Genomic DNA, 115,343 nt, shown 5'->3' with positions numbered 1-115,343 from the left:
GGTCACCATTGGCGAGATCATTGAAGAACTGGTCGAGAGGTACGTCTAACTAATCCCTCCGGAGCAAAATAACCGAACCGGCAAGCCGGTTCGGGATCCACAGCTGGAAGATTCCTCAAGATTCTACTTGTCGTGGCAGCTCTTGCAGAGCGCGCTGCCGTAGTCGCTCATCACCAGATGCCCCTTATCGGGATTCAGCGGGTCGTGGCAGGTGAGGCAACCGACCCGGCCATTGACGAAGATCATCTTGGTGTTGCTGCCGACGTCCTTGTAGCCCCGGGCCGCCGCAACATAGGCCTCGTAGGTCATGCCGAGAGGATGGTCACGGTTGGTGAGGGTCCCCATCGACCTGCGGAACGACGGGCGATCCCTTACATCAACGTTAATCTGAGAAGCCAGAACACCGTCATGGCAGCTTAGGCAATTGACCGAGAAGGCATCCAGGTGCTGCAACGATGACGGGGCGGACTTGGAGTCAGAAAGGATAGAAAGGATGCCGGTCGATCCGGTGGAGTTGTCATCGGAGTAACCAGCAGCAACGATGTTCCCGTACATATCTTCGACAGAACTGCCGGACGTGTAGGACAAGCCGCGCACCGCATCGATCTTTACCAGGTAGTCCCTACGGGCCTGAACCGAGGTCTGCAGTTGCTGCGTGTAAGCACACCGCTCACCATTTCTGGAAACGTTGCTCCCGAAAGCGCCTGCCTCCTGAACCAGGCCGAGTACCATCGCGGCCGCATATGCCAGCCCCGCCATTCTCTGCAACGTTCTGTTTATGTTTTGTTCGGTTCTCATGGCTCACCTCCCGTTGCCACTACCCCTTTCAAGCGGGGTACCAAGAGTGGGCAGAACCGTTCAAATCACACAAGTAATTATCTTCGCTAGATTTTATGCTCTGTCAGTTTTCGCCACTGAAATTCTTTTTCAAAATTTGCCTGTGCGCATGTTGAACATCTGAACAGGGATAATTCCGGAATGATCAGCAGCCAATCGGGCGGGGTAAGGGGAAATGGACGGGGGGGTAAAGCGGGGAGGGGACAGGCTGGGGAGCCGGCTCAAAGCACTATACGGGCTATTTATCGTAAAGTATTAATAGTTGAATCAATGAACGGGTTAGTATAAGATGCGGCAACCACAGTGTTTGCATAATGGAGCCGAAGTTGCCCCTATTCGTTTCCCGCCTGATAGCCGTCCTCGGCCTTTTCCTTCTGCTTTCATCTGAAGGACACGCTGCCGCAGCAAAGTACGTAAAGCCGATTGATTCTGTCAGCGTTACGCCTTTGGTGGGTGGCTATCTGTTCTCTTCGGTGCAGTCCTTGGATCCGGCCATCACCTACGGCGTGAAAGCCAGTTACGACCACGTCGGAACCGGAATTACGGACAGTATCGGCGTCGACGCTACTTTCAATTACCTTCCCACCACAACCAAGGAGCAGCACCTCAAGGCCCAGGCCTACCTGTTCCGCCTCGATGCGACGTACCCGATCGTGACCAGAAAGGCCGTGACCCCCTTCCTCGCGCTTGGTGCAGGTGGGATCTTCACCGACCGGGAAGGTGCACGCGACAAAAGTCCCTTGTTCAACTTTGGGTTCGGCCTGAAATACCAGTTGGAAGAGTACCTGGCTATCCGCGCGGATGTGCGCCAGCTCATGGTCTACCAACACGCAACCACTACCAGCAATTTCGAAATAACCACCGGCCTGACCTACTATTTCGGCAAGCAGCGCAGAAAGCCTGTGCCTCCCCCGCCGCGCAAGAACATCCCGCAGGCCCAGGAAGAGAAGCAGGCCAAGCCGACAGCGGAAACAGCCACCCCGGCCCCCCCCCCTCCATCCATTCTGGAGCTTCTTCGCGGGTCGGGTGCAGCGGCTATGGGCCTCAACCTCCTGCCACCCAACCCCGGCGACGCGTTCGCGCCGGCCGCCTACCCCGCACCGGTCACGGCTCACAGCGCTGCCAGGCGGAGATTGCCAGACGCCGAGCCTCCCCTAGCACCAAATGCACCGCCGGCAGGGGCCGCGGCCGCACAACCGCGAACGGTCTCCCAGGCCGCGACGCCCGCCACACAGGCGCCTGCTCCCGCCCCGGCGTCGACGCAGCCGGTACCATCTCCCCAGGCACACGCTCCTAAAAGGAGCATACGGACCCTGACCATCGAGTTCTTGTTCAGCAGCCAAGCGATACGGCCGGTCTACCAGGCCAAGCTAGCGGCCTTCGCGTCGCTCATGAAATACAACGAGGAGTCCACCGCCGTCATCGAGGGACACACCGACAACGTGGGGAATGACCGGGCCAACCTCGCCCTGTCGCAGCAGCGAGCCCAGAACGTGAAGAATGAACTGGTCAAGTACGGCGTTGCTCCCGCAAAAATCACGATCAAGGGACACGGCTCACAAAAACCGGTGTCAAACAACCAAAGCGCCACAGGCCGCCACAAAAACCGCAGAGCCGTGGTAACTCTCACCCTGATCATCAACCAGTAGCGTCGCCATGACCAAACCGGCAGGTACGGCGCAGCACCCTCTCCGGCTGGGCCGGAGCAACAATACGGAGGAACCGTACATGAAGAACACTAGAAATCTGACCATCGCTGTGGGGCTGGCGATCCTGGCGACCAGCCTGGCGGCGTGTACCCTCCCCGGCCAGACGTCGAGGCCCGCAACAAAACCGGTCTCTGCAAAGGCGCCCAGCCTGCTCCGTGGGAAGGTACTCGATACTATGAATGCCGCGGGTTATACCTACGTCAACCTTGAGACGGAAGGGAAGACGCTCTGGGTGGCCGCCCCCCTGATGAGCGTGAGCATCGGGCAGCAGATCGAGCTGCTGCCAGGAGCCGAGCTGAAGAACTTCAACAGCAAGGCCCTCAACCGCACCTTCGACTCCATCATCTTCTCAGGAGGAATGGTAGCCACGGCCACGGGAGCCCCCCATGCGGCCGATCTTGAGGCAAGCAAGGAGGTCGGTAACCCCGTCATGGAGGGAAAGGTGCTGCAGACGATGAATGCTGGCGCCTACACCTACATCCTGCTGGAAAAGGAGGGGAGAAGGACCTGGTCTGCCATACCGGGCACGGAAGTCAAGGTGGGGGAGAATATCGAGCTGATACCAGGTATCGACATGGTCAACTTCAAGAGCACCACACTGAACCGGAACTTTCCCTATATCCATTTTTCCGGGGGACTGAAGAAGGGACCCGACCAGCAGAAGTCCGCTGCCCCCCCCCCTGCCGTCCCTGCGGCGGCCGCGCCTGAAGCCCCGCGGGCGGAGCAACGGTAACATCGAGCGTACCTTCGGTTTGGGGCGGGCACATCTGAACCCGACTGAAAAGCAGTTGCGTGCGTTACGGCACACCGATGGGCGAATTCAGCAGCAAGCCCCTAAACCGCACCTTCAAGTCCATCTATTTTGCCAGCGGAATTGAGGTGACCAAGAAAGCTGCGGTACCCTCGAGGCAGCACCTGCCACTACGGCACCTGCCGCCGCGGGCGGTGAGACCAACTTGTCAGTGTACACATTCTGCACACCTGCCCAGTTTTTAAAAAGAAGAGTGAATCCAATTATTAAGCCAATCCACAGGCTACAAGCTGTTCAAGGGGCAACAGACCACCATCTCCACTAAATTACATAAACGACTGAAAGGACGGTAGTTTGCTCTCATCGCACATTGGCACCGAACTTGCGATACCCCAACCAAAATCAAGCCGTGAGGAGGGTGCCATGAGACGGAAACTGTTAACCGCGTTAATCGGATCTGTGTTGTTCGTCAGTGCAGCTTTACCGGCCTTCGCTGATTACGCAGCGGGAGTCGTGGCCTACGCAGCGGGTAATTATGAAAAAGCTGCACGGGAGTTCAAATCAGACGAGACTGCAGGGTCATACTTCATTTTGAGCCAAATGTATGGCAGCGGGATCGGATTGAACCAGGACAAGAAAACAGCGCTGACCTACCTGCACCGAGCTGCAGAACTGGGACTTGATGTTGCACAGGCGGATCTTGGTCTTCTTTACCTGGAGGGAGCCGGGGTGCATGCAAATGAAGCCGAAGGGCTCAGGTGGTTGAGAAAGGCTGCTGCCCAGGGGCTTCCCGAAGCAGAAACGATCGTGCGGGCTTTTACCCAAGTAGAGGTTGCATCAAGGTGAAAAACAGATGACCAGGCAACTCTGCCTAGCGCATTGCATGACAGGTAATGCAGAAGTTGCTGATGGGTGAAATGCCATCGTAATTTTGAAGGAAAGCCGGCGTAAGTCCGGCATGGGGATTATGGCAGGAAACGCAAGTGAATTCCTTGCCCGGATGGTACGGGTCCGGCCATTTACGCACGGGGTGCGCGTTGTTCGAGAACCCGACTATGACGTGGGGTTTGGCAAGAATCTCCTCATGACACCCCGCACAAAGGTCGGCAGCTGATTTCAGTAGAAAGTAAGGTTGGTTCGACGCGTGGGGATCGTGGCAGATGGCACAGCTTCCGGCCGCAGTGGGCCCATGACCAAAGGGCATACTTGGCCAGGAATTCTCGTGACAGCTGTTGCAGAGCTTACCTTCCGGCTTAGGCACGGAGAGTTTCGGTTTTGCACCCCGGTCATGGCACCCAAGGCACCCGCCAACTGCGGCTGGGCCATGAACGTTGGCATACGTGGTGAGCATCTTCTTGTGGCACTGATAGCAAGGAGAATTTTCGGCACGTGTTTCCGATTCGGCAGTCTTGGAAAAATCGAGTTGATGGCAAGGTAGGCAAACCCGCTCATGCGTCTGCTCGTGAAAGGTGTACCCGCTGAACCCTTCTGGCACCCTTGCTCCATCAGACGAGAGTTCTGAATGCAGGAACACCGTCGAAGTGCTTTCATCCACGGGCTTCCCCCCCTTAAGGGCGACCACCCTGATCTCGTTCTTACCGCTCGCAAGTTCTACGCCATCGAAGCAGGTCATGTACTGGCGGTACTGCCTCTTTGGCAGTCTGACACGCCTTCGGTTCAGGAAGATCTGTATTTCGTCCGGCCGATCCGTCGGCAACCGCACCGTGACCGCAGCAAGGGGGCCTTCCAGCACGGACTTGTCCGGTGGCGTGACGATTTTTATGCGGCTGTCACCCGGCTCGGCCACCGCAGCTCCACCCAAAAGGCAGACGCCAAGCGCAGCTGCCCCGATCAGACCAGCCAACCTCCCAAGCTTGACTGCACCAGACGCCTTAAAATCACTTGCCATGAACAATCCTGTCTAAAGCACGCGCGTAGGAGTCTGCGGCCTTTTTCGTGTCTTTCAAGTACTCAAACAGCTTACCTTGGTAAACATAGGTTCTGTAGTCGGAAGGGTTTAGTGCCTCGGCCTCCCTGAACATCGCCTCCGCCTCAGGTAGTCTCCTCTCCCGCCCCAAAGCATACCCCATGTAGTAGTAACATGGCGAATAGGCCTCGTGCGACTTGCGCGCGTCCTCAAGCATGGCAAGGGCATCTGTATTCCTGCCTCGTTCCACCAGGACAAGAGCGACTTCGCAGGTGGCAACCGGGTGCTTCGGCTCTTTTGCGAGAACTGCACGATACTCGGCCTCGGCACGCGCCATGTCTCCCCGGTCCTTGTACAACTTGCCAAGCCCCAGGCGCGGCAGCATGAAATTGGGATCGGCGTCGACGGCTTTGCGGAACCAATTTTCAGCCTGGCTCGCAAGGACCTTCGATTTAAGGCTGCGTATCCCCATCCCATAGAATCGGACCGCTGTCTTGTCAGGCAGGTAAGCAGGATGCGCGACGTGCTTTTGCGACGAGGGCCCGGCTATTGAAGAAACCACGAACTCTTCCAAAGCGTCGGCCCCGACCAGAGGGTATCCGGAGAGCTCGTACTTCACGACTCGTTGCTTGTCCACGATGACGGTTGTTGGCAGCGCTATTACGCCGTAATCGCTGAAGGCGGCTAGACCGGGATCCAGCAACATTGGGAAATCGAGCTTCAACCGGTCTCGGGTCTTGCCAACCGCCTGTAGCGTCCGTGGCCCTGCCTTTTGTTCATCAACATTGACTGCAATCACGCTGAAGCCGGAGGATCGGAAGCGGGAATACAGTTGCTGCATCTTGGTCAGCAGGGCCTCCGACTTTTTCACAGAGGTAGACCAGAAAACGAGTGCAGTAAGGCCCTCTCCTTGCAATTCTGAGGATTTTTTATTTTTGCCTTCCAGCGTATTAAGAACAAAATCGGGCCCTTCGACCCCGACCTGCAATACAAGGAGAGAGGCATCGGCCGGTGCCGGGGAACCGCTCCAGAAACATAGCGCCATGATCAATAGGGTGAGATAACGCCTCACCACCCCGAAAATATCCGCTTGAAGATCACTGCCTACCCTGTTCATACTTCCTGATTCCTTCCTTGAACTGCTCGAGGGCCTTGCCTTCATCGCCCAGTTGCCGATACACCAGCCCAAGTTCGTAGTGGGTACGCACAGGGTTGGGGTTCATAAGCAGGGCACTGCGCAGTTCACGCTCGGCCTCCTGCAATCTCCCCAGCCGGGCAAGTGCCATGCCGCGACCGGTTTTCGCCTCAAACGATTTGGGGACCAGAACAAGAACCTGATCAAACCGTGTCAAGGCCTCCTCGGGCTTGCCGGAAGCAACCAACAGATAGCCGAGATGAATGAGGGGCTGGGGCACTCCAGGCTGTCTTTCCACATCGGTACGGGCTGCCCTTATTTCGTCGTCTTCTCCTGCAGTTTGGGACACGGCAGGTTGTGCCCCATCCGCATTGAGTCCCCCCCCATGGCATACTGTCAACGCCAGCAGCAGGAAAAGAAGGCAAAAGATAACCACCTTCTGCCCCCCAAAGGCATTTGCGGCGCGGCCAGCGCTTCTACACCTCATTTGCCTTGCACCTGCTTGTTGAGGACAGGTTTTACCCTGTCGTAACTGAACAATTGGTGGCACCCCGGCAGACAAGCCCCACCATTTGCACTCTTTTTGAAGCCGATGGGGAGTTGCCACTTTGCAAATGGCACCCCGTCGCGCACGTGTTTGGGGTTGTTTGTCGCATGCGCATCATGGCACGCCCTGCAAGTACGGCCTTTTACTGCCTTGTTGACATGCACGAAATGAAGATTCTGGTCTCCGTTTCGAAAACCGGTAAGAGTGGTCGTCGTTTCTACACTCGCGATGGTCTTTTGGTGACACATGAAGCACAGTTTGTAATTGTCAGCGTTATATGGAGCATAGAAAAGCTGCGGGAAACTCTCCAGCAGTATCCTGAAGTTGTTTGAACCGTGCGCGTCATGGCATCCTGAGCAGTCCTTTTCCTGGATGGGCCCGTGTTTTTCGCTGCCGTTTCCAAGCAAAACACTCATATTCGCTATCTTACCATTCGCACCGTTGTACTCACGGTCATGACAGCTCATACACAGATCCATCGGCTGCCTTACTAGCTGTTTTGGAAAATCAGAGACGTGGGGATCGTGGCAGGCCAGGCATTTGCGGTCGGTCTGTACCCCTTTGTGGGGTACCGTAGCGCTGGCTATGGCCTTTTCCTTGTCCCTATGGCACTTGTAACAGAGATCCATGTTGCCGTTTGCACTAAGGGTAAAGCGGTAGTCTGAACTGTGTGGACTATGGCAGTTTATGCAGGCCTCTTTGACCGGCGCATGCATGTATTTCTTGTCCTTGAATGCTTCAGCCTTATCGGTGTGGCAAGTAAAGCACAGGGAATTCCCCTCTGCTATCAAGAGCTTTCGATTTGGGCTTTGATGGGCATAGTGACATGCATTGCAACCACCGACACCGAGGGGCCCGTGCAGATATTTTCCTGACACAATCGCCTTGGAGTGGCATAAAAAGCACAGGTTGCTCCCCTCTGCACGCAACTGGTACTTGTACGGCGACTGGTGAGGATCATGGCATTTCACGCACTCCAACATGCGCACAGGCGCATGTACCACGGTCATGGTATTTAGTTTTTCGTGGCACTCAAGGCATTGTTGGCCTGGATTTATAATCGGCTCGAACTTGTGCTTGCCTATCTTCGTATGGCAGCCGGTGCATTCACCGACTGCAGCGGGCCCATGAACGAAGGCTGCTTTGCCCATGTTCGCGTGACACGACGAAGTGACACAGGCTTCCTTCTGCGCCGCCTCCCCTGCCCCAGCGGTAGTGACCGAAAGTGGGACAAGCAAATAGGTGACGATCCCCAGTAGAAGGACGGAAGTGGCAATTTTTTGTGGCATGGCTTCGGATCTCCTGAAACGGCCCCAACCGAAGTCGACAAGGGGTAGTCAAATTAGATGAGTAAACGCTACGATTAACATCAAAAAGGCCGACTGGGTTACCAGTCGGCCTTACTAGGAAGAGACTTCAGCAGACTTGACTGAGTTTCTGCTGCAGCATACGCCGCAACGACAGCTTATACGGCTGATTTTGCGCCGGATTTTATGCGGTGGCAGTTTTTTTGTCAAGCCAATAGTTCGACATGACAGGTCTTGCCGCTTGACGTTACAACCTCAGAGCCGATTCAGCGTTGCTATTTCTGCAGCGACGCCGATTCCAGGATGACTGCATACTTGTAGCCCGACCCAAAGTCTCTGTTTCTAGCGAAAGTTCCAGAAACCGTCACCACGTCGCCTACCTTCGGAAGCTCCTTTGTTGTCACGACGAGATCATTGTTTTTCTGTAGAGGCGTTCCCGTGCCGTCCTGCAAATGGAGCCAGTTCCACCCCATGATCCTCTGGGACACTTTCATGACCTTTCCAGTAACAACGACCGTCTTTTTGTCCAACTCCTCACTTTTCTGGTAGAGGTCGGCAATGCTGTACGCATTTGGCGCCTTAACCATTTCTACAACAATCTTCTCCTTTGCCTCAGGTACCAAACCGCTGCTCCCTGTGGATTTTTTACTAAGCAACTCGGTTTCAGCCTGCGAGAGAGGCATGCCGCAAAACATGATGATCCCGAAAGTTTTATTCAAAGCCTTGCTCTCAAAGTTCATCATCGGCGTGCACCCCGTAAAGGCTAGTTGCTGCCCGACATTGACCTTGGTTACCGGACAGGCAACCCAGGCAGTTTTACCGTCCTTCTCCAAGTTGACATAGGTGTACTCGCCTGCTGTCGCCGTTTCAACGACCTTACCAGCTGCCCCGTCGGTAGTGGACATTACACCCCCTCCCCCTCCGGCCAAGCCGTCTGCGAAAACTAGAGTGGCCGGGATAACGGCCACAAGAAAAGCGGAGATGACAGTTGCGCGCTTGATCATGAAAGCTCCTTGCATTTAGGTGTTAATTGATGCACCAGGTTCCTTCCGAAAAATACCATTATCACCGCCAACTAACAAGCAGATTATGGGACAGGAGAGAGTCCCCTGATTCTCCAAGGAGCACTGGCAGCTTTCGTTGCAATAGAGAACGCAGTTTCTTTGACTCTTGCAGCCAAATAAAGTAGAATCACCCGGCTCATTTATCGTCTCCCATGTGCCCATACCCAGCAGCGCTTCGCCGCCTCAGCGAGCCTGCCAACTCCAGGGCAACACCTGAGAAAGGGCTACTCTGCATGAAGAAACCCACGCTCCGAGGATACTTGTTAGCCTGCTCCGTACTTGTATTGGCTGCAGCGGCAATACCGTGCCATGCACGGGAACAGATCGGCGACCTCGGCGTCACTCCCGTTATTGGCGCCTTTGTCCCTGGCCATTTCGAATCGTTAAAGACCGGCCCTCTGGTCGGTCTCAAGGTTGACAAGCAGGTGACAGACAGCTTTGTTTTCGAGGGCGATATCAGTGCTGCCATGGCCGATTCCGGCGTCAACGGTGTGACCAACCTGTATCTGCTTAGTCTGCAGACGGTCTATCCGATCTTGAGACGAGAACAATTCACTCCTTTCGTCACCTTCGGCGTGGGGGGGCTCATAGCCGACAAAGGCCAATCGAGCCCATTCATAGATTTCGGCGTGGGGGCGAAATATTTTATCCGGAACAACCTGGCCCTCCGGTGCGAGATCAGGGACATCGCAGCTACCAGTTTAGGGAACAGCTTTGAATTGACCGCCGGTTTAAGCTTCATCTTTAACGAGCGCAAGAGCGCGCCGCCCACGAAGTACAGAAGGAATAACGTCCCTGCATCACTCCCCCCTGCCCTGCAGCCCCCTCCTGCCAATGTGAACGCAGCGCAGGCGCCTGTCGCCAAAGCTCCGCCCGCAGGTTTGGTTGCTGCCGTGCCCACGGCTCCAGTAGCGCCCGAGCCGCCCATACCTGTTCCGGCACCTGTCATAGCGGCTCCCGGCCCCGCTGCGGTTGCTCTGGCCCCACTCGCAACAAACACAAGTGACGGAACCAAAACCGAGCCGGTTGCTCAAGGCGCGCCCAGCCCGAGCGCGGAGGTTACCGTGCAACTGCCCGGTCCTTCAACAGAGTTGGGGAAAGCACCGATGCTGACCTTGACGATTGAGTTCGATTCTAAAAGCTATGCTATCCGTCCGAAATTTTCACCTGTGCTCGACCGCATCGCCAAATTCATGAAAAGTAATCGCCAAACAGTGGCAATCATAATTGGCCATGCCGACAGTACCGGGTCGGAAAGTTTAAACCAGACTCTTTCGACAAAACGTGCAGAGCAAATAAAACGCTACCTCACACGGGCCTATGGCATCTCCATCGCCCGGATACAGACCCAGGGGGTTGGCAATTCCAGCCCCATCGCTGATAATGCGACCGTCGACGGACGCCAACGCAACCGGCGCGCGGTTACGACCGTCGTCGGCTCTTCTGAAGCAGCAAAGTAAACCGCTATCTCCGAGGGGGAGCATTTGCTCCCCCTCTTACCGGGCCCACCACATACCTTCTCTGTAAATCACCCTCCCTCAACGATTGCTCAAATTCTGCACCGGCACCCCAAAAGCTGAACACCCGACCTAACCAGCTGAAAACAAGTAATAACTTATTCCCACAAAAGCGTTCGTGTACCCTGGCCGAACACCCTTAACTGAAAAACACTTTCAATCAATGCCGTATAACGAAGATTTTTATCATTTAATTTCGACTAGTTGGCAATAAATGGCCCAACGCATGGCATATGGCTTCAGATTTGTACTAGGTACTACAACCTATGCAAGGAGGAGCAGAGCCATGACGACCCAAAGCCAGAACAGCACATTCGGTAAGCGCTCGAGATTCCCTCTTCTCATGATAACTGCTCTCGTCATCAGCCTTAGCAGCGCGCACGCTGCCTCGTTTGCGAAAGGGGAGTCTTTCCATAAGGGTGGTACCGGTGAATGCAACGGCTGCCACGCCACAGGCGCTTCCGAAATCGCACTAAGGAAGAATCGGTCTGCCATCGATCTTCTCGGCTCCGATGCAAGCTCCACCTGCCTGAGGTGCCATGAAGCCTCCGATGGAAGTGTCACCCCCCAGGGGCACTACATTGCAACCAGCGGCCTGCAACTCGGCGAAGGGATGGCGCCTGTGGAACTTACCCCGGCGGGTGACTTCGGCTGGCTTAAGAAAAACTACCGGTGGAGGGGCGAAAACGGCAGGATGGAAGAAAGCCAGGGGCAGCGCCATGGGCATAACATCGTGGCCGCAGATTACGGCTACACGGCAGACTCCAAAATAACCATGGCTCCCGGCGGAAACTACCCATCTCAGAAGCTTTCCTGCACCAGCTGCCACGATCCTCACGGCAACTACCGTCGTGCGGCAGACGGAACCATCAGCAATGCTGGGCTTCCGATCATCGCCTCCGGTTCCTACACAACGAGCCCCGAACCCGGCCCCAACGGCACCGTCAGTACCTACAGGATGCTGGCCGGCAAAGGATATCAAGACAAGGGGGGAGCAGGCTTGGAATTCAGGGCGGATCCTCCCGCAGCGATCGCGCCTGTCTCCTACAACCGCGATGAGTCCGTCAACGACACCCGGGTCGCTTACGGCTCCGGCATGTCGGAATGGTGCAGCAACTGCCACGACAGGATGCACGCAGACAATTCCGGTCGCGCCTCGCAACACCCTTCCGGCAAAAACGCAAGATTGGGTGCAGAATCTGCGAGCAACTACAACTCCTACGTGGCATCCGGCAACCTCAACGGTTCGATGACCACAGCCTACAACTCCCTGGTGCCTTTTGAAATGGGGACCGATGACTACCAGACTCTCAAAGCGACAGCAAACAGCAACGGTTCCAACAGAAGTGGTGCCAACATGGATTCCAACGTCATGTGCCTCTCCTGCCACAGGGCCCACGCCTCCGGGTTCGACAGCATGACCCGCTGGAACGTCTCCGCCACATTCATCGTGTACAACGGTGCCTACCCCGGTACCGATAACGGCGCCCCCGAGAGCATCGCTCAGGGCAGGACTTCAGGCGAGGTGAAAAAGGCTATGTACGGCAAAAAGGCCCTTTCCTTTGCCTCCTATCAGCGTAGTCTCTGCAACAAATGCCACGCTAAAGATTAACTCCTCTACAAAAGTCATGACACCGCCCCGGGCCAATGAAGCGGCACCGGGGCGGTGTTGTTTGGACGAGGGTGGCGTAAACAGGAAATTTAAGGCTGTGCAAATTCCACCATCGGTGCTATAAAATCGACGGTTGTGAAATTCTGTATGAGGAGAAGATTGAATATGATGAAAAAACTCTTCGGCCTGCTAATGCTGGCTCAACTGGTTTTTGCCGCAAGTTCCTTCGCAGGAAACATTTTCAACGGTTACGAAGAAATCAAGTGGGGGACTTTGTTCCACAAGGTTATGGATGCGTATCCGAAGGGCAAACTTGGTGAATATAACAAGGAAATGATCTACACTCAGGACAAACCAGACGACACCATCGCCTCCAGACTTTTCGCGTTCAAGGAAGGGCTTTTAACCAGCGTATCGGTTACCTTTGAAGCGAAGTACGTGAAGGAAACCGGGATCGAGAACCTCAAGCAAAAGTACATCAAGCTGTACGGTAAAGGTAAAGCGTCCAAGCCCAGCTCACACATGTCTTCAATCGCGTGGGAGAACAAGCAGACCAAGATATCCTTCCTCTACGTTCCCAACCGGCCGGAAATGACCGTCTTGCAGTTCGAGAAGAAATGACCTGTTTCCAGACGCTGGAGTCTCTCACCATGTATGAATGGTGGAGAGACTCCAGCGTGACTTCGCTGCTTGCGCCGAAATGTTACCGTCTGCACAATGCCGCCAATCCTTCTAGCATCCAGGCTCCCGATGCCGTGTAAGCTCCGGCTCTCTTTTTCCCTTCCCCACCGCCTCCTCACCCCAAGGGCATCTTCATTTTCCCGGGATGACCGTTCAACCTTCTGACATTGTTGTGAGTCGCAGCAGGCATTTATCCAACGCCAAGGCGTACCCGCAAACGAAGGCAACATCCGTCTTGGGCCAATAACACAAAAACCCCTCCCGCAGTTTGAACTGCAAGAGGGGTTAATGTCAGCACGTGGGCATAATGTGCGGCGTCGTCTAATTCGAACTCTTCTCAAGCCTTTTCACGGCATCCTTTGCCGGGACAAACCCTTTGAAGGCAGCTTTCTTAAACCATTTAATCGCTGTGGCATCGTCCTTTTCGACTCCGACACCGTTGGAGTACATGACCCCCAGGCGGTACATCGCCTTGACGGATCCTTTTTCGGCAGCCTTGGTGTACCACTCAACGGCCTTCGCGCTGTCGTTGGGCACTCCCTCGCCATGGTCGTAGAGGTAGCCAACCATGTACAAAGAGGCAGCGTCCTCTTCATACATGAAATTTTTCATCGCTCGCGCGTAGTCCTTCATCAAGTAGGCTTCCATGCCCTCGTTGTAGGTGGCGTAAACAGGACCAGCATAGAGTGATACTGCACAAAACAGAGCTATGATACCGTGAACCAGATTACGTCTCTTCATCTACGTCTCCTTCAGCACTGTCCTGTTGGTAAATAACAGACAGATATAGCTGAACATACTTATTGTTTAATGAACTTGTCATCTTCGAGAAGAATGACCTTTTTGCTTTCGAATTTGCCCGTTACCACCTTCGAGACAGGATGTGGAAACTTGAAAGAAATAGCAGTCTTGTCCTTAACTTCCCAGGTAAAAGGGATGCTTATCGCTTGCGGGGCTCCTTCAGGCAGACTCATGACACCAGTTTTATCCGCCTTGAAGGTAAGGCTGCCCGTGGCACCTACCCATTTTCCGGGAAGATTGTCCTCCGGTTTTGAACAAGACACCAGGAAGACCAAGGTGCAAAGAGTCAGTGTCAAGAGCGCTAATCGTTTCACGAAACCTCCGTTTGGCAAAGAAGCCTATTTTGCATTCTCAAAAATTTGAACACGCGAATTGCCCCGGTCCGCAATGAACACTTCGCCGTTTTTGGTGAAACATACCTGGGCAGGGTAGTAAAGCTGACCGGTGCGCCATCCAAGGGCGAGCTGGCGACCAAGAAAACTGCCGTCCGGGCCGATGGTAATGATGGCCCCCCCGTCCTGGTCGACGAGGTATATATCTCCGCTTCTGCTGCTGGCAGTGATGTAGTTCGCGAAGTTCATGAAGTCGTGCAGGTCCTTGGTCAAAGGCGCAAAGGCAGCGTCCTTGCGTGATACGTACAGAACCGATTTGACGGCATCAAGAAGAATAACATCTCCGGCGATGGTGATCGCAAGGTCAGAGATCAGCCCGTATTCTTTAGGAAACGCGATTTGGCTGAGCACTTTACCGGTGCTGTCTACCTTCAGCACCCGCTCGCCCAAAATGTCGAGCAGGAACAGGTTGTTTGCACTGTCGACCTTGAAGCTCCTGATCACATACTTGGCAGGACCGGTAACTCCGACCGGCTCGACAAAACCAGCGAAGCTGCCGTCCGAGTTTAATCTGCCCACCTTGTGGAGTTTGCCGTCAAGAACGAAAACATCACCCTTCGGGCCGTATTGCACCCGAACCGGCGCGCCGATCTGGTCAACCTTGAGGACCGCCCCCCCCTTCAGGTTTTTTTCCTGGAAGGTGTAGCGGAGCAGACGGGAGTTCCCCGTGTCAGCGACAATCACGTCACCCTGGTCGTTGCATGCGACCCCCTCTGGCGTTTTTACCGCCCCGTCCTTCTCATCGGTGCTGATGGAACCCAGGTACCGCAGCTTTAAACTATCGGCGGCGCCGGCGGCTGCCGGAACGACGAGAACAAGGGCTAGCGCAAGATGTACAAGATATCGCATGGTCCTACCTCCGGAATTTTTCATGGCACTGGACGCAAAGGTCTGTCACCGTTTTAAACGGAAGCATTCCTTTGAACTCGGTACCGTGCGAGCGGTGGCAACTCAGACAGTCAAGGTTGCGATTCTTGTTCCTGGGATCCTTGAACTTATCGCCAATAGGGTGGGTCGAATGCTTCATCCAGTCATGGCAGGTACCACATCCGTCCACGACCGACTCCTGCTTCATCAACAGCGGTGCATTGGAGGCATGCGGGTCGTGACAGGCGGCACACTCACCCACCTTCACTGGCTCGTGCTTGGTCACCGACATTTCCTGCCTCTTGATCGTATCGGCATGGCACTTGCCGCACAGCTGAATCGGGGACTCCCTCAGCAGCCCCTTCTCCTTGCCGGCGTGGGGATTGTGACAGCTCAGGCACGCCTGCTTGGTAAGCAGGGGCGAGTGGATCCTGTTTTTCCCGAACGCGGTGTTGTACATCTCGTTGTGACACCCCTTGCACAGTTCAGCCCCTTCGCGCTTGGTCTTCAAGGCGTTAGGAGACGTGGCTTCCTCGTGGCACTGGTTACACATCATGGCGGAAACCGGCTTATGAACGTTGTTGTAGAGAATCCCCTTCCTGTCTGAACCGTGGGGGTCATGGCAGTAGACGCAGTTGGAGTTGGCCACAGGGTAGTTCATGTGCTTCTTGACGAAAATGGGCTGATCGGTTTTGTGGCAACCGGCACAAAGCGCCGTGATTCTCTCCTTCAGGAGCGAAGCCTCTTTTGCTGAGCCGTGCGGGGCATGGCAGATGAGGCAATCCTTTTTGACAGGCGCGTGCTGGACCTTTGCCTTGGCGATACGCCCGCTAAGTGACTTGTGGCAATCCAGGCAGAGCTCGTTGCCTGGCTTCAGCAGGTTATTTTTGACCATTGAAGAATGCGGGTCGTGGCACTTCAGGCACTCTCCGTCAGCGACCACCTTGTGGACGCTTTTGGCGTCTTTTGGAGTGACGCTTGGGTGACACGTCGAACAGATCTTTTTCGGTTCCGCGCTCAACAGCTTTTTGAAGTCGGAGGTGTGGGGGTTGTGGCACCCCGTGCAGTCACCTTTTTTCACGGGCGTGTGCACGTTTGGCTTTTTCAATTTCTCTTCGAAACCAGGATGGCAATCCTGGCACAGTTTGCCGAAGGCGCCGGGCTTCAACCTGTATTTAGCAGTATTGTCCTGGGCCTGAGCCGCTGTACTCACCAACAGCAAGCCCAGAGCGCAAAACAGACCAAGCATTTTATAACGCTTTAACATTAGATAGCTCCTCTACTGTTTTATATGACAGTCATCACAGGTTCTACCCGCGAACGGCGGATGCACCACACTCTTGAAGAACTTGGGGTCCTTTGACCCGTGGGGGTCGTGACAGGTCATACAATCCATGTCCGACGCCTTGATGCCAAGGTGCGCCTTGATGAAGCCGGGCTTCCCGGGCTCATGGCACTCGGCGCACATCGTCTGCAACGGCTCGACGATCAGCTTTTTCTCCTTGGAAAGATGCGGCAGATGGCACGTGGAGCAGTCCTTCTGCGCCGGAGAATGCGGCTTTTCCGTGTTGACTTTCGTTTTGACCGCCTTGTGGCAGTTGAAACAAAGGTCGGGGCTTTGCGCGAGCAACAGCTTGTTCAGTTTCGCCTTGTGCGGGCTGTGGCACTTGGTGCAGTCGCCATCGGCATAAGGTGCGTGGGTAGACTTTGCGTCCTTGGCATTTTTGTTAAGGTCGCTGTGGCAGGTTGCGCAGAGCACCGCTTCGTTCTTGGTCACCATGCCACGTATATTGCTGGCGTGCGCGTCATGGCAGGAAAGGCATTCACCTTCAGCGAAGGGAACGTGGTTGGTTCCGGGATTCACCGGCTTCATCAGTTCGCTGTGGCACTTGACGCAAAGTTTCGACCCCTGGGCGGAGAGCAGTTTTTTGTTGTCCGAGCTGTGAGCCTTGTGGCAAGCACCACAGGTGGCGTCGAGAACCGGTTTGTGCGTGTAGTTCTTCTTGAAATTCGACTCCGCATCACTGTGGCAACCGAAGCAGACGTTGTCCATCCTGTCCTTCAACATGTCCGGGAAGTTGGAGCCGTGCGGATCGTGGCAGGAGACACACTCGCCTCCGGCGAAGGGAGGATGGACTTCCTTGCTCTTCATCGCGTCCTTTACTTTGGCGTGGCACGAGTAGCAGAGGTCGGCCCCTTCAGTGATAAGAAGCTTTTTCTTGGTAGAGGCATGGGCCTTGTGGCAGGAAAGACAGCCCTTCCCTTGGCTTACGGCGGCATGCTTGCTGGTCATGGGGCCCGACAACTGCTTGTGGCAGGTTAGGCAGAGCTTGTTTCCTTCCTGTACCAGCAGCTTGGAGGCCTGTGCCGCATGCGGATCATGGCACATGAGACAGTTCCCGTCTTTGAACGGGAGGTGCTCCACCATGCCTCCGCCAGTGAGGGCGGCCATATCGTGGCACTGCTTGCACAACTCAGCTTTTTTCGCTGTCACCTCAAAAGGCTTGGGCGAGGAAGCAGGCGAATGGCAGCCGTCGCAGCCGCCGCCGGAGATGGGCGGGTGCGCACTCACCTTCAGCAGTTTGGCCTGCTCGGCGGAGTGAGGATCATGGCACATGGTGCACTTCTTCTGCTCTACCGCGTAGTTCCCGTGCGCCTTTTTGAACGCGCTCCCCCCCTTGTCATGGCAGCCAAGGCAGAGCGCTGGTTCCTCGCTGGTCAAGAGGTTGGCATACACGGAACTGTGCGCGACATGGCAGGCACGACACCCCTTCTCCAGGAGAGGCTTGTGAACCACCTTCTTCTCGAAAGCCGCTTTCTTGTGGCACTGGTAACACGCCTCGTTGCCGGCACCCTTCAGGAAGAACTTGGCGTCGCTCCCGTGGGGGTTGTGGCAGGTCGTGCACTTGCCGGTCTTGATCGGTGTGTGGACCTTTGGCTTGTCCAGCCCGATCTTGTCAGGTGCATGGCAGCCGGTGCACAGGGCGTTCCCGTCCTTTTTCAGGATAAGCTGGGGAACGATGCCATGACGGAGGTGACAGTCCTCACACTTTTTGTCCTTGACCATCGAGTGGCTGTACTTGACGGAAGCGTACTTGTCCTCGAATTTTTTGTGACAGTCTGAGCACTCCTTTTTCGCGAATTTCATCGCGGCCTCAGCACTACCAACGCAACTCAAACAGATAACCGCTAACAGCGCTACCAAAAGATAAATCGGTCGCCTGTTGTTCCTCGTCATTGCCATGACCATACTGTCCCCTTCGCTACGTTTTTTAGCTGATAAAAAAACCCTGAATGCTATTTCTGGTCGAGATAAATTTTAACGGGATATGCTTCGCGCAGCTTCGCGAACCATTTCTCGATCTGCTGGTTGAGGTGCTCGTACGAGATCTTTTCACCGATGGCATTCTTCACCAGTTCAAAATCCTGGGCTGCCGGGGGCGTAAATTCTTTAACGTAGATCACATAGACATACCCTTCGGGGCTCTCGTAGAGCTTGTAATCATCCTTGCGCGCACCGGTCAAGACCTTTTGCATCGGCTCCGGCAAACCAGGAACCGCCAGCATCTGGTCTTCGAATACCAACAGCCCCCGCGTCTCCTTGGGCACCTGACCTTCGGCATTGGATTTCATCCAGCCGAAGTCGACCCCGCTGCGCAGTTTGTCTGCAGCGCTCTGGGCGAGTTGCTTGTTGGTGAAAGCGATCCCGTCCAGGAGAATCATCGCGGGCGTCTGGTAGTCAGCCAGGTGGGCCTGGTAGTAATCCTTGGCATCTTTGAGGGTAATGGAAACCTCAGGTTTCACCGCCTTTTCCACGAAGGTGGTAAAAAGGACCTTATCCTGGTAAGCCTGGATCCGCTTCAGGTATTCCTCCGACTTGTCGAGCCCCTTGTCCAGCGAAACCCGGCGGAAAAGGCGCACCGACTCGAGCTCGTCCAAGGCCAGAAGCTTTTCGCGGTTGAGCTTTTTTTCCTTGATGGCGTTCTCAATGCCGTGGAAAAACTTCATCTGCAGGGTCTCGGCGAGGTCCGCGACGGTGATCGGCTTTTCCCCCTTTATGGTCATCACCACCCGCTTGTCCTTGAGGTAGTGGTCAAAGCCGGGTTTCGCTGCGTCGAAATCAAGGCTCTTTATGAGCTTCGTGTTTTCCTTCGCGTACTGCTTCAGCAACTCGGCTTTATACCCCTTCAGGCTTTCGAGCCTCTGTTGGGCGAGCACCTTGTTCTTTGCGATCTCTTTCTTTTCAGGGCTGTCCACGTAGCGGACGTCTTCGACCTTGATGACCAGGTAGCCGTTGGTGATTTCGATGACCGGGGTCAGGGTGCCGGGCTTGGCATCGACGAGCGCTTCGCTGATAACCGGCCCGACCGCTTCGTTGGTGGCGAACAATTCCTCGTTGCGGCCAACCGGTTCGGCCTTTGCTTCATTGAATGCCTTTTCTCTGAGGTCCTCGAACTTCTTGCCGGCCTTCACGTCCTGCAGGAATTTTTTAGCATCCGCTTCCTTCTTGAAGAGAGCGGTCTTCATCTTCATTTCCTTGATGGCCTGACGGTATTCCTTCTCCACCCGCTTCTCGTCGGGCTTTATGTCCTTGACCCGGTCCTGGAACAGCACCTGGCGCAGTTGCTGCTCCGCGTACTTGTCCAGGTCTTCCTTCACCTCGGGCAGCTTATCCAATTCCATGCTTTTGGCTTCCTGGACCACGAGTCGTATGTTAATCAGGCGCTGCAGGGGTTCCATGAAGATCTTCTTGGAGGAGACCACATGCTCGTCCTTGACCTTCTCGTGCACTGCCATAAGTGCCTGCTGCAGGTCTCCGACGGTGATTTTGTCCTCGCCGACCACCGCGAGCGGCGTGTCGAAGAAATGGGGGGAATAGAGCGGGACGTTCAAACGCAAGGTCGTATCATCGACCTTGACGAACTCGCTGGCGACGGCTTTATCCTGTGAGGCTACGCCTTCCTTCGCTCCGACCGGGTTCGCCGGCTGCTGTCCGCCTGCAGCCTGGACGGGGGGGACGGTATTTTGCTGCCCTTCGTTGGCGGAACCGGGAACTCCCGTTAAAAGCACCACACCGGCGACGGCCGTTATGGCTCCTCTCATCAGCACCTTAGTTTTCATTGTTCCCTCTCTTCGTTAGTTCCTGAAAATTACTTTCTTGCGACGGGCGTTTCGAACAGCCGATTCTAGTGTAATAGACATTAAAGGTCAAGTATGTTACGGGGGGCCTCCGCCCCTTACTCAAGGCTTTTGAAGCACCTTGCGGACCACGGCCTCAGCCATCTTCCCGGCCATCACCGAAGCGCTCGGTTCCCAGCCGACATCATAAAAAAAGACGCCATCGGACCCACTGTTGTAGCTCTTGGATTTGAAAACGGTCCTGCGATCGTTCTTGTCTATGAGTGTGACACCGAAATCCACCTTAGGCACACCGTTCCTGCCGCGGACGTCCTGGTATTCAAAAACGGTTCCTGAAAGGAGGAAATCGGCACCAAGCACGTAGGTGAGAACATCGGCATCGCGAACTGAAACACCCTCGTGCATGATCATGCGCATCCCCAGCATGGCCTGACGAACGACTCCCGGCTCAACCGGATGCATGCCTTGGGTACGGAACAACTGGCGCACGAAGTTGATCTGGCTGATGTCACCGGCCCGCTTTAGCTGGGTTTCGTTGTAAAACGGTACGGCGGCGATGGACACCGTGGTCCCTTTAGGCGCCGGCCAGGCGTTGTACGACAGCTTCGGATCGTATTTCTTTACGCTCTGCACGGGCTGCGCCTCCCCCCCCCCGGCAAGCCAACTGGCAAGGGATGACTGCAGACGCGACAGCGCCATGTCTTCAACCACGGCGAAATCCGATATGAGGCCGAGCCCCAGGATGCCGGGCTTCTCGTCGCCGCTGATGGCAACGGAGTCCATCCAGAGGATCTCGGGGTTATCCCCGGCTGACACGAGCCGGGCATGCAGTGCAACCTTGGGCGGGTCAGCCTGGTTGTAGTACTCAAGCGCGGTAACCAGGATCGCGGAGACGTTGGCCTCCTCCTTGAAGGCCTTCCCGGTAATGGCATCGACGCCACCCAGGTAGCGTATCCGATGCTTGGTGAGGACGTCCTCCATCCGTGCATCAGTCAGGACAGGCAGATCGAGGTCCTGCAGTTTGCCGAGCCAGTGCTTGCGGATGGCGGCGGCAGGCGCAGGTCCGCCGGTCATGTTGTCCACAGGGAAAACAGCGATGGCATCAAACTGTGGGAGAGGGTGCTCACCCCCCCCTGCCGTTTCGTGCACCGTGGCGCAGGCGCACAGAGACAGCACCAACATGGCTAAACAGAGCCATCTACTGGAAAAGTTTATGGATGACATCGTTGACAGCCTTTTCCGTGATGACGTTCATCGGTTGCCCCCCCCCACCAAACAGCCTGTCAGCAATGCTGATTCCGCCTTGGGTGGTATCGGCGGACCACACGACCTTCCCCGTCTGTCCCTCGGAGAACTGCATGCTCATGGAGATGACGTTTGCGACCGCCGTGCCGGATCGCAATTCTCCATACTCCCTGACCGATCCGGTCAGCACGGCATCCGCCTTGGTCGACTTGCAGAACTTGACGATCTCGTCGGAGGTCGGGTTGGAAGGGTTCGCTATGCCGGTGCTTATGATGCCGCGCATGACCTCGCCGGGCGGCAGGATGTAAATACCGCTGCTGGCCATGAGCGCGGTCGACAGGACATCCCGCACACGATCAGGCGCCTGCGCCTCCTTGGTCAGGTTGGCAAGCGGCAGCACCGCAATGGTTTTCACCGAGCCGAAGTCCATGCTCTGGTCCTGGTAGACGCCGGCCTTCCCTGCACACCCAGACAGCGCGCCGGTCAGCCCTGCCAACAGTAAAACGAAGAAAAATCTGCGCGAGAAAATACCTGGCATGTCCGTATCCCCTGTGTCCGTATTAAAAAGATATCCGCAACTGGTTGCTCCAGGAGGTGTTCTGCGTTGTGCCCGAACTCGCTCCGGAACTGCGTTCCCTGCTGACAGCGGAGGTCAAAGTGGAACCCGGCCTGATATTCCAGGTGAGGCTGGGCGATGCGCTACGGGTGACTTCGTTGCCCGAAGAGCTTAGAGCTTCATTATAGGAAAAACTGAATTGCAGATCGCCACCCCGGAAGGGAGACCAACTCAGCGCATAGTTCGTGAAGGTGGCATTGTCACGATCGTTTTCCATCGAAAGGGAGTAGCTCCCGGATACATACAGTGTTTCAAAGGGCCTGTAGGACGCGTTTACCGTAGCGGTCCTGGTGAAGCTGTTCTTGTCCGGCAGTCCCCCACCCGTCACCCGGCCGCTTTGGTCGAGGTAAGACAGGCCCAGGGTCAGATTTTTGTTGGGCACGAGGTCAAGGCCGAAGGTAATGTTGACACCTTCGGAAACTTGGCCGTTGGCTCGCGTAGCCGTGCTGTACCCCCCCGACATGTTGACGGCGACCCCGGTGTAGAGTTGAGCCGAGTTGTTCAGGTAGACGGAATTCGCGGTCGTAGTGCTGCCGCCAATGAACTCTGCCCTGCCGCTGTAGACCAGCGAGTGGTTAAGGGTGGGCAAGGGTGTCGCCACGACGCTTACGCTATACGAGAGCGCATTGCGAATCGGGCCAGAAGCGGGTTGATCAAATTCCTCCGACACCCGGCCGGTGCCGGCCCAGACATCGTTGAAGCGCTGAAAGGCGGAAATGCCATTCATGACCAGCAAGGAGACAGAAACCCCTTGCTGGTCGACCTGCGAGTGGGACACGATCGCACCGAAATCATAGGTAACCGCAGGGAGGTCCCAGAGACGGGCACGCATGTTGAGATCGAGAACGCCGCCGGTACTGCGTGACGACGCCGAACGCCCCTGTGAGGCCTGCAGTGTTCTGAACGACACGATACTGGAGGCGACGATACTGCTTGAATTGATATCCGTGGGGAAGGCCGTCGCGGAGAGTTGCACCGGCGTTTCTACTACCTTTATATGTCTCAGATTCAACTGTTGAAACCTGATCACAAAGCCGACCTGCTCGGAGCCCGGGTCCGCCGGGTTGTGGCCAGCGTGGACTGATACAACCAGACCCGCAGGCACACTCCAGGATATGCCGTCCTCACTGGTATAGACCTGCCAGGAGAACTGGTTTTCGAGCGCTTGCAGGTTCTCAAGCTTCGGTATGGTACCGGATTGGGTCGCGCTCGTGACCGGAATGAAGAGCGTGCTGACATCGGTAGGATTGGTAAACGACATTCCGATGTTGTTCTGGGTGGTGATCGCCGGTGGCAACTGGTTTTGAGGCAGGACGAGGTTCAGGGGCTGAAAGCTCCCCAACTGTCCAAGATCTGCCGTAGGATTGACCGGGTTGGTCACCAGGGTCTGCATCTGGCCTACCTGGGAAATGTAAAGCGTCGCGCTGCTGTTCCCTTTCGCCGTAATCGTCGAAGTCTGGTTCCCTAGGTTATAGCTCACCTGGTAGGTAAGACGGCGGTCCGCAGTCTCGCCGGAGGTAGCGATTCGGGCGTTGTTGGAAAGCCCTTCACTTTGGGACTGGAGCAGCAGGTCCTGTTGCTTCGAGTAGCTGCCTCCATAATTGAGTTCGATCTTTCCCTTCGTGGTGAAATTGGTCCCCCAGGTGAAGCTATCCGTTTCGATGTTCTGCATCATGCGCTTCTCATCGTAGATGTACCGCTTGGTGAAGGTCGCATCCAACGTGGGCAGTTGGGAGGGACGCAGACCAACATTGAGGGAATACTGGTCGTAAATCTGTTTTGGTGAGGAAACACCGTTGTTTTTGGATGATTCCTCGCGCCTGCGGTACCCTACCCCTGAACTGACGAAGGGGTTTTTCAACGCTAGTTCCACGTAGGGGCTGAGGGACCAATCCTCGGATTTCGTTCTGACGCCGTCACTTTTGCCGTTTTGGGCCGAATCCTGGAAGAGACCGCCGCCGGACAGCACGAGGGAGGGGAAAATCGACCGGTCAAAGCCCAGGCTGTACCTCTGAACAAAGGCCTCGCTGCGGGCACGGGACTCATCCCCAGTCGCCACCGCATTGCGGTACAGGGAGCCGCCGTAATTGTATTCAAGAAAACCGTGTATGGAGTCCGCCTGCGCCGCTTCCGCCCCCAAAAGCATGAGCAGAACTGTTAACGTCGACGTGCAGACCTTTAGCCTCGACAACTGCACCCGTTGTTACCTCTCACCCATGATGGCCGACCAGGAAGGATCCACGCCGGTGTCGCTGATGTAGCGACTCATTTTGCTGACCAGGTTAACACTCTGGACCGCGTTACGGTCGGAAAGTACGAGCAGCAGATCGTTCTGGTCCACGTCGATAGACATGTAGGAGACCGTGCCGGCAACGGTGATGAAGTCCATGGGCAGGTAGGAAAACGGGTCGTAGATATCGACCCGGTTGTTTCCTTTCATCGACACGAACAGGCGATCGGTGGCACGGTCAACCTTCAGGCTGCTCACGCCGATACCGAGGTAGAGGCGCTTCACGACCGAAAGCGATGCAACGTCGAAGACCAGGACGTTGGGCGACCACTGGTGAAAGACGAAGAGCCGGTCCCCCTTCCTGTTGAAGTCGCCGCGAACCGGCACCGATTCCGTCGCCACGGTGGCGAGGAGCGTGCGCGCGGTGACGTCTATGACGCTGATGGTGCTGGACAGGCCGTTGAAGACGTAGGCGCGCGTCCCAGCGGGATCCAGGATGATACTGCGGGGACCGTTGCCGACTGCGAGCCGGTACGACTCGAAATTGGACAGCGGATCGACGAAACTAACCGAGTTGGTACCGGAATTGGCCACGATCAGCGTTTTGCCATCGGGGGTCAGGGCGGCTTCACAAGGGCGGTCCCCGGCGTTCAGCTTGAGGTGGTTCACCACCTCATGCGAGCGCAGATCGATCACGTCGACCCTGTCCTCACCAGAAAGTACCACGAACGCCCGGAGTCTCGCCTTGTCGAAAACCACGTTGCACGGGCCGGAGCCCGTCGCAACCACCTTGTGCACCTCGCCTGACATTTTGTCGAAGATCGTGATATTGTTCGAGCCGTAATTGGTCGTGTAGCCGACAAGATCAGTCAAGGGGGCACTGGGAAGAGATGCCGCGAACACAGGGGTGAAAGGCGCCGCAGCGGGGAGGGACTCCCTGGTCCTAAAGGTGAGGGTAAAAACCTCGGCTTTGCCGCGCTTAATCTCAAACGGGAAAGGACGGACCTCGCTCTTCGCTGCGGTCTCCACTTCATGTTCGCCTGTTTCGGAAGTGACGTAGGCGCGCTCTGCTGTGAAATAAAAACCGCTGTAGGTTCCCGGCGGGAGTTCAGCCGTTGCCAATAGCCGTTGCCGGTTCGCGGTCTCCGACTGGAAACCGGGATTCACGACCGTCAAGGGGTACTCAGCCCCGCTGTCTTTCACCGCGACCACCCGGTTGAGCGAGAACCGCAGCTTGGCTGCGTCCTGGGGATAGGGGTCTGCATACAGGTACACTTCCCCGTTGTCAGACAGCGGAGGTTTCACCTGCGAAAGGGGCACCGTACATGCCGACGCGCCAAGCGACAGTAAAACCAACAGAACTTTGAGGATCATCGCGTCACCATGGAAATACTACTGCGGCAATGTTACGTGGCATTTGTAGCAAAGTGGCTGCTGGTTAGGGGCGAAAAAGGTAGCCGGGATCTGGTAGTACGCCTGCCGAGCCTCCGCCTCGCTGCGCCCCTGGCCGTAGGGCTGGTACAACTGCCCCTCCTGGGAATATTTGCCGGCGTACTCGATTTGCGTGCTCTTGGAGTTCCACCTGACGGCCCCATCCCAACCGCTTGCATGTGCCCGGTGGCAAGAGAGGCACATGACGGCAGGTGTTCCGTCGGCGGTGTCGGGTCCCTTGGTCGGCGTAACACTGAGTATGGTGCGCAGGGTGGCGTAGTTGTTGGTCCCGATTTCAAACGGAACGAGCGACAGGTAGGCCGTGCCCGCGGTGCCGGTGAGATCGCCGGTTTTTACATAGCTGTCGTAATAGTTCACCATGTCCGGCCCCAGAACCCCACTGGAGGTCCCCGTGGCGACACCGGACGTGGGGTGCTGGAAGGAGACGGTGCCGTTGTGAATCTTGTCGGTGTGACAGTTGCGGCACCAGTCGGATATGCCGGCACCATAGGCAATCCGTGTCTGGGTGGTATCCTCGGAGCGGTTAGCAACAAGAGGCGCCAGGACAGCTGGCGGACCGTAAATGAAGGCTTGTCCGGCACCGAGGGCCTTGGTGTAGTAACCGGATCCCGCGAGCAGACGATAGGTGCCAACCGAGGCCGCCGCGTCCGGCTCCGGGCTGGTGAGGAAGGAGCCCGAGGCCTTGATGGGAGCACCGGACGTGCTGACGGACCCGTCCAGGTTCCTGCGGTACCTGCCGTGCGGATCGTGACAGCTGATGCAGGACAGGGCCTGCGAGGGGTATGATCCTCCAGGTGCGGTGATGTTGGTCATCTCCGGCTGGTAATTGAAATCCTGCGCCACAATGTTGTGCCCGTGCCGCTCCCCGAGACTCTGGTTCATGGGGGAGGTCATGTCCGCGTACCAGCTGAAGCTCTTTTTCAGCCAGGCGAAGTCACCTCCGGGCGAGAGTTGTTTAGGTGGGGTGCCGGGCGGGATCTCTCCGTCGGGAGTGCTCACATGGTAGGTGGTGGGGCCGCTGTCGCCGTTTGCCTGGTGACAGAGCAGGCAGGTCGAACCGGCGTCGCTCCCCTTGAGCAGGGACGCCCCGCCGCCTATCTGCACAACTCCATCCTTGGAGCCATGCATGGAGTGGCATCCTTCGCATTCGCCCGCGCCCCCGGAGTGGAACGCCAGAGCCCGGGGCTGCACCAGGGTCATGGTCGCCAAAGCACACATGACGGGAAAAATGGCCGAAACCCACGATGTCTTCACGAATTGTCCTCTATCGCAGGCGTGCCTTGCCATGCGCGTGTGATCAGAACGTGACTATTCCAGACCTACATCCGAGCCACCTAGTAGGGAATTACTTTTTGCCGGCACAGAATACTGCTATTACCAGGAGAAGTAAACAATATTTTACACTTAGCGATTGCTCCAATCGCAATATTCAAATGTATCAGATAGGATGAATGGATAAAAACAAAGAGAAGAAACAACCTTCATGAGACAAAGAAAGGGCCGGCAAGAAGCCGGCCCTCGATTAACATAACAGGTAGCAGGGAATTAGTCTTTAGCGTGGCACTTGTTGCAGTAGTTACGTGCCCACGGTCCGAAGAGGGTGGCCGGACGACCGTTGTAAGCGTTGGTCTGCTGGGTGGTGCTGTAGCCGGTGTTGATCTTGTTCTCGGTGGTGCTGGTGTCGTACATACCGGCGTTGCTTGCGTCAGCAACGGTCATGAACTCGTTGCCCAGGTAGTAGCGAGCCATGCTCTCGAAGCCGGAAGCGTGAGCGCGGTGGCAGGAGAGGCAGAGCACGTTGTTGGTGACGGTCGGTGCAACCGGGGTAGCCTGGAAAGCCTTAAGAGCGGTGTAATCAGCAATGGTAGCACCGCCGCCTACTTCGAACGGAGCCAGAGCGCTGTAGCCTGCCCCGGTGCCGGTCATGATGCCGGAGGAAACGTATGCAGCGTAGTTGGCAGCGATCGGTGCGGTCAGCTTGGCGCCGTTGCCTGCCGGGTGAACCAGACCTTTCTGGCCGCTGGTGTAGCTATCGATGTGCATTGCGGTGTGGCAGTTTGCGCACCATTCAGACATACCGTTGCCGTAAGCGACGCGGTCAAAGGTACCAGCGATGGTGGTGTTGATGCCGTTGTAGCTGGACGGTGCGACTGCGGACGGCGGGTTAGCGCTAAAGGCGAAGGAGCCAGCCAGAGACTTGGGCTGGTAGCCGATGCCGCCGAGGATGCGGTATGCGCCTGCCGCGGAAACGTTGGCAATCGGGTCTGCGCTGGTGACGTAGGAACCGGATGCGAAGATCGGCAGACCGGTGCTGGCGTAGGTACCGTCAGCAAAACGACGGTAGCGGCCGTGGGGATCGTGGCAGCTGGAGCAGGCCAGGTTGGTTGCCGGGTAGGTACCACCCGGGGCAGCGGTCAGAGTCTTGTCTGCAGTGTAGCCGAAGTCAACCGCGACGATGTTGTGGCCGTGACGGTCGCCGTCCCAAGTGGTTGCAGTCTTGCGGATGGAGCCGTTCATGGTCTTCTTCAGCCAGGCGAAGTCGCCGCCCGGGGTCATCTCTACCGGGGTGGTGGAGTCGAGCGGGGTGACGCCAGCGGTGGAGATGTGGTAGCCGGACGGAGCGGTGTCAGCAGACTGGTGGCAGTTAAGGCAGGCGCCGGACTGGTCCTGAGCCTTGAGGAGGAACGGGCCGGACTGGTACTGTGCCATACCGGTCACGTTTGCGGAACCTTCAAACGAGTTGTGCATGGAGTGGCAACCTTCGCACTCGGCGACGCCGCCGGAGTGGAAAGCGAGTGCGCTACCAGCGGTAGCGAACGTGAAGAGTGCTGCTGCGGTGACTACTTTCGTCAGTTTCATGTCTCTCTCCTTTTTTGTTTACTGCATTGAAATGTACTGCCGTGAAACAACCGATTTGTCTTCTACATCTTGTTCTGCCTTTTCACTTCACATCGTCTTGTACTCACATATAGCAGCGACCATGCCAAATCGATTTTTTTTCTTCAAATTACGGCAAAACAGATACTTGCAGCCTTTGCAGCACCTTCCACCCTGCGGTCATTCGGCCTTTACGCCTGCCTTTTAGCGGTATGCCCGGTTATTTCACTGCCAGACCAGTCTCGTAGTCCGCCCTCTCCCCGTGCGCAGAAAATAAAAAGGCATCCAGCCCATGGGTGGATGCCTCCGATATTAAAGATAGCGACGGCTTTGGCCGGAACGCCTACGGGTAGGTAAGCTGATAGATATTGACTCCCCTGCGCCGCATCTGGCTCACGTAGACGCGGCCGGCTGCCGTATCCACTGTTATTTCATTGGGAACGATGACGTTGCTCGGCCTGGTGCCGCGGAAACCAAACTCCCGCAGGAACTGGAAGTCTTTGCTGAAGATCATGATGACGCCGCGGAGCTTGTCCGTCACCAGGATGTTGCCGAAGCGGTCCTCGGCGATACCACCGGGCACGCCGAACTTGCCCGCGCCGCTGCCCCGCTTGCCGTACTCCTTGATGGTGCCGTCCGGGGACTGGATAACCGCCCGCCCCAGTGCGCCGACTACGAAGAGCATGTTGCGGTTGTTGTCCACCATGAACCCTTCAATACCATTTTCCATGCGCTGCCTGTCGTTGAACTGGTACAGTGTCGCGATGTCGTAACCGCGCAGGAAACGCCCCTCGGGGTCCAGGACTGCCACGTACATCCCCCCCTGGTCCGCCAGGTAGACTTCGCCCGCACGATATACCATGCGCCCGGGGCGAAACGCCTCGAACTCCGGGGGAAGGTTTCGCAGCGGGAAGCTCCTCTGCGGCTCTCCGCGGTAGTTGCACTGCACGATGCGGTACTCGTTTTCCTTGTGGGACAGAAGCAGAATCCGCCCCTGCTCGTCTACGGCCGCATCGTAGACCCCGCCCAGCTCACGATCATAATCGAGATGATAAATCAGCATGCCGCTGGAATTGAAGATATCGACACCGCCACCGGCAACCACGTAGACCTCGCCGCGGGCCTCGTCAGCAAATGTTCTGGCACCGCTGTATGGCATGACGCCGTTGAAATCCGACAGGCTGTAGAGATAGGTCGCGGTTACCGATTCGGCGTTGGCCACGGCAGCAGGAAACAACGAGGACATGGTGAATTGAAGGAAAAACGCCAGCCCGATCTTAAGTCTCATGGTGTTCTCCGTGTTGGCAAAGTGGCAGGGTGCCGGGATTTTCCCGTAGCAACCCGATAAAGTCAATACCCGGATTTGATTGTCTGCCCGACCGCGGCTACTTGCGGCCCAGTCGCGCCAGCCAGTCACGCGCCGCAGATGTGCCCGGTGAAACCTGCAGCACCTTCTGGAAATCGGCGGCGGCTTCATCCGGCCTGTTCAACTTCGCAAGAACCACCCCTCTGTTGAAATGGGCCTCGACCGAGTCCGGATCCAGTTCGATGGCGCCATTAAACTGCTCCAGAGCCTCGGCAAGACGCCCTTCTTTGGCAAACCCCACCCCCATGTTTATCGCGGCCCCGGTCGAAACCGGGCCCAATTCTTTAGCCATCTGCTTGTGCTGCATGGCCTCGGCCGTCCGGCCCGCCTGCAAGAAGGCGGCGGCAAGGTCGATATGGGGTTCCGGGCGGTTCGGGTCGATTTGCAGCGACTGTTCCAGGGCGGCAATGGCCTCGGCCTGACGCCCGAGTCCGGCCAGTGCTTTCCCAAGACCGGCCCAGGCTATGGCATGGTCGGGGACCACCGCCAGCGCTTTTTGATAGTAGTCGAGCGCCTCGGGATACCTCCCCCAGCGGACACAGATGGCGCCAAGGTTGGTATAGGCCGTTGCCGAACCGGGATAGATCTCGAGGGTCTCTTTGAACAGCCGGTAGGCACCCGCATGGTCGCCACGCTCGTCAAGCGCTATGCCGTAGTTGTTGGTGATGAGGTAGTTGTCCCTGGTGACGGCGAGCGTGTGACGGCAGATAGTGAGGCTGTTTTTCCAGTAGTCGAGTTGAAGCCAGGTGAGTGCAGCCAGTGTAATGAGCACGGCCGCTCCGCCACCGGCAAGGATAGCCTCACGCTGACGCCATCCGCGGCTGACATCGGTCACCAGCCAGCAGAGTGCGATGAAAAGGCCGATGAGGGGGATGTAGGTGTACCTGTCGGCCATGGACTGGCCTCCCACCTGAATCAGGCCGATGACCGGGAGCAGCGTGATCATGTACCACAGCCACCCCGTCACGAGATACGGGAACCGGCGCCCGAAACGCACCACCAGTAGCGAAATAGTGCAAAGCAACAGAAAGGAACCAAGTACCAGCCAAAGGGGTACAGACTTAGGGAAAGGATACAGGATGCCAAGGTCGCTCGGCCAAAACATCAGGCCGATATATTTTATATAGGCGACAATAGCGTTCTCGACACGAAGCACGATAGGAGCCTTATCGAGCGTCGCCATGGCCCCCCCCTTGTGCTGGCCGTAGATGGTTACGGCGGCGGAAACGAGGGTGAGCAGTAAGAACGGGACCTTCTCCTTTATAAGGTTCATCAAGCGACGCGCCGGGGAGACGGCGTCGACATCCGGGGACGCGGGGGCCAGCCGGTTCAGGGGCCAGTAATCCAGCAGCAGGAGGATGACCGGGAACGTGACCAGCATGGGTTTCGCCATGAGCCCGAAAAGAAAAAGAAGGAGGGACCCGAGGTAGCCAGCGATGCGCCCGCTTTTCGCGTAGCTGACGTAGCAGTGCGTGGCCAGGAGCATCAGAACGCAACTCAGGACGTCCTTACGTTCGGCAACCCACGCGACAGACTCGACGTGCAGCGGGTGCAAGGCAAACAGCGCCGCGACGTAAAAACTAGGCCAGGTGGCGTCGGTGAGCCTGACGAGCAGCAGGAACAATAAAAGGGCAGCCACAGCGTGCAGTACGACGCTGACCATATGATGCCCAGCGGGCTTGAGGCCGAACAACTGCACATCTGTCATGTGCGAGAGCCAGGTCACGGGGTGCCAGTTGGACATGGTGGTCGAGGTGAATGCCCAGACGAAACCGGCGGAAGTCAGCCCGTGCTTCACGACGGGGTTGTTGGTGACGTAGCCCGGGTCGTCGAGGTTGATAAATTCGTGTGTGGCTGTCTTGGCGAAGACGGCCAGGGTGACAATAACCAACACCAATGAAAAAATGTATCTGATACGCATAGAGGTCCCCATCCTAGGTGACTATCATTTCGAATTTCTGGTCTCAGCCAACAACAAGCGTGTGAGCAGATCCCCGTCCTTTTTTTGGAGTGGCTCTGCACCATACTTTGCCCATACGGCAGCGGCCCCGGCCGCGTTTCCTTGGGCGACCTCGCCGAGCATGGCGCACTGAACCAGAAACTGCAGGGCCCCAGGGGCGAGGTTCCCGGAATCCGCAAGCAGCAGGCGAGCGGTTTGCGACATGGCTGCAGGGTCGCGGCGCCCCACAGCCTTCAAGACCGCGAGGGTCTGTCGCACCGCGACAGGCAGATCTGCGGCGTGGGGCGAAGCTTCCAACCTGCTCCAGATGTCATCCAGTTCCCGTGCTGTCAGATACGGGGCCACGCTCGCCCCCACCGTCAGCAGTGCTCCTACCGTCCGAGCATGGTCCGGCATCTTTTCGCCCACCTTGAAGAGCTGATAGACCTCCTGGGCCGCCTGTTTCACCTCGGGGGACACGATATCGTAAGGATCCTTCAACTGCCCACTGGCGAAAAAGTCGCGCAGGATCATCGCACCGTATGCAGCCTGGCTGTTGCGCGAATGTTCCGACGGGATGACCGACGTTTGGGTCCGGGGCAGGCTGCCGCCCCCCAGCATTTCAAAAGTCGGCAACGGCGCGGTTCCCGCAGTCACCAGTTCCTGGGCCGAACGCCTCAAAAACCGCGTCTTGGCGGCATTCTGGTCGATCACCGGGCGGTAATCTGAATTTGCCGGAATTTCATAGGTAGCCAACACCTTCTCGAAGAAACGTTTGTTTCCGACCTTGCGAACACTGAGGTCCTGCGGGTCGAGAACGTGAATCCTGGCGAGCGCCTGTTTCAGCGGGGGGGGGGCGAATATCCGGGGCGAAGGGGAATCCAGCTTCCGGTCTGACGCAAGGATAACCAGGTCAAAATCATTGGCGGCGTAAACGACGTAGTCGTTGAAGTTTCCGGATACCGCCTTGAGGACAGACATCACCAGATTCGTATCAATCTCATACATTTGAACCCACTGAACAAAGATGCCGTTCTTCTCAAGATGCCTCTTGGCCAATGCGTAGAATTCCGTTGAGAACAGGCCGGAAACGCCGCTGACCCAAGGATTTGACGGCTCCGACACGATGATGTCGTACTTCTTGCCCCAAGTTGAAAAGTACGTCTTGGCATCGTCCACGATGATCCGGCTGCGGGGATCGCTATAGACGCGACCCACCAGGGGCTTGAAGAGGCTGGCCCCGCGGATCATTTTTTCTTCTATCTCAATGGTGTCAACGGATCGCAGGTCCGGATTGCACAGCAGGGTCTCTGAGGTAAGGCCCGAACCCAAGCCGATAGCGGCTACGTTCCTGGCCTCCGTGTTGAACGCCATCGGCAAGGCCCCTAAAAGCACCGCGGTAGCCTCATCACTGGTAGAGAAATTGCCGCTCCCCATGAAGATCGAGGCGTCCGTTTTCCCGTTCGTGTTTATGGCGAGTGAGCCGTCCTGATCCTTGACCAGACTGATACTCGCGGTCTTTCCGTCCTCGTAGAACACAAGCTGAGTGTTGTTCCGATTAAGCATGGTGCCGTAGCGATAGACCCCCGATGACATCTTGTAGGGGTCAAGATGAAGTAGAAAGGAAACCGCTACAAGTGCTCCAGCGCTGGCCATCGTGACAGCCATCGCAACTCCCTTTTCCCCGGAAGCGGCGAACTTCCAAAACAGCATGACTCCCATCGCGATATCAAGCCCGGCTCCAAAAGTGATCAGGCCTTTGAGCCCCAGCATGGGCAGACCGATGTGGATGGCGAAAAAGACACCGATGATCGCGCCAATGGTATTGGCGGCGTACACGGCACCTATACTCCGCTCCCCCCCTCCGCTGCCGAGCAGGATAAAGGTTATCAGGGGCAGGGTCATGCCGGCACAGAACGTGGCCGGCAGCATGACGCAAAGGGCGATCCCGCTGCTGAAAAGGTTGAACAGGAGATACCCGGCATCGGTCTTGGGCAAGGCCTTGACCCCCCAGGCCATCACCTCGAAGCTGTTGCCATAAAGACAGAGGGTCATCAGGGCGAGCCCCCCCATGATGACCTGGACCCAGCCAAGGAAGCGACAAGGGGCTGCCAAGGCGTCGATCCGGCGCTGCAACCAGCAACCGCCAAGGGCGAGCCCGAGAATGAACGCGCACAGCATCAGTTCGAAGGCATGAGTGGAGGTCCCCATAACGAGACTAAGCATCCGGATCCATCCGATCTCATAGATGAACGAGGCGGTCCCGGTTACAAGCGATACCAGCAAGAAGAGTGCAGACAAACGGGATGCGGCCTCTGCAGGCGCCGCTGTTGAGGCGGGAAGGTCCGGCGCCGCGCCAGCGCTCCCCCGCAGCATGAACCAGACGGTGGCCGCGAGAATAATGTTGATTACGCCACCCGCCGCCACTGTCCAGGGAAGACCGAAGGCCTTTATGAGATAGAACCCGGTTGCCAACACCCCGGCAGCGGCGCCTATGCTGTTTGAGAAATAAAGCATGCCAAGCGATCGCCCCGGTTTTTCGGGAAACATTCTCAGGATCGCCGCGCTCATCAGGGGGAATGTCATGCCGAGCAGAATTGATTGGGGAAGAATAAGGAGCGCCGAGAGCACCCATTTGAACAGGCTGATCGCGGTCGGGCTGCCGAGTAAGGGAATGATGCTTGTGTAGGCGAGACTGATTACGGCTGTGAAGATCAGATGAAAAAAGAGCGCGCACACGCCGATGACAGCCTCGGTGGTCGCGTACCACAGCATGAGATTGTGCCAGCGTGTTGAATACCGGCTGCAGATCCAGGAACCGATCGCCATCCCGCCCATGAAAATGGCCAGCACCAAGCTTTGGGCATACGCCGCATGCCCGAGAAAAAGCTTGAGATAATGAGTCCAAATGGACTCGTAGATCAAACCGGAAAAACCCGACAAGGCAAATATCAAGAAATAAGCGGTGCTCTTGTTACGCATCATCTAGTCAGTACCTCACAAATATTGCATCACCGCTGCGGTGCATCCCGAAACAAGATGTTCTCCTCGATCCAACCCCGATAAGGAGCCAGGCTCGTGTACAGCCCTATGTCTTCGCATATCTTGTGATTGAACTTTCCACCTTCCGCACGCTGTACCGCCTGGGACTGGATTCCGATCACGGCATAACGAGCCTTGCCATCAGAGAGGGCCACTCTGAACAGCGGACTGCCCGAATCACCGCTACACGGCCCCGCACGCAAGTCGTGCAGCTCGATGAGCTTTCCTTTGGCGAGGAGCTTGGAGGGGGCGACCTCAAGCTTGCGCAGAACACCGGGGTCGTTGCCCTGGTACGTGGAAACACCGTACCCCGCAGCGATGTAGTTTGCCTTACCATCGATGAAATGATCAGGTTCGCTCGCGATAGCTGCGGGGACATACCCCAGTGGGGCGGGACCTGACAACCGAACAAGCGCGAGGTCGAAGCTGCTGTTGCTGCGGTTTTGCTCAGGATCGTAGGCAGGAGGAATCCTGATCGCCGCCACGTCCAGTGCAACCCCCCCGCGCCCCGGGATCAGGTCCCGACCGAAAACGACAACGAAATCAGAGGGGGTGCGCGAGGCATCGAAACAGTGAGCTGCCGTCAGCGCAACATCGGGCGCAATAAGGACACCGGTGCACACGCCGTCAGTCGCGGGGTTGATGATGCCAACCAGGTGTCTGCTGAAGACATCTTCGAGTGAGACCTGGGTCCCCCCTACGATGGCAGAGGCGCGTCCCGGCAAAAAAAGAAGCAGCAGAACGCAGCATACTACAGTGAGGTTCAACTTCACCATCATATGGCACCCCAAAAAAGATCGCACTACCCCTTAACAGTTGACATAAGGCTTTTCACCTTCTTTTCGACCTCACCCTTGTACTCAAGGTAGGTGAGAGGCACGGTTCGCAGGAAGTGTTGATAGTGCTGTAGCGCCTCGCGGAGCTGCCCCCTTTTTTCACAGATCTTGCCGAGATTGAGATGCGCCATCGCCTTATCCGGATCGGTCTCTCCAGGAGGCGCGGCTAGCGCGGCAACGTAATATCTCTCTGCCGTTCCCAGATCGCCCCGCATGGCGGCGAGCGTTCCCATTTGCACCATTGCCTCGGCGTGCTGCGGGTTGAGCCTGAGAGTCGTCTCCCACTCGCGGCGCGCTGACGTGGTATCGCCGTTCTCAAGATAAGCAGTACCCAGATTGTAGTGCGCACCGTAAGAGGCGGGGTCATTACGCACCCCGCTGGAAAACAGGCTGAGGTTGTTCTTCCAGTCCAGATTGCGCTGAAAGGTGAGCACCGAGAACGCTACAATAACGGAAGCCGTTGCTGGGATGAGCCAGCGCCGGGCCCTCTCACTCGTGTTCATGGCGCCCCAAAGAAGCCCCACCCAAACAAAAAAGCCGACAGCTGGCATGTAAAGGAAACGCTCGGTGATTGGATCGCTAGGGATGGGCACGATGTTGGAGATAGGTATGTAGTTAATGACCATCCATCCGAAGGCAAATATCGCTATACGGTTGCCCCTTCGGAAAATCCGTACTATGACCGCCAGCAGTAGCAGCAGCACAGGGAGGTACCACCAAGGCGAGAAAAGCCCCCCCTGCGGCACCTTATGGAAGAAGGTGAGATCAGCAGGGAAAAGCAGCAGGGTTATATACTGCGGGATGATGTGGTAGTTGATGGCGACGCGCGAGAACAGCCCTTCTGCATGAAATGGTGTCCCCACGATTCCCTGCAGGGAATAAGTGCGCATCGCGAAGTAGACTAGCGTGAGAGCGCCATACGGCGCCAGCAGCGTGATCCTCTCCCGCCACCCCAATGTGCACTCCGACTCCTGTAGTCGTATGAACGTGGCAATAAAGAATACCGCGGACATCATGAGGCCGGTCTCCTTGCTGAGCAGGGAACAGAAATAGAGCAGCGACGAGAACCATAGCAGTTTTTTCCCTTGGGCACGCCCCTGGATGTAGGACAAAAAGGATGCAAGGGCGAAAAATAACGCCATAAGGGTGTTGCGGGCAGAGACGAAGTTCACCGCCTCGGCGTTGGCGGGATGTACGGCAAAAAGAAGCGCCGCAGCCAGTGCCGCGAGGTGATCCCGCAGCAGCAGGCGCAGCAGCAGAAACAGCAGCACTGCATTGCCGAGGTGAATGAAGATGTTTACCCCGTGGTACCAGACTGGTTCCATACCAGCAACCTGAAAATCCAGCAGGTAGCTGGCCCGGTTGAGCGGGCGGTAGTATGGCTTGACCATATCCGGAGCAAAGAAGACGTCCGGGATTTTTGAAAGACTAAGCGTCTGCGGGTTGTTGACAATAATCTCCTCATCGTCCATCAAGAAGCCATTATTGAAACTGTTCCCGTACACCAGCAATGTGACCACCGCCAGGATGGCAATCGAGATCAGAATCTTACGTAGAGGGGTATCACCTTTGATACATGCGGGGTCCGTCATGACGCTACCTCCTTATGCAGATCAAGAGGGGTTCTCTGCGCCACGACGATCAGCGAACCGCCGCGGTGCGACAAGGTGCTTGCCACCAACACTGGCAGGGCCAGAGCGGTAAAGATGGTCCCGAGCATCAACGAGACGATGCGCGCCCCCGCCCCGCTGCGCACCTTTTTCCCGGCAATCTGGTTAAAAAACAGGTCGGGCTCAGACTGGATGCAGTTAAGCGCACTTTGCGACCATCCGAGCAGGTCGTATTCGAACTCCTGGTGCCATCGTTGCCGAACCAGAAACCCGGCGGCGCGGAGGCAGCCCGTAAGGGCACGATCTGTGAAATGGAACAGGTGGCGCGGCACATCGGCGTGCAGCCATTTCGGCCCGAACAGCCTGGCCTGTACCCCCCCGAAGTCCGGGACTGCGATGATAAGCCGGCCATCCGGCTTCAGCAGCCGGTCCACCTGGGCCAGCGTCCAACGCACGTCCCGCATGTGTTCCAGCGTGTGCCACATGGTGATGCAGTCAAAAAGACCGGCCCCGGAAATCCTGTCGAGCGAATCCGCCACTTCAAACCCGGCGCGCCTTGCCGGCTCTGGATTGAGCTCGGTACCGGCAACCTGCCAGCCGGCAGCACTCGCCCCGAGCAGAAAGGCTCCGTCACCGCAACCGATATCGAGCAGACGCCCCGGCGCTCCGGATACGGCACTCCGGAGAAAGCGAAGTCGCCTGCGGGTACAGTAACGGGCGGTGAACCCGTGGCGATTACCATAGTAGGGATACGAATAGTACCGACCGAGGTCCTCGGGCTGGGGGGAGGTGTGCCCAAGCCCGCAGATCTCGCATGCTTCGATGGAAAAAGTCTCCCTGGTAATCGGGTCCTGGACCGCCGGGTACTGGCTTTTCAGGGGTGTACCGCATGTGCTGCATTTCATTTGCATTGTCATCGTCAAGTTCCCCGATTTGAGCGGCTACTGCGCCGCTTGCCCTTGCGCAAAAAGTTCCTGCGCAAGCCTCATCTGCGACTGATAAACGGGATTATCCGGTTTTAGACGAGCCGCCGTGACGAAGCTGTTCACAGCGTCACTCAACCGCCCCTGCCGGGCAAACGCTATGCCCTGGTTGAAGTGTGGCTTGTCGAACTCAGGGCTAAGTTCGACTGCTGCGGAAAACTCCTGTATGGCATCTTCGGTCAAACCTGGACCGTTTGGTGCGAGACAAAAGCGAGACAGGCCAAAGCTGCCACAACGCCACACAGAGCCACTACCTTGAAACGGGATGGCGACGCCGTCCACCCCGCCCCACCCACCGCTGCCTGGGCGACGCACGGAGCGCCCCCCAGTAATGGAAAGTAGAGATACCGGTCGTTCATGAGAGTAACGAGAGGGACGATCTGGGCGACGGGGAGCAGGCCAGGGTTTAGCCCCGGCGATGCGGCACAACAGCAAGTAGAAAATGAGGCCATTAACGGTATGGAGCAGCACGTTGGTGCCGATGAATCCTGCGGGGTTGAGCCCCCACAGCTCGTAGTCGATCATGTACGAGATGATATGGAGCGGAGCGTAGTTGCCAGCGTGTACCCGAGTGAAGGCCTCGCGTAGGTGCGCCGGCGTTATCCCCCGTATTGCCTGGTTTTCAAGGACATATTGCAGGTCATCCCAGTTGGTCAGAAAATGATGCTGGAGGGCCTGGAAGTACACCAGCAAAGAGGCAGTCACCAAGAGTACGATCTGCAGCCAAAAACACGCCGTTGTCTTCGCGGTTACCGTGGGTGAATCAAGAGCCTCAGATGGCATGATTTCGCAGTGTTCAGTGGTCATAGATGCGGTGTAGATTATCGTAAAAATGACGCGACAGGCAAGACGTTTATGCCGACCATCCAAAAATGCTTTTCTAATCCCTGTGCGTGGATTAGAATGTGGGCCGCTCAGTTCGCCATCGAACACAGATGCAATGCCTAGGGCCGGGGAGATGCAATTTTATGAGACTGTCTGTTGTCATACCTGTTTACAACGAGAAGGAAACCATTCGGGAAATCTATCAGGCGGTACGCGCCGTCCCCTTTGACTTGGAAGTGATCCTGGTTGATGACTACTCCACAGACGGGACCCGCTCTATTCTTCGTGAGTTGGAAGGCCCTGACACCAAGGTGCTGTACCACGAACAGAACATGGGCAAGGGGGCCGCACTGAGAACGGGGTTCCAGAACGTGAGTGGGGACATCGTCATAATTCAGGACGCTGACCTCGAATACGACCCTCAGGAATATCCGAGGCTTCTGCAGCCGATCCTCGACGGGAAAGCCGACGTGGTTTACGGGTCGCGCTTTGTAACCGGCGAGTACCGCAGGGTGCTGTTTTTCTGGCATATGCTCGGCAACAAGTTCCTCACCTTGCTTTCAAACATGATGACGAACCTCAACCTGACGGACATGGAGACCTGCTACAAGGTATTTCGCAGGGAAGTGCTGCAAGGCATCACCATCGAGGAAAACCGGTTCGGCTTCGAACCGGAGATTACCGCCAAGGTCGCCAAGCAAAAAGTGCGTATCTACGAGGTCGGCATCTCCTACTCTGGTAGGACCTACCAGGAGGGTAAGAAGATCGGCTGGAAAGACGGCATTTCCGCCTTGAAGTGCATCCTGAAATACAACCTTTTCAGGTAGCGGTTTCACTGGCAGGTTTGCGTCCCCGCAGTCGGCGGAACTCCAGGACACCCAAAAAGGCGCACAACGCGAGCCCAAGCAAACTTACCACGCCGCCGGCCTTTACCTCTGCAGGATCGTAGGTCATCTCCAGAACATGCTTCCCGACTGGCCACTTCACCGCCCTCACGAGATAATCGGCACGGAAATGTCTACCGCGACAGGAGAGACTGAACGTTGAGGCAAGTACAAATGCCCCCGCCGCCGCAACTGCCTCAGGGCCTCTACGAGAGGGGCCGAATGGGCTGAAATAGCATCGAAGTGTCACGCCAGACCAGCGTGTGACCGTCCAGCAGGGTAGCGGGCCAGCGGCGCCAGAGCACCCAGGCAGACCAGCGCGAACGGCAGCAGTTGCCGTCTTTTTAGGGAAGTGGTATGCGGAATCGTTGAGGCACACCCAAGCTATGGTCAGGGCTCGGCGTCTACGAGCTCAACGTCGAAGACCAGGTCCGCATTGGGCGGGATTTTCCCCCCGGCCCCCTTCTCACCGTACCCCAGCTTGGCGGGGATTATGAGGCGGCGCTTGCCGCCGACCTTCATGGAAGCGAGCCCCTCATCCCAACCTTTAATAACCTCACCCGTACCAAGTGTGAACATGATGGGTTTTCCACGGTCCAGAGAGCTATCGAATTTCGTGCCGTCCTGGAGCCACCCCGTATAGTGCACGCGAACCTTCTTACCCTGGTGCGGGGTTCTACCGGTGCCAGGCTCGAGGTCAAGATACTTCAGACCGGATCGGGCCTTTACCAGCTTCGGGGCTTTCAGTGTCTTTTGTAGCCCTGAAAGGAATTCCTTTTTCTCCTTTTCCTGGCTGTTGTCGTTGAAGGCTTTTAAACCTATCGTGGTCTTATCAAGGATGGGGTAAAAAACGCGAGAAGGGAGTATCGCGCGCTTAAGCAGCTGCATCTTTTCGCTGTAGGGGCGCCCGTCTATTATTTTGCCGGCTTCTTCCTCCCCTACGCCAGGCAAAGACATGAGCTGCTCCTTTGTCGCCAGATTGAGATCGATGAGACCTGCCTGGGAAGCGGGTTTTGCCGGAGCTGCGATCACAGGGGCCGGCAAAAAACCGAGAATTTGACACGCGAGCACGCCGCCGCAAAAAACTAACATCACGGGATTTTTCATTATCTCTCCTGGCCATCTCACTTCTGTTTTACAAATTTCCCGCCTTCCAGGGAAAAGGTGCGGTCGTCGATGAGTCGCCCCACATAGGTCTGGCCGACCGGCGCCCCTATATCGAGCTGAACCAAGTCGTCGCCCTGCATTTTCCAGACAAGGGGAACATCGCTGGGCAGCTTCGAGCCAGCGGGTGGGCTGATAGTTCCTTTGTGGTCCTTCTTCAATACGATTGTGCCGGTTGGACCAGCCCAGCTGCCAGGCACTTTGGATTCGGCACTGCAGCCAGCGGCGATTGCCGTGGCGAGGACCAGCCACAGGTGGAATACGAGCATACGCATCATGTCAGAGTCTTCCCGTTACCTTTGGTTAAGCTGCCTTATCGCTTCGCGGGCCTCAGCACTGCCGCCTGCCGCCGCCTTCTCGAACAGTGCCAGGGCGGCATCCCGGTCGGTCCTACCGACCTCTCCCCTGATCAGCATCACGCCCAAGTTGTACTGCCCTTGCACGCTTCCCCCCTTGGCCGCCCGCTCATACCAAGCCGCAGCTGCATGGCGGCTTTGGCTGACACACCACCCGTTGTCATAGAAGAAACCGAGCATTGCCTGCGCCTCGGGGTCTCCCCTGCGGGCGCCGAAATCAAAAAGGCGTAGAGCCTTGCAGTGATCAACAGGAACGCCATCGCCTGAGAAATACATCGTGCCGAGGTTGTACGCAGCGGCAACGGAACCAAGGACCACGGCTTCCATATACAGGCGTGCAGCCTCTGGCTTGTCCGCACTAACTGCATCACCGCTGTAGTGGCGTTCAGCGAGCGCGGTGAGAGCCTCCACGTACCCGGAAGATGCGGCCTGACGCAGCCATTTCAGTCCGGCCTCCAGATCACTGCCACCACCGCTGCGGGGGAGGTACAACAGGTAGAGCTGGTACTGAGCCGGAGCGTATCCGTTGCCAGCCGCCTCAAGCAACCAGCGCTCCCCCTCCTTGAGATCCAGGGCCGCTCCATCTCCCGAGAGATACATCGTTGCCAGCTTCGTCTGACTGTAGGGGTCGCCCTTCTCGGCAGCCGCCCGGTAAAATCTACCTCTTATCCCCAGTGAAGATCTGGACTTGGCAAACCCGCCGCTGGTCGCTTCCTCATAGTAACGACGCGCAGCCAAAGGGTCTTTCGCCTCGCCCTGCCCCAGTTCGGCCATCCGCCCGAGATAGAAGAGCGACTCGGGGCTGCCATCAGCCACGAATTCGCTACGCGCCGAGCGGTAATCTCCGCGGCTGTAGGCCGCGACACCCTCCTCAAAAGAGGCACTGCAGGGGGTGAGCATTGCCAACAGGACCAAGGCGGAAACGGATACGGTCCGGCCGATCATTCCGGTGAAGGCCGCGGGCACGGTCAAAGCCCCAATGCTTTCAACGCGGTGACGGCATCCGGATTCCCATGGGCCGCCGCTTTCCTCAACCATTCGACGCCTGTGGCCTGGTTGCGCTGGACACCAGTCCCCTTGAGGAAGCACTCTCCGATCTGGAATTGAGCCTCTCCGTGCCCCGCCACAGCCGCCTTGCTCAGCCAGAGGGCCCCCTCGACGTCGTCTCGTGCGACACCATCCCCGGAAACCAGCATGGCCCCAAGGCGGAATTGCGCCTGGGCATTTCCCTGCTCCGCAGCCCTACGGAACCATTTAGCGGCCTCGCGATGGTCTTGTTTCACCTCTTCGCCGTAGAAGTATGCTGTAGCGAGGTTGTACTGGGCCATTACATGGCCACGTTCGGCGTCACTGCGGTACCACCGGATTTTCATGCTCTCAACCTGCCGCCTCAAGCGGTCGAGGTCATGCTGTGCCTCCTCGCTCCCTTGTTCGGCAGCCTTCGCATACCAGGTCACCGCTTCGTCCAGATCCTGGGCGACCCCTTCCCCCATCTCATATAACTGGGCGAGGTTGATCTGTGCTTCCATAAGCCCCTGCTCCGCAGCCTTGCGAAACCACAAGCTCGCCTGCCTCAAATCCTTGTCAACGCCCTCACCCCGGTAGTACATGACTCCAATGCTGTTCAAAGAGCGTGGACTGCCGTCTGCCATGTAGAGGGAAAGGGCCGCAGCATAGTCTTCCCTCTCCAACGCCCTCTCCGCCGCCTCGAAATCGGCGAAGACCGGCTTTGTCGACAGGGCGAAAAGCAAACCCGCAACGATGACGCCACATCTGATGTGTCTCATACGTCACTCCTTCGATCACGATATTTTCCAAGGCAAGGCGGTACAGGCACGAAGTAGTCTAAGCAGGCGCCGTGCGGGAGTTTACGCCAACCACGGCCCTTTTACAATTCAATTTTTTTGTGCTATACAGACTCGCCACCCCTCCAGAAACAGCCTTACAAGGATTACCCATGTCGACTGAATTCCGCAAGAATGTCTTCATTTTTGTCAGTTTCACCATCATCGCTCTGGCAGCCTATGCCAACACCTTTCATGTCCCGTTCCAGTTCGACGACGATGCCTATGTAGTCAACAACCCGATAATCAGGGACTTCCGTTCCTTCCTCTCGCCACACCAGATAACGGCTGGGACATCTCTGTCGCCGGAAGGAATTCCTCCAGCCCTGCGTTTCGCCTTCATGACCCGGATGCTTGGCTACCTGTCTCTTGCGGTCAACTATCACCTGCACGGTCTGGAGGTGTTCGGGTATCACGCCGTCAACCTGACGCTGCACATACTCAACGCGTTCCTGGTATATCTGGTGCTAAGCCGCGCCCTTGGCGGCCGGAGGGAGCAGGACGCCCCACGCGGCGCGGCATTTTCACAGGTCGCCCTTTTCGCGTCATTAATCTTTCTATGCCATCCGATCCAGACCCACGCGGTCACCTACGTAACCTCCCGCTTTGTCTTGCTGGCTGCCTTCTTCTCTTTGTGCTCACTGTACAGCTATACGACCTCGCGCCACGCTGTAACGGGGAAAAAGTCGACCGTACTGCTCGTGGTGTCGGTCGTCTCCGCAGCCCTCGCCATGCTTTGCAAGGAATTCACCTTCACGCTGCCCTTTCTGATTCTGCTCTTTGAATACACCTTTTACCCCGGCTCGATCTCGACGCATATAAAAAAAGCAGCCCCATTGGCCCTTACCCTACCGATCATCCCGGCGCTCGTTTTCCTGCAACGGGGCCAACTGGGGGCCGTTGACAGCACGATGCGCACTATCACGGCGGCTGACTCATCGGGCATATCACGCATGGACTACCTGCTGACACAGTCCCGGGTCATCGTCCGCTATCTCGAGCTGCTCCTCTTTCCAGTCGGGCAAAACGTCGACCACGATTTCGCTATCCAGCACTCGATCAGTTCCCCTGCCGTCGCGGTTTCGCTGCTGCTGATCGCCGCGTTGCTCGCACTGGCCGCAACGGGGCTGCTCAGGCGCAAAGCTGCCCCCCCCGTCATCGCCTTTGGCCTTGCCTGGTTCTTTATCGGTCTCTCCATCGAGTCGAGCATCATCCCTCTTGGAGAAATCTCAGCCGAATACCGGGTATACCTTCCCAGCATAGGAATCATACTCATCTTCGCCCATGGCGCCAAGACCATAGCGGAAAGACTCTCCCTTGGCAAGGTCAGCAGCGGGCTCCTCGCCGCAGCGATTATCCTCGGGTTGGCGGTCGCGACCGGCGCGCGCAATACGGTATGGCAAAGCGAAATGAGTCTTTGGAGTGATGCCGCCAAGAAGAGCCCGGGCAAGGTGAGACCCCACCAGAATCTCGCACTGTATTACGCTAGAGCAGGAAACCTTGAGGGAGCCCGGCAGGAGTTGCAAAAGGCAATCAGCATAAACCCGAATGACTTCGAGTTGCATAACAACCTTGGGGTGGTCTTGAAGCAGCAGGGAAAGAATGACGAGGCAATACGCGAATACCAAACCGTGCTCACACTTCAGCCGGGGGACGTCATGGCGCGGTTCAACCTCGGAAACGTCTACCTCGTGCAGAAGCGGTACGACAAGGCCCTGGAGCTTTACCGGAGCTGCCTGCAGTCGATCCCGGAGTACGACGAACTCCACAACAACCTCGGCATTGTCTATGGGAAACTCGGACAGCGGGAACAGTCGATAAAAGCGTTCGAAGAGGCTCTTCGACTAAACCCCTCTAACATTAATGCCAAGCGCAACCTTGACCTTGCCAGGAAGGTAACGACACCGCCACCGGCCGGTCGGTGAGGATGGCCGGCCGCCCCCAAGGGGCGGCCCGAACCGCTTATTGGCATTAGGGGAAAAGAGGCGACTTTAAAAGCCCGAGCTTCTGGAGCCTGAATTGTAAAGAGGTTTTCAGTACACCAAGGCCGTAGATGACGCTACGCTTGAAGTTGATGGAGGAGGCATCCTCGAAGTACTTGGTTGGGCAGGTTACTTCGCCGATCCGGTACCCGCTCCAGATAATCTGCGCCAGCATCTGGTTGTCGAAAACGAAGTCATCCGAGTTGGCGCTGAGCGGCAACTTCTCAAGGATATCGCGTGAGAAGGCACGGTACCCAGTATGGTACTCGGAGAGCTTGTGCCCGAGCATGAGGTTCTCGAACAGGGTGAGGAAACGGTTGGCCACGTACTTGTAAAATGGCATGCCGCCTTCCAGGGCCCCGGTCCCGAGGATGCGAGACGCCAGAACTGCGTCGAACTCGTCATAGGCAATCATGGATGCCATGGCGGGAATGAGCTTGGGGGTGTACTGGTAATCCGGATGCACCATGATGACAATATCCGCCCCCAGTTCCAGCGCCGCCTTGTAGCAACTCTTCTGATTCCCCCCGTATCCTTTATTGGTGGCGTGAACGATGGTGTGCAGGCCGATCAGCCTTGCGATCTCGGACGTGCGATCGCGGCTGGCATCATCGACGAGAACGACCTCATCAACGATTTCCTGGGGTATCTCGCGGTAGGTCATTTCAAGGGTTTTCTCTGCGTTATAAGCGGGCATAACCACCACAATTTTCTTACCATTCAACATATCAAATCCCCTTCTGTATCACGCGGTCTGACTGCTGCGGGCATAATAGCAGGCGGCTAAAGGCCTGCCTAGCGAAAATTGCTCACCGTTACGGGGAGCCGAATTAGATTGAACCGGTGCGGCAATTTAGTTATAGTATCGACCAAAACACGAATAGGGGCCCAAGGGGGTAACCATGCGGACCACAGCTTTCCATACCTTGATATTGCTGGCAATATTTTTTGCTGTGCCTGCAGTCGGCCTGTGCGAACCTCCAAAGGACCGTATCGCCATAATCGAACAACTGCAATCGGGGAAAGCGAAGGTTTCATTCGACAAGAAATCAATCGTTGACGAAAGCGGGGAAGCCCTGGCAAAGGAAACCACAAACACGGTTCAGAAACCGCTCCCCCTGCCGGAACCCGTACTTCCCGACCTAGCTGCGACAGGCGCATCGTCAGAGACCCCTGCACCGAAACCACCAAAAGTTGTATTCTGCAACAGGAAGTGCGGCTTCATCGAGAAGCGCTGCTACTTGGACAATGAGGGGAATACCATCTGCATCAATACCTGTGAAAAGGAATCCCTCATCTGCGAATAAAGCACGTGCCGCCTAAGGAGTAATTTTTTGTTTTTGAAGATCGGGGCATCGCACCCAGAGGCAGGAGATGCCCGCACCCCACAAAATAAGGAGAGAAAAAAATGAAGGTTTTTACTAAGGCAGTCGCTCTGGGAGTCGTTCTTGCGTTGCCGCTCGCAGTTTATGCCGCAGATACCAAAGCTACCCCCTCCGCGAAGATGTACAAGGTGAGCGAGGTCTTCAAGAACAAAGCGACCCTTAATAAGCAGCAGGTGTCGGTGAAAGGGAAGGTCGTAAAGACCTCCGCAGGTATAATGGGCAAGAACTGGATCCACATCCAGGACGGATCCGGCAGCGCTGCGGCGAAGGACAACGACCTGACCGTGACCACTAACCAGGACCTCCCTTCCACCGGAACGGTGGTTACCGTAACCGGTACAATGGTCAAAGACAAAGACTTCGGCAGTGGCTACTTCTACCCCGCAATCATCGAGAGCGCAACGTTCAAGTAAGAAAGAGCGACCAAAGCCCGATATTAAAGTCGGGCTTTGGTCCACCCGTATCCAGCCTAAGCGTGTAAATTCCCTCCCATTTCATTCCCGTTGCTACAATCCAATTCTTGACAAACCAAGTCGCCGTAAGCTATAGATAATTCGCTGATATGCTGTCCGATGACAGAGCGCCCGGGATGATATTCTATGCGATGGATTTTATTTTTTTTCATGGTCTTTGCCGCGGTGGTTACCTCCCATGCTTTTGGGTCGGACGTCTTCGATGTGGTGTTCAAGGCAGAGCACGGCGGCGATGTCGTTTTCAGCCATGAAATCCACACTAAAACGGCGTTGGTCAACGACAACTGCAAGGTTTGTCACGAAAAGCTCTACAGGACCAAGAGCACACGCCCGGTAACCATGGCCGAAATGGAGAAGGGGAAATCGTGCGGAGCTTGCCACGGAAAAGTCGCCTTCCCCCTTGCCGCCTGTGGGCGCTGCCATTCGATCCGCCCCATCACCTTCACTGTTCCGGTGGTGGGAGACGTAAACTTCCTGCATGCGCCGCATACCAAAACCCTTTCATGCTATGCATGTCATACCCGCCTCTTTAAAACCGGACGCAACCCGAAGGTAACCATGGCCCAGATGGAGCAAGGCAAATCCTGCGGGGCTTGTCACAGAGGAGGGAAAATCTTTCCCCTTGTCCAATGCTATCGGTGTCATCTTGCCGGGGATCTCCTGATGAAAGTGCAGGGAGCCGGGCCTGTAACGTTCAGCCACGGGTATCACATCAAGACCTACAAATGCACTGACTGCCATCAAAAAATCTTCCCGCTCAACTACGTTACGCCGCGCGTCTCCATGTACGAGATGAACGCCGGCAAATCCTGTGGTGCCTGCCACAATGACTACACCGCGTTTACCACCGAAGAAAACTGCGTTCGCTGCCATGATATGTAACTCACTTTTCCGTGCCCGATCAATGGGCAAAGGTGCAACTATTTTGAAAGCCACAATAGTACTGTCATTAATAGTGGTGACTTCAGTCTTTTTTGCACCTGGAGCAAGAGCCGACGCAGAAAATTCCTGCCAGCCGGTTAACGACTCAGTTCAACTTCAATTTCGCAAAACAATAATTCCCTCTTCACACAACGACCAGGCCGCAGACGGTACCCAGCAAGGGGCATACTACTCCGAGCTTTCTGAAGCAGGCGATGCTGCGGTTGCGAACAACCTGGGAGTCGACCGGATGAAGGGGCAGCACATCACCCTCAATTTCACCGAAGGTTTCAACAATTTCTGCATTGCGGCGCGGCAGTCCAATATGGAGGCACAGTATAACCTCGGGGTAGCGTACCTGACAGGAAAAGGGGTCCGAAAAGACATGGTGAATGCCGCCCTTTGGTTTCAAAAGGCCGCATTGCAGGGGGACACGGAGGCGCAATACATAGCCGGGATCATGTACGAGTACGGGTGCGGCTTCAAGCAGAACTATGCCGAAGCAACCAAATGGTACAGGAAAGCCTCTGAAAAATGGCATATCCAGGCACAGGAATGCCTGACCAGGCTGTACCTGGCCGGAAAGGCTTTGCCAGTCGATTCTAGGGTTGCAAACCGGTGGCAGGCACTGGCTCGTTCTAAAGGCTCCGCAGCTGCTGCCTTCGAGACGGCCACGGAAATTTCAGGTAAAGCTAACGACTGCAATAAGTCTGAGATTGCTGTGTTGTTACGGGCAGCCGCCGAACTAGGTCATGTGCAAGCTGCATATTTGCTTGGAAGCCTTTTTGACAAGCATCACAATGGCCATGACAACACCCAGGAGGCGCTTAAGTGGTACCAAATCGGGGCCAGACAAGGACACGTCCAATCTCAGTACGACCTGGGGCTGCTTTACAGCCATGCAGACAGCGGAGCTTTGGACCTGGTCAAGGCATATGTATGGCTGGACTTCGCGGCATTGAACGGAATGGCTGATGCGGCCGCGAAACGAGACTCCATCACCAAGACAATGAGCCGGACAGAGTTCTATGCAGCACAACGTCTTAAACGCGAAATGATCCAGTTCAGGGAACTCCAGCCCAAGCGGGAAACCAGACAAGTCCCTCTGCAGTAAAACCTATTCTTTGTAGTCAAGACGGCGGCTTTTACGTCATTAAAACTAGTCTTAACAATCTCTTCATCACTGCCGCAACCTGTAGAATCGAGACTTTGTTTTCTGCAGGAACTCCACCGACATCTCTTAGCTCATGGGGTATCCCCGGCCCATCCCGTACGCCACGCCCACACCACACTAACCTGAGGTACAGATGAAGAACACTCACCAGTCCCCACTGTTCCGGTTAGCACCGATGCTCATTATAGTTTTTGCCACGTTGGCCGTCTATCTACCGATTCTGCACCATAATTTCCAGATCTTCTGGGATGACGCCATGTACGTTACCCAAAATGAAGCTGCCAAAGGCCTTTCGCTGGCGCATGTTCTAACGGCTTTCACCACCAATTACGCGGGCAACTTTGCTCCGGTTCACATCATTTCCTACATGCTTGATTACTCAATATGGGGGAGCAATCCAAAGGGATATTTTCTAAGCAACATCATCATCCACATCATGAACGGAATTTTGCTGTACCGTTTACTTGCCAACATGAACTGGCATAAACCGGCAGCATTGCTTTCAGTTTTTATCTTTCTGCTGCATCCAGTACAAGTTGAATCTGTAGCCTGGATTTCCGAAAGAAAAAATCTGCTTGCGATGTTCTTCTCGCTTCTTTCTTTTACAAGCTACATCGAGGCCAGAAAACATGAGAAGGTTTACGTAAGCAAAGCCTACTGGATCAGTCTCGCCTGTTTCATCCTGGCTCTTCTTTCCAAGTCGGTGGCAGTGATCATGCCTTGCATCTTCATGCTTTATGACATTTGCACCATACAGCAATCATCATGGCGCAAAACCTTACAGGATAAGGCGCCTTTTCTTGTTGCTGCCACGGCAATGGCATGGATCACGATTCAATACCAGGCACATGGGGACATCCCTGGGGTAGGAGGGGGCAGAGTTGGGTACCATGGGGGATCTGCTTTAGTCACCGGCCTCACCATGCTGACAGTGCTCCCGCAATATCTCAAGCTGTTGTTTTGGCCAACCGGATTGAGCGCAGTATACGACCCTGTATTAAGAGTGCACCTGGACTCGGCGGTACTACTCGGGGGAACAATTTGTGCCCTTTTGGCATGTATCGGCATTTTTCTCTTTTTGCGTTCTCGAGATCTCTTTTTCTGGTACGCAGTTTTTTTCATCGGGCTCCTGCCTGTCTCACAGATCATTCCACTTACAACCCTGATGAACGACAGGTATCTGTACTTCCCAATGCTGGGTGCAGCCCCGCTGCTAGGCAGACTGATCATCAGTAGCAAGTTGCCTCGCCAGGCTGCTATTCCGATGGCGGCGACCATCACCGCGATTCTGGTCCTCCTGACATCTGCAAGAATTAAAGTGTGGCAGAATGATCTGACCCTATGGACAGATACTGCCGACAAAGCTCCAAAACACCCTGTGGCCCTGTATGGAAAGGCGCAAGCGCTGCAAAACGCTGGTAACCTGGATGCAGCTCTGCCCCTGTACCTGGACGTGCTAAAAGTTGCCCCCCGGCATGCGGACACCCTACTGCACCTGGCTGCGCTGTACAAGGCAAAGAACTTGCCACTTCAAAGCCGGCAGTACCTTCTCAAGTTAGCCAGTTACTATCCCAACTTTGCGCAGGCTTTTTTAGATTTAGGTATGAATTACTATGAAACAGGAGAACTCGAGGAATCAAAGAGGAACCTGGAGAGAGCACTTGTGTTGCAGCCAAATTCGATACAAGCCCTGAAATATCTCGGAATTATTTGTTTGAGAACGAGGCAATTTCATGACGCAGAGAGGCATCTTTCACTTGCATTGTCACAAAACCCGGCCGATGCGGTGACAGCCTATAACCTTGCCTGCGTTAAGGCGCAACAAGGAAAACCTGAAGAAGCCATCCTATACCTTAGCAAGGCAGTCAATCACGGCTTTTCGAGTCCGGACGCTATAGAGACTGACCAGGACCTTGACCCCATACGCTCATCTCCGGGTTTCCAAGAGCTGTTGCATTCATTAAGAAAATGATACGTCGTCAATCGGCTTCTCGACAACCGTGATTGGGACGGGCAGCGTCCTGAGATCAACTAGTAGTTCTGGAGAACCCTGGTGAGCAGAGTGATGCGGAATGCCCCCCCCCTGACAACCCGCCTACAGGCTTAGTTTAAACGCAGAGAAGGGCAGCCGGGGAAAAGGCTGCCCTTCTTTTTTTCAGATGGGGACGGCAGTGTTACTAGTGGCAACCAAAGCACCACGATTTGAAGGTCGCCTGGACCTGCACCACCCCGTCGGCATGGAGGCTCGGATTGGTGATGGTATCGCCGATGCCGTTGCCTGGGCTCGAGGCATCCGGATGGCAGAACTGGCACTGGTTGGCCTCCCCTGTGGGGCCCTGATTGGCATGCTTGCCACTGTGCCAGGCGTTGCTCCCGTTGGAACCGTTTCGCGGCGGATCGTCGTGACAGGCTGAGCAACCGGCGGGACCGGTCGAGTACCAGGAGGGGGTGGCATGTGGGACTCCGCCGCCGTAGGTGAGGGTCGTGAGTACATAGGCGTCGGCCCCCCAATCATATGTATAGTAGCTAAAGGTACCAGACACGTTGTGACATGCCACGTTGAGACAGGTCTTGGCGCTCGCGTCGTAGCTGGGCGCAGGTTTGCCCGCCACATAGGCCGGGCCGCTCTTGTCGAAAACCAGTCGGCCACCCACCTTGTGACACACCGAGCAGGCGAACGTGTAATGACCGGCTACCGCCAGTCCCGGCGCGCCATGGGCACCGGTCGGAGTGCATGAAGGATCTCCATCCACGCAGACCTCTTCCTGGACCATCAGGGCAGCCGTTTTGGGAACCGCGTTGGCTTTCTTTTCGTAATAGCTGTCCACGGTGCTGTCATGTGGTACCCACATCTTGCCATCGTATATGAACTCTTTTCCGATCGTGGTATCGAAATAGATCATACCGAACACGGCCTGAGGAGGAGGGGCGGGTAGCCTCTGCTGCGCCCTCACGGGGAGCTTGCTGACGTCCACGACGGTGGTAGCCGGTATCGCCTTTTCGGTAGAGGCCGTATCGGTAGTCACCTGAGTGACGTTGGATACATCGCCACAGCCGGAGACCAGCAACAGGGCCAACGCGAAAACGTAACGGGTGCGCTTAAGGCTAGTCGGATTCACACATTTGCTGGACATGAGTCCTCCTTTTTGCAGCGTGTTCCGCAGAGGTGCGGTTGCCGCCGTTGAGGGTTTGCCCCCTCTAACGACACTCCGATGCAAGTTCTCCTAAAAATCCATACGGCGATGCTTCGCCCATTGAAAAAAGATCCACGGAAAACCGGTTTAAAAAATCGGGCCACGCTGCTTCAATGGCAGTCGAAACAGGCGGAGGTGAACGTTGCCGAAACGTCAGCGACGCCGTTTGCGTGCAAGGACTTGTTGGTTATCGTGTCGCCGATACCGTTACCCGGACTGGAGGCGTCAGGGTGGCAGAACTGGCACTGGTTGCGTTCCCCAGTCGGACCTTGGTTACCATGGTAACCGCTGTGCCAGGTGTTGCTGCCAGTGGAACCGCTGCGGGGCGGATCATCATGGCAGGCGGTGCACCCGGCAGCTCCGGTGGAGAACCACGATGACGTCGGACGGGGGGTCAAACCGCCGTAGGTAACTGTTACCAGATCATACTGATCACTCCCCCAATTGTAACTATAGTAGCTGAACGAACCGCTCACGACGTGACACGCCACGTTGGAGCAGGTCCTGGTCGAGGTGTTGTAGGTGGGAGCGGGAAGCCCGGACGCGAAGGCCGGGCCGTTCTTTGCAAACGAGACAACCCCGCCAACCTTGTGGCAGACCGCGCACCCGTAGGCGTAATGCCCGGCAGGGGTTGTGCCGGGGCCACCGTGGGCGCCGGAAGGGGTGCACGCGGGGTCGCCGTCGGTGCAAACGTCTTCCTGGACCATGGACGCCGCAGTTTTCGCGGTCGTTTTGGTATCGCTGGCCGCAGCGTTTTGTGCGGCGTAGAAGCTGTCCACGGTTTTGTCGTGCGGGACCCAGAGTTTGCCGTCGAAGATGCGTTCTTTCCCGGTGCTCGCATCGATGTAGATCATCCCGAAAACGGCTACCGCGGGCGGGGCCGAAAGCCGTTGTTTTGCGTGGGAGGGCAGGGTTCCAACTTCGTCCTTGGTGGCCACCCTGGTGGTCACCTTGCTTACCGTGACGGATTGACCGCCAGTCGATCCGGTAAGGGAGGCAGTCCCCTGGTCGCAACCGGCGACCATAAGAACAGTCAAAGCTAAAGCTCCAAGAACAAGCTCCATGGGGAGACGCCTGACGGACATGATGCCCCTCCTTTGCATAAAATTATATTTGGTCAGTTCAGCAGGTTGTAGGGAAGGTGAGCGTTATTCCCTGTGGATAAAACTTTGGCGCTCAGGCTTCACAACATCTTTTTAACTAAAAAATCTAATGGTCCCGTATATCACAACAGCCGTAAACTGTCAAAAAACATTTATAATTTCATAAATTATTTTTCTGACATTAGCGAGAGGGGACTTTCGTGATACAGCCATTGACGAGAGTGGCGAGAGAAATATTGGGCGCTGTCGTTACAACTTTGTTTGTGCTGGGGCGGGGTTCGAATTTTTATACATGGCCAATTACTGGAAGGGTTAGGTGGGGCTGCCGCCCCACCCGAAAATGGAGGATAGATTGTTCCTTAGGTAGATCCCATACATTTATCGCGGGAGCGATGCTATCTGATTGGTCTCCATCAGTTCCAGCTTTTTTGCACGGTGCAGGAAAGCTGCCGACTCCTCTCTACTTTGCGTAACCCCCCACCCCATCCCATACATGAGACTTAAGTAAAAGTTCGCCTTGGCGGAATCGCACTTTTTGAATTCTACGACAGCTTCAGCATACCGTTGCTGACGAAAAGCGCTCAAAGCAGAGTCGAAATCTGCTAAGGCTGGTTGAACTGTAACCAGAGAAAAAAACACCAACAAAAAGAGTCTGTTCCGAATTTTCATGGTCGACCTCCAACGTGAATTTCGTCAGTCCGGCGTTGCAATGACATGAGCAATGGATGTGCCAAGCAGCAACCTGGCGTAAGACCCCGATTTAAAGTTCTTTTCCCTGTCGTATCTCCCATGGTGACCCATCAGCAATTGAACACCTACTGACCAGTCAGAAGGTAACCCGCTACTTTAACTGAGAAAAAATCCGAACAGGGGGATGCGCAGAGTTAGAACAGCATAGGGCACACCGTTGGCGAGGTGACAGGCAAAACCTTTCGGTGCAGTGGGAGAGGGCGAGCAAAGTCCCCTTAACTTACGTGGAGAAAAACGGAGAATGCCCTTTCTGCCAAACAGGGCTGCGGGGAGAAGACGAAGCTGTCCTCTGTGGGCCGGTGAGGATCATCTATTTAGCAAGAAACAACGCCTGGAGTCACAGATTTCCTCAAGAGTACTAATGACCACTCGTCCCGGGGAAAGCCGAACTCTGCAATTCGGTAAGACTAGCGCAGGACACCGTGTCGCACGAACTCTTCATTGACAGCCCCGACTGGACCTGAAAGCGGTTTAGGGGCAAGGACATAGGGGTACGGAAAGGAAACGCGTCTTCTGTGGGGACGCGCTTACCTGAGGAAATATTTCACATCCCCGTCGTGGGGATCGTGGCAATCGGTGCAGGCCATTCCGTTGTCGACCACCTTCTGGTGCATGGCTTCGGCTATCCGCTTCTCCTTGTGGCAGACGAAACAGAGCTTCTTCTTCTCCACCTTGAGCAGCGCCTGCTCGCGCGAGGAGTGCGGGTCGTGACACTGTAGGCACGCGCCGGTAGCGACCGGGCCGTGCACGAAGTACTTTTTCTTGATGTCTGGGTGGCAGACGAAACAGAGCCGGTCCGGGGGCTCTATCAGCCCCTTGTCCGTGCTCCCGTCGTGACAGTCGTAACAGCGCGCCTCCTTATAGGGAGGGTGACTGCTGACCATATCCTTCTTGATCCCGCCTGCGGTGCTCTTCACGGCAGAGTGTTCCCCGGGCGCATCCTTCTTGTTGAATTCCTGACAGTACTGGTCCGCCGGCGGCATACTGGGGGCGCCATCCAAAATCGTGGTGCTGATCTTGTGCACCGTGATGGGATCGCACCCGTGCAACACCCCGATGACGAAGGTGATCATTACGAATTTGGTACCTAGACCTAGAGCCCTTGCCATTGACACTCCGATTTTCAACCTGCGATAACGACGCCTGCAACTTCCCAGTGCCATCTTGGCCTCTAAAGGGATTCGAATGTCCCGTTTGAGACAGGCTGTGCCCGGCGCCCCTTGGGAAACGGCGCTGCCTGCCATTGCCCCGGGCGGGCCGGGAGGCTAGGGCTACCTGTAGACTTCAGCCTTGACCCTGTCGTACTTGAATTCCCTGTGGCAGCCGGGAGCGCAGCTCCCGCCCGTTGGGGTGATCGCGAAATGCAGAGGGATCTTCCACCCGCCGAACTGCGCCCCTTCCTTGTTGATCAGTTTCACCCCGTCGCTTGCGTGCGGCTCGTGGCAGATGCGGCAGGTGCGCCCCTTGCGCGCCACCACGTGGAGATAGTGCAGGTTGCGGTTGCCATTTCTGAACTTGGTGTAGATGGTGGTCTCCGGGAACCTGAGCAGGTTCCTTTCGTGGCACCTCAGGCAGGCGTCGTAGGCCCCGTCTTTATAGGAGAAGTAAAGGTCTTCCGGATAGTTCCCCTTGAGAAGTCGGAAATAGTTGGACCCGTGCGGGTCGTGACAAGCCCTGCAGTCTCCCTTTTGCAACGGGCCGTGCAGGAAGGCTTTGCCGTCGAGCTCCCTGCTGATGTTGCGGAGCGGAGGGCTTCCCAGGGTATCGGTGCCGTGGCAGCCAAGGCAAAGCGCCTTCTGGTCCGCCAGGAGCATCCCTTTTGCCTTGCCGTAGTGCGAGGAGTGGCAATTGGGGCACCCCCCCTCCTGGAGCATCGGCTTGTGCGGCACCTTGGCCGAGGCGACGACCTTGCCGACGTTCTTGTGGCACCCGGTGCAGAGATCGGGAAGCTTGTTCTTGACGAACATCTGGTAGGGCGACCCGTGCGGATCGTGGCAGGCAGTACAGGTATCCTTGGCCACCGGCGGATGCACCACCGTGGCCTGCCGCATCCGCGTGCCGAAGTCGGCATGGCAGTTGAGGCAAACGTCACGCACCTTCCCTTTCAGGAGGGCCTTCTCCCCGGAGTCGTGAGGATCATGACAGGTGTTGCAGAAACCGAGCGCCACCGGCCCGTGCAGGTACTTCTCTTTGAAGGGCTTTGCGTCGTGGCAGTTTAGGCAAAGCGCCGTGCGGTCCTCCCCCACCTCGAGCAGAAAGCGCTGCGCCGCGCCGTGTGGCTCGTGGCAACCGAGGCACTCCCCCTCCTTGACCGGGGCGTGGACCATCGCCTTCTTACCAATGCCGTCATGGCAATCCCGGCACAGCCCTTCACTTTTGGCAGCCAGTTCGAAGCTCTTCCCCCCCTTCACGGGATGCTCATTCCCCTTCGACGTGTGACAGGCGGAACAGTCTCCATCCCTGACGGGGACGTGGGCATATTGGAGCGCGGCAAGGGAAGCATGACATTGGGTCGCCGTACAGGTTGCGCCAAGAGCCGGGCTGCAGCAGAAAAGGGCGAGGACAGCTAACGCCGTTGAGGCAAAAGACAACATCGTCATTTTGAAAGCATCCTGATCCTGATCGTAGTTGGGGATAAAGAGGCACTTTAACGGCGCCTGTGCCTACGGAAAGCCTACGCGCTTCCATGCGGTTACCCTCAATTTCCGCACAGACTGCCAGCGTACACATATCAGGAAATACAAATATCAGGATCTGCAAAAGTTTTCAACAGTTAAAGACCTCCCCGCCTCGCCCCGGGGGCGTCACCGTGACGTAGCGGGCAGGAGTTTGACGGGAAGAGCGGGGAAATGGAGGCGAGGTTACCCCTCTGGGTAGTCGGAGAGGGCGAGGAAGGTTTCCTTGAGCTCGAAGGAAAAGATGGAGAACATCCGCTCGGCGAGGCGGGTGGTGAGCACCGGCGGGAACAGCGGCACGGCCAGGCGGTAGATCAGGTCCAGCATCCCGTCGTGGGGGTTCTCCTCCAGGAACAGGGCGCCGTACTGCAGGACGGGCGCAAAGAGGAGCGCTTCCTCCATGACCGCGTCGTCCTCGCTGAAATACGGGAGGATCATCTCCAGCGAGAAGCAAAGCCCGGAACCGCCGGCGTCTTCGGTGATGCTCAGCAACAGTTCGTCCTGCGGCGAGCCGTACTCCAGCGCCTCGGGGGAGACGTCCCCCGCGGGGAGCACCATCACCTTGCCGTGCACCGGATCGATCCCGTAGGGAGCGCCGCGGTTGGCAAGGAAGCGTTCCAACTGCTGGTACCCCTTGGTCTGCAGCCTACCCATGCCGCGGTAGAAGGCGGAACGGAACAGGTCCCGGTTCGCGATCAACTCCTCGAGCGGAACGAACTCCTGCTCGGCAGCCGAAGGCCTGGAACTCCTGTTTTCCGCGTTATTCACCACGAGCCTGAGGTGCGACCTCTTGCGCTCGTCCTTGTCCTTGCTCACGTGATACCCCCTGATGCTGCCTGCTCTTCTGTAATACACCGCCGGGAAGACGGGTGTCAACCAGCAAAACCGGCGCGGGTCGACGGCTTGGCCGCGCCACAACGGAAAGAACCGCCGCCGGCCGCTCGGCGCGCCCCCAAGAGCGCTCGCGGCGGCCTCTCCCTTCCCTTGCCGTGGAGGGGGGGCTCCGCCGGGGGCGCGGCGCCCGCGGAGCGGGCACAAGAAAACGCCGGGGCGCGGCCATGCGCGTTCCCGGCGTTTCACGTACCTGGGTTCTATCCGCCCGCGCCGCCTAGAAGAAGCGGGCACCCGCCTTGAGATCGTTGACGGAGATGGTCACCTTGCCTCCGTCGACCTTGGCGGCAAGGTAGGAGGGATTGCAGCCGCCGCCCGAAGCCGCGCCGATGCGGTTGATGGCGAACTTCTGGTTGCAGTTGAGGCAGTTCATCTTGTCGCCCTGCTGCTCGTACCCCTTCTTCTCGCGGTAGCAGACGTCGCAGGCGTCGAAGGCGACGTGAAGCTGGCCGTCGCTTCCCTTGACGATGAAGAAGTTGATCTCTTTCCCGGCATCGGCGAACTTGTAGAAATGCGCCTTGCCGTCGCTCACCTTGGCGACGGGAATGGTGACGCTGCCGGCCGCCGGCTTCACCTTCTCGTATTTCCCCATCCCGGGAAGGTTGAAAGCGAAGGCAACGCTCGCCATGGCCACGAGGGCGATGGCGACCAGAAGGAGGGCCTTGAATCCTTTTTTGCTCGACTGAACCATGTGTTGCTCCTTTTCGGGCCTGACGGGCAGGCTGTTGCTTAATCGCGCCACGCGGGCGTGGCGAAAACTGTTCATTGGGCGGCGCCACAGCCGCGCGAGCCGTAGCACCCTCCGACGGGCGCCTTGCCGCCGATGTCCCGACCGACCGCGCTGCGAAACTGCTGCGGCGTGACGACCTGGGCCACCTGGGAAGGGAAACCGCTCTTCTGCACGGCCTGGGCGAGTTTCTCGGGCGCGGTCTGCTTCGAGTCGTAGCCGGCCACCACCAGACCCGACTCGAGATCCACCTCCGCCGCCGCCACCCCCCTTTGGGACTGCAGGGCTTCGGTGATCTTCTTGACGCAGGCGCCGCAGGTCATCCCCGAGGTACGCAGCACCACCACCTGGTCGGCGGTCGCCCCGACCCGCACGTAAAAGGCGAAAACGGCCAGGACGGTCACCACGGCCAGGACGAGCGCGCTGTTAAGGATCTTGTTTTTCATCACGTTGCCCCCGGTTCGGCGCGGGGCGCAGCGTGCGCCCTCCTGCCCGAACGCACAACGCTTTTACAAGGAACGTGCCAGGCAACCGGAGGCGGGTTAACTACCCGGCATCACTGCACCGGGTTTCCCTCCCGGGGAGCCGGTTCGGGCGGCCCTGTGGAATATCCGGCAGGCGCAGTAGGATTTTCCACAGTGTCAACCGGAGACGGGGAGGCGCACCCTGAAGGTGGCCCCCCTCCCCGGCTCGCTCTCCACCTCGAGGCTCCCGCCGTGCCCCTCCACGATCTTCTTGGTGATCGAGAGTCCCAGGCCGGTGCCGCTCCCCTTGGTGGTGAAGAAGGGCTCGAAGATTTGGGCGATGGCATCGGGTGCGATTCCCGCGCCCTGGTCGGCGATACGTATCTCGATGCAGCCTCCCTTGCGGTCGAAGGAGGTGGAGACCCGCACCGTCCCCCCCTCCGGGGAGGCCTGAATCGCGTTCAACATGATGTTCAGGAAGGCCTGGCGCAGCTTCTCCGGGTCCGCCACCAGCCGCGGCAGGGTTTCGCGGGAGAGGTCGAGACTCACCCCGCAGCCGCGCGCCTGGGCCGACAGCAGGGTCACCATGTTGCCGAGCTCCTCGTTGACGTCGCACTCTCTCTTGTCGGCCGGCTCGGGACGCGCCATGCGCAGGAAATCCTCCACCACCCGGTTCAGCCGGTCCGACTCCTTGACCAGGATCTCCAGGAATTCGCCGCGCCGAGAGGCGGGGGGGGCCTCCTCCATCAGGATCTCCGCCGTGCCACGGATCGAGGCGAGCGGGTTTCTAATCTCGTGGGCCAGTATTGCGGAGAGCTCGCCCAGGGCCGACAGGCGCTCGGCGCGCCGCAGTTGTTCCTCGATCCTGATGATCAGCTCCGACTGGGTCTTGAGCTGCCGGTAGGAATCCTCGAGCCCCTGGGCGGTCCGTTCCAGCTCCTCGCGCCGGCAACGCTCCTGCTGCGAGAGAAAGCCGGTGATCCCCCCTACCACGTTGTAGAGGATTACCTCCAGGTACTTCTCCATCTCCATGGCGATGTGCCCCCCCCACTGGAACAGGATGTGCGGGGCGTAGGCCACAGTCACCAGGATGGCGCAGCCGATGCCCCCGCGGAACCCGAACCAGTAGGCGGCAAGGATTATGGGGATGTAGTACAGGCGCTGGAAGATGTCGTGCAGCATCCCCAACCTGAGCGGTGTCAGGTAGTGCAACAGGCTGATCGCCACCACGCAGGCGAACAGGGCGCCTCCCTTGATCAGGCCGGCAGGCCGGCTGGCCGGTGACACCCTACTCCTCCTCCCACCCGATGCACGACACCGGGCAGAGCTCTACGGCCTGCGTCTGGATCACATCCTCCGCGGCGCCGGCAGGGTTGTAACACTCCGACTTGCCGTGCGCATCGAAGCGGAACACCTGCGGACAGTTGGCGATGCAGATGCCGCAGCTGATGCATTGTTCATTGTCCACCCATGGTCTTCTTGCCACCGACTCCCCCTTTTCATCCTCGAGGTTGGCCCGGCGGGATACCGGACCACCGGTCACTATAGCGCAGATGCCGGCCAACTTCCCAACGAAAAATGGCAGATGGGAAACTTGACAATCGCACCGGCCACCGGAGAATCGTTAAATTATTTTAAAAATATGCAAAAGGGGGACGGCATGCGCGCACGGCCAGACATGACCGGCAGGATCTGCCTTGTGACCGGGGCCAGTTCCGGGATCGGGAGAGCCACCGCGCTCGCCCTGGCCCGGGCGGGGGCAACGCTGATCGGGGTGGGACGGGACCGGGTGCGCTGCGAAAAGAGCGCGGAAGCGATCAAGCGGGAAAGCGGCAACTACCAGGTAGAGTTCTGGCAGGCGGACCTTTCCATCCAGGAGGAGGTCCGCGCGGTCGCCCGCCGTTTCCAAGCGGTCTATCCGCGCCTGGACCTCCTGGTAAACAACGCCGGGGGGAGATTCGCCCGGCGCCTCACCACCCCCGAGGGGCTGGAGATGACCTTCGCCCTCAACCACCTGGGGTACTTCCTGTTGACCCTGCTCCTTTTGGAACTGCTGCGCCGGGGGGAGCGGGCCAGGGTGGTCAACGTGGTCTCCGCCGCCCATCGCGGCTGCCCCGGTATCGATTTCGACGACTTGAACCTGGAGCGGGGGTACGACGGCAGGAGGGCATATGCCCAGTCCAAGCTGGCGAACCTGCTGTTCACCTATGAGCTGGCCCGGCGGCTGGAGGGCAGCGGGATCACGGCCAACGCGGCCGCCCCCGGCAACGTGCTGACCCGCTTCTCGCTGAACAACGGCCTGGGGAGCTGGCTCTCCCATGTCGCCGGCTCCTTGAAAAGCGGCGCGCTGGTCGGGCCGCGCCGGGGGGCGCGCACCGTGCTCCACCTCGCCTGCGCCGGCGAGGTGGCAGGCAGAAGCGGCGGCTACTGGGCCGCCGAGAGGGAGGGGGCTTCCTCGCCCGCCTCTTACGACCTGGCCGCGGCGGAGCGCCTTTGGCGGGCGAGCCTGGAGCTCACCGGGCTTGCCCGCCAGGCACGGGAAGGGAGGCTGCCATGAAAATTCTGCCCACGCTGACCCTGGTCATCGCGCTCCCGGCAATGGCCGCAAGCGCAGACGCCGACGACACCTACTACCCCTACCCGTTCTACGATGAGTACTACCGGCAACTGGAGGAGCAGCATCCACCGGCTCCCGCGCCGCAGGGAGGGGAGCCGGTCCGGCCGGTGCCGTCGACGGCTAGGCGCCCTCCCCTGTTCCTCTTCCCCGCGGAACTGGGGTTCGGGGCGGCGGTGGGGAGCGCCGGGGACCTCTTTTACCTTGGCGGGTCGTACCTGAAGGCGAGCGACGGGGCCTGGTACCGGTCCGGCTCCTGGCGCGGTCCCTGGAGCCGGGTGCCGCGCGGCAAACTCCCCCCCGAACTCTCCAGGCACACGCTCGCCCAGATGCGCGTGCTGCGCAACCGGGAATTCCGCCACTTCTGGGAGCAAAAGGGGAGCTACCGCGGGCGGGTGTTCCGCCCCGGCGAGGAGCCGGCAAAGCCGGCGGGTAAGCGGCCTAACTAGGCCACGATGCTGCCGCCTCAGGTGAATCCGGAGCCGACCGTGCAGGCGTAGCAGTGATCGGCGGAGGGAATCGGTGTCCCCGGGGGGGGGAGTTCGGTGAGGGAAGAGATGAGACGTTCCCCGCCGCCGTGGAAGATCCCCTGGGCCAGGTGGAAATCGCAGTCGTAGAGCCGCCCGCACCAGTCCACGGAAAGCTGGCTGCGGCACATGAGCCCGGCCACGGCACAGGGGTTGAAGCCAACGGAGAGCTTCTCCAGGTAGCCCTCCAGGTTCCCCGAGCGTTCCAGGAAGCGGCGGAACCGCCCCAGAGGGACATTGGCGAAGGTGTAGAGGTTGTGGAAACTCACGCCGTGTTTGCGGGCGAGGTCGCGCCGGAACTTCTCCTGGGCCTGGAGCTGCGGCGGCGGCAGGAAAGCCCCGGAGGGGTTGCTGACCAGGTCGAGCTCCAGGGGGCTTCCCGGCAGGCCGTACCCCAGGGTGTTCAGCCTCTTCAGTGCCCGGATGCTCCTCTCCCACACTCCCGCACCGCGCTGGGCCTCGGTCTGGGCCTGGTTGCCGGCCGGCAGCGACGCAACCAGCACCACCTTCAATTCGCGGTACAGCTGCAAAAGTTCCTCGCCCCGCTCTCCCTCCAGCGACACGAGGTTGCTGCGCAGGATGAGCCTCGGTGTCTCCGGCGCCAACCCCCGCACCAGGTAGGGGAGGTCCCGGACCAATTCCGGCGCGCCCCCGGTCAGGTCTATGCTGTCGAACCTGAAGCGGCGGGCACAGGCGATCACCTCCGCCATGACCGACCGCGGCATCATCTCGCTGCGTGCCGGCCCCGCCTCCAGGTGGCAGTGGCCGCAGGCGAGGTCACAGGCAAGCCCGAGGTTCACCTGCAGCGCCGTGGTCCGCTCACGGGTGAGCGACAGGTCATGGCGCGCCAGACGCTCCCCGAAACTCTCTCCCAGCCTCCCAGTCGCCACGTCCATCCCCGCCTCCTAAAGCGAAAGCTTCTCGGCGATCTTGCGCATCTGCACGCCGTGCACCAGGGAGGCGCCGCCGCGAATAGCGGTCACCACGTGCAGCGCCTCGGTCATCTCGCCCAGGTGCGACCCCTTTTCCAGGCAGGCCCTGGTGTAGGCGTCGATGCAGTAGGGGCATTGCACGGTGTGGGCTACGGCAAGTGCGATGAGCGCCTTTTCCCGTTCGGTCAGCTCCCCCTCGGCGAACACCTCGTTGTAATAGTCGAAGAACTTGCCGGCCAGCTCCGGCGCGTCCTTGCCGATCTCGGCAAAGCTCCCCAAGTCCTTGGGATCGTAGTAGGTTTCCATCCGTTCTCCTTTTAGAAGGTGTCACCGGCGACGACGGCATCCGCACTCCCCCCGGCGAGGGCGCCAGCATACCGGAAAGTCCGCCGGGGGTAAAGGGGAAAGCGCCGACGCGCTCATTAGTAAAAGAAGACGCAGGGAAACGGGAACCCGTGCCGCGCCGGCCGCGGCGCCGGCGCTCTCACGGTGAACGGGACCACCACCTCACCTTCATGAAAAAGTCGCTTGAAATGGTGCAAGCTGTCATTATACTTGTGCCGAATCGACAGACATAAGCAGGGAGGATGCATGGAGAACGAGGGAAGAAGGAAGTTTCTCGGGGTCTGCGTGGCCGGGGCCACGGCCGCCGCCGCGGTTGCCGCGGGATATCCGGTTTTCCGCTACCTGGCGCCCAGGTCGGGCCAGGGGGGGGCTGCCAAGCTGGTGATCCCGGTTGGGGAGCTCAAGGAGGGGGACGCCAAGTTTTTCGAGTTCGCCGGTTCCTCGGCCGTGCTGATCAAGACGCAGAGCGGCGAACTGGTCGCCCTCTCCGCGGTCTGCACCCACCTGGGCTGCATCGTGCAGTGGGTCAAGGAGAAGCAGCAGTTTCTCTGTCCCTGCCACGGCGGCCAGTTCTCCACCGACGGCACGGTGCTGGGAGGCCCCCCGCCGCGTCCGCTCGCCAAGATCCCGCTCACCGTCACCGAAGGCAACATCACCATCGGCTAACCCCCCACGGAGGCAAACGTCCATGCTAAAAAGGCTGTACCGCTGGCTCGACCTGCGCATCGGGGTCGGCGAGATCGTGGAGAAGGAGCTGACAGGCTACCTGCTGCCGCGCAACATCAACGAGTGGTATTCATTGGGAAGCGTGCTACTGGTGATCTTCGCCCTGCAGGTGATCACCGGGATGCTGCTCATGATCTACTACGTCCCCGACGCCGACAAGGCCTTCAAGAGCGTCACCTTCATCATGAACGAGGTCCCCTACGGCTGGCTGATCCGCCTGTGCCACGCGGTGGGTTCCAACATGATGGTGGCGGTGCTGATCCTGCACATGCTCTCCACCCTGCTCATGGGAAGCTACAAGGCGCCGCGCGAGCTGAACTGGGTCACCGGCTTCACCCTGCTCGCCCTGGTGCAGGGGATCTCGCTCACCGGCTACCTGGCCCCCTGGAGCCAGCTCTCCTTCTGGGCCACAACGGTCGCCACCAACAGCGCCAGCGCCATCCCGGTCGTGGGTCCCTACCTGGTGGAATTTCTGCGCGGCGGCAAGCTGGTCGGCCCGCCGACCCTGGGGCGCTTCTTCGCCCTGCACGCCGCCGTCCTTCCCGTGGTGATCGCCGCCGTCATCGGGGCTCACCTGTTCCTTCTGAAGCGTACCGGCGTCTCGGCGCCCCCCTTCGGCAGGGAGGGAACGGCGACCCCCTTCGAGGCGCAACAGTACCACTACCAGGGTCACCCGGGGGGGATCCCCTTCTTCCCCAATTACGCGCTGCAGGACCTGGCCTCGATCTCGATCTACTTCGCCGTCTTTCTGGCGGTGGTCTTCTTCTGGCCTGGCATGCCCTTCACCCCGGACGCCTTCGTGCCGGCCGACCCGTTCAAGACCCCGGCCCACATCAAGCCGGAGTGGTACTTCCTGGCCAACTACCAGACCCTGAAGATCTTCCCGAGCGAGCTTTTGGGGCTCTCGGTGCAGGCGGCGGCGATGACCTTCCTGGCGCTGCTCCCCTTCATCGACCGCTCTCCGGAGCGGCATCCGCTGAAGCGGCCGGTATTCCTGACCCTGGTGATAGCGGGCATCCTGCTCTGGATCGCTCTTAGCGTATGGGGGCACCTGTCATGATTCGCAAAAACACCCTGGCCATCCTGCTCCTCGCCTCGCTCGCCTTCCTGAAGCCGGCCCTGGCCGCGCCGGTGGAGCAACCGGAGACGGTCTGCATCCAGTGTCACGGCACGCTGCCGGACCGACTGGGGGCGCCGGTCAAGCTCTGGCGCAGCAGCATCCACGCCGACAACGGCATCTCCTGCAACGGCTGCCACGGCGGCGACCCCAAGGACGCGGCCAACGCCATGACCCCGCAGCGCGGCTTCCTGGGTGCACCGAAGGAGAAGGATATCCCCGGCTTCTGCGGGCGCTGCCATCCCGGCGTCTACAAGGATTACCTCTCCAGCGCACACGGCAGGGCCCTCGGCGCCGGCGGCCCCACCTGCGTCACCTGCCACGGCAACCACCAGGTGGTGAAGGCGTCGCTGGCCCTCATCAACGAGAAGAGCTGCACCCGCTGCCACAGCTTCGACAGGGCCAGGGCGATCCGGGACGCCATGCAGCAGACCGAAGGGTACATCGACGACATCTCGCGCAGGATCGCGGATTTCCAGGTAAGCGGCGTGGACACCGAGAAGATGGGCAAGTCGCTGTTCTCGGTCAGAAACCGCTTCCACACGCTTTTCCACGACGTGGACGTGGCCCGGGTGAAGGGGGAGTCTGCCGCCATCAACAAGGAGCTGGGAAAACTGGATGCGGCCTTGAAGGAGATCGAGCAGTCGCATCAGAAAAGGCGGGTGGCGGGAGGGATCGCGGTCGGCTTCATGGTCCTGCTCGCGCTCCTGTTCCACCTGATGAAGAAGAGTTACGACTAGAGCTTTTTGAGGCCGAAGAGGAACTTCTGGTACTGGACCTGGCCGTTTTCGGTGAGCGGATGGGTGATCCTGGCCAGGGGTTCCGCCGCCGGGGGGCCGTAGAGGACGCCGGGGGGGACGTTCCTGGTGATGACGCTCCCCGCCACCACCACGGCCCCCTCGCCTATGGTGACCCCCTCCAGTATGGTGCAGTTGGGGCCGATGAAGACGTCGTTTCCGATCACCACCCCCGTCCTGGCATCCTCGGGGGAGCGGTCGCCGAGGTAGAAGTGGGCAAAGACGGTGCAGCCCAGGCCGATGGTGACGTTGTCGCCGATCTCGATCTTTTCCGGGTGCTGGTCGTCCAGGTAGACCAGCTGGCTGATCCAGACGTTTTTTCCCATGCGCACGCCGCGCACCTTGTGCAGCCAGGGACGCAGCGAGTACCCCCCCGGGGAAATCATCGCGAGCTTCCCCAGTATCCTCTGCATGATCCTGCCGCTCATCGTCCCTCGCATCGCTTCCCTACCCTTCGCTGCCGGCGCAGGAAGCCCCGTTGCGCTTCCCTTCAACGAACGCCGCCACCCGCTGTACCGAGTCGAGGTTCTCCGGGATCAGTTCATCGTCCGCCACGGCGACCTGGTAACGCTCCTGCAGGTACGCCACCAGTTGCAGGATCCCTGTCGAATCGATGATCCCCTCCCTGATGAAGGAGCTGTCATCGGTGAGCCCGCCGGCATCGCCGAAGAGGAAAGTCTCGACAACGAAATTTCTGATCTCGTCCTTTAGGTTCATCTGTCGCCTCCTTTGCCTAAGCTGTCACTCCCACTCCACCTCTTCCACCAGAAGCGGCGGGAGGTGCAGGTAGCGCGTGGTCTTTCGCTTCGTGTCGATGTCCCTGTACACCATCCGCACCTGTTGCGGTTCGAGCCCCAGGACCGGGGCGGCGCTTTCCGCCGTGACGTCGTGGTTGCGGGCGTAGAGACAGAGGTCCATCATCTGGTAGGGGAGCGAAAAGTAGAACTCGTCCTGCCCCTGCGCCAGGGAATAGGTGTCCGTGGTCGGCTTTCTGCTGCGGATGTCCTCGGGGATCCCCAGGAATTCCGCGAGCTGGTACACCTGGGACTTGTACAGGTGGGCGATCGGCTTGATATCGGCGGCGCCGTCACCGAGCTTCACGAAGAACCCCTGGTCGTACTCCAGACGGTTGGGCGTGCCGGCGACCGCGTAGTTGAGCCTGTCGGCATGGTAGTACTCCAGCATCTTTCTGATGCGCTGCTTGAAGTTGGTGGCCGCCACGATCTCAAGGTAGGGCTGCAGGGGGAGACGCACCGTAGACTGCACCTTCTGGGCGTCCTGGGTGACCAGGTAGAACGAGGTGAAGCGGGGCTGGTTTGCCACCCCGGAGATGACGATCTTGGAGGCCCAGCCGTCACCGTACTCCGGCACCACCATCCTCACCGCGTTGTCGTACTTCTCGTAGAATCCCACCGACTGTAGGATCCCGGAGATGTCCTCCACCCGGGTCGGGATGCCGAGCGCGGCGGCGACCTTGCCGCTCAGCGCCAGGGTCTCCCGCGCCGAATGCCGCTCGGGCATCTCCAGGCCGATCACCCGTCCCCTCCCGAGCGCCCGCACGGCCAGGGCCGCGGTCACGCTGCTGTCGATCCCGCCGGAGAGGGCTACCACCACCCCTCCCCGTTTCACCTGGTTGCGCATCAGTTCCCTGATCCTGGCGCAGATCCGGTCGGTCTCCCGTTGCGGGTCGAGCCGGAGCACCTGGGCGGAAAATCCTGTTGTCGTTGTCATAGGGCACCTTCTTTCGCGACCACGCGCCGGGTGGCGTGCGGCATGGATTGACGTTCTAGCGACTGCGGTCCGCGGCAGGCCGCCTCAGGAGCACAGGCTCAGGCAGGAGGCGCGGTCGATCTTGCCGCTTGGGTATTTGGGGAGCGCCGCGACCAGCCGTATCTCCCCAGGGACCTTATGCCTGGGAAGCCGGGCGTGGCAAAAGGAGAGCAGGGTCCGGTCGCTGGGATCGCTTCCCAGGGGAACCGCCAGTGCCACCAGCTTCTTGCCCAACAGCGGGTCGTCCAGGCCGAGCACCACCACCTCCAGCAGGAAGCCGCTGGACATGAGCACCTCCTCGACCTCCTGCGGGTCGATCCGGTGCCCCCCCACCTTGAGCAGGTGGTCCTTCCTTCCCGTGACGTACAGGTAGCCGTCGGCATCGCGGTAACCAAGGTCGCCGGTGTGGTAGCCGTTGCGGTCCAGCACCCGGGCGGTCGCCTCGGGATCGTTCCAGTAGCCGAGCATGATGTTGTCCCCCGACGCCACCAGCTCGCCGCATTCCCCCTGGGCGAGTTCCTCCCCCTGGGGGTTCAGCACCCGTACCGTCACGCCCGGGATCGCCTTTCCTATGGATGCAAGCTTTTCCGGAAGCCTTTCCGGCTCAACGTAGGTCAGCCGTGCCGCCGCCTCGGTGGCGCCGTACATGATGAAAAGCCTGGTGTGCGGGGGGAGTACCTGCAGCAGCCGCTCCTTGATCTCGCGCGGCATGTGCCCGCCGGCCTGGGTGCAGTAGCGCAAGCTCGGGAGCTGGTCCCGGAAGGACGCCAGCGGTGAGCGGTGCAACAGGTAGGCGTAGGTCGATGGGACGCCGGAAAAACCGGTCACCCCCTCTTCGGCCATCTGCCTGATCACCGACGCGGTGTAGGCGAAGTTGTTGTTGATCACCACAGTCCCCCCCACGGCAATGTGGGTGTTGAGCAGCGATTTTCCCATGACGTAGAAAAACGGGAGCACCACCATCTGGATGTCGCTCTCGGTGAGGTGCAGGTACTCCACTATGGAGCGGGTATTGCTCACGATGTTGCGGTGGGAAAGCATCACTCCCTTCGGCTGCCCCGTGGACCCCGAGGTGTAGATGATGCTGGCGAGGGACTCTGCGGGAACGGCGCGGGTCCCGGCGGGAAGCTCCTCCCCCCCGAGGGCCTCGTCCCACCCCCAGACCAGGCGCGGTTCGCACACAGGGAAAGAGGCGTCGGCCGCCAGCACGAAGCGGACCGAGGGGGGCGCCAGGGGGAGTTGCTGCAACAGGAAGCCGCCCCCCTGCTCCAGGATGATCCCCACCGGCTGCAACTCCTCGAGCAGGCGGCTCAGCGTCTCCTGCCCAGTCTCCACGTTCAGCGGCACCGCGACCGCTCCCGCCTTCAGGACGCCATAATAGCTCGCCACGTACTTCACGCCGTTACTCAACATGATCACGACCCGGTCTCCCGGGAACACTCCCCGCTGCACCAGGAAGGCGGCCAGGCGGCTCGCGGCCCGGTTCAACAGCCGATAGCTGACCCGCTCGCCGTCATGGACCAGGGCTACCTTGTCCGGCCGCGCGGCGGCGCTCGATTCCAGAAAGCTATGCACACCCTGCAGTTCCATGGTCTCTCCCGTCAGGGGCGCTCGGTGCAGTAGCGCCGCTCCCGCCCCTCCATCTTCCTCTCAGCACCGTACCGCACCAGGTCCGGGGTCAGTCTCCGCGCCCCCTGGTAGGAGGCGGATGCCAGGAACTGCCGGTGCAGGATTTCGGTGGAGATGACCCCCATAAGAGCCATGTTGGCGAACTCCCCAAGCGTCCCCGGCGGGGTCTCACGCACCCGCTGGTAAAGACGTGCCACCTTGTCGGGATCGAAGTACCCACTGGCCTTCAGACTCTCCCCCGACAACAGGTCGTCGACATAGTCTGCAGGGGATGCCGCGGAAAAGAGTGCGCTCACCGGCGCCCGGTAGGGGTGTTTCGCCCTGCTGGCTATCCGCTGCGGCAGCAAGTTACGGCAGGCCCTGCGCAGTAAATACTTCTCCTGCAGCCCCCTCATCTTCCAGTGGGGCGGAAGCCGGAAGGCGAAGTCGATCACCCGGTAGTCCAGGAAGGGGTGACGCATCTCGACCGAGTGCGCCATGGCGACCCGGTCCCCCTGCGAGGAGAGGAGAAAACCGGCCAGGAAGAGCTCGATCTCCAGCACCTGCGCCCGGCACAAGAGATCCCGGCCGGCGAAGCTCTCCGGCAGCCAGCGGGCCAGTTCCTCGCGCGGGTCGTAGCCGGAGAGGCAGCTGCGGTATTCGGGGGACAGGAAGGCGAGGTTGCGCATCCCTCCCCCCCAGCGCACGGCATGGGAGAAGAAGGGATCCTGCAGCTGCCCGGGGGAAACGGCGAAAAACTCCTGTAAAAAGGAACGGCCGCGCGAGGAATTGTTGAAGATGTAGGGGTAGAGCCGCTCCAAAAGCCGCGGCCGCCGCAGGGAGTCGGGGCGCCTCCCCCAGTAATCTCTCACCTTCGCCTCTTTGTACGTCGACGCCAGGCTTCCCGATGGCTCGCGCGTCAACGCCATCATCCCTCCTCTCGCGCTGGACGGCCCCGTCCTTTCCATCCGGCGCTTCGGCCGCGATCCCCTGACCATGCGGGACCTGATCAAGCTGGAGACGCTGGATGAACGGATGGCGGAGTTGCTGGAGGGTGCGGTGCAGACCAGGCTGAACATCCTGATCTCCGGCGGAACCGGGACCGGCAAGACCACCCTCCTGAACGTCCTTTCCGCCTTCATCCCCGCCGATGAACGGCTGGTCACCATAGAGGATTCGGCGGAACTGCACCTGAAACAGGAACACGTGGTCCGCCTGGAAACCAGGCCCCCAAACCTGGAGGGAAGGGGCGAGGTGACCTCCCGCGAGCTTCTGCGCAACGCGCTCAGGATGAGGCCGGACCGCATCATCATCGGCGAGGTGCGCGGCGCCGAAGCCCTGGACCTTTTGCAGGCGATGAACACCGGCCACGACGGCTCCCTTTCCACGGTCCACGCCAACACCACCCGAGACGCCCTTTCCCGCCTGGAAACCATGGTGCTCATGTCCGGCCTGGACCTTCCGGAACGGGCAGTGAAGGAGCAGATGGCATCGGCACTGAACATCGTGCTGCAGTTGGTCAGGTTCTCCGACGGCACCCGCAAGGTGACCAAGCTCTCGGAGATCACCGGCATGGAGGGGGGCACCATCATGATGCACGACGTCATGGTGTTTCATCAGAGGGGGATCGACCCGGAGGGGCGGGTCTTGGGTGAATTCCGCGCCACCGGCGTGAGGCCCCTTTTCGCCGAGCGTTTCAGACTGTTCGGACACCAACTTCCCGAGATGATGTTCCGGGACTAGGAGCCGACCATGCTTGTTCCTATCGTGGCACTGGTCTTTCTCACCACCCTCTGCGCCAGCAGCGCCATCTCCCTGTACATCCTGCAGCGCAACGCCTCCGCCAGGACGCAACTCAGAAGGAGGCTGCAGCAGATGGCGCGCGGGACCACCGGGGAGATCCAGCCCGAATTGCGCGAGGCCCTGGCCAGGAAGGCGCGCCAGGCGGGAGAGCTCATGACCCGTCTGCCGCAAGCGCGCCAGATGGGAAGAAGGCTGGAGCAGGCCGGCATCGACATCCCCCCCGCCCTGCTGGCAACAGCGGTCGTGTCCGCGGCGGTGCTCCTTGCCGCCGTGACGGCGCTGGAGACGGGGTCTTTGCCTGCGGCCTTGCCTGCCGCCGCCGTGCCGCTGCTGTCCGCTGAGGTCGTGATCAGGGTGAAGACCTCGCGCAGGATCGCCAGGTTCACCGAGCTTTTCCCGGACGCGCTGGGCATGATCGCCCGATCCCTCAGGGCCGGCCAATCGTTGACCACCGCCATCCAACTGGTGGGGGAGGAGGTGCCGGAGCCGACGGGGACGCTCTTTAGGATCGCGTATGAACAGCAACAACTCGGGCTTAGGCTGGTCGACGCCCTGGCCACCATGAACCAGCGGATCGAGAGCATGGACCTCAGGTTCTTCACCACCGTGGTGGCCATCAACTCCGACATCGGGGGGAACCTCTCGGAACTTCTGGACAAGCTGGCGGTCACCATCAAGGAAAGACTGAAGATCCGCAGGCAGGTACGGGTCTACACGGCCCAGGGGAGGCTCTCGGGCTACGTGCTGGGGGCGCTGCCGCTGGTGGCGTTCGTAAGCTTCACCTTGCTCAGCCCGGAATACGAGAAGGAACTGCTCAAGGAACCGCTGGGGCTTTACATCCTCGCCTTCGCCACGCTGCTGCAGTTGGTCGGCTTGGTCATCATCAGGAAGATCATCAGAATCCAGATCTGAGGTACGCCATGCTCTACCTGATTGCCTTCACGGTATTCTGCTCGGTGCTGTTGCTTTCGGTGGCCCTGTCCCGGTTTCTGCTGTCGAAAAGGAGCCCGGTGGCGCAGCGCCTGGCCGCTTTCTTCCCGACGGACAAGCCTCTGCACCTCATGCCGGAAGTGGAGTCCGGCACCTGGGCCTACAAGCTGCGGCGCATCGGCGAGCGGGTGAAACTCCCGAAGCAGGAACATTCCCGCTACAAAAAGGCGCTGGTGGCGGCGGGGTTCCACCGCGACAGCGTGCATGTCTTTCTCGGGAGCAAGCTCCTCTTAGCCGTACTGCTGCCGCTCCCCTACCTCCTCTTCATAGCGGCACCCAGGCATGCCTACTTCGACATCGCCGGCATCGCTGTCTTATTGGCCTGCGCCATCATCGGCTACCTCTTGCCCAGCTACTGGCTCTCCGTAAAGGTCAGGAACCGCCAGTTGGTGATCTTCCACACCCTGCCCGACGTGCTGGACCTGGTTACCCTCTGCGTGGAGGCCGGCCTCAGCATGGATGCCGCCCTGCTGCGCGCCTCGGATGCCCCGCAGTTCGAAGAGAACCCGCTGGCCCAGGAGATCCGCCAGGCAACCATGGAAACCAGGGCCGGCAAGTCGCGAGTCGAGGCGCTCAAGGATATGGCGGAACGAACCATGGTAGACGACATGAGATCCTTCACCGCCACGCTCTCACAGACCGAGCGGTTCGGGACCAGCCTGAGCCAGGCCCTGCGCTCCTTCTCCGACGACTTGAGAACAAAACGGAGGCAAGCCGCCGAGGAGGCCGCCGCCAAGACCACCGTGAAGCTCATCTTCCCGCTCGTCTTCGCCATCTTCCCGGCCCTGCTGGTGGTGGTACTGGGCCCGGCGGTGGTCCAGATCGCAAGGGTGTTCAAGTAGTGGCAGTCAGGGCAGCACCACGGAGGAAATTCGCGTCCAAGGAGGTGATCCCATGAAAGTCGACTTCAACACGTTCATCCTGCTGGTAATTTCCGTACAACTGGCACTGAGCTATGCAAGAGCCAGGAAGTAGACGCACACCCCTTGCCGGCATGCGGTACGCCGGCGAGGGCCTCTCCCGAACCCTTTTCCCCAGCGACGGTCGCAGCAAACGCGATCGATACGCCCTTTGGGCCTGATGTGCCGGCCGGTACCCGACCTGGATGAACAATCGCCACCTGACACAGTGCCTGGTTCCCTCGATCGCCGATCTGCTCCTGGCGACGGTGCTCTGCACGTTGTTCTTCACCACCCCGTCACAGCTGCTGCTCGATGGGGACACCGGCTACCACATCCGCGCCGGGGAAGAGATCCTCAGGGCCCGGGCCGTCCCCCTTTTCGACATGTTCTCGCAGCACGCCCCGCCACTTCCCTGGACGGCGCACGAATGGCTCGCGGAGGTCATCATGGCGCTGCTGCACCAGGCATGCGGGATGAGCGGGGTGGTCGCGCTGTATGCGCTGCTGCTGGCGGCAACCTTCCGGCTGCTGTTCAGGGCCCTCATGAGCTACCACGCGGGGGTTCTCCCGGCGACGGCGGTCACGCTGGCCACCCTCATCTGCTCAAAGCTGCACTGGCTGGCGCGGCCGCACCTCTTCACCTTCTTGTTGCTGGTTGTCTTTCACTACCTGCTGGAGGCCTGGCGTAGGAGGGGGGGCAGGTCGCTGTGGCTGCTGCCCCCCCTTATGCTGCTGTGGGCCAACCTGCACGGCGGCTTCGCCGCGGGACTCCTGCTGCTTGCGGCCTACCTGGCCGGAACGGCGGCTGGGATGGCCGGCGGCACACCTGAGACGCGGCGCGCCGCGCGGAGGAAGACCGGGGAGCTTGGTGCCGCATTTTTGGGGTGCCTGGCCGCGGCGCTACTCAACCCATACGGCTGGCGCCTGCTGCTGTTCCCGCTCAGGCTGGTCTCGGACCGTTACCTCATGGAGCACGTCGCCGAGTTTCTCCCCCCCTCCGTCCACGGCTGGCTCCCCTTCAACTGCATGCTGCTGCTCCTGATCGCCCTCTTCGCGCTGTCACGAAAAAAGACCGAGCCGACGGAGCTGCTGCTGGCCCTGGGGTTCGGCTACATGGCCCTCACCTCGGCGCGCTACATCCCTTTGTTCAACCTGGTCACCGCTCCGGCGCTGGCAGCCCGGCTCGGGGAGTTGGGTCAGGAAGGTGGCGGCAGGTGGGTGCGCTTCTTAAAGGGGCTCTCCACCCGTCTCGCCCGCCTGGAGCGCCGCGCCCTGCCCGTGTGGGGAGCAGCGGCCGTGGCTGTGGTGACCGCAGCAACTGCCGGAGGGCTCTTCCGCCACTCCTTCGACCGCCGGCTGATGCCGGTGGACGCCTGCGAGTTCGTGTTGCGCAAGGGGATCAAGGGTAAGGTGTTCAACAGCGACGAGTTCGGGGACTACCTCATCTACCGCGGCTATCCGGCCTGCCGGGTCTTCATCGACGGGAGGCTGGACATGTACGGAGCACAGCGGCTCAAGGAATACAACGAGGTGATCGATTTCCGGCCCGGATGGGACCGGGTGCTGGAGCGTTACGGCATCAGCTGGATCATCTTCGAGACAGATTCCAGGTTCGCCAGATTCCTGCAGCAAAGAGGCGAATGGCAACTGATCTACGCAGACGAGGTTGCCACGGTCTTCGAGAAAAAACCCGCCGCCCACTTACCGTCCCACTTACCGTCCCACTTACCGTCCCACTTACCGTCCCACTAACCGCCCCCCGCTCGTGCGCCCCCCTCCCCCGTCGGCCAGAGCCATCAAGGCCACCCCCACATTACCCTCCCTTTCGGTAAAGAAAAAGGACGTAAGGAAATACCTAGCACCATGCAAAACAACTAAAGTAGACGCCATCCTTGCCGATACGCTCACTATCCATATAACAACGGTTGTTTATTTTCACTATGACATTTTGCAACAAACAAAACCCCCTGAAAGGTCAAAACAAAGTGGGCAAAAAAGTTTTTGTTAATAATATAAACATCACGCTGGAAGGCCCCCTGATCGTGGAGCGCGCGCAGGAGTTGCACCAGTTGCTCGTGGAGCGTCTCGACGGGGTGACGGAGAAGTGCCAGCAGGCGACCATCGATCTTTCCCGGGTGAGCGACATCGATGCCTGCGGCTGCCAGTTGCTCGCGCTTTTCGTGGAAAGCCTGAAGCGCCGCGGCGCCACCCCCGTCCTCGCCCCAGCGCCCGTCGGAGTCACGGAACGGATCAACACCCTCGGCTTCCGGGATCTTCTGGCGCTGCAGCCCGAGCGATGAACCGGGCGGCGGCCAACAGCAAAGGAACTGGCATGACAACTCCCACAGGGGAAAAAAGCAGCGTGGACCTCAACCGCTTCAACGAGGTCTTCTTCGAGGAATGCGCCGAGAACCTGGCCGAGATGGAGCAGATCCTGATCTCGCTCGGAGACCGGGAACCGGACCACGAAGAGATGAACGCGATCTTCCGCGCCGCCCATTCCATCAAGGGTGGAGCCGGGATCTTCGGTTTCCAGGACATGACCGTGGTGACCCACGTCATGGAGTCGCTTCTGGACCGGCTGAGAAACCGCGAGACCCCGTTCGTCCCCGCCATGATCGACCTCTTTCTGGAAGCAGGAGACGCCATCGCCATGCAGCTTGCCTGGCACCGCGAGGGAAAGGCGGTGGACCAGGAGGCGATCGACCGGGTGCGGGCCAAACTGCAGCAGGCCATCGAAGCGGGGGCCCCGGCCCTGGAGCCGCCGGTGGAGCCGGAACAGGGCTCCCCTGCCCCGCACGAGGAAGAGCTGCTGCCGCGCCGCTGCCGGCTCGCCTTCACCCCCGACCCCGAGATCTTCGCGAGGGGGATCCGGATGGAGAGCATCATCTCCGAACTCACCGAACTGGCCGAACCGGGAGAGTTTGCCTGCAGCGCGCGGCTCATGGAACTCCCCGACCTGCCCGAGCTGGACCCGGAGCGCTGCATCACCTGCTGGGAGTTCACGCTGCTCACCCGGGCGAGCCGGGAGCAGGTCCTCGACGTGTTCATGTTCGTGGCGGACGAGGAGCAGCTCACCATCGAGGAGGAACCCGTGGACCGGCGCGGCCCGGCTGAAGAGCCGGCGCCAGAGGAGACGCTGCTCGCTCCCGCCGGCAGACGCGCCTATGACAGCAGCGAGGCCGCCCCGGGGGCCTTCGGCAGGCGCGGCGGCGAGGCCGAGTCCTCCATCAGGGTCAACGTCACCAAGGTGGACCAGCTGGTAAACGAGGTCGGGGAGCTCCTGATCACCCAGGCTATGCTGAGCCAGATCGTGGCGGGACTCGATCCCGTCCTGCACCAGGCGCTGCAGCGGGGGCTCACCCAACTGGAGCGCAACACCCGCGACCTGCAGGCAAGCGTGATGTCCATCCGCCTGGTGCCGATCAGCATCGTGTTCAACCGTTTCCCGCGCCTGGTGCGCGAGATGGCGGCCAAGCTCGGCAAGCAGGTCGAACTGAAGACAGTTGGCGAGAGCACGGAACTGGACCGGGGGCTGATCGAGAGGATCGCCGACCCGTTGGGGCACCTGGTGCGCAACGCGCTGGACCACGGGCTGGAAAGCCCGGAACGGCGGGTCTCCTGCGGCAAGAGCCCGGTCGGCACGCTGCAGCTTTCCGCGTCCCAGGTGGGCGGAAGGATCGTGGTGGACGTGACCGACGACGGCGCCGGGCTGAACCGGGGCAAGATCCTCGCCAAGGCCGTGGAGTGCGGCATCCCCTGCTCCGAAAGCATGAGCGACGAGGAGGTCTGGCAGCTCATCTTCGCGCCGGGGTTCTCCACCGCGAGCGAGGTGACCGACCTCTCCGGCCGTGGGGTGGGGATGGACGTGGTCCTCAAGAACGTCCAGGCGATCGGCGGCCGGGTGCAGATCGCCTCGGAGGCGGGACGGGGGGCACGCTTCACCATCAGCCTGCCTCTAACCCTGGCCATCCTGGAGGGGCTCTCGGTCGCAGTCGGGGCGGAAAAGTTCATCATCCCGCTCAACGTGGTGCTCGAGTCGCTGCAGCCAACCGCGGAGCAGTTGAAGAGCGTGAACGGCCGGGAGGTGGTCCAGGTGCGGGGGGAGTACCTCCCCATCCTCAAGCTGCACCGGATCTTCAACCTGGAGGCGGAGGTGACCGAGCCGCAGCTGGGCATCCTGGTGCTGGTGGATGCCGACGGAGAAAGGGGGGCCATCATGGTCGACGCCCTCTTGGACGAGCAGCAGGTCGTAGTGAAGAGCATCGAAACCAACTACCGCAGGGTCGAAGGGAGCGCGGGGGCCACGATCCTTGGGGACGGCCGCGTGGCGCTCATCCTCGACATCCCCGAACTTTTTACCATGCACAAGAGGTTGTAGCAGCGGAAAGGAGGCAACACCATCATGCAGACGGCACAGGGCAACGCGGTGCAACAACTGGCGGCGGAGGCGGCTTCGGAGTACCTCACCTTCACCCTGGGAAGCGAAAGCTACGGCATCGACATCCTGAAGGTGCAGGAGATCAGGGGGTACGACTGCGTCACGCGCATCGCCAACACCCCCCTCTTCATCAAGGGGGTCATCAACCTGCGCGGGGTGATCGTCCCCATCATCGACCTGCGCATCAAGTTCAACGTGGGCGAGGCGACCTACCACGAGTTCACCGTGGTGATCATCATCAACGTGCTGAACAAGGTGGTGGGGATCGTGGTGGACGGCGTCTCCGACGTGGTGGCGCTCCCCGCGCAGAGCATCAAGCCCCCCCCCGAGTTGGGTGCGTCGCTTGACACCCGCTACATCACCGGGCTTGGGACATTGAACGACGAGATGCTGATCCTGGTGGACATAGAAAAGCTGATCGGCAGCGACGAGCTGCAGATCGTTGAAAGTGCCGTGGAAGACACTCAGAAAGGGGCGGTGAACCAATGAAAATTTCCCGATTCAAAGACTGGAAGATCCTGACCAAGATCCTGAGCATCTCGGTTGCCACCATCGTCATGATGGCGCTCGGCGTGATGTTCTACGTGCTCCCCTTCGTGCAGAACAAGCTCATGGACGAGAAGATCCAGGCCACCAAGGCGGTGGTCGACGTGGCCTACGACGTCCTGACATCGAACCAGAACGCGGTGAAGGAGGGGAGAAAAACCCTGCAGCAGGCGCAGGCCGACGCCCTGAAGCAGATCTCCGAGATGAGGTACCATGGCAACGAGTACTTCTGGGTCAACGACCTCGACACCAAGGTGCTCATGCACCCGATCAAGCCGGAGCTGGTGGGCAAGACCCAGTACGAAAACAAGGATCCCAACGGCAAAAGGCTCTACGTCGAGTTCGTCAACGTCTGCAAGGAGAAGGGCGAAGGGGTGGTCGACTACATGTGGGCCAAGCCCGGCTCCACGGTGCCGGTGCCGAAGATCTCCTACGTCATGCTGATGAAGGAGTGGGGCTGGATCGTGGGTAGCGGCATCTACGTCGACAACGTGACCGCGGAGATGAACAAGATGAAATGGCAGATCATCGGCGGCACCGCGCTCCTTGCCGTCGTCATCTTCCTCTTCGCCTGGTTCGTGGCGCGCAGGATCAAGGAGGCTCTCGACCAGGCCATCGGCGCTTCCAAGCGCATCGCCTCGGGCGATCTCACCGCCCATATCACCGTGGACAGCAAGGACGAGACCGGCGAGCTCCTCGCCTCGCTCAAGGAGATGAACGACGGGCTCGCACACATCGTGGGCGACGTGAGAAACGGGGCCGAATCGATCGCCACGGCAACCGAGGAGATCGCGGCGGGGAACGCCGACCTCTCCCAGCGTACCGAGGAGCAGGCGAGCGCCCTGGAGGAAACCGCCTCCAGCATGGAGGAGCTCACCTCCACCGTGAAGCAGAACGCCGACAACGCCCAGGCCGCGAACCAGCTCGCCATCAACGCCAGCGGCGTGGCGGTCAAGGGTGGCGACGTGATCAACCGGGTGGTGCGCACCATGGAGAGCATCACCGACAGCTCCAAGAAGATCTCGGACATCATCGGCGTGATCGACGGCATCGCCTTCCAGACCAACATCCTGGCCCTGAACGCCGCGGTGGAGGCGGCGCGCGCCGGCGAACAGGGGAGAGGTTTCGCCGTGGTCGCCGCCGAGGTCAGGAGTCTCGCGCAGAGAAGCGCGGCGGCGGCCAAGGAGATCAAGGCCCTCATCGAGGACTCGGTCGCCAAGGTGCAGGACGGCAGCAGGCTGGTCGAGGAGGCCGGGCGCACCACCCAGGACATAGTCACCAGCATCAAGAGGGTGACCGACATCATGGCGGAGATATCCGCGGCATCGCTGGAGCAGTCCAGCGGCATCGAGCAGGTGAACACGGCCATCACCCAGATGGACGACGTGACCCAGCAGAACGCGGCCCTCGTCGAGGAGGCGGCCGCCGCCGCGGAATCGCTCGAAGAGCAGGCCCAGCAACTGGTGGCGGTGGTGGCGCGCTTCACCCTGGAGCAGGGGCAAAAGACGTCATCCCCCCCCGCGGCCGAGAAGCGCAGGCTGACCCACGCCGCGGCAAGGCCCAAGGCCCCGGAGAAGAAGGCGAAACCCGTATCGGTGGCGGCAGGAGCAAAAGCGCAGGAACAACGTCCCTCCCGGTCCTCCGAGGCCGCCGAGCTGGACGATGATTGGAAAGAGTTCTGAGAACCGGAGCGCGCACGGAGCCGGCGCGCCCCCTGACGGGGGGGGGAGGCGCCGCGCCTCCCGGCGCAGCCGACCAGGGATGGGGCAACTTCCAGTACCGCTTCACCGGGGACGACTTCGCCCGGGTGCGCGGCTTCATCTACCGCAACGCCGGGATCTCCCTCGCCCCCGGCAAGATGGACATGGTCTACAGCCGGTTGGCGCGCCGGCTGCGGGCCAGGGGGATGGAAAGCTTCTCGCAGTACCTGGACCTCGTTGAAAGCGGCGACCTCCAGGAGGTGGAAGCCTTCATCAACGCCCTGACCACCAACATGACCTCCTTCTTCCGGGAGCCACACCACTTCCGGCTTCTCGCCGAGCGCCTGCGCCAGCGCCGGGACCAGAAGCAGGTGAGCATCTGGAGCTGCGCCTCCTCCAGCGGCGAGGAGCCCTACTCCATAGCGATGACGGCGCTGGATGCGCTGCCGGCGGGCTCCGGTCTGAGCATCCTGGCCACCGACATCGACACCAACGTGCTGAGCAGGGGGAGCGAGGGGGTCTACCCGGTGGACCAGCTGCCCAAGATCCCGGAACCGTACCGGAAACGCTTCTTCCTCAGGGGGGAAGGGAGCAACGAGGGGTTCATTCGGGTGAAGGAGGAGCTGCGCCGCGCGGTGACCTTCAGGAGGCTGAACCTGCTGGACGCGCAGTGGCCCATGCGGGGAAAATTCGACTTCGTCTTCTGCCGCAACGTGATGATCTATTTCGACAGGCCCACGCAGCTCGCTGTACTGGAGCGGATCTCCCGGGTCTTGCACCCGGACGGGCTTTTATTCGTGGGACACTCGGAGAGCCTGCATCACGCCCCGGAGCTGTTCCGGGTCTGCGGCAACACGACCTACGCCTTGAGGAGTTGAGAGTGCCGCAGAAAGGGAAGCCGGGAAGGGCGAAGACGGAGCCGCCGGACCGGGAAGGGCTGGGGAGATCCAGCTACTACGACCCCGAGTTCGAAACGGTCGCGGTGAAGATCGTGGCGGGGGAATTCTTCGCTACCGGCGAGGATGTAGCCATCTCCACCCTGCTCGGCTCCTGCGTCGCGGTCTGCCTCTACGACATCGAGCTCGGCATCGGCGGCATGAACCACTTCATGTTGCCCGAGCTGGCGGGAGAGGGGGGGACTGAGTTCTGCAGCGGCGCCTGCGACCTCAACTCCAAAAGCTGCGCCCGCTACGGCTCCTGCGCCATGCGGCGCCTGCTGCAGCAGCTGGAACTCCTGGGTGCCAACCGCAAGCGGCTGGCCGCGAAGATCTTCGGCGCGGGGCGGGTCATGGACAGCAGCACCGACATCGGCGGCCACAACGCCGCCTTCGCAGTCGATTACCTGAAGAAACACGGGATCCCGATCATCGCCTCTGACCTGGGGGAGTGCTGCCCCAGGAAGGTGATGTTCTTTCCCAAAACCGGCCGCGCCCTCGTGAAGAGGATGCGAGCCCTGCGCGCAGGAAGACACTGAATGCCCATCAAGGTGCTGGTAATAGACGACTCCGCCCTGGTTCGGTCTCTCTTGACCGAGATCATCAACGCCACCCCCGACCTCAGGGTGGTGGGAACCGCACCGGACCCACTGGCGGCCCGGCAGCGCATCAAGGAACTGAACCCCGACGTGCTCACCCTGGACGTGGAAATGCCTAAGATGGACGGCCTCGCCTTCCTGGAAAAGCTGATGAGGCTGCGCCCCATGCCGGTGGTCATGGTTTCCTCGCTGACAGAGAAGAGCTCGGCGGTGACGCTGAAGGCGCTGGAGCTTGGTGCATTCGACTTCATCACCAAGCCGAAGATCGACATCCGCAGCGGGCTTATGGAGTACGCCGAGGAGCTTGCCGAGAAGATCCGCTGCGCGAGGCTCTCCTTCAAGAGAAGGGGAAGCGTCCCCGGGGTCGCCCCGCCGGTGGAGGCGAAGCTGAGCGCCGACGCGGTCCTGCCCAACCGCCGGCAGCACTTCTCTACCACGGAGAAGGTGGTGGCCGTGGGCTCCTCGACCGGAGGCACCGAGGCGCTCAAGACCTTCCTCACCGCGCTCCCGGCGGACTGCCCCGGCATCCTGATCACCCAGCACATGCCGGAGACCTTCACCCGGACCTTCGCCGCGCGGCTGGACGGCCTGTGCGCCCTGGCGGTCAAGGAGGCCGAACACGGGGACCGGGTGCTCCCGGGACACGCCTACATCGCGCCGGGCAACCGGCACATGCTGCTCTCCAGGAGCGGGGCAAACTACACCATCGTGCTGGACGACGGGCCGCCGGTCTCCCGGCACCGTCCCTCGGTCGACGTGCTGTTCCGCTCCACCGCCAACTGCGCCGCGGACAACAGCCTCGGCATCATCCTGACCGGCATGGGAGACGACGGCGCCGCAGGGATGCTGGAGATGCACAACGCCGGCGCCAGAACGCTGGCACAGGACGAGGAAAGCTGCGTCGTCTTCGGCATGCCCCGCGAGGCGATCGCGCGGGGCGGGGTCGACGAGGTGGTCCCCCTCTCCGAGATGGCGGGACGCCTCATCGGCTGGCTTGCCTCGCACGGCAAACGCAGCTTCAGGGTTTAAAGCAGGGCAAGGCGCCGGGGGAAGATGTGAAGCAGCTCAAGATCGCTACCGACAAGTTTTCCATACTGCTTCTGGCCAGCGCGATCGTCGTCGCGGTGGTGATGATCACCGCCAATCACATCATGCTGGACCAGATCAAGGATGAGGCGGTGCGCCAGGCCAGCCGGCAGCAGGAAAGCAGCATGCTGGTGTTCTGGGAGCTGATGAACCGCCATGGTCGGCACTTCCATATCGAGAACGGCAAGCTGATCCTCGGAGACTACTACACCCTCAACGGCGACAACGAGATGCCGGACAAGATCTTTGCCATGACCGGCAGCAGGGCCACCATCTTCCAGGGGGACACCCGGGTGGCCACCAACGTCATGAAGGAGGACGGGACCCGGGCCATAGGGACGAGGCTCACCGGGCCCGCCTACGACGCCATCTTCAGGCGGGGGGACCGTTACCGCGGCGAGGCCAACATCCTGGGGATACCCTACTTCACCGCCTACGACCCCGTCCACGACCTCAAAGGCAAGGTGATCGGGGCCCTGTTCGTGGGGGTGAAGCAAAGCGAGTACCTGGCGCGCTACGACCGGATCAACCTCAAGATCAGCGCCATCAACATCTCGCTGGCGGCCATCTTCGTGATCTGCGCCCTGATCCTGGGACTCGAGCGCAGGCGCTCGGAGAACGAGATCAAGAGGCAGCTGGGCTTCCAGCAGCTCCTGCTGGATACCATCCCGAGCCCCATCTTCTCCAAGGATGCCCGGGGGCACTACAACCTGTGCAACAAGGCGTTCCAGTTCTACGTGGGGCTGAGCAGCGACCGGCTCATCGGCAAGTCCGCCTTCGACCTCTGGGACAGGGAGCTCGCCCGGAAATACACGGACATGGACCGGGAGATCCTGGAGACCACGGGAACGCAGGTCTACGAGTCCCAGGTGCGCTACGCGGACGGAACGCTGCACGACGTCATCTTCCACAAGGCGGCGGTCAGGGACGACCAGGGCAACGCCGCGGGGCTGGTGGGGGTCATCCTCGACATCACCGAGCGCAAGGCCGCCGAGCAGGAGAGCCGCAAGCTCGAGGCGCAGATGCACCATTCGCGCATGATCGAGTCCATGATGATCCAGCTGAACCACGACCTGAACACGCCGCTCACCCCGCTCTTCGCCCTGATCCCCATGATCCGCGCCAAGGTGAGCGACCCGGGCGTGGAGAGGATGCTGGAAATCTGCCAGCAGTGCGTGAACCAGATCCAGGGGCTCGCGGGAAAGGCGCTCGACCTGGTGCGGATCTCCTCGAATCCGCCCCGGCTCATCCCGGTGAGTCTCTCCGCCGCGGCCGAGAGCGCCCTGAGCGAACTCTCCCCCGCTCTGGCACAGCGCGGGGTGATCTGCTGCAACGCCATCGACCCGGAGCTCCAGGTACTGGGATCGGCGGAACAGCTCACGCTGCTGTTCAAGAACCTGCTCAGCAACGCCGCGCGCTACGCCGCCCAGAACGGGAAGGTGATCATCTCGGCCCTCGACAAGGGGGAGGAGGTCGAGGTGTCGGTCCAGGACGACGGCACAGGGCTGGACCACGAGCAGCTGACCCGGGTCTTCGACGAGTTCTACAAGGCGGACACCGCGCGCCACGACCTGAACACGCAGGGGCTCGGGCTCGCGATCTGCCGCAGGATCGTCACCAACCACGAGGGAAAGCTCTGGGCGGCGAGCCCGGGAGCGGGCTGCGGCACCACCATGTTCTTCACCTTGAAGCGGGCGGGGAACCAGCCCCCCGCGACGCACCAAGGCGAGCCGTTCCAGGAAAGCCGTAAAGAGAGCAACCAGATATGAGACACTTCTCCATAGCAGAGCTCAAGACCCGCATCGGCATAACCGTCGCGGCCGTAATCGCCGCGGTGATCGGCATCTTCGCCTTGGGCGAGAGCGGGTCCCTGGTCGGTGAGCCGTTGCAGCAGTCCATGCTGATCCTCGTTCTCTGCGTGGTGATTGCGGCACTTACCCGTATCCTGTTCTCCCACCTGGCTCACCTGGAGGAAACCGAGCGCATCGTCCAAGGGCAACAGGCGGAGCTGGCGCTCAAAGCGGCCCAGATCGAGGCCGCCAACGATTGCATCGTGCAGACCGACGAGCAGGGACGGCTGCTCTACTTCAACCAGGCGCTCTGCCGGCTGACCGGGTACGCACCGGAAGAGCTGGTCGGGCTCCGCCTGCAGCAGCTGGAACCGCCCGAATTCGCCGCCAGCGAGGAGCCGACCATCGCCAGGCTCAAGGAAAGCGGCGAGGCCAGCTTCGAGAGCGCCTACCTCGCCAAGGACGGGTCCGAGATCCCGATAGAGGTCCGGGCACGGGTCATGGAGAGCGAAGGTCGGACGCTGATCTTGAGCATCGCGCGGGACATCACCCAGAGAAAGCACGCCGAACAGCGGGAGCGCAGCCGCCTCAAGGCGCTGGAACGGATCGCCAGCGACGCGGAGCTGGAGGAGCTGCTGACCGACGTGGTGCAGTTCGTCGAGGATTGCCTTCCCGGCTCGCTCTGCTCCATACTCCTCGTCGACGAATCGGGCACCAGGCTGCGCCACGGCTGCGCCCCCTCGCTACCCGCCGAGTACAACCAGGCGGTGGACGGTATAAAGATCGGCAAGGGGAAGGGCTCCTGCGGCACCGCGGCCTTCCTGCGGCAGCGCGTAGTGGTCGAGGATCTCGACCCCCATCCCTACTGGCACAACTTCCAGCCGGCGCGCGAAGCCGGCCTCAGGTCCTGCTGGTCCGAGCCGGTCTTCGCCAGCAACGGCACCCTCCTGGGAACCCTCGCGGTGTACCACCGGGAGCCGCGCGCGCCCGGGAACGAGGATCTCCAGTTGCTGGAGTCGGCGGCCCACCTGGCGGGCATCGCCATCAGTCGGGTCCGGGCCGACGAGGGGCGTCACGTACTGGAAGAGCAGCTGCGCCACAGCCAGAAGATCGAGGCGGTGGGACAGCTGGCCGCCGGCGTCGCCCACGACTTCAACAACCTGCTCACGCCGATCATCGTCTATGCCGACATGCTGCTCAGGATCTCTCCCGAGGGGAGCCCCCAGACGCGCATGATCCAGTCCATGAGCTCGGCGGCCCACAAGGCGAGCGACCTGACCCAGAAGCTCCTCTCCTTCGGACGCAAGCAGATGCTGCACATGAACCTTCTGGACCTGAACGAGGTGATCACGTCGTTCAGGGAGATCATGCGCGCCACCGTCAGGGACAACATCGAGATCGACCTGCTGCTCTCCCCCGGCGCCGCCAAGGTCCAGGCAGATCGCGGCCAGTTGGAGCAGGTCCTCTTGAACCTCGTCTTGAACGCGCAGGACGCCATCGAGGGGGGCGGCTCCATCTGCATCGAGACCGGCCACCTGATACTGGACGACGAGTTCCACCGGCAGCATCCGGTCGCCAAGCCGGGGCACTACATCCTGCTCGCCTTCAGCGACGACGGCTGCGGCATGACCGAGGAGACGCTGCGGCACATGTACGAGCCGTTCTTCACCACCAAGGAGAGCGGCCGCGGCACCGGCCTCGGTCTCGCCACGGTCTACGGCGTCATCAAGCATCACGGCGGCTGCATCGACGTGAAGAGCCGCCCGGGGCAGGGCACGAGGTTCGCGATCTACCTCCCCGCCAGCGCGAGTTCCGCCGAGCCCATCATGCGCCCTCCCGCCGGGGTAGCCCCCCCCGAGCATGACAGCAGCGAGAGGACCATCCTGCTGGTCGAGGACAACCAGATGATCCGCGAGGTCGCCGCCGACCTGCTCGCCTCCTTCGGCTACCGGGTCCTGGTGGCGGAGACCCCGTCCCGGGCGCTGGAGCTGGCGGAGGCGGAGGAACAGGGGATCGACCTGCTGGCGACGGACGTGGTCATGCCGGAAATGACCGGGCCCGAGCTGTACGAGAAACTGCAGGAGCGCTACCCCGCGCTCCCCGTGCTCTACATTTCCGGATACACCAACGCCATGGCGCCACAGGAAGAAAACCTGCGCCAGGAGGCGATCTTCCTGGCCAAGCCCTTCACCCTGGAGCAGTTCATGGCCCGGATCAACGAGATGCTGTACCAGGTGAAACCGCCCCAAGGCGAGCCCCCGCCGCTGGACCACCGCACCATGGCCCAGCTCCTCGAAACACAGCAAGGCGCGCCCGCGCCGGAACATAAGGAACCACAGCCATGAACAGACGGGTAATGATCGTAGACGACAACGAGTACGTCAGGGCATCGGTGGACATCATCTGCGAATCCGCGCGGCTCGAATTGGCCAGCGCGGCCAGCGGTCCCGAGTGCCTGGAGCAACTGGAGGCGGGATTCCGGGGGGTCATCCTCATGGACATCATGATGCCGGACATGGACGGTTGGGACACCATCAGGGAGATCGTGGACCGGGGGCTGTACCCGGGCAACGTCATCGTCATGTTGACCGGGATGGGCGAGCCCGACTCGAAGATGGAGGGGCTGCAGGAGTACGTCTCGGACTACATGACCAAGCCCTTCACCCCGGACGAGTTGCTGGATTCCATCGAGTACTACCTCACCCTGCTGAACACGCCGGTCGACCATGACTAGCAGGAACCTGGTGGTCATAGGCGTCTCCACCGGAGGGCCGCTGACGCTCAAGGCGCTGTTCAGGGAACTGCCGCCGCTGAACGCAGCCTTTCTCATCGTGCTGCACATCACGCCGGAGATGGACTACCGCATCGCGCAGGGACTGGCAACAGCCGCCTCGATGCCGGTGAAGCTCGCCGAAGACGGCGAGTTCCTGAAAAGCGGTCACGTCTACATGGCGCCGGGGGGGCTACACCTCCAGTTGACGGGAAACAACCGGGTGGTCCTGTGCGAGGGGCCCAGGGTCAACTACGTGCAGCCGGCCGCGGACGTCACCATGCTCTCCTTGGGCAGGCCGCTGAAAGGCAAGTTGATCGGCATCGTGCTGACCGGCATGGGGCGCGACGGCGCCGACGGGATCAGGCACATCCACGAGATCGGCGGCATCACCATCGCCCAGGACCAGCAGTCATCCACCATCTACGGCATGCCCAAGGCGGCTGCCCAGACCGGTGCGGTCGATTACGTCCTTCCCCCCAAGAAGATAGCGGGCAAGCTGATGGAGTTGCTGGAGCCGATGTAAAGGGGGGGCTACCGCTGCTCCCCATCCCGCTCCCCCGGGGCATGCTCCAGCAGGAAGTCGACGAAGGCGCGGTTGGCCAGCGAGAGATAGGTGTCCTTCTTCCAGGCGATGAGCAGGTCGAGGTGCAACGGAGGATCGAAGGAGACCGCGGCGAGATCGGTGTCCTCGGCCACCACCATCTTGAGGAAGATGGAGATCCCGGTACCGTTGCGCACCAGCGACTTGACCAGGGAGAAGAGGTTGGTCTCGAAGATTATTCTTGGCGCACTGCCGGTCCCCTTGAGCGCCTCCAGGAAGAACTCCCTGATGTAGTACCCCTCCTTGTAGAAGACCAGCGGCTCTCCGATGAACTCTGTGAGCGTCACGGCCTGCCGTCCGGCAAAGGGATGGTCCAGCGGCACGCAGACAACGATCTCCTCGCGCAGGAAACGGCGCACCTCCAGCGTGGCGGGAAAGGCGGCGCTCCCCCCGCCGGCAACCACCCCCATGTCCAGCTCCCCATCCCCGATCATCTTCTGGATCCTCCCCGAGCCCTCCCCGAGCACCGAGATGCTCAGTTGTGGATAGGCCCTCTTGAAGTCCCGGAAGATGTCGGGAAAGAAGTAGGCGCTTATCATCGGGGTGATGCCGATCCTCACCTCTCCCCTGCTGAGCCCCTTCAGTTCGGCCATCTCCAGCTCGGCGCCGCGCAGGTCATCCATGATCCGCCTGGCGTGCGACAGGAAGATCTCCCCCTCCGCCGTCAGCGAGACCTTCTTGTCCTGGCGGTTGAAAAGGACCAGGTCCAGTTCCTCCTCCAGCTTCTTCACCGCCATGCTGACCGCGGGCTGCGCGATGCGCAGCGACTCCGCCGCCTTGGTGAAGTTGCTAAGCCGCGCCACCTCGAGGAAATACCTCAACTGCCTGATGTCCATGCCGCCCCCAATCGATAAAAAATAGCTATCGAAGCGATAAGCATTATATATTTTTCTTATGATGCGGCAAGGGTTATAGTTGCTTCGGAAGCGGCGACAACAACAGGGGAAAACAATGGGATCCATCAAAAGCGGCACCAAACGATACCGGCAGATCAACTGGGCCTTTTTCTTCGCGGGTTTCGTCACCTTCATCACGCTGTACGACCTGCAGCCGCTGTTGCCGGTGTTCACCCGGGAGTTCGGCGTCAGCGCCATGTTCGCCAGCCTGCCGCTTTCCGTCACCTCCTGCGCCCTCGCCGTCTCGATGCTTTTCGCCGGGACCATCTCCGAGACGCTGGGGCGGAAAACCGTGATGGTCGCCTCGCTGGTAACCACCTCCGTTTTGGCCTACCTGACCGCCCATACCCAGAGCCTCGAGCAGCTGGTCGTGGTGAGGTTCCTGCAGGGGATCGCCCTGGCAGGGCTTCCGGCCGTGGCCCTGGCCTATCTGAGCGAGGAGATCGCCCCGGCTTCGCTCACCTCCGCCATCGGGCTCTACATAAGCGGCAACGCCATCGGCGGCATGACCGGCAGGATCTTCACCGCCACCATGGCGGAGGCGACCTCCTGGCGCACGGCCCTTGCCGTCATCGGCGCAGTCTGCTTCGTGCTGAGCCTCTATTTCGCCAAGAGCCTCCCCCCCTCGGAGAACTTCAAGAAGCGACCCTTTGCGGTGCGTTACCTGTTCAGCTCCCTCTACCGGCAGTTGCAGGACCCGGGGCTGCTCTGCCTGTACGGGATCTCCTTCCTGATCATGGGGAGCTTCGTGACCCTGTACAACTACATCACCTTCCGGCTTTTGGGTGCGCCGTACCACCTCCCGGCCTCGCTGGTGAGTCTTATCTTCCTGGTCTACATGCTCGGTTCCTTCAGCTCTTCCATGATCGGGGTGCAGGTGGAGCGCTTCGGACGTGGCCGGATGCTCTTTCTCACCATAGGCACCATGGTCGCGGGGGCCTTGTGCACGGTGAGCCGCGACCTGGGCACCATCGTTACCGGGATCGCCATTTTCACCTGCGGCTTCTTCGGCGCCCACACCATCGCCTCCAGCTGGGTGGGGAGCCGCGCCAAGAGCGCACGTGCGCAGGCTGCCTCCCTCTATCTCTTTTTCTACTACCTCGGGTCCAGCGTCTCCGGCACCGTCGGCGGACTGTTCTGGAGCGCCTTTGGGTGGCAGGGCGTGGTGCTCCTGATCTTGGGACTCCTCGGGGGCGGGCTGGCACTTTTGAAGTTTCTCACCACCTGCGCCGAGACCGAATGCCCCGCCCGCAACGCCGTTGCCTCACTCGACGTTTTGCGCAGTTAACCTCTCAAGTTCCAGGCGTGCTCGCCGATAAAATCCTCAGAAGTCAGGAGGAGCAAAGCATGCCGGAACTTATTCGTGTAGCAGACGGGGTGTCCATTCCCCTGGAAATGTTAGGGACCTGGGACCGGGTCTCCGAACTGGCGTCGAAATACGGCCGCGTCTTCGAAGCCGATTTGGGGCGGCTGGGATTCAACCTGCGCCCCATCTACCATCTCAACAACTACATCGGCGGTGAGCAGGCCATAGCCTTTGGCACCGCCACCTCATCGAGGTTGCAGTTCGTGCTCCGTCCCGACATCTACAAGGCCATGGTAGGCAGCATAGTCCACTGATGTCCAATGCAGCGGGGTAAGCGACGACGCTCCCCGCCTGCCTCCGCAGTGCTGCAGCACATCCGCCCGCCGCCGCGCCACGCTCCCCCCCTCAGCACCGCTCCCCCCCTCAGCACCGCTCTTCCCGCCCTTCCCGCCCTTCCCGCCCTTCCCATCCTTCCCATCCTTCCCATCCTTCCCATCCTTCCCATCCTTCCCATTGGCTCCCGTTGGCTCCCGTTGGCTCCCCCAAAGCCCCCATCCCCCGCCACAAGACAAAAAAGATCCCCAAAACCACAAACCCGTTTTTTATGACTTAGGTCAAGGTCGCCACCGGCAATAGCCGCTAGAGTCACATCATCGAAGCGGCACAAAGGAGCCGATGACTGCCACGGGGACCGCTTCGACAGATCAAGCTCACTCGGGAGAACGGATGAAGACCTTTTTGAAGAACCTTTTCGGTATGGGAAACTCAACTCAAAACAACGCTAAGGAGGAAGTGATGGACAACATGTTTTGCTACCAGTGTGAACAGGCCGCCAACGGCGGTTGCTCCAAAGTAGGCGTCTGCGGCAAGAAACCGGAAGTAGCTGCTCTGCAGGACCTGCTGGTGTACAACCTGAAAGGGATCGCCTTCTGGGCCAACCTCGCCCGCGAGAAAGGCGCCAAGGACGCAGCCATCGACCGCTTCATGCTGGACGGCCTCTTCACCACGGTGACCAACGTCGACTTCGACGCCGAGGAGATCGCCAAGCTGGTGCGTGAAGCAGCCACCCTGCGCAACCAGGCACAGGCACTGTACGAGAAGGCCAACGGCGCCCCGTACGCCGGCGCCGTACCCGAGGCGGCGCAGCCGTTCCACGCCGGCACCACTTCCGAGCTGGTCGAACTGGGTGCAAAACACGGCGTCAAGAGCGACGAGATCGACGCCGACGTGAAGTCCGTCAGGGAAATCCTCATCTACGGCATGAAAGGCTACGCGGCGTACGCTCACCACGCCCTGGTGATCGGCCTCGAGAGCGAAGAGGTCTACGCCTTCACCCACAAGGCGCTGGCAGCGACCCTCGACCTCAAACTCGGCCTCATGGACTACGTCGGCCTCGCCATGGAATGCGGCAAGATCAACCTGGTCACCATGGAGCTCCTCGACAAGGCCAACACCGACAGCTTCGGCCACCCGGTACCGACCCCGGTACAGCTCGGCACCAAGGCGGGCAAGGCGATCCTCGTTTCCGGCCACGACCTGCGCATGCTGGAAGAGCTCCTGAAGCAGACCGAAGGCAAAGGGATCAACATCTACACCCACGGCGAGATGCTTCCCGCCCACGGCTACCCGGGTCTCAAGAAGTACGCCCACCTGGCCGGCAACTTCGGCGGTGCATGGCAGGACCAGGCCAAGGAGTTCGTGGACTTCCCCGGCGCCATCATCTTCAACACCAACTGCATCCAGCGCCCGGCCGAGAGCTACAAAGACCGTCTCTTCACCTGGGGCCTGGTTCAGTGGCCGGACGTCAAGAACATCAACGGCTGGGACTTCTCCCCGGTAATCGAGAAGGCGCTCGCACTCCCCGGCTTCGAAGAGGCCCCGGGCAAGGAGATCCTCACCGGCTTCGGGCACAACGCGGTGCTCGGCGTGGCCGACAAGGTCATCGACGCGGTGAAGGCAGGACAGATCCGTCACTTCTTCCTGATCGGCGGTTGCGACGGCGCCAAGACCGGCCGTAACTACTACACCGAGTTCGCCGAACAGGTGCCGAGCGACTGCGTCATCCTGACCCTGGCCTGCGGCAAGTACCGCTTCAACAAGCTCGACTTCGGCGACATCGGCGGCATCCCGCGCCTTCTGGACATCGGCCAGTGCAACGACGCCTACTCCGCGATCCAGATCGCCGTGGCACTTGCCGGCGCCTTCAACTGCGGCGTCAACGACCTGCCGCTCTCCTTCATCCTCTCCTGGTACGAGCAGAAGGCGGTGGCGATCCTCCTCACCCTGCTCCACCTGGGCGTGAAGAACATCAAGCTGGGACCGAGCCTGCCGGCCTTCATCACCCCGAACGTGCTGAACTTCCTGGTCGAGAACTTCAACATCGGCCCGATCGGCACCGCAGAAGGCGACCTGAAGCAGATCCTCGGGTAAGCCGAACCCCGCGGAACAGGCAGCAGCAAACGAAAAAAGGCGGTCCCGGTTTCAACACCGGGGCCGCCTTTCTTATGTGGCCATCAGTCAAGCTTTTTTCAAAGATCGAGAGGTGATAACCTTCTCGTAGGGCATCTTTCAACAGAGGATGCCTTTTCTTATTCGCGCCAGCTTCACGCCGAGTACCGATCCGGTACCTAGAGAAGGTTCGCCATTTTTATTCCGCCACCTAAATGTGGCAAAGGCCGCTTCGCGACTCCTCACTTTATGCCACGGAAGTACGGTACATCCTCTGTTCGATGCAGAGGCGCCACAGGATGATTGCCAACCGTCGTGCCACAGCTGCTATTGCCTTCTGAGCAACTCCAGACTTGGCAACTAACCGTCGATAAAGCCCCTCGGCATAACTGTCTTTGCTTCTCCACATCCAGGCTGCTTCAATCAGCAGACTGCGCAATCTGGTTTGTCCTACCGGAACTAGCCTGCCCGATGGTGATTTATTGCCGCTTTGCCGAACAACTGGCGCAAGACCAAGATAACTTGCCACCTCCTCGGGTCTTGCAAACCTGTCAGGGCGGAACAGCTCCATGGCGAATGTCGTGGCAACTGTTGGACCTACGCCAGGCACCGACTGCAGACAGGCCATCCGCTTCGCCAACTCCTTCGATTTGACAAGGCTCTTCAACTGCAACTCTAACCTGCGCAGCTCCTCCTGGTGAAACGCCAGCTCGCGCAGATAGCTTTCGAGTGTCATGAGGGCTGCCGGATCCATGGGAAGCCCCAACAGCACTTCTGCCACATCACTATGCCAGTTGGTCAGCTCCTTTGGTTCATCAATACCGAGGAAAAGTAAATGACCTTTGATGCGTTGCTTGCAACGCCTTGCTGAATCCACGATCGCATGGCGTCTGCGCAAGAGGGTTCGACGCGCCTCTTCCTCTACGCTTGGAATCGCTATGGATTTGAGCATGCCTTTAGCAGCATAATCCGCCAGTTTAAGACAATCGAGGCGGTCACACTTAGCACCTGGTGTTACAGCGCGGGGGATTTTACTAGGAGCAGCAACAATGACAGGAATAGCTGCCTTCTGAAGCGCCCGGGCCAGGGAGAAACCCGTTGGCCCGGACTCATAGGCTACAGCTCCGATGCGGACAGGGAGGTTGTGGAGGAATTCAACTACTGATTCAGAAGAAGCCGGAGTGACCACAGTGATAGCGCGACCATCGGCACGTCGCACAGCGACGTGATAGCTGCGCTTATGAACGTCAACCCCAACGTAGAAGGTGTGAGATTCATACCCTGCGACAAAATGCTCAGTTCCTGTTAAAATCTTTTTCGCCATGTTGGCCTCCCTCGTACGGTAACCTGAAGCGGATCACTTCAATGTTACCAGGATGGCCAGCATGGTATTTTTATTGTTTGTCATGGCTTGCTGGACGAAGCTCCTCCCGCCGGGGGAGGGGACTCTGCTACGTATGTTTTTTATCGTTCTCGGGGATGGCCTCGGTCACACTCTCGCAGATGATCTTCTTGCTCCCCTGCATGTCCGAGTATTTGAACCCGCCGCCAAGCGTGGTCGGCGAGCAGACGTTATCGGGTGAATTGGCGTTGACCAGGCAGATCGCGCAGGTCACGGTCGGGTTGTCGGTGAGTTTCTCCACCTCTTCAACCAGACCTTTACTGTGCAGGTAGCAGATATGGTGCTCATGATCCCCCGCACAGACACATGTCGCTTTAGGTTCCATCGTTTCCCCCTCGGGTATCACCGGTTGCGGCCGGCTGTCAGCACCGGCACATCGAACATGCTATCTTTTTTTCTTTTCTCTGTCATCCGGCAGCGTTCCTGACTGCGGATCACTTCTGCATCGGTTTTTTCTTCTGCTTGAGCGCGTCCTTCAGTCGCTGCTGAGCCTGGGCGATCAGCATCTGGTGCGTCCCCTCGCCGCTTTCTCCCTCCGTGGGCTGGCGCTGCACATAGCTGCCGTCGGACTGCATGTCCCAGGCGGAACGGTGGTCCGCATCGTGGCAGTCAAGGACGGTGCGCAGCTCGGTGGTCAGCTCAGGCGCCGTGACCGGGCAGAGGACTTCCACCCGCGCCTCGAGGTTGCGCTTCATGGCATCGGCGGAAGAGATGAAGTACTCCTCCGCGCCTCCGTTTCTGAAGTAGTAGATCCGGGAATGTTCGAGGAAGCGCCCGACGATGCTGGCCACGCGGATGTTGTCCGACAACCCCGGGATGCCGGGGCGCAGCCGGCAGGTGTCCCGCACGTACAGGTCGACCTTCACCCCCGCCATCGAGGCACGGTAAAGCGCCTTGACGATGTCGCCGTCCTCCAGCGCGTTCATCTTGAACCTGATCAGCCCGCCGCCGGTTTGCCGGTGCAGCTCCACCTCCCGCTCGATGCGCGTGAGGAGAGCCTTCTTCAGGAGCTTGGGCGCCGGCATGACCGCACGGTAGTTGCGCTTCGCCGTGAACCCGGTCGTGAGGTAGTTGAAGAGCTCGGTGACGTCCTGGGCGATGACATCGTCGCAGGTGATGATGCCCATGTCGCTGTAGATGCGGGCGGTCTCGGTATGGTAGTTCCCCGTGCCGATGTGGACGTAGCGCCTGAGTCCCTGGAAGTCCTGGCGCACCACCAGGATCACCTTGCAGTGGGTCTTGAGGCCGACCACGCCGTAGGTGACATGGATCCCCGCCTCTTCCATCACCTCGGCCAGGTGGATGTTGGTTGCCTCGTCGAAGCGCGCCTTCAGTTCCACGACCACCGCCACCTGCTTGCCGTTCTGCGCCGCCTGCACCAGCGCGTCGATGATGCGCCCCTGGATCGAGGTGCGGTACAGGGTCATCTTGATGGCGCGCACCTTGGGATCGTTGGCCGCCTCACGTAGGAAACGCTCCACCGAGGTGGAGAAGGAGACGTACGGGTGCTGCAAAAGGATCGCTCCCAGATCGCGGATGGTATGAAAGATGTTCCTCTCCGCGGGGAGCTGCGGGTGGTCGATCGGGTGGTGCGGAGGGTCGTGCAGCCGCGGGTAATCGAGCTTTGAGATCTCGAAGAGGTCGCGCAGGGCGAGCATCCCCGATACCTCCAGGACGTCGTTCTCCTCGTCCAGCTCCAGCTCTGCCGCCAGGCGGCCGCGGTGCAGCGGCTCCATCCCCTCCCCCACCTCGAGGCGGACGATGGGAGCGAACTTGCGCTCCTTCAGCTCCGACTCGATCATCGACATCAGGTCGTCCGCCTCTTCCTCGTCCTTCTCGGTGTTGGCGTTGCGGGTGACCCGGAAGATCTCGCAGGAAACGATCAGCATGCCGGGAAAGAGCATGTCCAGGTTGTTCATCATCACCTGCTCGATCGGGATGAAGTGGTCTCCCTTCCCCACCCGGATGAACCGTGGCGTCCCCAGCCCGATCGGCACCTTGACCCGTGCCAGGGTGTGCTCTCGCGACTTCGGGTAGCGCAGCGTCACCAGGAGGTTGAGCGAAAGGTTGGAGATGAACGGGAAAGGATGGGCAGGATCTATGGATTGAGGCGTCAACAGCGGGTAGATGTTGGTGTAGTAGTGCTCGCGCAGTTGCTTCTTCTCTTTGGGGGTCAGGGTGTCGTAGCTCTCGATGACGATCCCCTTGGCCTCCAGGAGTTCCCTCACCTGGCGGAAGGCTTCCCTCTTGGCGGCCTCGATCTCGCGGACCGAGGCATTGCACTCGACTACCTGCTGGCGCGGCGTCCGGCCGTCCAGGGTCAGCTCGTGCAGCCCCGCGCCGATCTGCTGCTTCAAACCGCCGATCCTCTTCATGGCGAATTCGTCGAGGTTGGAGCTGACGATGGCGATGAACTTGAGCCGCTCCAGCAGCGGGGTGCGCTCGTCCACCGCCTCGTGCAGCACCCGGCGGTTGAACTCGAGCCAGGTGAGCTCACGGTTCAGGTACCAGCGGCTCTCGCCCAGGTCGAATTCGGACTGCTCGGCGACGGCCGGGCTCTTCGGTTTGGGCGGCTGTTTGGCACCCGGCTTCGTTGCCTTGGCGGCCTTGGGCTTGACCCCTCCGGGCTTGCTCGCCTTGGCAGCTTTCGTCGCTTTGGCGGCCTTGGCATCCTTGGCCGGTTTGGTTTCTTTGGCAATCTTGCTGCTTTTGATCGCCTTGGGGACTTTCCCCTTGGAGACCTTATCGCTCTTTGACTTTCCTGCCTTGCCCCCTTTTTCCTGCTTCAGCGCCTTCTGCTTCGCCCCTTTGGGCCGCTGCGGGTCGCCGGCGGCAGTGGGACTCGGGGCGGCAAGCACAGTCACATTACCTTCGATGAAATGAAGATTACTCTCTAAAGGATGGTCCGAGGCCTCAGCCGCCTGGCCCGGATTCATTTGCGGGATCTCAAGCACATTCTGCAGGACGGGCACTTGCTCATTCACCAGGTGAAAGGCATCCTCTTCTTGCTCGGTTTTCAGGGGTACGACAAGTTTGGTCTCCATGACCTTGGTCTCCAGAGCTGTAGAATAATAATATTCTTACATTATTATCCGACGAAGGCAACCGTCGCCCGCTTTTGAGTATGGCTGACAGAGAAAGGCCCCCGCCGGTCCTGTTGCGCTTGCCGGTACGGGGGCCTTTCCTGTTGCCGATGCTGCCTATTGTCATTCCACGCGCGGGATTTTTCTCGCGCGCGCCGCCCTCTTTCTCAATATCTTCATAACCTCAGTCGAGCTCAGCTCCGTTTCCTTCTGTTTGCGCCGCTCCACGATGACCACAACCGGTGCGTCCTCTTCCTTGCCATCCCTTTCGCCCATGATCCACCTCCAGCTGCGGCGGCTTCGCGCCCCAGCATCCGGTTAATGACGAACATTTTATCTTCATTGCCTCACCTTGCCAGCGTCCCCTGGCCGATTTGCTTATCGCAGGCCTGCCTCTATAATCCTTAGGGTCGAGCCAACGCCCCCTCCTCAAGGAAGCCGATGAAGATACTCCTTTTGGCAATGCCGGACGCCGCCAACAACTTCCATCGCATCATCAAGGTTCCCAACCTGGGCCTCTGCTCGATTGCGGCCCACCTCAAGCTGCACGAGGTGAAGGTCGTGGACCTGGTGCTGGTGCATCGGAACATCCAGACCTGGCTGCAGCGCTTCCTGCACGAGTTCAGGCCTGACGTGGTCGGCATCAGCAGCATGAGCTTCCAGTACGAAAGCGCCCTCAGGGTGATGTCGATCTGCCGTGCCCGTCTTCCCCAGGCCAAGCTGGTGCTGGGCGGCTACCACGCCACGCTCTCCTACCGGGAGCTGACCTGCGGCACGCCTCCCTTCGATTTCCTGGTGCGCGGCGAAGGGGAGCAATCCTTCCCGGCTCTTTTGGAGGCGCTGGACGGGCAGCGCTCCTTCTTCGACGTCCCGGGACTATCCTGGGCGCGCTATGGCAGTTTCATCCACAACCCGACCGCTCCCCTGCTGGACCTGGACCGGTTGCCGCTGCCCAATCGCAGCGCCAGGGTCCTGGACGGCTTCACCTATTTCGATCGCAAGCTCGACTGCGCCGAAACCTCGCGCGGCTGCACCATGACCTGCACCTTCTGCTCGATCACCGGAATGTACGGCACCAGCTTCCGCTGCCACCGAGTCGAGCGGGTGATCGAGGACCTGAAGGAGCTGCAACAAAGGGGAACCCGGACCGTGCTGCTGGTGGACGACAACATCACCCTGGACAGCCGCCGGTTCACCGGTCTTGCCCGCGCCATAGTCGAGCACGGGCTGAACGGCATGGAGTACCTGGTCCAGGCCTCGGTGGCCGGGATGGTGGCCGATCCCGAACTGATACCGGCCTTGGCCCGCGCCAACTTCGCCATGGTCTTCCTGGGCATCGAATCGGTGCTCCCGCAAAACCTGGCTTTCTTTCAGAAGGGGGATATCCGGGAGAAAACGGAGCGGGCGGTGCGCCTGCTGCGGGAGCATGGCATCGGCGTGATGGGGGGATTCATCATCGGCAACCCGGACGACGGTCCGGAGGAGATCCGGGAGGTCTTCCGCGCCTCGCGCAGGCTGGCGATCGACCTTCCCTACGTACAATGCGTGACGCCATATCCCGGAACGAGGATCAGGGAGGAACTGTTGGAGGCGGGCCTCGTGACCAATCCCGACCGGCTGAGCAGGTACACCGGGTTCATGTGCAACGTGAAGACGAAGCGGCTCAGCACGGGGCAGTTGAACCGGATCATGAACTGGGAGAACCTGAAGGCCTTTTGCAGCCCCTCCATGTTCATCGGCAACTACTTTGTCAGAAAGCGCGAGAAGGGCGGGCTGAAGGTGCTCTTGAACAACCTGGACCTCATCAGGGGATTTTTCACCGGCGACCAGTTCCGCTCCCGGCACAGGTTTTAACTTCCGTTCTACGTTCTGTGTTCTACGTTCTACGTTAATCCCCCCCAGCCCCTTCCTTCAGATTTTCCTCAACAGGCACGCATGTGCCGAAAGCCCCGCACCGTAGGCCAGCATCACGCACCACTCGCCGGAAGGCATCCCCTCCCGCAGCATCTCGTCCAGAACGAACCACACCGTCGGCGAAGACATGTTGCCGTACCGGGAGAGCACCTTCCTGGTCGCCCGGAGCCGGTCTTCCGGGATCCCCACCTCGTCCCGCACCGCATTGATCACCTTCTCTCCGCCGGTGTGCAGCGCCCACCCGATATCGTTTCTGTTAAGGGCGGAGCCGGCGAGCAGATCGTCCACCACCTCGGCCGCGGCCTTGCCGACCAGCCTCGGGAGGTCGGTCGACAACTGGTTGTGCAGCTGCCCCCCCTTGTGCACGAACCGTATCGCCTCCCGCTGTTCCGGCACGTAGCGCCCTGCCGAACCGTGCAGTTCGAACCCCTCCGGCCTTTCCCACAGCACCGCGGCTGCGGCACCGTCTCCGAAGAGCGCGTTGGAAAGGATCAGGCTCAGGTCGTTGCCCATCTGGAACGCGGCACTGCAGATTTCGACCGCGACGCTCACCACCACCCCGCCCGTCATCCTCAGCATCGACTCGGCCACCTGGAGATTGGGAATGGCACCGCCGCAGCCACTGCCGACGAGATCGTACAGCCTGGTACGGGGGTCCAGTCCCAAACGCTGCGCCAGGTAGGTCGAGATGCCCGGGCAGATGTACCCGGTGCAGGTATTGACGACCAGGCCTTTCACCTCTTGAACGGACAATCCCACCTTTTCCAGCGCCCGGGTCACCGCCTGTGCTGCCAGGTTCACCGACTCTTCCGTGAAGCGGGCCACCCTCTGGTCCTGGGTTTCGTCGAAGATGCGCACGGGATCGTCCACGGCGAAATGCCGCTTCTCTATGCTCGGGTGCTCGAAGGTCGCCCGGATCAGCCCCATGCTTCTCGGCGTGAGCGTTTCCTTGAAATGCTCACGAACCAGGTCGGCAGCAAACCTCTGGGAGGCGCTGAAGCGCGGCACGGCCGATGCTATCGAGGCGACGTAGGTTCTTCCTGATGGGGGCTGCCCCCCGGTGAGTGCGTCGGTCATTCTCCCCTCCTGCCAGCAATACCCCAGAGTGAACCGGAGTACATGTCATGGAAAGCTTCATGGTAAAGCTGCAACAGCTCCTGCCGGTACCTTTCATCCACCCGTACCGCCTCTCGTGTCCAGCGTTCACAGTAGCCGCACCGGGAGCAATCGCTGCTCCGGCAGTCGATCCCCCTCATCCCCTCCAGGAAGCCGTCCAGAAGCCGGTTGTCGATATGAACCGGGTCCCAGTCAAGCCCGGCCACCAGGCCGCGCTTCTCGGCCAGCCGTTTCAAGCGGAGCAGGCCGGACTGCCTGACCGCCAGCGGCCTGAAGAAGAACCTGGCGAACCTTCTGAGATCCAACAGGCTCCCCCCCTTCGCCGAGCCCGTCTTGTAGCCGTAGGGCTGGATCAGGTCCAGCAGGTTGCCATCGAAACGCCCCTCGGCATAGGCCCGCACCCGGCGGGCCAGCACCTCGGTCGGCGCACCGCGCTCCAGTATCTTGAAGGAGTGGAACCCGAGGTCGGTATAGGCTTTGATGTCCTCGGGTCTTATGAACTCCGAGCGCAGGTAGTGCGACGGGTCGGCCAGCTTGAGCGCGGAGCATTTGAGAGCGCAGTAGTCGATCATGAAACCGCGGCTCGCGTGTCCCTTCTGCGAGGCGTGCGAGAGGTTCACCATATGCTGCCCCGAGATGGGACAGAAGATGAGGCAGTTGGAGTTGGCGATCAACTGCAGTTCCAGCCCGACCGCCTGCCGGATCGAGCGCAGCATGGCGAAGTCGCGGTTGACCGCGATCGACTCCAGGGTGATGCAGTCCGCCCCGAGATCCTCCCAGAACCTCGCCTTCGCCACGCAGTCCACCCGGGCGTACACGCCCACCCGTACCTTGAGCCGCGGGTGACGCTTCTTGATGATGGGGAGCAGGAATGGGAGAGAAACCGTCACCGAGGTTACGCCGCACTCCTCCACAAACTCGAGCAGACGCTCCAACTCGGCCTGCCCCTTCCGGATGAACTCGCGGTTGTCCATGCAGGCGGGGTTCACCAGGTAGTTGAATCCGATGCCGCGCCGGGCGGCGTCCTGCACATGCGCCCTGAACTGCGTCTTGCCCAGGGGCGCCAACATGAATGACGCCCTGCCTCCCCCAACGCTGTCGCAAGGGAGCTTCCCGAACAGCTCGACAACCGGGTATCCCTCCAGGGCCGGCAGAAGATCGGGCTCGAAATTGGTAGCGACGGAAAACTTCATGCGATCTCCCCGGAAACGACCAGCAGCCAGAAGGGCTCCCGGCGAATCGTGATGGAGGTGGCTCCGGCTTGCAGCGCCGATTTGCGGAGCTCATCCGCGGTGAACGCTTTCAGGACCGAGAGAGGGCCGTCGTAGCGGGTCATGCGGTTGCGGGTGAAGATCCTGGTGAGCAGGTAGATGAGGACGTAGGCGATCCAGCTCCTGCGCAGATCCATGACGATGAAGCCTCGCCGCGCCACCCGAAGCATCTCCTGCAGCGCCGCTACCACTTCCGGCTCCTTCATGTGATGCAGGGTCTTGCTGCAGAGCACCAGGTCGAAGCTCTGGTCCCGAAAAGGAAGCTGCAGCGCGTCGGCCACCAGCAGCTTGATCTCCGGGTAGCCCGTGGCGTGTCGGCGCGCGATGTCTATGGTCCGGCTGTTGAGATCGACGCCGGTGACCTGGATGTCGATCCCTTTCTTTCTGGCCCACTCCACGATGGCAACCGGCAGGTCGGCCGAACCGGTAGCGACATCGAGCACGGAGAGGTGCCGCTGCCCCTGCACCTTCGCTGAAAGATGCTTCAGAAGCGCCCGGGTGTCGCCCAGATAGCGGTTCACGATCCTTATGTCGGAGAGGCTTCCCTCCAGTTCCTCAAGGGTGCAGACCTCCGGGGGAAGGTCGAGAAACTCGAGGCTGGTCCTCTTGCGGGGGATAAATGGCATAGGGCTCGCGGGCTGCACATGGTTTATTTGGGCCACCTGGGGCTGGTCAACTCGATGCGCCAAACGGGACCGCCCGTGGCGAGCGGACCTTCGAATTTCACGAAGGCCGGGACCTCGTCCATGACGGTCCAGATGTGGCTGTCCGGAGGGCTCTTGCCCAGGAGCGCGGCAGGGAGCCTCAGCAGGCCGAGGTGCGGCTTGAGGACATAGTGGACGGCGGTCTTCTCGACGTCGCCGATCTGGATCTTGGTGCTGCCCGCCGGCGCCATCTCCAGCTCTACCACCCTGGGGGTCGGGGTGAAAGCGATCATGTGGATCGTTTCCCTGCTCCCCCTGGTGAGATTCTTCATCACGGTGGGAAGCATGCCGTTATAGACGTCGGGGGGGAGCTCCAACTCGCCCTCGAGCAGCTTCTCGTGCCCGTCTTTCCCCTTCACCTTGACCCGATATTTGCCGGTGGCGCGTTCCAGGGTGACATCGAGGTCGTTCTCGAACGCCTTCCCCTTCTGGATCAGCCGGTAGCTCTTCAACAGGAATTTGTGCTGCTGCGAGAAGACCACCGTCTCATCGTGCAGTGAGCCGTCCCTGAAATAGAGGACGACGCGGGTCTTCATCTCACCTTCGTTGGGGATCTGCAGAAAATCACCGGCCGCTAGCCGCTGGCCGGCAGAATCGTTCAACTCCAGGAAGCCCCGCGCCATCCCCTCGGTGAAATGGACCGCGACGGGTGCCCCGTACGCTGGACCGCAGGAGAGGACCAGCAGCAACATGGACAGCAGGCAGCAAAGAAACGACGACAAGGATGACTCGTCGCGAACGGGTCGCATATACTCCCCCCTTGGCAGGTGCTGACCGGTCTCGGCACTATGGTGCCCCCTCCGGATACGGATCGTTTTTGCGGAAGATCGGGCTGCCGCCCCGCAGTAAAACATCCCGGATTCGTAACATACTATTGCCGCCGCGCCGGGACGCCCCCCTGCCGCCGCCATCCACCGAGCGCCCCTTTGGCATATCCTGCATAACGCCAGAAAGGGGTCGGCAGCCCGATCGCGGTACCGATGCGGCGCAGGGCGCCCAGTACGGGGGCCTGGGTGTCGGTGAGGTGGATGCAGCGGCCATGACGCACCCCGCGGTCCAGCAGCGCCCGGGCACGTTCCGGGGTGAGCTTCGGGGAGAAATAGAAGGACGGCATCAATAGGTCGTCATCCACCTGGACCGCTCCCTCCCCCAAGGCAAGCCGGTGCAGCCCCGTCCCCGGGTAGATACGTATCCCGGTGGTGATGAAAGCGCCATCCTTCTTGCCGACATGGCGGTTCAGGAAAGCCACCGTCTGCCCCAGGGTCTCCTCGTCTTCCTGGGGGCCGCCGATGAGAAAGCACCAGAGTACCCGCAGGCGCGAGCGGCCCAACAGTTCCGCGGCGCGGTTGACGTCGTCCTCGTCGAATCCCTTCTGCAAGGCGGCAAGGGTTGCTCCCGCCGCGCTTTCGGGTGTGATCACCAGCGACCTCATGCCGGCCCGCTCCATCAGCCGCAGTTGCGCCTCCGTCAGTCCTTTGGGCGAGAGGGAGGACGCGCAGAAGCGGGCTTTCACCCCGCGCCGCAGCACCTCTTCCAGCAGCAGTTCCAGGTACCCCTCCGGCTCGTTGAAGATGCTGTCCACGAACTCGAACTCCCTGGTCGGGGTTTGCCGCATCGCCTCGACGATCTCGTCGACCACCGCACGCGGATCCCGCACCCGCCATGATTCCCCTTCTATCTGGCGGTAGGTGCAGTAAAGGCAGCGCTGGGCACAGCCCCGCTTGCCCTGGACCGGGAGTACCGGCTCCCGTGCCAGGTACATCCGGGCATCGACCCATCCGTGCAGCCGCGGCATCACGAAATCATCGCGGCACCCCTGGGCTGGCACGCATCGCTCCTGTGGCGCCCCCCTCCTGCAGACCACCCCGGGCACCCGCGCGACTGCGTCTGCGTCGCGCGCGCTGAAGAACTCCACCGCCGCCCGTTCTCCCTCTCCCACTACGGCGTAATCGAGTTCCAGGTACTTTAGGACCGGATGCGGCAGGATGCTCACCCCGGCGCCGCCGATGAGGACCCGGGCCTCGGACCGCGCCTTCATCACGCGCACCAGCTCCCGCACCTCCGGGAGGTACGACTTTGGTGTCAGGAGGTTGCAGTTGTCCAGATTCCTGACAGAAAGGGCAATCCCGTCCGGTGCAAACTCGGTGAGGGCAGCCTCGACAGCCACAATGGGGTTCCGCTCGAAGCAAAGATCCAGGAACCGGACCTGAAAGCCCGCCAAACGCAGCGCTTCGGCCACCCAGGCGGCCCCGAGCGGCGCCACCGGCTGAGGTGCAGTTTCCCTGTTCGTGCTGATCATGAGTATGCGTGACGGCACTTGGCGAAGTCTCCGGCACTGTACGTTGTGCCCCCGTTTGCAGCCATAAAAAGGTATTGAATGCCATAAGACCCCGTAGTAAAATGATTCTTATGGAGGGAAGGAAGAAGCAAGACCCTTGACAACTAAATCGAACACAACTCCAGGTGCATGAAGCGGCATCGGGGGTTGGTAACTGACGTCCGGTAGGCCAGGCCGAAAGGCTCTAAATCTCCTCCGTTAGGGAATAAAAAAACCTGAAAGGATGGCATCCTGTAGCAACTTCCTGGCAGTACAAAACCATCCTTACGGACAGAGCAGGTTCTACTTGAACGTCAGTTATTTTTCCGGGAAAAGCTCGACGACGAAGGTCATCGGGCTTTTTTTATGCAACCCACTTTGCCCTACCTTCCCCCCTTGCTCTTTCCTCCTGCTCTTTTGATCCCGACGTCAAACCTCCGCACTCCCCGCAGATCCAGAAACAGTAAAACCTTCTCACAATAGATCTCAATAGTAGCAGACTTCATAAATTTCGCTGCCGCATGTCACGCTCCCTGGCGCTTTCTGTTAAACTACCCGACATGGACTTGGCAAACCTTCCCCTGAACCAGTGCCACCTCTCGGAGCGTGAGATCCTGGCATACCGCTGTTACGGCAGCGGACCACTCCCCGTCGTCTTGGTGCACGGCCTGGCGGCCAGGTCGGAGACCTGGACCGACCAGGTGCCTTTATTTCCCGCCGATCGCTACACCCTCTACCTCCTGGATCTCCTGGGCTCCGGCGCATCGTCCAAGCCCAGCCAGGCCGACTACTCGATTCGCGGACACAGCCTCCGCCTCCTTGGCTTCCTCGATCAGCTGGGACTGGAGCGGGTAACCCTGGTAGGCCACTCCCTCGGCGGGGCGGTGGTGTTGCTGACCGCGGTCGAGGCGATGCTGCGGCATGCAGACCGGCTCCTTGCCGCCATGGTCATCATGGCCGGGCCAGGATATATCCAGCGGCTGCCGCTGATGGCCGAGATTTTCGAGAACCGGCTGGCCGCGGCGTTGTTCGTCGCCCTTTACGCACCGGACCTTTGGATCAAGGTCGGGTTGAAGATGGCCTACCACGACCATAAGCTGGTCGACCGGGAGCACATCGCCAGGTATGCGCCCTGCTACCGCAGCAGGGAAGCGAAGCGCGCCTTGGTGGAAACCTGTCGCAGCCTCGTCCCACTGGACCAGGAACAGATCGCCGCGCGCTACCGGGACCTGAGCCTGCCGGTACTGCTTCTTTGGGGAAGTCACGACCGGATCGTACCGCTGTCCCAGGGAACCCGGCTGGAAGCCGCTATTGCCGGAGCCGAACTCCGGGTGATACAGGAATGCGGCCACAATCCCCAGGAGGAAAAGCCGGCTGAAACTTTTGGAATCATCGACAGTTTCATCACACGGAGCATCGTTCAGGACTGATTGAGCGCAAAGAGGACATTGATCTTAGGCAGGTTAGGTGATATCTTTTGTTGGTTCCTGTGGCTATTTCATTCATTAAGGAGATAAAACTATGACAGCACGCTTGATCGCAAGAATTATCGTTGGCATGACGGCCGTTGCCCTGTTAGCAACAGGTTGCGCCACCAATCCAGATGGAAGCTACGAATTCAAGAGAACCGGGCTGGGTGCTTTAGGCGGCGCGGTACTGGGGGCGGGTGCCGGCGCACTCATTGGCGGCAAATCACACCGCGGCCGCAACGCGGCAATCGGCGGCCTGACCGGCGCAGTAGTGGGCGGCGGTATCGGGAACTACATGGACCGTCAGGCGGCCGCGCTCAAGAAGGAGATGCCTCAGGCCGAGGTGGTACGTGACGGCGACAAGGTCTACGTGGCGCTTCCTTCCGGCATCCTGTTCGATGTAGGGAAAGACACCTTGAAGCCTGAGGCGAAGGACGCCCTCAGCAAGGCAGTGCCGACCCTGAGAGACTCCCAGACCACCATCATCATCGAGGGGCACACCGATTCCACCGGCTCCGATGCGGTGAACCAGCCCCTCAGCGAGCGGCGCGCCGGCCGGGTGCGCGACTTCCTCGTCTCGCAGGGGGTCCCGGGATCCAAGATAGCAGCAGTCGGCTACGGCTCCTCCCGCCCCGCGGTCCCCAACGACTCGGATGCCAACCGAGCCCTGAACCGTCGCGTGCAGATCGAGCTCTCCCCGAACGAGAAGCTGAAAGCCGAGGGCAGCGGCAACAACTGATCCAACCCAAAACGGGGCGCCTGCAAAGGCGCCCCGTTTTTCTTTCGGCACTACCGACTTTCTCTCACCCAACAGTTACTTCACGAACGTCCCCTTCTGGTACTCCTCGAAAGCCACCTGCAGCTCCTCCTGGGTGTTCATCACGATGGGGCCGTACCACGCCACCGGTTCCCCGATCGGCTTTCCCGATATCAGGAGAAAACGCACCGGTTTCCCCTGGGTGGTCACTGAGACCGCATCCCCATCTTCAAACAGGATCAGGTTCTCCGGTCCGCACTCGCAACGACGCTCCAGGTCGAAGTAGTTCGTCCCCACAGCCTCGTGTTCGTAGGCGTTACGTTCATGGTCGAAGTACCCTTCACCGTCGATGACATAGGCGAGGACGGTGTACCCCCGCTTGATGGCGTGGGTGAAGGTCGATTCTTCCGGCATGGTAACATCGAGGTACTCGGGATCGGCGACCACGTCCCGCACCGGGCCCTGGACTCCTCCAGCAGTACCGGCGATCACCTTGACCTTGATCCCGTTCATGGTCACCTCCGGGATCTCTTCGGCGACGATGCCCCGGTAGCGAGGCGGCATCATCTTGTGCGAGGCCGGGAGGTTGGCCCAGAGCTGGAATCCCCACATGAGTCCCTCGTCGTCACCCAGCGGCATCTCCTGGTGAATGATGCCGCTGCCGGCGGTCATCCACTGCAGGTCGCCCGGGCCGATCACCCCCTTGTTGCCCATGCTGTCACCGTGCTCCACCCTGCCATGCAGCACGTAGGTGATGGTCTCTATGCCCCGGTGAGGATGCCAGGGAAATCCCTTCAGGTAATGGGGCGGGTAGTTGGAGTGAAAGTCATCCATGAGCAGGAAGGGGTCGAACAGGGGAACCTCATGATTGCCAAAGGCCCGTTTCAGGTGCACCCCGGCCCCCTCGATGGTGGGCTTGCTTTTCCAGACCTTCCTTATCTTACGCAGAGTATCCATATCCGCTCCTTTCCCCTTTTCCTTTTCGGATTGGTCACGCCGGCCAGCCTCATCGAGCCGCCAGCACTTTCAGCAGGGCCTCCGCGGCAGGCGCCGAGGATGCGGGGTTCTGCCCCGTCACCAGCTTGCCATCCACCTCGATGTAAGGTGCCCAGTTATCCCCGTGCCGGAACTGCGCCCCCCGCTCCTTCAGCCGGTCCTCGAGCAGGAAAGGGACCACGTCGGTGAGCCCGACGGCTTCCTCCTCGGCGTTGGTAAAACCGGTGACCCGCTTGCCTCGGACCAGGAAATCGCCATCCTTTCCCATCACGTCTCCCAGCGTCGCCGGTGCATGGCAAACCGCGCCTATCGGTTTGTCAGCCTTGGCGAAGGCCGCGATGAGTGCTATGGAATCCGGATCGACGGCAAGGTCCCACAGGGGGCCATGCCCTCCCGGGAAGAAGATCGCGTCGAAGTCGTTAACCGACACCTCACGCAGCCGCGTGGAATGGGCCAGGTCATCCTGGGCGGCCTGGTCCGATTTGAAACGGTTGGTAGCTTCGGTCTCGTTTTCCGGGAGGTTGCTTTTCGGGTCCACCGGCGGCATCCCCCCTCTGGGTGACGCTATGGTGACCTTTGCTCCGGCGTCCCGAAAGACGTAATAAGGTGCGGCTAGTTCTTCCAACCAGAAACCTGTCTTCTCACCAGTGTCCCCCAGTTTGTCATGGGAAGTTACCACCATCAGAATTTTCATGGCTGACTCCTTTCACCCAGTACCTGACTAAGCAGATTGATTGTTATGCCCTTACTCGCACCTGTATGTGTGTACAACATTCAGAGAGAATAGCAACCAGGGCAGGAGCGCGGTGGCCGCAGCGGTGCTGTTCCCCGATGGAACCGCAGCGTTCAGACCGGGTGAGGTTGACAGTTTCGATAACCGTGCTTACGTTTTATTAAAACCACACCAGGAGTCTCATCATGAGCGAAAAGGATGTTGAAATAGTCGAAGCTGAAGTGAACGGCAAAGAGCAGGGGGGCGGGCTGGTGCTGGCGTCGGAAGTCCTGCCACTGGGGCTTCCGATCATACCGCTACGGCCGCGCCCCGCCTTTCCCAACATGCTGGTCCCGATGGTACTGAACGACCCGCACCAGGTACAGGCTATCAAGCGGGCGCTGGAAACGCCGGGCCAGGCGATAGGCCTGGTGCTGGTCAAGGATCCCGATAGACCGGATGGTGCCGACAACCTGCACAACGTTGGGGTCGCCGGCAAGATCGTCAAGATGATGCACATCGACGACCAGAACGCCCAGTTCCTGCTCAACACGCTGGAGCGTTTCACCATAGCCGAACTGCACGAAAACGACGGGGCCCTATTCGCTACCGTGAATTACCAGTACGGCACCGAGCTTTCCGTCAACCCCGAGCTGAAAGCCTACTCGATGGCAGTTGTCAGTACCTTGAAGGAGCTGGTCCAGATCAACCCGCTTTACTCCGAGGAGATCAAGCTGTTCCTGGGGCGGTCAAGCATCGACGACCCCGGAAAGCTCGCCGATTTTGCGGCCAGCCTGACCTCTTCCGACGGGCAGGACCTGCAGCGGGTCCTGGAGCTCTTCGACGTGCGCAAGAGGATCGATCTGGTCCTGACACTGCTCAAGAAAGAGCTGGAAGTGTCCAGGTTGCAGACCAAGATCACGAAGCAGATCGAGGAAAAGATCAGCCAGCAGCAGCGTGAATTCTTTCTGCGCGAACAGCTGAAGGCGATCAAGAAGGAATTGGGGCTGGAAAAGGAGGGAAAGACAGCCGAAGCAGAAAAATTCGAGGAGCGCCTCAAGCATCTAAAACTGAACGACGAGGCGCAGCGGGCGGTCACCGAAGAACTGGAGAAATTCAAGCTGCTGGAACCCGCCTCGGCCGAATACCACGTTACGCGCAACTACCTCGACTGGCTCACCATCCTCCCCTGGGGCAGGTACAGCAAGGATTCCTACAACCTCGACAAGGCAAGGAGAATCCTCGACCGGGACCACCACGGGTTGAACGACGTTAAAGACAGGATCACCGAGTTCATCGCAGTGGGCAAGATGAAAGGGGACATCTCAGGTTCGATACTTTGCCTGGTGGGTCCTCCCGGAGTTGGCAAGACCTCTATCGGCAAGAGCATCGCCGACGCCCTCGGGCGGTCCTTTTTCAGATTCTCGCTGGGCGGCATGCGGGATGAGGCCGAGATCAAGGGGCACCGCCGCACCTACATAGGCGCCATGCCCGGCAAGTTCGTCCAGGCCATGAAAAGCGCCGGGACAGCTAACCCGGTACTTATGCTGGACGAGATCGACAAGATCGGTGCTTCATTCCAAGGGGATCCCGCATCGGCGCTCCTGGAGGTGCTCGATCCTGAGCAGAACGGAACGTTCCGCGATCACTATCTCGACGTGCCCTTCGATCTCTCCAACGTCCTTTTCATTGCGACTGCCAACCAATTGGACACTATCCCCGCACCGTTGCTGGACCGGATGGAAATCATCCGGCTCTCAGGCTATGTGTTGGAAGAGAAGACGGAGATAGCCAGACGCTACCTGATCCCGAAAGCACTGAAGAACCACGGGCTGAAGCACGGCCAGGTTACGATCAGGAAGGATGCCCTCGCCGCCCTCATCGACGGCTGGGCACGAGAAGCCGGCGTACGCGCACTGGAGAACAGGATCAAGAAGCTGATGAGGATGGCTGCGAAGGAATTTGCAGGCGGAAGAACAGAGCCGATACTGATTGCCCGCAAGGATCTGGCCGGCTATCTGGGCCAGCCTGTCTTCACCACCGAGGAAATCTTCGAAGGAGTGCCGGGCGTGGTGACCGGCTTGGCCTGGACGAGCATGGGGGGCGCCACGCTTCCAATCGAAGCAACCGCCATGGCGAGCAAGGGGAAGGGATTCAGGCAGACCGGCCAGTTGGGCAACGTAATGGTAGAGAGCTCGGAAATAGCCTATTCCTATGTGATGGCACACCTGAAGGAGTATGGTGCACCGGAGGATTATTTCGACACGCACTTCGTGCACCTGCACGTACCCGCCGGTGCCACGCCGAAGGATGGCCCTTCCGCAGGCGTCACCATGGCAACGGCATTGATCTCGATGATAAAAGGAAGGCCGGTACGTACGAAACTGGGGATGACCGGCGAGTTGACCCTGACCGGGCGGGTACTGCCGATAGGTGGCGTGAAGGAGAAAACCATCGCGGCAAGGAGGGCCGGGCTTAAGGTGCTGATTTTCCCCGAAGCAAACCGAAAGGATTTTCTGGAGCTGCCGGATTATCTGAAGGAAGGACTGGAAGTGCACTTCGCCAAGGAATACAGGGAGGTCGCTAAAGTGGCCTTCGGCAAGTAGCTCTCCTACCGCACCCCTCTCCCGTACAGGTCTCCCCTCTCCCTCCGGGAGAGGGGTTGGGGGTGAGGGAAGGTGCCGGGGATGAGCTTGCGAGGGTAGAAGCCAGCCTCAGAACGCGAAAAAGCCCCGTCTGTTTTCAGACGGGGCTTTCTCTATTAAATTCCCTGCGGCGACCTACTCTCCCACATCGTTTCCAATGCAGTACCATCGGCCCTGAAAGGCTTAACTTCCGTGTTCGGGATGGGAACGGGTGTGACCCTCTCGGCATAGCCACAGAGAAACTCTTAGCTTTGGCTTACGCCATCGCAGTATGTTTCTCACAATCGCATTTCGTGTCTGTAGGATTTTTGGCAGTTTATGATCGGGGGGTGGAGAACCACCCCCCTCTCTAAGAATTTTTTATGGTCAAGCCTCACGGCCGATTAGTACCGGTAAGCTGAATGCATTACTGCACTTACACACCCGGCCTATCAACGTTGTGGTCTACAACGGGCCTTTAGGGGATTGCTCCCAGGGATACCTAATCTTGAAGGAGGCTTCCCGCTTAGATGCTTTCAGCGGTTATCCTTTCCGTACATAGCTACCCAGCGACTGCTCCTGGCGGAACAACTGGAACACCAGAGGTACGTTCAACCCGGTCCTCTCGTACTAAGGTCAACTCTTCTCAAGTATCCTACGCCCACAGAAGATAGGGACCAAACTGTCTCACGACGTTTTAAACCCAGCTCGCGTACCGCTTTAATTGGCGAACAGCCAAACCCTTGGGACCTACTTCAGCCCCAGGATGCGATGAGCCGACATCGAGGTGCCAAACCTCCCCGTCGATGTGAACTCTTGGGGGAGATCAGCCTGTTATCCCCGGCGTACCTTTTATCCGTTGAGCGACGGCCCTTCCATACAGAACCGCCGGATCACTAAGACCTACTTTCGTACCTGCTCGACTTGTTGGTCTCGCAGTCAAGCTCCCTTATGCCTTTACACTCTACGGCTGGTTTCCAATCAGCCTGAGGGAACCTTCGCGCGCCTCCGTTACTCTTTGGGAGGCGACCGCCCCAGTCAAACTACCCATCAGACAGTGTCCCCGACCCGGATGACGGGCCTGGGTTAGACATCCAAACAAACCAGGGTGGTATTTCAAGGTTGACTCCACCGAGACTAGCGTCCCAGCTTCAAAGTCTCCCACCTATCCTACACAAGCTTATTCGAATGTCACTGTCAAACTGTAGTAAAGGTGCACGGGGTCTTTCCGTCTTTCTGCGGGTACTCGGCATCTTCACCGAGAATTCAATTTCGCTGAGCCACTGGTTGAGACAGCGCGGAAATCGTTACGCCATTCGTGCAGGTCGGAACTTACCCGACAAGGAATTTCGCTACCTTAGGACCGTTATAGTTACGGCCGCCGTTTACCGGGGCTTCGGTTCAAAGCTTCACCTTGCGGCTAACAAATCCCCTTAACCTTCCGGCACCGGGCAGGCGTCAGACCCTATACGTCGTCTTGCGACTTTGCAGAGTCCTATGTTTTTAGTAAACAGTCGCTACCGCCATTTCTCTGCGACCCTCTTCAGCTGTGCGAGCGAATCGCCTTCACCAAAAAGGGCATACCTTCTCCCGAAGTTACGGTATCATTTTGCCGAGTTCCTTAACCAGTGTTCTCTCAAGCACCTTAGGACATTTATCCTCACCCACCTGAGTCGGTTTACGGTACGGTCACCTGCTGTCTGAAGCTTAGAGGCTTTTCTTGGAAGCATGGGATCGACGACTTTGCGGGGATACCCCCTCGTCATCAGTTCTCAGCGTTGAATGGAAGAAGGGATTTGCCTCCTCTTCCCGCCTACAACCTTAAACCTGGACAACCAGCGCCAGGATCGTCTACCCTTCTCCGTCCCCCCATCGCAACAACAGGTGGTACAGGAATATTAACCTGTTTCCCATCAACTACGCCTTTCGGCCTCGCCTTAGGGACCGACTANGACATTTATCCTCACCCACCTGAGTCGGTTTACGGTACGGTCACCTGCTGTCTGAAGCTTAGAGGCTTTTCTTGGAAGCATGGGATCGACGACTTTGCGGGGATACCCCCTCGTCATCAGTTCTCAGCGTTGAATGGAGAAAGGGATTTGCCTCCTTCTCCCGCCTACAACCTTAAACCTGGACAACCAGCGCCAGGATCGTCTACCCTTCTCCGTCCCCCCATCGCAACAACAGGTGGTACAGGAATATTAACCTGTTTCCCATCAACTACGCCTTTCGGCCTCGCCTTAGGGACCGACTAACCCTACGCAGATTACCTTTACGTAGGAAACCTTGGGTTTTCGGTGACAAGGTTTCTCACCTTGTTTTTCGCTACTCATGTCAGCATAATCTCTTGTGATACCTCCAGCCGTCCTCACGGTCGACCTTCGCAGGCTTACACAATGCTCCCCTACCACTTGATCCTTAAGGATCAAATCCGCAGCTTCGGTACTATGCTTAGCCCCGTTACATTTTCCGCGCAGACCCACTCGACCAGTGAGCTATTACGCTTTCTTTAAAGGGTGGCTGCTTCTAAGCCAACCTCCTGGTTGTCTGGGCATTTCCACATCGTTTTCCACTTAGCATAGATTTTGGGACCTTAGCTGGCGGTCTGGGCTCTTTCCCTTTTGACTACGGATCTTATCACCCGCAGTCTGACTCCCACAATAACAGTTAGCGGTATTCGGAGTTTGGTTAGGTTTGGTAACCTGGTGAGGCCCCTAGCCCATCCAGTGCTCTACCCCCGCTACTTACTTTGTGAGGCTATACCTAAATATATTTCGGGGAGAACCAGCTATCTCCGAGTTTGATTAGCCTTTCACTCCTATCCACACCTCATCCCCTGGCTTTTCAACGCCAGTGGGTTCGGGCCTCCACGAAGTGTTACCTTCCTTTCACCCTGGACATGGATAGATCACCCGGTTTCGGGTCTACCCCCAGCAACTAATTCGCCCTATTAAGACTCGCTTTCGCTGCGGCTCCGTTCTATGAACTTAACCTCGCTGCTGAGGGTAACTCGCTGACTCATTATGCAAAAGGCACGCGGTCACACTGGATTGCTCCATAGTGCTCCCACTGCTTGTAGGCATACGGTTTCAGGTTCTATTTCACCCTCCTCATTGGAGTACTTTTCACCTTTCCCTCACGGTACTGGTTCACTATCGGTCAGAGAGTAGTATTTAGCCTTGGGAGATGGTCCTCCCGGATTCCCACGAGGTTTCACGTGCCTCGAAGTACTCGGGGACACCCTAGGGTGAGTCATGGTTTCGGATACGGGGCTATCACCCACTATGGCCGGCCTTTCCAGACCGTTCTCCTACCAATCATCAATCCCACGTCGGGGCCCCACAACCCCGGTACCATCGAAATGGTGCCGGTTTGGGCTGTTCCGCTTTCGCTCGCCGCTACTGACGGAATCACTATTGTTTTCTTTTCCTGAGGGTACTTAGATGTTTCAGTTCCCCTCGTTCGCCACGCATGGCTATGTATTTACCATGCGTTACTGGAGCATTACCTCCAGTAGGTTTCCCCATTCGGAAATCTCCGGGTCAAAGCCTGTTTAGCGGCTCACCGAAGCTTATCGCAGCTTACCACGTCCTTCATCGCCTCTCTCTGCCTAGGCATCCACCGTACGCCCTTAGTAGCTTGACCATAAAAANCAATCCCACGTCGGGGCCCCACAACCCCGGTACCATCGAAATGGTGCCGGTTTGGGCTGTTCCGCTTTCGCTCGCCGCTACTGACGGAATCACTATTGTTTTCTTTTCCTGAGGGTACTTAGATGTTTCAGTTCCCCTCGTTCGCCACGTAGAGCTATGAATTTACTCTACGTTACTGGAGCATTACCTCCAGTAGGTTTCCCCATTCGGAAATCTCCGGGTCAAAGCCTGTTTAGCGGCTCACCGAAGCTTATCGCAGCTTACCACGTCCTTCATCGCCTCTCTCTGCCTAGGCATCCACCGTACGCCCTTAGTAGCTTGACCATAAAAAAACTGTAAATGATCTCACTGCCATGCATACTTCCCGAAACGACTTACGTCATTTCGGTTGCTACCTACATTCACTACTATGCAATTGTCAAAGAACGAATCAAGCTGCCCGCCTTCGCCGAGGCTTCGGTGGGCATTTTTCCGCTTGCGCGGGAAAAATGGTGGAGGTGAACGGGATCGAACCGATGACCCCCTGCGTGCAAGGCAGGTGCTCTCCCAGCTGAGCTACACCCCCATTTTAAATCGATGGTGATGGTGACTGACGGTCCCCCTCCGCCAAGGCTATGGGGGACAACTTTGCCGAAGGCAAAGTTGGTGGGCCTAGGTGGACTCGAACCACCGACCTCACGATTATCAGTCGTGTGCTCTAGCCAGCTGAGCTACAGGCCCGTACCAATCAGTGATGAATACTCAATCACTGAAAATCGTGCCTGGCAGTCATCGCTAACC

The 115,343-nt window shown here is 59.4% G+C and carries 100 protein-coding genes, 2 tRNA genes and 2 rRNA genes (1 of these 104 running past the window's edge); 41 read left to right on the top strand and 63 right to left on the bottom strand.

From position 1 onward, the window contains the following. On the top strand, positions 1 to 49 hold the end of the coding sequence (locus KOM00_RS14510; protein WP_216499649.1) for a hypothetical protein. It extends 305 nt beyond the left edge of the window; only the last 49 of its 354 coding nucleotides appear in the window; its start codon lies off the left edge, out of view; the stop codon is at positions 47 to 49. Positions 50 to 123: 74 nt separating this feature from the next. On the opposite strand, the gene KOM00_RS14505 is transcribed toward KOM00_RS14510, so the two are convergent. After that, positions 124 to 798, bottom strand: coding sequence for a cytochrome c3 family protein (locus KOM00_RS14505; RefSeq protein WP_216499648.1), 675 nt, complete (start codon positions 796 to 798; stop codon positions 124 to 126). 353 nt (positions 799 to 1,151) lie between these two features. On the opposite strand from KOM00_RS14505, the gene KOM00_RS20925 reads away from it, so the two are divergent. The 3 genes from KOM00_RS20925 to KOM00_RS14490 all read left to right on the top strand — a co-directional run bounded on the left by KOM00_RS20925 (position 1,152) and on the right by KOM00_RS14490 (position 4,143). Next, positions 1,152 to 2,486, top strand: a complete 1,335-nt coding sequence (locus KOM00_RS20925; RefSeq protein WP_328758588.1) for an OmpA family protein — start codon at positions 1,152 to 1,154, stop codon at positions 2,484 to 2,486. 79 nt (positions 2,487 to 2,565) lie between these two features. After that, positions 2,566 to 3,279: a hypothetical protein gene (locus tag KOM00_RS14495; protein WP_216499646.1), complete on the top strand. Its 714-nt coding sequence runs from the start codon at positions 2,566 to 2,568 to the stop codon at positions 3,277 to 3,279. A gap of 441 nt (positions 3,280 to 3,720) precedes the next feature. Next, a complete protein-coding gene (locus KOM00_RS14490; RefSeq protein ID WP_216499645.1) occupies positions 3,721 to 4,143 on the top strand; it encodes a tetratricopeptide repeat protein in 423 nt (140 codons plus the stop codon). A 25-nt stretch (positions 4,144 to 4,168) separates the two neighbouring features. On the opposite strand, the gene KOM00_RS14485 is transcribed toward KOM00_RS14490, so the two are convergent. The 5 genes from KOM00_RS14485 to KOM00_RS14465 form a co-directional block, all read right to left on the bottom strand. Continuing rightward, positions 4,169 to 5,206 (bottom strand): cytochrome c3 family protein, encoded by a 1,038-nt coding sequence (locus KOM00_RS14485; RefSeq protein WP_216499644.1) that lies wholly within the window; start codon positions 5,204 to 5,206, stop codon positions 4,169 to 4,171. Beyond that, positions 5,196 to 6,341, bottom strand: a complete 1,146-nt coding sequence (locus KOM00_RS14480; protein ID WP_216499643.1) for a redoxin domain-containing protein — start codon at positions 6,339 to 6,341, stop codon at positions 5,196 to 5,198. The genes KOM00_RS14485 and KOM00_RS14480 overlap by 11 nt, the downstream gene beginning before the upstream one ends. Further along, positions 6,322 to 6,795, bottom strand: a complete 474-nt coding sequence (locus KOM00_RS14475) for a tetratricopeptide repeat protein (protein WP_216499642.1) — start codon at positions 6,793 to 6,795, stop codon at positions 6,322 to 6,324. Before KOM00_RS14475 ends, KOM00_RS14480 begins: the two co-directional genes overlap by 20 nt. A gap of 47 nt (positions 6,796 to 6,842) precedes the next feature. Next, positions 6,843 to 8,195 carry a cytochrome c3 family protein gene (locus tag KOM00_RS14470; protein WP_216499641.1) on the bottom strand — a complete coding sequence of 451 codons (1,353 nt, stop codon included), beginning with the start codon at positions 8,193 to 8,195 and terminating at the stop codon, positions 6,843 to 6,845. A gap of 293 nt (positions 8,196 to 8,488) precedes the next feature. Further along, positions 8,489 to 9,217: an OB-fold nucleic acid binding domain-containing protein gene (locus KOM00_RS14465; RefSeq protein ID WP_216499640.1), complete on the bottom strand. Its 729-nt coding sequence runs from the start codon at positions 9,215 to 9,217 to the stop codon at positions 8,489 to 8,491. A 293-nt stretch (positions 9,218 to 9,510) separates the two neighbouring features. Between KOM00_RS14465 and KOM00_RS14460 the strand changes: the two genes are divergently transcribed. The 3 genes from KOM00_RS14460 (at position 9,511) to KOM00_RS14450 (ending at position 13,027) form a co-directional block, all read left to right on the top strand. Beyond that, positions 9,511 to 10,737, top strand: coding sequence for an OmpA family protein (locus tag KOM00_RS14460; protein WP_216499639.1), 1,227 nt, complete (start codon positions 9,511 to 9,513; stop codon positions 10,735 to 10,737). Positions 10,738 to 11,407: 670 nt separating this feature from the next. Beyond that, on the top strand, positions 11,408 to 12,406 hold the full coding sequence (locus KOM00_RS14455; RefSeq protein WP_236026974.1) for a cytochrome C: 999 nt from the start codon (positions 11,408 to 11,410) through the stop codon (positions 12,404 to 12,406). 165 nt (positions 12,407 to 12,571) lie between these two features. Further along, entirely contained in the window at positions 12,572 to 13,027 is a 456-nt protein-coding gene (locus tag KOM00_RS14450) for a hypothetical protein (RefSeq protein WP_216499637.1), read from the top strand. A 381-nt stretch (positions 13,028 to 13,408) separates the two neighbouring features. Here KOM00_RS14450 and KOM00_RS14445 read toward each other — a convergent pair whose 3' ends face one another. From KOM00_RS14445 to KOM00_RS20920, 19 genes are all read right to left on the bottom strand, one after another. After that, the gene (locus KOM00_RS14445; protein ID WP_216499636.1) at positions 13,409 to 13,828 is read right to left on the bottom strand and encodes a tetratricopeptide repeat protein; all 420 of its coding nucleotides are present in this window, start codon (positions 13,826 to 13,828) and stop codon (positions 13,409 to 13,411) included. A gap of 59 nt (positions 13,829 to 13,887) precedes the next feature. Continuing rightward, a complete protein-coding gene (locus KOM00_RS14440; RefSeq protein ID WP_216499635.1) occupies positions 13,888 to 14,202 on the bottom strand; it encodes a hypothetical protein in 315 nt (104 codons plus the stop codon). Between the two features lie 24 nt (positions 14,203 to 14,226). Further along, positions 14,227 to 15,129 (bottom strand): NHL repeat-containing protein, encoded by a 903-nt coding sequence (locus tag KOM00_RS14435; protein WP_216499634.1) that lies wholly within the window; start codon positions 15,127 to 15,129, stop codon positions 14,227 to 14,229. Positions 15,130 to 15,133: 4 nt separating this feature from the next. Beyond that, entirely contained in the window at positions 15,134 to 16,228 is a 1,095-nt protein-coding gene (locus KOM00_RS14430) for a cytochrome c3 family protein (RefSeq protein ID WP_328758583.1), read from the bottom strand. A gap of 198 nt (positions 16,229 to 16,426) precedes the next feature. After that, positions 16,427 to 18,295: a cytochrome c3 family protein gene (locus KOM00_RS14425; protein WP_236026972.1), complete on the bottom strand. Its 1,869-nt coding sequence runs from the start codon at positions 18,293 to 18,295 to the stop codon at positions 16,427 to 16,429. A 149-nt stretch (positions 18,296 to 18,444) separates the two neighbouring features. Further along, on the bottom strand, positions 18,445 to 20,268 hold the full coding sequence (locus tag KOM00_RS14420) for a peptidylprolyl isomerase (RefSeq protein WP_216499631.1): 1,824 nt from the start codon (positions 20,266 to 20,268) through the stop codon (positions 18,445 to 18,447). Between the two features lie 120 nt (positions 20,269 to 20,388). Next, complete coding sequence (locus tag KOM00_RS14415) at positions 20,389 to 21,360, bottom strand: hypothetical protein (protein ID WP_216499630.1); 972 nt, start codon at positions 21,358 to 21,360, stop codon at positions 20,389 to 20,391. Positions 21,361 to 21,484: 124 nt separating this feature from the next. Then, positions 21,485 to 22,069 carry a GNA1162 family protein gene (locus KOM00_RS14410; protein ID WP_216499629.1) on the bottom strand — a complete coding sequence of 195 codons (585 nt, stop codon included), beginning with the start codon at positions 22,067 to 22,069 and terminating at the stop codon, positions 21,485 to 21,487. A 22-nt stretch (positions 22,070 to 22,091) separates the two neighbouring features. Beyond that, entirely contained in the window at positions 22,092 to 24,338 is a 2,247-nt protein-coding gene (locus KOM00_RS14405; protein ID WP_216499628.1) for a hypothetical protein, read from the bottom strand. Between the two features lie 12 nt (positions 24,339 to 24,350). After that, complete coding sequence (locus KOM00_RS14400) at positions 24,351 to 25,652, bottom strand: YncE family protein (RefSeq protein WP_216499627.1); 1,302 nt, start codon at positions 25,650 to 25,652, stop codon at positions 24,351 to 24,353. Positions 25,653 to 25,769: 117 nt separating this feature from the next. Further along, complete coding sequence (locus KOM00_RS14395; RefSeq protein ID WP_328758581.1) at positions 25,770 to 27,083, bottom strand: cytochrome C; 1,314 nt, start codon at positions 27,081 to 27,083, stop codon at positions 25,770 to 25,772. A gap of 291 nt (positions 27,084 to 27,374) precedes the next feature. Next, positions 27,375 to 28,688 (bottom strand): cytochrome C, encoded by a 1,314-nt coding sequence (locus KOM00_RS14390; protein WP_216499626.1) that lies wholly within the window; start codon positions 28,686 to 28,688, stop codon positions 27,375 to 27,377. A gap of 361 nt (positions 28,689 to 29,049) precedes the next feature. Then, positions 29,050 to 29,994 (bottom strand): NHL repeat-containing protein, encoded by a 945-nt coding sequence (locus KOM00_RS14385; protein ID WP_216499625.1) that lies wholly within the window; start codon positions 29,992 to 29,994, stop codon positions 29,050 to 29,052. Positions 29,995 to 30,091: 97 nt separating this feature from the next. Beyond that, positions 30,092 to 31,993, bottom strand: coding sequence for a tetratricopeptide repeat protein (locus KOM00_RS14380; protein WP_216499624.1), 1,902 nt, complete (start codon positions 31,991 to 31,993; stop codon positions 30,092 to 30,094). A gap of 24 nt (positions 31,994 to 32,017) precedes the next feature. Beyond that, entirely contained in the window at positions 32,018 to 34,996 is a 2,979-nt protein-coding gene (locus KOM00_RS14375) for a fused MFS/spermidine synthase (RefSeq protein ID WP_216499623.1), read from the bottom strand. A 26-nt stretch (positions 34,997 to 35,022) separates the two neighbouring features. Further along, complete coding sequence (locus KOM00_RS14370) at positions 35,023 to 35,832, bottom strand: S1 family peptidase (protein WP_216499622.1); 810 nt, start codon at positions 35,830 to 35,832, stop codon at positions 35,023 to 35,025. 23 nt (positions 35,833 to 35,855) lie between these two features. Beyond that, positions 35,856 to 37,481 (bottom strand): tetratricopeptide repeat protein, encoded by a 1,626-nt coding sequence (locus tag KOM00_RS14365; RefSeq protein ID WP_216499621.1) that lies wholly within the window; start codon positions 37,479 to 37,481, stop codon positions 35,856 to 35,858. Next, positions 37,478 to 38,416, bottom strand: coding sequence for a class I SAM-dependent methyltransferase (locus KOM00_RS14360; protein ID WP_216499620.1), 939 nt, complete (start codon positions 38,414 to 38,416; stop codon positions 37,478 to 37,480). Before KOM00_RS14360 ends, KOM00_RS14365 begins: the two co-directional genes overlap by 4 nt. 24 nt (positions 38,417 to 38,440) lie before the next feature. Beyond that, entirely contained in the window at positions 38,441 to 39,415 is a 975-nt protein-coding gene (locus tag KOM00_RS20920; RefSeq protein WP_216499619.1) for a tetratricopeptide repeat protein, read from the bottom strand. Positions 39,416 to 39,450: 35 nt separating this feature from the next. Between KOM00_RS20920 and KOM00_RS14350 the strand changes: the two genes are divergently transcribed. Continuing rightward, the gene (locus KOM00_RS14350; RefSeq protein ID WP_216499618.1) at positions 39,451 to 40,134 is read left to right on the top strand and encodes a glycosyltransferase family 2 protein; all 684 of its coding nucleotides are present in this window, start codon (positions 39,451 to 39,453) and stop codon (positions 40,132 to 40,134) included. A 447-nt stretch (positions 40,135 to 40,581) separates the two neighbouring features. Here the strand turns inward: KOM00_RS14350 and KOM00_RS21140 are convergent, their stop codons facing one another. Genes KOM00_RS21140 through KOM00_RS14330 form a run of 4 tightly spaced genes read right to left on the bottom strand, consistent with a single transcriptional unit; the run spans position 40,582 to position 43,498 of the window. Then, positions 40,582 to 41,298, bottom strand: coding sequence for an FKBP-type peptidyl-prolyl cis-trans isomerase (locus KOM00_RS21140; protein WP_216499617.1), 717 nt, complete (start codon positions 41,296 to 41,298; stop codon positions 40,582 to 40,584). Positions 41,299 to 41,315: 17 nt separating this feature from the next. After that, on the bottom strand, positions 41,316 to 41,633 hold the full coding sequence (locus tag KOM00_RS14340; protein WP_216499616.1) for a hypothetical protein: 318 nt from the start codon (positions 41,631 to 41,633) through the stop codon (positions 41,316 to 41,318). 15 nt (positions 41,634 to 41,648) lie between these two features. Further along, a complete protein-coding gene (locus tag KOM00_RS14335) occupies positions 41,649 to 42,749 on the bottom strand; it encodes an SEL1-like repeat protein (protein WP_216499615.1) in 1,101 nt (366 codons plus the stop codon). Continuing rightward, positions 42,680 to 43,498 (bottom strand): tetratricopeptide repeat protein, encoded by an 819-nt coding sequence (locus tag KOM00_RS14330; protein WP_216499614.1) that lies wholly within the window; start codon positions 43,496 to 43,498, stop codon positions 42,680 to 42,682. The genes KOM00_RS14335 and KOM00_RS14330 overlap by 70 nt, the downstream gene beginning before the upstream one ends. Before the next feature lie 170 nt (positions 43,499 to 43,668). On the opposite strand from KOM00_RS14330, the gene KOM00_RS14325 reads away from it, so the two are divergent. Further along, entirely contained in the window at positions 43,669 to 45,480 is a 1,812-nt protein-coding gene (locus KOM00_RS14325; RefSeq protein WP_216499613.1) for a tetratricopeptide repeat protein, read from the top strand. A gap of 46 nt (positions 45,481 to 45,526) precedes the next feature. Here the strand turns inward: KOM00_RS14325 and KOM00_RS14320 are convergent, their stop codons facing one another. After that, positions 45,527 to 46,264 carry a glycosyltransferase family 2 protein gene (locus KOM00_RS14320; RefSeq protein WP_216499612.1) on the bottom strand — a complete coding sequence of 246 codons (738 nt, stop codon included), beginning with the start codon at positions 46,262 to 46,264 and terminating at the stop codon, positions 45,527 to 45,529. Between the two features lie 175 nt (positions 46,265 to 46,439). Between KOM00_RS14320 and KOM00_RS14315 the strand changes: the two genes are divergently transcribed. From KOM00_RS14315 to KOM00_RS14295, 5 genes are all read left to right on the top strand, one after another. Next, entirely contained in the window at positions 46,440 to 46,844 is a 405-nt protein-coding gene (locus KOM00_RS14315) for a hypothetical protein (protein ID WP_216499611.1), read from the top strand. A 101-nt stretch (positions 46,845 to 46,945) separates the two neighbouring features. Beyond that, on the top strand, positions 46,946 to 47,335 hold the full coding sequence (locus KOM00_RS14310; RefSeq protein ID WP_216499610.1) for a hypothetical protein: 390 nt from the start codon (positions 46,946 to 46,948) through the stop codon (positions 47,333 to 47,335). 186 nt (positions 47,336 to 47,521) lie between these two features. Further along, positions 47,522 to 48,277: a cytochrome c3 family protein gene (locus tag KOM00_RS14305; protein WP_216499609.1), complete on the top strand. Its 756-nt coding sequence runs from the start codon at positions 47,522 to 47,524 to the stop codon at positions 48,275 to 48,277. Positions 48,278 to 48,299: 22 nt separating this feature from the next. After that, positions 48,300 to 49,430 carry a tetratricopeptide repeat protein gene (locus tag KOM00_RS14300; protein WP_216499608.1) on the top strand — a complete coding sequence of 377 codons (1,131 nt, stop codon included), beginning with the start codon at positions 48,300 to 48,302 and terminating at the stop codon, positions 49,428 to 49,430. A gap of 193 nt (positions 49,431 to 49,623) precedes the next feature. Next, entirely contained in the window at positions 49,624 to 51,462 is a 1,839-nt protein-coding gene (locus tag KOM00_RS14295) for a tetratricopeptide repeat protein (protein ID WP_216499607.1), read from the top strand. 205 nt (positions 51,463 to 51,667) lie between these two features. On the opposite strand, the gene KOM00_RS14290 is transcribed toward KOM00_RS14295, so the two are convergent. From KOM00_RS14290 to KOM00_RS14245, 10 genes are all read right to left on the bottom strand, one after another. Beyond that, entirely contained in the window at positions 51,668 to 52,624 is a 957-nt protein-coding gene (locus KOM00_RS14290) for a cytochrome C (protein WP_216499606.1), read from the bottom strand. 170 nt (positions 52,625 to 52,794) lie between these two features. Continuing rightward, a complete protein-coding gene (locus tag KOM00_RS14285; RefSeq protein ID WP_216499605.1) occupies positions 52,795 to 53,769 on the bottom strand; it encodes a cytochrome C in 975 nt (324 codons plus the stop codon). Between the two features lie 396 nt (positions 53,770 to 54,165). Continuing rightward, positions 54,166 to 54,456, bottom strand: a complete 291-nt coding sequence (locus KOM00_RS14280) for a hypothetical protein (RefSeq protein WP_216499604.1) — start codon at positions 54,454 to 54,456, stop codon at positions 54,166 to 54,168. Positions 54,457 to 55,064: 608 nt separating this feature from the next. Beyond that, entirely contained in the window at positions 55,065 to 55,646 is a 582-nt protein-coding gene (locus tag KOM00_RS14275; protein WP_216499603.1) for a cytochrome c3 family protein, read from the bottom strand. A 162-nt stretch (positions 55,647 to 55,808) separates the two neighbouring features. Further along, positions 55,809 to 57,131: a cytochrome c3 family protein gene (locus KOM00_RS14270; RefSeq protein ID WP_236026982.1), complete on the bottom strand. Its 1,323-nt coding sequence runs from the start codon at positions 57,129 to 57,131 to the stop codon at positions 55,809 to 55,811. Positions 57,132 to 57,398: 267 nt separating this feature from the next. Next, the gene (locus KOM00_RS14265; RefSeq protein WP_216499601.1) at positions 57,399 to 58,028 is read right to left on the bottom strand and encodes a hypothetical protein; all 630 of its coding nucleotides are present in this window, start codon (positions 58,026 to 58,028) and stop codon (positions 57,399 to 57,401) included. 292 nt (positions 58,029 to 58,320) lie between these two features. After that, positions 58,321 to 58,794, bottom strand: a complete 474-nt coding sequence (locus KOM00_RS14260) for a DUF2318 domain-containing protein (RefSeq protein WP_216499600.1) — start codon at positions 58,792 to 58,794, stop codon at positions 58,321 to 58,323. 71 nt (positions 58,795 to 58,865) lie between these two features. After that, positions 58,866 to 59,276 (bottom strand): heavy-metal-associated domain-containing protein, encoded by a 411-nt coding sequence (locus KOM00_RS14255; RefSeq protein ID WP_216499599.1) that lies wholly within the window; start codon positions 59,274 to 59,276, stop codon positions 58,866 to 58,868. Positions 59,277 to 59,471: 195 nt separating this feature from the next. After that, entirely contained in the window at positions 59,472 to 60,581 is a 1,110-nt protein-coding gene (locus KOM00_RS14250; RefSeq protein WP_328758572.1) for a two-component system sensor histidine kinase NtrB, read from the bottom strand. A gap of 1 nt (position 60,582) precedes the next feature. Next, positions 60,583 to 60,780: a ferredoxin gene (locus KOM00_RS14245; protein WP_216499598.1), complete on the bottom strand. Its 198-nt coding sequence runs from the start codon at positions 60,778 to 60,780 to the stop codon at positions 60,583 to 60,585. Positions 60,781 to 60,954: 174 nt separating this feature from the next. Between KOM00_RS14245 and KOM00_RS14240 the strand changes: the two genes are divergently transcribed. After that, positions 60,955 to 61,851, top strand: coding sequence for an SDR family NAD(P)-dependent oxidoreductase (locus KOM00_RS14240; protein ID WP_216499597.1), 897 nt, complete (start codon positions 60,955 to 60,957; stop codon positions 61,849 to 61,851). Further along, a complete protein-coding gene (locus KOM00_RS14235) occupies positions 61,848 to 62,357 on the top strand; it encodes a hypothetical protein (RefSeq protein WP_216499596.1) in 510 nt (169 codons plus the stop codon). Before KOM00_RS14240 ends, KOM00_RS14235 begins: the two co-directional genes overlap by 4 nt. Before the next feature lie 17 nt (positions 62,358 to 62,374). On the opposite strand, the gene arsS is transcribed toward KOM00_RS14235, so the two are convergent. Together arsS and KOM00_RS14225 are read right to left on the bottom strand one after the other, a co-directional pair. Then, positions 62,375 to 63,331: an arsenosugar biosynthesis radical SAM (seleno)protein ArsS gene (gene arsS / locus KOM00_RS14230; RefSeq protein WP_216499595.1), complete on the bottom strand. Its 957-nt coding sequence runs from the start codon at positions 63,329 to 63,331 to the stop codon at positions 62,375 to 62,377. 9 nt (positions 63,332 to 63,340) lie between these two features. Further along, complete coding sequence (locus tag KOM00_RS14225) at positions 63,341 to 63,673, bottom strand: arsenosugar biosynthesis-associated peroxidase-like protein (RefSeq protein ID WP_136526164.1); 333 nt, start codon at positions 63,671 to 63,673, stop codon at positions 63,341 to 63,343. A gap of 285 nt (positions 63,674 to 63,958) precedes the next feature. Here KOM00_RS14225 and KOM00_RS14220 point away from each other — a divergent pair, with 285 nt between their 5' ends. Genes KOM00_RS14220 through KOM00_RS14210 form a run of 3 tightly spaced genes read left to right on the top strand, consistent with a single transcriptional unit; the run spans position 63,959 to position 66,295 of the window. Then, complete coding sequence (locus KOM00_RS14220; RefSeq protein WP_216499594.1) at positions 63,959 to 64,378, top strand: QcrA and Rieske domain-containing protein; 420 nt, start codon at positions 63,959 to 63,961, stop codon at positions 64,376 to 64,378. A gap of 22 nt (positions 64,379 to 64,400) precedes the next feature. Further along, positions 64,401 to 65,498, top strand: coding sequence for a cytochrome b (locus KOM00_RS14215; protein ID WP_216499593.1), 1,098 nt, complete (start codon positions 64,401 to 64,403; stop codon positions 65,496 to 65,498). Then, positions 65,495 to 66,295 (top strand): cytochrome c3 family protein, encoded by an 801-nt coding sequence (locus KOM00_RS14210; protein ID WP_216499592.1) that lies wholly within the window; start codon positions 65,495 to 65,497, stop codon positions 66,293 to 66,295. The genes KOM00_RS14215 and KOM00_RS14210 overlap by 4 nt, the downstream gene beginning before the upstream one ends. Here the strand turns inward: KOM00_RS14210 and KOM00_RS14205 are convergent. The 5 genes from KOM00_RS14205 to KOM00_RS14185 all read right to left on the bottom strand — a co-directional run bounded on the left by KOM00_RS14205 (position 66,292) and on the right by KOM00_RS14185 (position 70,602). Beyond that, positions 66,292 to 66,780, bottom strand: a complete 489-nt coding sequence (locus tag KOM00_RS14205) for an acyltransferase (protein ID WP_216499591.1) — start codon at positions 66,778 to 66,780, stop codon at positions 66,292 to 66,294. The genes KOM00_RS14210 and KOM00_RS14205 overlap by 4 nt on opposite strands. Before the next feature lie 19 nt (positions 66,781 to 66,799). Continuing rightward, positions 66,800 to 67,069: an acyl carrier protein gene (locus tag KOM00_RS14200; protein WP_216499590.1), complete on the bottom strand. Its 270-nt coding sequence runs from the start codon at positions 67,067 to 67,069 to the stop codon at positions 66,800 to 66,802. A gap of 24 nt (positions 67,070 to 67,093) precedes the next feature. Beyond that, positions 67,094 to 68,083: an NAD(+) synthase gene (gene nadE, locus KOM00_RS14195; protein ID WP_216499589.1), complete on the bottom strand. Its 990-nt coding sequence runs from the start codon at positions 68,081 to 68,083 to the stop codon at positions 67,094 to 67,096. A gap of 84 nt (positions 68,084 to 68,167) precedes the next feature. Beyond that, on the bottom strand, positions 68,168 to 69,712 hold the full coding sequence (locus tag KOM00_RS14190; protein ID WP_216499588.1) for a class I adenylate-forming enzyme family protein: 1,545 nt from the start codon (positions 69,710 to 69,712) through the stop codon (positions 68,168 to 68,170). A gap of 11 nt (positions 69,713 to 69,723) precedes the next feature. Then, entirely contained in the window at positions 69,724 to 70,602 is an 879-nt protein-coding gene (locus KOM00_RS14185) for an asparagine synthase C-terminal domain-containing protein (RefSeq protein WP_328758566.1), read from the bottom strand. 10 nt (positions 70,603 to 70,612) lie between these two features. Between KOM00_RS14185 and KOM00_RS14180 the strand changes: the two genes are divergently transcribed. From KOM00_RS14180 to KOM00_RS14110, 15 genes are all read left to right on the top strand, one after another. Then, complete coding sequence (locus KOM00_RS14180) at positions 70,613 to 71,473, top strand: CpaF family protein (protein WP_328758565.1); 861 nt, start codon at positions 70,613 to 70,615, stop codon at positions 71,471 to 71,473. 9 nt (positions 71,474 to 71,482) lie between these two features. Next, entirely contained in the window at positions 71,483 to 72,445 is a 963-nt protein-coding gene (locus tag KOM00_RS14175) for a type II secretion system F family protein (protein WP_216499586.1), read from the top strand. Positions 72,446 to 72,453: 8 nt separating this feature from the next. Continuing rightward, positions 72,454 to 73,365: a type II secretion system F family protein gene (locus tag KOM00_RS14170; RefSeq protein WP_216499585.1), complete on the top strand. Its 912-nt coding sequence runs from the start codon at positions 72,454 to 72,456 to the stop codon at positions 73,363 to 73,365. Between the two features lie 263 nt (positions 73,366 to 73,628). Beyond that, the gene (locus KOM00_RS14165; RefSeq protein WP_216499584.1) at positions 73,629 to 75,176 is read left to right on the top strand and encodes a hypothetical protein; all 1,548 of its coding nucleotides are present in this window, start codon (positions 73,629 to 73,631) and stop codon (positions 75,174 to 75,176) included. A gap of 233 nt (positions 75,177 to 75,409) precedes the next feature. After that, positions 75,410 to 75,724 (top strand): STAS domain-containing protein, encoded by a 315-nt coding sequence (locus KOM00_RS14160; RefSeq protein WP_216499583.1) that lies wholly within the window; start codon positions 75,410 to 75,412, stop codon positions 75,722 to 75,724. Positions 75,725 to 75,756: 32 nt separating this feature from the next. Then, positions 75,757 to 77,805 carry a chemotaxis protein CheW gene (locus KOM00_RS14155; protein WP_216499582.1) on the top strand — a complete coding sequence of 683 codons (2,049 nt, stop codon included), beginning with the start codon at positions 75,757 to 75,759 and terminating at the stop codon, positions 77,803 to 77,805. A gap of 24 nt (positions 77,806 to 77,829) precedes the next feature. After that, positions 77,830 to 78,354, top strand: coding sequence for a chemotaxis protein CheW (locus KOM00_RS14150; RefSeq protein ID WP_216499581.1), 525 nt, complete (start codon positions 77,830 to 77,832; stop codon positions 78,352 to 78,354). Continuing rightward, on the top strand, positions 78,351 to 80,093 hold the full coding sequence (locus KOM00_RS14145; protein ID WP_216499580.1) for a methyl-accepting chemotaxis protein: 1,743 nt from the start codon (positions 78,351 to 78,353) through the stop codon (positions 80,091 to 80,093). Before KOM00_RS14150 ends, KOM00_RS14145 begins: the two co-directional genes overlap by 4 nt. After that, on the top strand, positions 80,078 to 80,989 hold the full coding sequence (locus tag KOM00_RS14140; protein ID WP_236026969.1) for a CheR family methyltransferase: 912 nt from the start codon (positions 80,078 to 80,080) through the stop codon (positions 80,987 to 80,989). The genes KOM00_RS14145 and KOM00_RS14140 overlap by 16 nt, the downstream gene beginning before the upstream one ends. A gap of 59 nt (positions 80,990 to 81,048) precedes the next feature. Further along, the gene (locus tag KOM00_RS14135) at positions 81,049 to 81,585 is read left to right on the top strand and encodes a histidine kinase (RefSeq protein ID WP_216499689.1); all 537 of its coding nucleotides are present in this window, start codon (positions 81,049 to 81,051) and stop codon (positions 81,583 to 81,585) included. Next, on the top strand, positions 81,586 to 82,674 hold the full coding sequence (locus tag KOM00_RS14130) for a protein-glutamate methylesterase/protein-glutamine glutaminase (RefSeq protein WP_216499579.1): 1,089 nt from the start codon (positions 81,586 to 81,588) through the stop codon (positions 82,672 to 82,674). 26 nt (positions 82,675 to 82,700) lie between these two features. Continuing rightward, the gene (locus KOM00_RS14125; RefSeq protein WP_216499578.1) at positions 82,701 to 84,500 is read left to right on the top strand and encodes a cache domain-containing protein; all 1,800 of its coding nucleotides are present in this window, start codon (positions 82,701 to 82,703) and stop codon (positions 84,498 to 84,500) included. Next, positions 84,497 to 86,866 (top strand): PAS domain S-box protein, encoded by a 2,370-nt coding sequence (locus tag KOM00_RS14120; protein ID WP_216499577.1) that lies wholly within the window; start codon positions 84,497 to 84,499, stop codon positions 86,864 to 86,866. The genes KOM00_RS14125 and KOM00_RS14120 overlap by 4 nt, the downstream gene beginning before the upstream one ends. Beyond that, entirely contained in the window at positions 86,863 to 87,255 is a 393-nt protein-coding gene (locus KOM00_RS14115) for a response regulator (RefSeq protein ID WP_216499576.1), read from the top strand. The genes KOM00_RS14120 and KOM00_RS14115 overlap by 4 nt, the downstream gene beginning before the upstream one ends. Next, on the top strand, positions 87,248 to 87,817 hold the full coding sequence (locus KOM00_RS14110) for a CheB methylesterase domain-containing protein (protein WP_216499575.1): 570 nt from the start codon (positions 87,248 to 87,250) through the stop codon (positions 87,815 to 87,817). The genes KOM00_RS14115 and KOM00_RS14110 overlap by 8 nt, the downstream gene beginning before the upstream one ends. Before the next feature lie 8 nt (positions 87,818 to 87,825). Here the strand turns inward: KOM00_RS14110 and KOM00_RS14105 are convergent, their stop codons facing one another. Then, positions 87,826 to 88,731 carry a LysR family transcriptional regulator gene (locus KOM00_RS14105; RefSeq protein WP_216499574.1) on the bottom strand — a complete coding sequence of 302 codons (906 nt, stop codon included), beginning with the start codon at positions 88,729 to 88,731 and terminating at the stop codon, positions 87,826 to 87,828. A 115-nt stretch (positions 88,732 to 88,846) separates the two neighbouring features. Here KOM00_RS14105 and KOM00_RS14100 point away from each other — a divergent pair, with 115 nt between their 5' ends. The 3 genes from KOM00_RS14100 to hcp all read left to right on the top strand — a co-directional run bounded on the left by KOM00_RS14100 (position 88,847) and on the right by hcp (position 92,527). Next, positions 88,847 to 90,079, top strand: coding sequence for an MFS transporter (locus KOM00_RS14100; RefSeq protein WP_216499573.1), 1,233 nt, complete (start codon positions 88,847 to 88,849; stop codon positions 90,077 to 90,079). A gap of 59 nt (positions 90,080 to 90,138) precedes the next feature. Further along, positions 90,139 to 90,411: a hypothetical protein gene (locus KOM00_RS14095; protein WP_216499572.1), complete on the top strand. Its 273-nt coding sequence runs from the start codon at positions 90,139 to 90,141 to the stop codon at positions 90,409 to 90,411. A 481-nt stretch (positions 90,412 to 90,892) separates the two neighbouring features. Next, positions 90,893 to 92,527, top strand: a complete 1,635-nt coding sequence (gene hcp, locus KOM00_RS14090; RefSeq protein WP_302467769.1) for a hydroxylamine reductase — start codon at positions 90,893 to 90,895, stop codon at positions 92,525 to 92,527. Between the two features lie 265 nt (positions 92,528 to 92,792). On the opposite strand, the gene KOM00_RS14085 is transcribed toward hcp, so the two are convergent. The 4 genes from KOM00_RS14085 to KOM00_RS14070 all read right to left on the bottom strand — a co-directional run bounded on the left by KOM00_RS14085 (position 92,793) and on the right by KOM00_RS14070 (position 97,306). Next, the gene (locus KOM00_RS14085) at positions 92,793 to 93,869 is read right to left on the bottom strand and encodes an IS110 family RNA-guided transposase (RefSeq protein ID WP_216499571.1); all 1,077 of its coding nucleotides are present in this window, start codon (positions 93,867 to 93,869) and stop codon (positions 92,793 to 92,795) included. 127 nt (positions 93,870 to 93,996) lie between these two features. Beyond that, positions 93,997 to 94,272, bottom strand: coding sequence for a hypothetical protein (locus tag KOM00_RS14080; protein WP_216499570.1), 276 nt, complete (start codon positions 94,270 to 94,272; stop codon positions 93,997 to 93,999). A gap of 109 nt (positions 94,273 to 94,381) precedes the next feature. Further along, complete coding sequence (gene ppk1 / locus KOM00_RS14075) at positions 94,382 to 96,991, bottom strand: polyphosphate kinase 1 (RefSeq protein ID WP_216499569.1); 2,610 nt, start codon at positions 96,989 to 96,991, stop codon at positions 94,382 to 94,384. A 162-nt stretch (positions 96,992 to 97,153) separates the two neighbouring features. Then, on the bottom strand, positions 97,154 to 97,306 hold the full coding sequence (locus KOM00_RS14070) for a hypothetical protein (protein ID WP_216499568.1): 153 nt from the start codon (positions 97,304 to 97,306) through the stop codon (positions 97,154 to 97,156). A gap of 165 nt (positions 97,307 to 97,471) precedes the next feature. Between KOM00_RS14070 and KOM00_RS14065 the strand changes: the two genes are divergently transcribed. After that, positions 97,472 to 98,884 carry a B12-binding domain-containing radical SAM protein gene (locus KOM00_RS14065; protein ID WP_216499567.1) on the top strand — a complete coding sequence of 471 codons (1,413 nt, stop codon included), beginning with the start codon at positions 97,472 to 97,474 and terminating at the stop codon, positions 98,882 to 98,884. A 57-nt stretch (positions 98,885 to 98,941) separates the two neighbouring features. Here KOM00_RS14065 and KOM00_RS14060 read toward each other — a convergent pair whose 3' ends face one another. The 5 genes from KOM00_RS14060 to KOM00_RS14040 form a co-directional block, all read right to left on the bottom strand. After that, positions 98,942 to 100,021 carry a type III polyketide synthase gene (locus KOM00_RS14060; RefSeq protein WP_216499566.1) on the bottom strand — a complete coding sequence of 360 codons (1,080 nt, stop codon included), beginning with the start codon at positions 100,019 to 100,021 and terminating at the stop codon, positions 98,942 to 98,944. Further along, positions 100,018 to 101,253, bottom strand: coding sequence for a U32 family peptidase (locus KOM00_RS14055; protein ID WP_216499565.1), 1,236 nt, complete (start codon positions 101,251 to 101,253; stop codon positions 100,018 to 100,020). Before KOM00_RS14055 ends, KOM00_RS14060 begins: the two co-directional genes overlap by 4 nt. After that, positions 101,250 to 101,957 (bottom strand): methyltransferase domain-containing protein, encoded by a 708-nt coding sequence (locus KOM00_RS14050; RefSeq protein WP_216499564.1) that lies wholly within the window; start codon positions 101,955 to 101,957, stop codon positions 101,250 to 101,252. Before KOM00_RS14050 ends, KOM00_RS14055 begins: the two co-directional genes overlap by 4 nt. A gap of 23 nt (positions 101,958 to 101,980) precedes the next feature. Then, on the bottom strand, positions 101,981 to 102,784 hold the full coding sequence (locus tag KOM00_RS14045) for a hypothetical protein (RefSeq protein ID WP_236026968.1): 804 nt from the start codon (positions 102,782 to 102,784) through the stop codon (positions 101,981 to 101,983). A 122-nt stretch (positions 102,785 to 102,906) separates the two neighbouring features. Beyond that, a complete protein-coding gene (locus tag KOM00_RS14040) occupies positions 102,907 to 104,352 on the bottom strand; it encodes a B12-binding domain-containing radical SAM protein (RefSeq protein ID WP_239031645.1) in 1,446 nt (481 codons plus the stop codon). Between the two features lie 560 nt (positions 104,353 to 104,912). Here KOM00_RS14040 and KOM00_RS14035 point away from each other — a divergent pair. Both KOM00_RS14035 and KOM00_RS14030 read left to right on the top strand, forming a co-directional pair. Next, the gene (locus tag KOM00_RS14035) at positions 104,913 to 105,782 is read left to right on the top strand and encodes an alpha/beta fold hydrolase (protein WP_216499563.1); all 870 of its coding nucleotides are present in this window, start codon (positions 104,913 to 104,915) and stop codon (positions 105,780 to 105,782) included. 91 nt (positions 105,783 to 105,873) lie between these two features. Next, entirely contained in the window at positions 105,874 to 106,560 is a 687-nt protein-coding gene (locus KOM00_RS14030; protein WP_216499562.1) for an OmpA family protein, read from the top strand. Positions 106,561 to 106,635: 75 nt separating this feature from the next. Here KOM00_RS14030 and KOM00_RS14025 read toward each other — a convergent pair whose 3' ends face one another. Together KOM00_RS14025 and KOM00_RS14020 are read right to left on the bottom strand one after the other, a co-directional pair. Continuing rightward, on the bottom strand, positions 106,636 to 107,535 hold the full coding sequence (locus KOM00_RS14025; RefSeq protein WP_216499561.1) for a pirin family protein: 900 nt from the start codon (positions 107,533 to 107,535) through the stop codon (positions 106,636 to 106,638). A 49-nt stretch (positions 107,536 to 107,584) separates the two neighbouring features. Further along, on the bottom strand, positions 107,585 to 108,268 hold the full coding sequence (locus tag KOM00_RS14020) for a type 1 glutamine amidotransferase domain-containing protein (RefSeq protein WP_216499560.1): 684 nt from the start codon (positions 108,266 to 108,268) through the stop codon (positions 107,585 to 107,587). 224 nt (positions 108,269 to 108,492) lie between these two features. Here KOM00_RS14020 and lon point away from each other — a divergent pair, with 224 nt between their 5' ends. Then, the gene (gene lon, locus KOM00_RS14015) at positions 108,493 to 110,892 is read left to right on the top strand and encodes an endopeptidase La (RefSeq protein ID WP_216499559.1); all 2,400 of its coding nucleotides are present in this window, start codon (positions 108,493 to 108,495) and stop codon (positions 110,890 to 110,892) included. 161 nt (positions 110,893 to 111,053) lie between these two features. Here the strand turns inward: lon and rrf are convergent. The 4 genes from rrf to KOM00_RS13995 all read right to left on the bottom strand — a co-directional run bounded on the left by rrf (position 111,054) and on the right by KOM00_RS13995 (position 115,283). Beyond that, positions 111,054 to 111,170: ribosomal RNA gene (rrf, locus tag KOM00_RS14010) — 5S ribosomal RNA — on the bottom strand. Between the two features lie 123 nt (positions 111,171 to 111,293). Next, positions 111,294 to 114,555 (bottom strand): 23S ribosomal RNA (locus tag KOM00_RS14005). A gap of 497 nt (positions 114,556 to 115,052) precedes the next feature. Next, positions 115,053 to 115,128: transfer RNA gene (locus KOM00_RS14000), tRNA-Ala, on the bottom strand. A 78-nt stretch (positions 115,129 to 115,206) separates the two neighbouring features. Then, positions 115,207 to 115,283 (bottom strand) — tRNA-Ile (locus KOM00_RS13995). Positions 115,284 to 115,343 lie beyond the last annotated feature (60 nt).

Origin of the sequence: Geomonas diazotrophica (assembly GCF_018919385.1) — a bacterium.
GTDB lineage: Bacteria > Desulfobacterota > Desulfuromonadia > Geobacterales > Geobacteraceae > Geomonas > Geomonas diazotrophica.
The sequence above is the reverse complement of the archived record's forward strand: the minus strand, read 5'-3'. Positions and strand labels throughout refer to the sequence as shown.

Excerpts from the sequence above, each read along its gene's own strand:
- nadE (WP_216499589.1), bottom strand. The coding sequence starts at position 68,083 with ATGACAACGACAACAGGATTTTCCGCCCAGGTGCTCCGGCTCGACCCG.
- KOM00_RS14495 (WP_216499646.1), top strand. The coding sequence starts at position 2,566 with ATGAAGAACACTAGAAATCTGACCATCGCTGTGGGGCTGGCGATCCTG.
- KOM00_RS14295 (WP_216499607.1), top strand. The coding sequence starts at position 49,624 with ATGAAGAACACTCACCAGTCCCCACTGTTCCGGTTAGCACCGATGCTC.
- KOM00_RS14240 (WP_216499597.1), top strand. The coding sequence starts at position 60,955 with ATGCGCGCACGGCCAGACATGACCGGCAGGATCTGCCTTGTGACCGGG.
- KOM00_RS14225 (WP_136526164.1), bottom strand. The coding sequence starts at position 63,673 with ATGGAAACCTACTACGATCCCAAGGACTTGGGGAGCTTTGCCGAGATC.
- KOM00_RS14035 (WP_216499563.1), top strand. The coding sequence starts at position 104,913 with ATGGACTTGGCAAACCTTCCCCTGAACCAGTGCCACCTCTCGGAGCGT.
- KOM00_RS14085 (WP_216499571.1), bottom strand. The coding sequence starts at position 93,869 with ATGGCGAAAAAGATTTTAACAGGAACTGAGCATTTTGTCGCAGGGTAT.
- KOM00_RS14205 (WP_216499591.1), bottom strand. The coding sequence starts at position 66,780 with ATGAGCGGCAGGATCATGCAGAGGATACTGGGGAAGCTCGCGATGATT.
- KOM00_RS14055 (WP_216499565.1), bottom strand. The coding sequence starts at position 101,253 with ATGAAGTTTTCCGTCGCTACCAATTTCGAGCCCGATCTTCTGCCGGCC.
- KOM00_RS14280 (WP_216499604.1), bottom strand. The coding sequence starts at position 54,456 with ATGAAAATTCGGAACAGACTCTTTTTGTTGGTGTTTTTTTCTCTGGTT.
- KOM00_RS14210 (WP_216499592.1), top strand. The coding sequence starts at position 65,495 with ATGATTCGCAAAAACACCCTGGCCATCCTGCTCCTCGCCTCGCTCGCC.
- KOM00_RS14320 (WP_216499612.1), bottom strand. The coding sequence starts at position 46,264 with ATGTTGAATGGTAAGAAAATTGTGGTGGTTATGCCCGCTTATAACGCA.
- KOM00_RS14130 (WP_216499579.1), top strand. The coding sequence starts at position 81,586 with ATGCCCATCAAGGTGCTGGTAATAGACGACTCCGCCCTGGTTCGGTCT.
- arsS (WP_216499595.1), bottom strand. The coding sequence starts at position 63,331 with ATGGACGTGGCGACTGGGAGGCTGGGAGAGAGTTTCGGGGAGCGTCTG.
- KOM00_RS14350 (WP_216499618.1), top strand. The coding sequence starts at position 39,451 with ATGAGACTGTCTGTTGTCATACCTGTTTACAACGAGAAGGAAACCATT.
- KOM00_RS14460 (WP_216499639.1), top strand. The coding sequence starts at position 9,511 with ATGAAGAAACCCACGCTCCGAGGATACTTGTTAGCCTGCTCCGTACTT.
- KOM00_RS14285 (WP_216499605.1), bottom strand. The coding sequence starts at position 53,769 with ATGTCCGTCAGGCGTCTCCCCATGGAGCTTGTTCTTGGAGCTTTAGCT.
- KOM00_RS14480 (WP_216499643.1), bottom strand. The coding sequence starts at position 6,341 with ATGAACAGGGTAGGCAGTGATCTTCAAGCGGATATTTTCGGGGTGGTG.
- KOM00_RS14175 (WP_216499586.1), top strand. The coding sequence starts at position 71,483 with ATGCTTGTTCCTATCGTGGCACTGGTCTTTCTCACCACCCTCTGCGCC.
- KOM00_RS14260 (WP_216499600.1), bottom strand. The coding sequence starts at position 58,794 with ATGGTTCAGTCGAGCAAAAAAGGATTCAAGGCCCTCCTTCTGGTCGCC.
- KOM00_RS14485 (WP_216499644.1), bottom strand. The coding sequence starts at position 5,206 with ATGGCAAGTGATTTTAAGGCGTCTGGTGCAGTCAAGCTTGGGAGGTTG.
- KOM00_RS14325 (WP_216499613.1), top strand. The coding sequence starts at position 43,669 with ATGTCGACTGAATTCCGCAAGAATGTCTTCATTTTTGTCAGTTTCACC.
- KOM00_RS14315 (WP_216499611.1), top strand. The coding sequence starts at position 46,440 with ATGCGGACCACAGCTTTCCATACCTTGATATTGCTGGCAATATTTTTT.
- KOM00_RS14020 (WP_216499560.1), bottom strand. The coding sequence starts at position 108,268 with ATGAAAATTCTGATGGTGGTAACTTCCCATGACAAACTGGGGGACACT.
- KOM00_RS14415 (WP_216499630.1), bottom strand. The coding sequence starts at position 21,360 with ATGACCGGCGGACCTGCGCCTGCCGCCGCCATCCGCAAGCACTGGCTC.
- KOM00_RS14470 (WP_216499641.1), bottom strand. The coding sequence starts at position 8,195 with ATGCCACAAAAAATTGCCACTTCCGTCCTTCTACTGGGGATCGTCACC.
- KOM00_RS14435 (WP_216499634.1), bottom strand. The coding sequence starts at position 15,129 with ATGCGATATCTTGTACATCTTGCGCTAGCCCTTGTTCTCGTCGTTCCG.
- KOM00_RS14305 (WP_216499609.1), top strand. The coding sequence starts at position 47,522 with ATGCGATGGATTTTATTTTTTTTCATGGTCTTTGCCGCGGTGGTTACC.
- KOM00_RS14045 (WP_236026968.1), bottom strand. The coding sequence starts at position 102,784 with ATGCGACCCGTTCGCGACGAGTCATCCTTGTCGTCGTTTCTTTGCTGC.
- KOM00_RS14155 (WP_216499582.1), top strand. The coding sequence starts at position 75,757 with ATGACAACTCCCACAGGGGAAAAAAGCAGCGTGGACCTCAACCGCTTC.
- KOM00_RS14115 (WP_216499576.1), top strand. The coding sequence starts at position 86,863 with ATGAACAGACGGGTAATGATCGTAGACGACAACGAGTACGTCAGGGCA.
- KOM00_RS14220 (WP_216499594.1), top strand. The coding sequence starts at position 63,959 with ATGGAGAACGAGGGAAGAAGGAAGTTTCTCGGGGTCTGCGTGGCCGGG.
- KOM00_RS14170 (WP_216499585.1), top strand. The coding sequence starts at position 72,454 with ATGCTCTACCTGATTGCCTTCACGGTATTCTGCTCGGTGCTGTTGCTT.
- KOM00_RS14110 (WP_216499575.1), top strand. The coding sequence starts at position 87,248 with ATGACTAGCAGGAACCTGGTGGTCATAGGCGTCTCCACCGGAGGGCCG.
- KOM00_RS14340 (WP_216499616.1), bottom strand. The coding sequence starts at position 41,633 with ATGATGCGTATGCTCGTATTCCACCTGTGGCTGGTCCTCGCCACGGCA.
- KOM00_RS14450 (WP_216499637.1), top strand. The coding sequence starts at position 12,572 with ATGATGAAAAAACTCTTCGGCCTGCTAATGCTGGCTCAACTGGTTTTT.
- KOM00_RS14150 (WP_216499581.1), top strand. The coding sequence starts at position 77,830 with ATGCAGACGGCACAGGGCAACGCGGTGCAACAACTGGCGGCGGAGGCG.
- lon (WP_216499559.1), top strand. The coding sequence starts at position 108,493 with ATGAGCGAAAAGGATGTTGAAATAGTCGAAGCTGAAGTGAACGGCAAA.
- KOM00_RS14060 (WP_216499566.1), bottom strand. The coding sequence starts at position 100,021 with ATGACCGACGCACTCACCGGGGGGCAGCCCCCATCAGGAAGAACCTAC.
- KOM00_RS14235 (WP_216499596.1), top strand. The coding sequence starts at position 61,848 with ATGAAAATTCTGCCCACGCTGACCCTGGTCATCGCGCTCCCGGCAATG.
- KOM00_RS14455 (WP_236026974.1), top strand. The coding sequence starts at position 11,408 with ATGGCGCCTGTGGAACTTACCCCGGCGGGTGACTTCGGCTGGCTTAAG.
- KOM00_RS14490 (WP_216499645.1), top strand. The coding sequence starts at position 3,721 with ATGAGACGGAAACTGTTAACCGCGTTAATCGGATCTGTGTTGTTCGTC.
- KOM00_RS14030 (WP_216499562.1), top strand. The coding sequence starts at position 105,874 with ATGACAGCACGCTTGATCGCAAGAATTATCGTTGGCATGACGGCCGTT.
- KOM00_RS14375 (WP_216499623.1), bottom strand. The coding sequence starts at position 34,996 with ATGATGCGTAACAAGAGCACCGCTTATTTCTTGATATTTGCCTTGTCG.
- KOM00_RS14165 (WP_216499584.1), top strand. The coding sequence starts at position 73,629 with ATGAACAATCGCCACCTGACACAGTGCCTGGTTCCCTCGATCGCCGAT.
- KOM00_RS14465 (WP_216499640.1), bottom strand. The coding sequence starts at position 9,217 with ATGATCAAGCGCGCAACTGTCATCTCCGCTTTTCTTGTGGCCGTTATC.
- KOM00_RS14025 (WP_216499561.1), bottom strand. The coding sequence starts at position 107,535 with ATGGATACTCTGCGTAAGATAAGGAAGGTCTGGAAAAGCAAGCCCACC.
- KOM00_RS14330 (WP_216499614.1), bottom strand. The coding sequence starts at position 43,498 with ATGAGACACATCAGATGTGGCGTCATCGTTGCGGGTTTGCTTTTCGCC.
- KOM00_RS14300 (WP_216499608.1), top strand. The coding sequence starts at position 48,300 with ATGGGCAAAGGTGCAACTATTTTGAAAGCCACAATAGTACTGTCATTA.
- KOM00_RS14255 (WP_216499599.1), bottom strand. The coding sequence starts at position 59,276 with ATGAAAAACAAGATCCTTAACAGCGCGCTCGTCCTGGCCGTGGTGACC.
- KOM00_RS14420 (WP_216499631.1), bottom strand. The coding sequence starts at position 20,268 with ATGAAAACTAAGGTGCTGATGAGAGGAGCCATAACGGCCGTCGCCGGT.
- KOM00_RS14105 (WP_216499574.1), bottom strand. The coding sequence starts at position 88,731 with ATGGACATCAGGCAGTTGAGGTATTTCCTCGAGGTGGCGCGGCTTAGC.
- KOM00_RS14120 (WP_216499577.1), top strand. The coding sequence starts at position 84,497 with ATGAGACACTTCTCCATAGCAGAGCTCAAGACCCGCATCGGCATAACC.
- KOM00_RS14360 (WP_216499620.1), bottom strand. The coding sequence starts at position 38,416 with ATGACAATGCAAATGAAATGCAGCACATGCGGTACACCCCTGAAAAGC.
- KOM00_RS14390 (WP_216499626.1), bottom strand. The coding sequence starts at position 28,688 with ATGAAACTGACGAAAGTAGTCACCGCAGCAGCACTCTTCACGTTCGCT.
- KOM00_RS14080 (WP_216499570.1), bottom strand. The coding sequence starts at position 94,272 with ATGGAACCTAAAGCGACATGTGTCTGTGCGGGGGATCATGAGCACCAT.
- KOM00_RS14275 (WP_216499603.1), bottom strand. The coding sequence starts at position 55,646 with ATGGCAAGGGCTCTAGGTCTAGGTACCAAATTCGTAATGATCACCTTC.
- KOM00_RS14505 (WP_216499648.1), bottom strand. The coding sequence starts at position 798 with ATGAGAACCGAACAAAACATAAACAGAACGTTGCAGAGAATGGCGGGG.
- KOM00_RS14445 (WP_216499636.1), bottom strand. The coding sequence starts at position 13,828 with ATGAAGAGACGTAATCTGGTTCACGGTATCATAGCTCTGTTTTGTGCA.
- KOM00_RS14215 (WP_216499593.1), top strand. The coding sequence starts at position 64,401 with ATGCTAAAAAGGCTGTACCGCTGGCTCGACCTGCGCATCGGGGTCGGC.
- KOM00_RS14370 (WP_216499622.1), bottom strand. The coding sequence starts at position 35,832 with ATGATGGTGAAGTTGAACCTCACTGTAGTATGCTGCGTTCTGCTGCTT.
- KOM00_RS14290 (WP_216499606.1), bottom strand. The coding sequence starts at position 52,624 with ATGTCCAGCAAATGTGTGAATCCGACTAGCCTTAAGCGCACCCGTTAC.
- KOM00_RS14065 (WP_216499567.1), top strand. The coding sequence starts at position 97,472 with ATGAAGATACTCCTTTTGGCAATGCCGGACGCCGCCAACAACTTCCAT.
- KOM00_RS14365 (WP_216499621.1), bottom strand. The coding sequence starts at position 37,481 with ATGACGGACCCCGCATGTATCAAAGGTGATACCCCTCTACGTAAGATT.
- KOM00_RS14425 (WP_236026972.1), bottom strand. The coding sequence starts at position 18,295 with ATGAAATTCGCGAAAAAGGAGTGCTCAGACTGTCACAAAAAATTCGAG.
- KOM00_RS14310 (WP_216499610.1), top strand. The coding sequence starts at position 46,946 with ATGAAGGTTTTTACTAAGGCAGTCGCTCTGGGAGTCGTTCTTGCGTTG.
- KOM00_RS20925 (WP_328758588.1), top strand. The coding sequence starts at position 1,152 with ATGGAGCCGAAGTTGCCCCTATTCGTTTCCCGCCTGATAGCCGTCCTC.
- KOM00_RS14385 (WP_216499625.1), bottom strand. The coding sequence starts at position 29,994 with ATGAGACTTAAGATCGGGCTGGCGTTTTTCCTTCAATTCACCATGTCC.
- KOM00_RS14100 (WP_216499573.1), top strand. The coding sequence starts at position 88,847 with ATGGGATCCATCAAAAGCGGCACCAAACGATACCGGCAGATCAACTGG.
- KOM00_RS14070 (WP_216499568.1), bottom strand. The coding sequence starts at position 97,306 with ATGGGCGAAAGGGATGGCAAGGAAGAGGACGCACCGGTTGTGGTCATC.
- ppk1 (WP_216499569.1), bottom strand. The coding sequence starts at position 96,991 with ATGGAGACCAAACTTGTCGTACCCCTGAAAACCGAGCAAGAAGAGGAT.
- KOM00_RS14335 (WP_216499615.1), bottom strand. The coding sequence starts at position 42,749 with ATGGTTGAGGAAAGCGGCGGCCCATGGGAATCCGGATGCCGTCACCGC.
- KOM00_RS21140 (WP_216499617.1), bottom strand. The coding sequence starts at position 41,298 with ATGAAAAATCCCGTGATGTTAGTTTTTTGCGGCGGCGTGCTCGCGTGT.
- KOM00_RS14270 (WP_236026982.1), bottom strand. The coding sequence starts at position 57,131 with ATGTTGTCTTTTGCCTCAACGGCGTTAGCTGTCCTCGCCCTTTTCTGC.
- KOM00_RS14380 (WP_216499624.1), bottom strand. The coding sequence starts at position 31,993 with ATGCGTATCAGATACATTTTTTCATTGGTGTTGGTTATTGTCACCCTG.
- KOM00_RS14410 (WP_216499629.1), bottom strand. The coding sequence starts at position 22,069 with ATGCCAGGTATTTTCTCGCGCAGATTTTTCTTCGTTTTACTGTTGGCA.
- KOM00_RS14145 (WP_216499580.1), top strand. The coding sequence starts at position 78,351 with ATGAAAATTTCCCGATTCAAAGACTGGAAGATCCTGACCAAGATCCTG.
- KOM00_RS14050 (WP_216499564.1), bottom strand. The coding sequence starts at position 101,957 with ATGCCATTTATCCCCCGCAAGAGGACCAGCCTCGAGTTTCTCGACCTT.
- KOM00_RS14200 (WP_216499590.1), bottom strand. The coding sequence starts at position 67,069 with ATGAACCTAAAGGACGAGATCAGAAATTTCGTTGTCGAGACTTTCCTC.
- hcp (WP_302467769.1), top strand. The coding sequence starts at position 90,893 with ATGGACAACATGTTTTGCTACCAGTGTGAACAGGCCGCCAACGGCGGT.
- KOM00_RS14190 (WP_216499588.1), bottom strand. The coding sequence starts at position 69,712 with ATGGAACTGCAGGGTGTGCATAGCTTTCTGGAATCGAGCGCCGCCGCG.
- KOM00_RS14095 (WP_216499572.1), top strand. The coding sequence starts at position 90,139 with ATGCCGGAACTTATTCGTGTAGCAGACGGGGTGTCCATTCCCCTGGAA.